This is a genomic window from Phenylobacterium sp. (genome assembly GCF_037189685.1).
In the GTDB taxonomy this organism is placed as follows: Bacteria; Pseudomonadota; Alphaproteobacteria; order Caulobacterales; family Caulobacteraceae; genus Phenylobacterium.
Genome location: NZ_JBBCIT010000028.1, coordinates 173,014 through 257,107 on the forward strand (window position 1 = coordinate 173,014; position 84,094 = coordinate 257,107).

The following is an 84,094-nucleotide window of genomic DNA, read 5'->3' on the forward strand; positions in this document are numbered from 1 at the left end:
GGCGAGGTGGTCGTGACCGCCCAGAAGCGCGCCCAGAACCTGCAGGACGTGCCGATCTCGATGGAGGTCGTCTCGGCGAGCGCGCTGGAGGCGTTCCACGCCGAAGGCTTCCGGCAGGTCAGCGTGCCGAACATGAACGTCCAGAACATCGGCGGCAACGACGTCATCTACATCCGCGGCTTCGGTTCGCCGTCGCAGAACTATTCCTTCGACCAGGCGGTCAGCCTCTACGTCGACGGCATCTACGCCGGCCGCAACCGGCAGTTCATGGCGCCGTTCTTCGACCTGCAGCGCGTCGAGGTGCTGCGGGGCCCGCAGGGCGCCCTGTTCGGCAAGAACACGGCCGCGGGGGCCATCAGCGTGGTCTCGGCCCTGCCGACCGACACCTTCGAGGCCTCGGCCACCGGCATCTATCATTTCAACCAGGACGGCCCCGAACTGTTCGGCTACGTCTCGGGTCCGCTGACCGACAAGCTCAGCGCGCGCCTCGCCATCAAGGCCCGCGACCAGGACGGCTTCATCACCAACCTGGGCCAGAACGACCGCGAGGAACTCACCAACAAGCAGTTCCTGGCGCGCCTCACCACCCGGTACGTCGCGAACGAGGCCTTCGACTATGTGGGCAAGGTCGAGTTCAGCCAGTCCCGGCAGCGCGGCAACGTCACCACGGCCGGGCTGCTGACCGCCGAGCAGAAGCCGCAGAAGACGCGCTTCACCACGGACGGGCCGCTGGGCGAGGCCGGATTCGACACCATCGCCTGGAACGTGGCCGGCACCGGCACCCTGGACCTCGGGGCTGTCAGCCTCGTCTCGGTCTCGGGCTTCTCGTCGTTCAAGGCCAAGCACACCAACGACTTCGACCAGGCGATCCCCGGCGGCGGCGTCACGCCGCACACGGTGTCGAACAACTATCCGGAATACTTCCAGCAGTGGTCGCAGGAGCTACGCCTGCAATCGCCCACCGGACAGCGGTTCGAGTACATCCTGGGCGCTTACTACGACAACGCCCAGTACGTGGTGGACCAGTACAACTACTACGGCATCGCCGGTCTCGGCGAGTTCATCATGTACAGCCACTTCAAGCAGCAGTCGGAATCCTGGTCGGTCTTCGGCCAGGGCACGTTCCACGCCACCGACTCGCTGCGCGTCCTGGGCAGCCTGCGCTACTCGCACACCAAGAAGCGGGGCGCGTTCAGCGTCCGCTCGCTGCTGGGCCCCTTCCCCTTCCGTCCGATCACCTCGGCCAACGCCAACATCTCGGAAGGCGACGTCGACCCCTCGATCACCGTCCAGTACGACGTGACGCCGGACGTCATGGCCTATGCGACCTACGGCCAGGGCTCGAAGTCGGGCGGCTTCGTCAGCAACACCTACGCCACCACCAACGCGACCTTCGTCTTCGAGCCTGAGAAGTCCGAGAACTTCGAGGTCGGCGTGAAGAGCACCCTGGCCGACGGCCGCCTGGTCCTGAACGGGGCGATCTACAAGACGACCTTCGACGATCTCCAGGTCTCGACCTACAACTCGAACGTCCAGAGCTACATCGTCGGCAATGCGGCCAAGGCCAGCGGCAAGGGCGTCGAGCTGTCGATGACCTGGTACGCCACCGACAACTTCGACATCAACGCCACCGGCGCCTACCAGGACGTGAAGTACGACGACTATCCGGGCGCCCAGTGCCTGGCGAGCCAGCCGATCACCGAGTGCAACCCCTCGGTCCCGGCCAGCGTCACCGCGAACAACCTGCGCGGCTCGCCGCTGCCCAACATCTCCAAGTGGAGCGGCACGGTGCGCGGGCGCTATGTCGCCGCGGTCAGCGACACCCTGCAACTGACCACCACCGTGGCCGTGGCCGGCCGCTCGAAGTACTTCAACTCGGACGACCAGAGCCCGCTCTACGGCCGTCAGAAGGGCTACGCCAAGGTGGACGCCCGCATCGAGCTGTCGCCGCCCGAGAAGCAGTGGCACGTGGCCCTGGTCGGCACCAACCTGACCAACGAACTGACCACCAGCGGCTCGTTCCGCCTGCCGGTCCCGATCACGACCGTCTCGCGGGCCCTCTACTGGGTCGAGCCGCCGCGGAACATCGCGATCGAAGCCGGCGTGAAGTTCTGATCCGGCGCGGGCGGCGCGTCCTGCGCGCGCCGCCCGCGGCCTCGCCCACGACCCCTCCTGGAGCCGCCGTCCCATGATCGACGTCCACTTTGTGCCCACGCCCAACGGGAACAAGGTGACGATCATGCTGGAAGAGGTCGGGTTGCCCTACCGCCTCATCCCCTACGACATGCTCGAGGGCGAACACCTCACGCCCGCGTTCCGGCGCATCAACCCCAACGGCCGGCTGCCCGCCATCGTGGATCATGAGCCCACCGGCGGCGGCGAGCCCTTCGCGGTGTTCGAATCCGGCGCGATCCTGCTTTACCTCTCCGAGAAGGCCGGCGGCGCGCTGACGCCCGCCGACCCCCGTGGCCGCTCGCTCGCCCAACAATGGCTGATGTGGCAGATGGCGGGCCTGGGGCCGATGCACGGCCAGGCGCACCATTTCATCCGCTATGCGCCCGAGGGCCAGGAGTACGGCGTCGCCCGCTACGGCGCCGAGGCGCAGCGCCTCCTGGCGGTGATGGAGGCGCGCCTCGGCGAAGCCGACTACCTCGCCGGCGAATACTCGGTGGCCGACATCGCCGCCTGGCCGTGGGTGCGCGCCACCTACGCGATCGGCCTGGATCTCGAACCGTATCCGAACGTCCGCCGGTGGCTGGACGCCATCGCCACGCGGCCGGCCGTACAGCGGGGCGTCGAGACCCGCAACGCGCCCAACCTGCAGAGCCGGCGCCCGACGCTCACGCCGCAGCAGTGGTCCAACCTGTTCGGCGAGAACATGCACCGCAGCTTCGGGGTCGCGGCGGCCGCCGCCGACCGCGAGCCGCCGCGCTGACGATCGGCCCCGTCAGGACCAGAAGTCGTCCCAGTGCGCCTGGTCGCCGACGCTCTCCCAGTGGTCGGTGAGCTTGCCGTCCTCGAAGCGCCAGAGGCCGAACCCCCAGGTGTCCAGCCTCTTGCCGTTCCGCTCGGCGGTCATGCGGTGGACGACGAGGCCCCAGGTGTCGTCAGCGAAGAACGTCCCCTGCAACGACTCGTGGAAGGTGTTGTTCGTCAGGGCGTGGATGCGCTCGATATGGGCCTTGAAGGCCGCCGGGCCGACATAGGTCCCCGCCAGGATGTTCTGCCCCGGCGAATGCACGGTGAAGTCGTCGCGCATGTTGCCCCAGAGGGCCTCGCGGTCCTTGGCGTAGATGCGCTTCAGAAGCTCCAGATTGGTCATCGCCTGCGCCCTCAGTTCGCCATGCCGCCGCCGTCGACGGCGATGTCCGAGCCCGTGATGAAGCTGCTCTCGTCCGACGCCAGGAACACGGCGGTGGCGGCCACGTCCTCGGGCTCGCCGATCCGCTTGATGAGCTGCCGCGAGATGGCCCGCTCGGTCCAGCCCTGCTGACGCATCAGGGGCTCGGTCTGCGCCGAGCGGATCATGCCGGGTGAGATCGTGTTGGCGCGGATCCCGTAGGCGCCGCCCTCGCAGGCGTACTGCCGGGTCATGGCCGTCACCGCGCCCTTGGCGGCCGAGTGGGCCAGCATCCCCTGCCCCGTGGAGCCCTTCTTCGCGGCCGTCGAGGCGGTGTTGATGATCGAGCCGCCGCCGGCGGCGATCAGGTGCGGCCACGCCGCCCGGCAGAGGTGGAAGATGATGTCCACCTCCTCGACCTGGGTCCTGTTGAAGGTCGCGTAGTCCATGTCGGCGACGAACGCGAAATAGGCCATCGCCGCATTGTTGTAGACCACGTCGATCCGGCCGTAGTGCTCCAGCGCGAAGGCCACCAGGCGATCGGCGCCCTCGGCGACCGACAGGTCGAGGGGCTGCAGCGAGACCATCTCGCCCCCCGCCGCGATCGCCTCGTTCGCCGTCGCACCCGCGGCGGGGTTGATGTCGCAGCCCACGACCTTCGCGCCCTCGCGCGCGAACATCAGCGCCGCCGCCCGGCCCATGCCGCTGCCCGTGCCGGTGATGATCGCGACCTTGCCCGCCAGACGTCCCGCCACCCTGTTCTCCTTCCGATCGGCGCCGCGCGCCCTCTACTTGCGATCCAGCAGCGCCGCGACGACCGGGCGCGAGACGTCGGCGTCGCCGCGCTGGCCTCGGAACTGCGGCGGGGTCTGGCTCAACGTCCCGTCGCGGACCGGCCGGTCGTGCCGCCACTCGACCAGCGTCTGCCGCTCGGCGATCTTCCAGCGCCCGTCGCGCCGCTCCAGGCGGTCGATGTAGCGGCCGCCGGCCACGCCCTCGTAGGGTTCCTCGCGCCCGCCCCAGAACGTCTGCGGCGCGGTGGTCGGCACGGCGTGGAAGGCGGTCACATAGGTCTCGGCCCAAGCCTGGTCGCCGTCGACCGTGATCAGCATGTTGCCGGTCTGGTGGTGCGTGCCGGTGAGCGGCCCCAGCATGGTGCGGGCGCTGTCCATGACCTGCGGGATCGTCCGCACCGCCTCCAGGAAGCGGCTGGTCGCATCGCGATGGAAGACGTCGTCCACCAGCTCCCAGCGATGGCGGTCGACCATGTGGCAGAAGCGGTTCACGACGTCGGCGATCTCGGCCCGCGCCGCCAGGTCCTCCAGCGTGTCCGGCTTCGGCGCCGCCGCCTGGCCGCGCCACGCCGCCACGACCGGCAGCGAGACGTCGTCGTCGCCCCACTGCCCGCGGAACCGCATGGGCGTCTCGCTCAGCCCGCCCTCGTTCACCGGCTGGTAGTGGCGGAACTCGGCGGCCGAGCGGCGCTCGGCGATGCGCCAGGCCCCGCCGCGGCGCTCGAAGCGGTCGATGTAGCGCGCGCCGAAGATCGCGTCGTAGGCCTCGCCGGTCCCGCCGAACGGGCCGCCCGGCGGGGCGTCGGCCGGCACCTGGTGGAAGGCGGTGACGTAGGTCTCGGCGTGGGCGACGTCGCCCTCCAGCGCGATCTGGATGTTGCCCACCTGATGGTGCGTCACGCCCACAGGCGCCAGGAGCGCGGCGCCCTGCTCGACGAACTCGCGCCACGATCCCCCGATCACCGAGAGGTGGCAGGTCGCATCCTCGTGGAAGACCGTGTCCATCAGCCACCAGCGGCGCCGGTCCGTGGCGTGGCAGTAACGGTGGATGACGTCGGTGATCTCGGCGCGCGCCGCCAGCGCAGCAAGGCCGTAGTCGGCGGATTGGGTCGCCATGCATCCTCCCGGGCGTCCGTCCGCGTGGGCCGCGGATCATCACTTAGTCATCTAACTAAAGGTCAGGTCGGACCCGATTGCAACCTCGTCGGCGCGCAAAACCGTAAACTTCGTTGACATGTCCCGACCCCGTCCTAGGGTCCCCCGCAAGGCGCGGAAACGGCGCCGCAGGAACACCCAGGGAGACGCCGGATGCAGGATCTCAAGGACAAGGTCGCCTTCGTGACGGGGGCCGCCTCGGGCATCGGGCTGGCCACCGCCCAGGCGCTGGCGCGCCGCGGCGCGCGCCTGATCCTCGCCGACATCGACGCCGCCGGCGCGACCGCCGCGGCCGCCGACCTGCGCCGGGAGGGGACCGACGCGCTAGGCCTCGCCCTCGACGTGACCGACGAGGCCGACTGGGCGCGCGCCGGCGAGGCGGCGGCCGGCTTCGGCGAGGTGCGGCTCCTGTTCTCGAACGCCGGCGTGGGCGGCGGCTCGGGCGCGTTCGAGACCTACGACCCCGAGGTCTGGCGCTGGGCCTACGCGGTGAACGCGCACGCCCACCTCTACGCCTGCCGAACCTTCCTGGGTGGCATGAAGGCGAGCGGATCGCCCTGCCACGTCGCCCTCACCTCGTCGCTCGTGGCCATCGTGCCGCCGCCGATCTCGGTGGCCTACATCTCGTCCAAGTTCGCGACCCTGGGCATCGCGATGGCCCTGCGGAACGAGCTGGCCGACACGAACGTCGGGGTGTCGGTCCTCTGCCCCGGCATGTCGGCCACCGGCATCGTCGCCACCACCGCCCGCCTCCGTCCGGTCGCGCCCGAGCAGGGCCGGGCGGCGCAGACGGCGCAGAACATGACCGGCGTCCTGGCGGGCGGGATGTCGCCCGCGAAGATCGGCGAGTTCGTGGTCCGCGCGATCGAGGCCGGCGACTTCTTCATCATCACCCACCCCGAATGGAAGGCGATGGCCCAGGCCCAGTTCGCCGAGGTCCTGGCGGCCTTCGGCGCGTCGGCCGACCCCGACTACGCGGGGGATGACATCGCGGGCCTGGTCGCCGCAAACGGCGCCCGCCGCATGAACCTGGCCGTGGGGCGATAGGCCGATGACGCGGGTCAGGACCGCCGTCCGCCTCAAGGCGCGCCCCACCGGCCTCCCCGGTCCGGAGCACTGGGACGTCCGACAGGAGCCGATCGCCCCGCTCGCGCCGGGCGAGGTGCTGGTCGCCAACCGCTACATCTCGGTCTCCCCGTCCCTGCGCGCGCAGATGGACGCCGGCGGCGCCTACCTGCCGCCGGCCGCGATCGGCGACGTCGTCCGCGCCCGCGGCGTCGGAGTGGTGCTCGAGAGCCGCGCCGAGGGCTTCCACGAGGGCGACACCGTCGAGGGGCCGCTGGGCTCCCAGAGCCACTACGCCGGGCCGGGCGAGGCCCTGACCCGCGTCGATCCCGCCTTCCCCCTGCCCCGCCACCTGGGCGTCCTGGGGATGACCGGCCTCACCGCCTATTTCGGCATGCTGGACATCGCCGCGCCGAAGCCCGGCGAGACGGTGCTGGTGTCGGCCGCGGCGGGAGCGGTGGGCAGCGTCGCCGGCCAGATCGCCCGGCTGCGCGGCGCGCGCGTCATCGGCGTGGCCGGCGGGCCCGACAAGTGCGCCCACGTGGTCGGGGACCTCGGCTTCGACGCCTGTATCGACTACCGGGGCGAGGACGTCCGCGACCGCCTGGCCGAGCTGGCGCCCGAGGGGATCGACGTCTACTTCGACAACGTGGGCGGCCCCACGCTCGAAGCCGCCCTGCTCAGCCTGCGCCACCGCGCCCGCATCGCCGTCTGCGGCTTCGTGGCCGACTACAACGACATCGGAAACCTGAGGGGCGCCCGCAACTATCTCAGGCTCCTCGAGACCCGCTCCCGCATGGAGGGGTTCTCGGTCTACGACTACGCCGATCGCTACCCCGAGGGCCGGGCCGCCCTGGCCGGCTGGCTGACGAGCGGCGCGATCCAGGCCCGCGAACACGTGGAGGACGGTCTCGAACGCTTTCCCGACGTGCTTCGCCTGCTGTTCGGCGGCGCGCAGGTGGGTAAGCTGGTGCTGAAGGTCTGACCTCCCGCCGGGGGACAGGCCGCCGGAGCCGAGACGGCGGCGCTCACGCGCCCGCCGTCCGGACCGCGCCGGAAGCGAACCAGAACCAGGAACGGGAAACGCCTGCCATGACCGAGAGCCGCCAGATCCACCTCGTCCGTCGCCCGCAGGGGGCGCCCAGGGTCGACGACTTCGCCGTCGTCGGGGTGGACACGCCCGACGCCGCCGACGGCCAGGTCCAGCTCCAGGCCCTCTACGTCTCGGTCGATCCCTACATGCGGCCGCGCCTCGACGCCGACCAGCCGCTGGACGCGCCCATGCTGGGCGGCGGCCTCGCCCGCGTGGTCCAGTCGCGCCACCCCGACTTCCGCGAAGGCGACGTGATCCGCCATGCGATGGGCATGCAGGAACGGTTCGTCTCGGACGGCCGCGGCCTCCTCAAGCTCAGCCCCGACCCGGACCTCCCGCTCAGCGTCTACATGCACGCCCTGGGCGGCACGGGGATCACGGCCTACGGCGGCCTGCTGGAGGTCGGCGCGCTCAAGGAGGGCGAGCAGGTGTTCGTCTCCACCGCCGCGGGCGCGGTGGGCTCGGTCGTGGCCCAGATCGCGAAGATCAAGGGCTGCCATGTGGCCGGCTCGACCGGCTCGGACGACAAGGCCGCCTGGCTGCGCGACGAGGCCGGCCTCGACGCCGTCATCAACTATCGCGAACAGCCGCTGGCCCAGGCGCTGCGCGAGGCCATGCCGAAGGGGATCGACGTCTATTTCGAGAACGTCGGCGGCGACCATCTCGACGCCGTCCTGCCCCGCATGAACGTCCGCGGCCGCATCCCCGTGTGCGGGATGATCTCGACCTACAACGGCGACCGGATCGGGGTGAAGAACCTCTCCAGCATGATCTACAGCCGCGTCCGGATGGAGGGGTTCGTCGCCACCGACTTCGCCCATCTGAACGCCCGGTTCCAGAGCGACATGACCGCGTGGCTCAAGGCCGGGAAGATCAGGTACCAGGAGACGATCCTCGACGGCTTCGAGCGCGCCCCCGAAGCCCTGGTGGGCCTCTTCGAGGGCCGGAACAGCGGCAAGATGCTGGTCCGCGCCGCCGCCTGACGTCCCTCTACCGCCGCCTGCCTTTGCGGCCGCCTTCGTCCCGCGACGTCCAGGCCCGACGTCGCGGGGCGTCTTCTCCGGTTCGAGAGTGAACGCCAACGGCGCGCGCGATGCCGGCCCGGACGCCGCGCCGCGCCCTTCACGCCTCCCTCGCCCGGCTCCACGCGGCAGTTAACGCCCCAGCCGGGCGTCTTCCACTCGGCAAAATCCGCCACCACGACTGGCGTCAGCCGGCTCGGGATCATATTTTTCCCTTACAAATCAAACCCCCTCAGAACTGGCGCCGGCATTGCTGCGGACCTCGCCGAATGAGCCCGGCGCAGGACGCGCTTCCCTCACATCGAAGTGCCGCTTCCGTCGCCATGACCGCGTCCGCGCTCAATTCCGCCTCCATGACGACGCCGGCCGCCCGTGCGCCGAACGCCGCCGCAGGCGCAACCGCCGGCGCGGGCTTCGACGCCCTCATGGCCGCCCTCTTCCCGCCGGGCCAGCTCCCGCTGGATTCAGGCGCCCAGGCCCTATCCGCCGCCGCGCAGCCCGGGAACCTCACGGCGGACGCCGACTCCGAAGACGCCGGGGCGACCTCCGAGGCCCGCGCCAACGGCCTCGACGGCGGCGAGGCGACGGCGTCCGATCTCCGGCTCGCCGACGCCGTCCCGCTTCCGCCGGCCCCGCAACCCGCCACATCGACCCCGGCCGACACCGGCGCAGACGCCGCCGCCCGCGCCCCGGCCCCGCCGGCGCCCGCCGCCGCGGCCTGGCAGGCCGACGCCCTGGCCGTGGCGGCCGGAGAGCCCGCGGCCAGGGGCGAACCCGACGCCCTCACCGCACCGGCCCAGACCGCCCCGGCCGACGCTTCGGCTTCCGGCGTCGCGCCCGCGATCACCCCGACCATCGCGCCCCGAACCGCGCCCGCCGACGCAGTCCCCCCGCAGGCCGCCGGGCGCGCAGCGACGGCTCCCGCGGCTGCGCCGCCACAGGTTCCGGCCCAAGCCCCGCCGATCACCGGGAACGCCCAGCCCGCCGTCGCAACGGCCGAGCCGTCGACGGCGCCGGCCGTGCAGGCGCCGGCGACCACGCCGGACGCCACCATCCCGAACGCCGCCCTCGCCGGCGCCCAGACGGCTACGCAGCCCGAGACGACGACGCCGTCGCGCGCCTCCCGCGCCGATCGCCGCGCGGCGATCGATGAGGCGGCCCCTGCCCCGGCGACGCGGGAAGGGGTCAAGGCCGCCGCCGAAAAGGCCGCCGCCAAGGCCGACGCTCCGCCCCCCGCCGAGACGGCCGTCCCCGACGCGACCTCGCAGGACGCAGGCTCCCAGGACGCCGGCCCGTTCCTCGACCCCTCCGAGACGGCTCCGGCCGTCGGGTCGCGAGCCGCCACGCACACCGACGCCACGCCCTCCGCCACCGCCACGCCGGCGCCGGTCCGAGGCTCGCCCGAGACCGTGGCCAACCTGGCCGCGCAGATCGCGAAGAAGCTCGAAGGCCGCTCGACCCGTTTCGACGTCGAGCTCAACCCCGAGGGCCTCGGCAAGGTGGACGTCCGCGTCGAGATCGGCGCCCACGGCCGCCTGACGGCCGCGCTCGTGTTCGACAGCGCCCAGGCGGCCCAGGATCTCAAGGCCCGCGCGGCCGACCTCCAGCGGGCGCTGGAACAGGCCGGCTTCGACGTCGCGGGCGGCCTCAGCTTCGACGTCGCCCAGGATCAGGGCGGAGGCCGCCAGGCCTGGCAGGACGCGCGTTCCGAGTTTGGCGAGACCGTCCGGGGGCGGGCCTTCCGCGCCGCGCTCGAAACCGCCGGCGACGCCGCCGACATCGCGACCCAGGGCGCGCTGAAACTGCGCCGGGGCGTGAACGCCGGCCTGGACCTGAGGATCTGACCCATGGCTGTCGACGCCGTCACCTCCGCTGCTTCCGCCTCGGCGACGGGCCGCACCCGTCTGGCCGAGAACTTCGACACGTTCCTGACGCTGCTCACCACCCAGCTCAAGAACCAGGACCCGCTGTCGCCGATGGACTCCACGCAGTTCACGCAGCAGCTCGTCCAGATGACCGGGGTGGAGCAGCAGCTCCTCACCAACGACCTCCTGGAGAAGCTGGTCGCCAACACCGGCTCGGGCGTCGCCACGGCGGTCAGCCTGATCGGCAAGGAGGTCCGCGCCGACTCCGATCTGTCCGCGCTTTCCGGCGGCAAGGCCGAGTGGGTCTATAAGCTCGACCGCGCGGCCGACGACGTGAAGGTCGAGGTCCTCGATTCAAAGGGCCGCATCGTCCAGACGGTGGCGCCGACCAACAACGCAGCCGGCGAACATACCTTCGTCTGGGACGGCAAGACCGCCGATGGCTCCAAGGCCGCCGACGGGGTCTACAGCCTGCGGGTGACCGCCAAGGACAGCGAAGGCTCGACGGTCGCCAGCGGCGTCCTCGCCCAGGGCGTCGTGACGGGCGTCCAGCAGATCGACGGCCAGACCCTCATCACCATCAACGGCGCCCAGATCCCCTGGGAGAAGATCACCCTGATCCGCGCGCCCACGACCCCGGCGCCGGGCGAGACCACGACGGCCTCGACCGGCTCCGGCAGCAACACCCCCAACAACCCGGACGACGAAACGTCGTCTCAAGCGGCGGCCTGAGCGGCCGAGCCTCCGCAGGACGCGGAACCGCCTAAGGACAAGAACGGAACAGAACCATGAGCATCAATTCCGCCATGCTCGCCGGCGTCTCGGGGCTGGTGGCCAACTCCTCGGCCCTCGCCGCGATCTCGGACAACATCGCCAACGTCAACACCATCGCCTACAAGCGCAACCAGGTGAACTTCGCCAACGTCGTCACCGCCCAGTCGGTGAAGGGGACGTATTCGGCGGGTGGCGTGCAGGGCCTCGCGCGACAGTTCGTCAGCCAGCAAGGGCTGATCCAGTCCTCAGGCTCGGCCACCGATCTCGCCATCTCGGGCGACGGTTTCTTCATCGTGGCGCAAAAGGGCGCGGGCCTGACAGCCACCGACGCCCGCTCGTTCACTCGTCAAGGTTCGTTCAGCGTCGACGCCGACGGCTACCTGGTGAACGACGCCAAGCTCTACCTGCAGGGTTGGCCGCGCCAGGCGGACGGGACCTACAACGTCAATCCGTCCGATCTGAACAACATGCAGTCGATCAACGTGAAGAACCTGGGGGCGGCCGTTTCGCCGACGACCCGGAGCACGGTGAACGCCAATCTGAACGCCGCCGGCGTCGTCTCCGCCGCGGAAGCCGCCTACGACGGCGCGACTGTCGCTTCGATGGCCGACTACGCCGACGATCCGTCCACGGGCACCCGCCCGGACTTCGTCATCGAGCTGAACATCATCGACTCCCAAGGCGGCTCCCGCAAAGCGGCGATGGCGTTCCTCAAGGACGACGCGGCGACCGGCAACACCTGGCACGCCGAGATCTACGCCATCCCGGCGAGCGACGTGGACGTGGCCGGACGGCCCGGCCAGATCGCCGCCGGCCAGGTGGTGTTCAACGCCGACGGCTCCATCGACCTCGCCAGCACGACCCTGTTCGGCGCGGCCGGCGCCACGCCCGAGATCGTGCTGAACGCCTCGGGCGGTGCGCAACCGAAGTGGAGCGACGCGCTGGGGATCGACGCTCAGACCGTCAGTCTGAACCTCGACAACATCACCCAGTACGCCCAGACCTCGACGGTGAACTCGATCGGCCAGAACGGGGCTGGCGTCGGCAACATCGTCGCCATCGAGGTGAGCGAGGACGGGATCGTCTCGGCGATCTACGACAACAGCCAGATCCGCGAAGTCGCCAAGATCGGCATCGCCACCTTCCCCAATCCCGACGGCCTCACCCAGGTGAGCGGCAACGCCTACCGACCCACCCTCGCGGCGGGACAGATGACGATCAAGGAAGCGGGTATCGGCGGCGCGGGACAGATTTCGCCTTCGAGCCTCGAAGCCTCGACCGTCGATCTATCGGCGGAGTTCACCGGCCTGATCCAGACGCAGAAGGCTTACTCAGCGTCCTCGAAGATCATCACGACCGCAGATCAGATGTTGGAAGAACTCATAAACATCAAGCGATAGTAACAGAGGTTAACAAACTTCGAAATTTTCATATGAACTCTATTGTACTAATTTGGTACACGGGGAATCGCATGGTTAGGGCTTTCTTTACTAAGGCGATTCAGCGGCCGTTAGGAGCATCGGCCTATGCTGTCCGCAAGACAGTGACGGTGAGGCGGTAGAAAGCCGATGCTCCAACAACAACAGACGCGCACGAACAGCCGCGGCGAGGCGTATGTCATCGGCCCGACGGGCGCGCCCCTGACCAAGAACGACCTGCCGCCGCCGAACACCGGCCGCTGGGTGATCCGCCGCAAGGCCGAGGTCGTGGCCGCCGTCCGCGGCGGGCTGATCTCTCTCGAGGAAGCGCTGGAGCGGTACTCGCTGACCAACGACGAGTTCCTGTCCTGGCAGCGCTCGATCGAGCGCCACGGCATGCCGGGCCTCCGCACCACGCGCCTGCAACAGTATCGCTGAACCGCTCCCGCGAGAGGTTCGGACACGAACCGGCCGCGCCCCGCACCCCGGGCGCGGCCGGTTTTCTTTTGCGCCTTCGGGCCTGGGCCTCAGGTTCGGGCCGGGACCTCAGGGCAGCCTTCGCACCACGACGGTGATCCGCTCGCGCTCGCCCGGTCGCCGCTCCACCAGCAGCCGGGCCACCTGTGCGTCGTCGTGGAAGGCGTAGCCCTTGATGGCGTCCAGCAGCGCCTTGGCCAGGTTGTCGAGGTCGAGCCAGGGGGGCTCGCCCACGTACTCCATGCCGATCTCGACCGAGAAGTCCCCCCAGCCGGGTCGCGAGCCGCGCCAGGCCTTGCGGAAGAACTCGTAGATCAGCGGCTTGTAGTACTTGGCCTGGGTTGTCAGCCCGTCGACCACCACCTCGAGCACGCCGTCCGCCTCGCGCGCGCGCACCTTGCCATGCTGGGTCCAGAGGTCGTCCATCGAAAGCCGTCATAGCGGCGGGGCGCCTTGCAGTCTCGCCCTCACGGTTTAAACGGTGGGCCGCCCGAACCAGGACGCACCAGGGGGATCTGATGAGCGCGACCCGCACCGAGACCGACACCTTCGGCCCCATCGAGGTGCCCTCCGACCGCTACTGGGGCGCCCAGACCCAGCGCTCCCTGGGCAACTTCAAGATCGGCTGGGAAAAACAGCCCAAGCCGGTCATCCGCGCCCTGGGCGTGGTCAAGCGCGCCGCCGCCGAGGCCAACATGGAGCTCGGCAAGCTCGACCCCGAGATCGGCAGGCACATCGTCGCCGCGGCCCAGGAGGTGATCGACGGCAAGCTGGACGACCATTTCCCGCTGGTCGTCTGGCAGACGGGATCGGGCACCCAGTCGAACATGAACGCCAACGAGGTGATCTCGAACCGCGCCATCGAGATGATGGGCGGGGTCATGGGCTCGAAGTCGCCGGTCCATCCCAACGACCACGTCAACATGAGCCAGTCGTCCAACGACACCTATCCCACCGCCATGCACATCGCGGCGGCCGAGGAGGTGGCGCGTTCGGTCATGCCGGCGCTGGAGCACCTGCACGCCGCGCTGAAGAAGAAGGCGGCCGAGTTCGATCACATCATCAAGATCGGCCGCACCCACACCCAGGACGCCACCCCGCTGACCCTGGGCCAGGAGTTCGGCGGCTACTCGCACCAGGTCGCCATGTCCGTGCGCCGGATCAAGGAGACCCTCTACGGCCTCTACGAACTGGCCCAGGGCGGCACGGCCGTGGGCACGGGCCTCAACGCGCCGATCGGCTTCGCCGAGAAGGTGGCCGAGAAGATCGCCGAGATCACCAAGCTGCCCTTCGTCACCGCGCCGAACAAGTTCGAGGCCCTGGCCGCCCACGACGCGATGGTGTTCAGCCACGGCGCCCTGACCGCCGCGGCCGGCGCCCTTTTCAAGATCGCCAACGACCTGCGCTTCCTGGGCTCGGGGCCGCGCGCCGGCCTGGGCGAACTGGCCCTGCCCGAGAACGAGCCGGGCAGCTCGATCATGCCCGGCAAGGTGAACCCCACCCAGGCCGAGGCCCTGACGATGGTCTGCGCCCACATCATGGGCAACCAGACGGCGATGGCCTTCGCCGGCAGCCAGGGCCATTTCGAGCTGAACGTCTTCAACCCCGTGATGGCCTACAACTTCCTCCAGTCGTGCCGCCTGCTGGCCGACGGCGCGGTCAGCTTCACCGACAACATGGTGGCCGGGACCGAGGCCCGCGAGGACAACATCAAGGCCAACCTCGAACGCTCGCTGATGCTGGTCACGGCGCTGAACGGCAAGCTGGGCTACGACAACTGCGCCAAGATCGCCAAGGCGGCGCACAGGAACGGCACCACGCTCCGCGAGGAGGCCGTCGGCGGCGGCTACCTGACCAACGAGGAATTCGACGAATGGGTCCGGCCGGAGAAGATGATCGGGCCGGGGTGACGGTCCAACTCGTGCGGATCGGGCGGGAACTGCCGGAGGGCTTCGACGCCCTGCGCGCCGAGGCCGACGCCGAAGGGCACCGGCACATGAGCCGGCTGGCCGCGGATATGGCCGAGACGCCGGAGATGTTCACCGCGCTGCTCGCCGCCTTCGAGGACGGGGAGCTGGTCGGGATCGGCGGCCTGACGCCGGAGCCTGCCGCCCCCTCGGCGCGGCGGATGCGCCGCCTCTTCGTGACGGCGCGCGCCCGAAGGCGCGGCGTCGCGCGGAGGCTCGCAAGCGCCCTCCTGGAGGAGGCGCTCCATCAGACCCGCACCGTGACCGTGCATGCCGGCAACCCCGGCGCGGAGCGGTTTTGGGAGGCGATGGGGTTCGAGGCTGTCGAGAACCGCCCGTGGACTCAAGCGTTCCGAGCCGACTGACGAGCCAGCCGTTCGGCGCTATGCTCCGCTGCATGGGAAGAGGCGAATTGAAGATCGACCCCAAGCTCTTGGAACAGGCCCGCGAGGCTGGCCTGCCCGTCGAGCGCATGACCGAGCAGACTCTCCGCAAGGCTCTGGCGGAATACGCCCCCTACCGTGGCCTCTCGGACGAGGAGAAGGCGAAGCGATGGGCCGAGGACAACGCCGAGGCGATCAAAGCTCACAGAGAGCAGATCGAGAAGTACGGCGTTTTTGGCGAGGATTTGAGGACTTGGTGAGTGCGCCAGTTCGATGTCTACGAGTCTCCGACTGAGGCGTCGCGCCGGATCGCACCCTTTCTCGTCGTCCTGCAATCACACTTCCTCGAGGGGCTTCCGACGGTAATTGTCGCGCCGCTCCTCAGGCGCGCCGAACGTCCGAGGTACTTGGCCGTGGGCCTGGATGTCGAGTTCGCCGACGAGGAGTTGGTGCTGTCCGTCGCAGAGATGCTGGCTGTCGATCGCGGCGTATTGAGACGCCGTCGAGGAGACCTGCGGATGCGCGAGGATGAAATCCGCCGCGCCCTCGACCGCGTCTTCACAGGCTTCTAGGCCCGCCGGCGAACCGCGAAATCGGCCAGGTCCTCCAGGGCCGGGCGCCAGCTGTTCGAGCCGGGGTCGGCCAGGGCCGCCTTGGCGCCCTCGGCGTAGCGGACGGCCAGGGCCAGGGTGTCGTCCAGGGCGCGGGTCTCGCGCATCAGGTCGCGGGCGCGGTCGAGGTCGGCGGGGGTCTGCTCGCGGCGGTCGATGGTGCGGACCCAGAAATCGCGCTCGCCGGCGCCCGTGCGCGACATGGCCAGCAGCAGCGGCAGGGTGACCTTGCCCTCGCGGAAGTCGTCGCCCGGGTTCTTGCCCAGGGTCTCGGCGTCGCCCGAATAGTCCAGGGCGTCGTCCACGAGCTGGAACGCCAGGCCCAGCTCCTGGCCGTAGCGGCGCATGGCGCGGCAGCGCTCGGGCGAGGCGCCGGCCGACACCGCGCCGGCCTCGGCGGCGGCGGCGAACAGCTCGGCGGTCTTGGCCTTGACGATGTCGATGTAGACCTCCTGGGACAGGTCCAGGTCGTGGCTGCGGGTGAGTTGCAGCACCTCGCCCTCGGAGATCACCCGGCTGGCGCGGGCCAGGATCTCCAGCGCCGCCATCGAGCCCGCGCCCACCATCAGCTCGAAGGCGCGCGCGAACAGGAAGTCGCCCACCAGCACGCTGGCCGGCGCGCCCCAGATCAGGTGCGCCGCCACGCGCCCGCGGCGCAGCTCGGACGAATCCACCACGTCGTCGTGCAGCAGGGTGGCCGTGTGGATGAACTCCACCGCCGCCGCCAGCTTCAGGCAGGCGTCGTCGCGCGCGCCGCACAGCCGCGCCGAGGCGATGGTGAGCAGCGGCCGCAACCGCTTGGCCGAGCCGGCGATCAGGTGGTCGGCCAGGGCCGGGATCACCGGGACCGGGCTGTCCATGTGCTCGCGGATCAGGCCGTCGACCGCGCGCATGTCGGGGCCGGCCAGCGTCAGCAGATGGTCCAGCGAGGGCGGCGCGGCGAGGGCCGGGGCGGCTTCCAAAAGTTCGTTCCTCAAGACCGTGTCGGACGCCCGAGCCCTTAGCGGCCGCCGTTTGCCGGGACAATGGTGACGCGATAGGGCACGGTCAAGCGAAGGCAGCCGAACACATTCACGCGATCTCCTCCATGACCGCCCCGACGCCGGACGTCACCGAAGACCTGTTGCTGGGCGGACGCATACGTCTGCGTCAGCCGGCCCGCGGATATCGCGCCGGCCTGGACGCCGCCCTGCTGGCGGCGGCCTGCGACGCCGGCCCCGGCGCGCGGGTGATCGAGGCCGGGTGCGGCCCGGGCGCCGCCCTGCTGGCGGCGGCGGCGCGGCGGCCCCAGGCGCAGTTCACCGGCGTGGAACGGGATGCCGACGCCCGGGCCCTGGCCCTGGCGAACGTGGGCCTCAACGGCTTGCAGGGCCGGGTGGAGGCGCTCATCGGCGACGTCGCCGCGCGGTTCAAGGCGCTGGGCCTGCCGCCATTCGACGCCGCCCTGGCCAACCCGCCCTTCTTCGACGATCCCGCCGCCCTGCGCGCGCCCGCGCCCGAGAAGGCCGCCGCCTGGATCGCCGACGAGGGATTGATGGCCTGGACCGAGTTCCTGCTGAAGGCCGTGCGCGAGGGCGGGACCATCACCATGATCCACCGCGCCGACCGGCTGGCCGACCTGCTCGGCCTGCTGGCGCCCAAGGCCGGCTCGTTCCAGGTCCGGCCGATCCACCCCTTCGCCGACGAACCGGCCAAGCGCGTCCTGGTGCGGGCGGTGAAGACGGGCAAGGCGCCCCTGCGGCTCCTGCCGCCCCTGGTGCTGCACGACCGCGGCGGCGCCAAGCACCGCCCCGAGGTCGAGGCCATCCTGCGCGGCGAGACCGACCTGCCCTGGCTCCGATAGGCCGCGAAGCGGCGCCTATTCATGAACCGCAAAAAACGCGGAAGCTCGAAGGCGCCCCTTCAGTCCTTCCACCAGACGACCTGGGTGGTCGTGGCCAGGAGCTGGCCGCCGGCCGACCACAGCTCGCCGGCCTGGTCGTTGAAGCCGTGCCGGAAGGCGCGGACGTCGCTGACGCCCAGGACGGACTGCGTCCCCTGCACCGCCATCTCGGCCTCGTCGGCCAGGAAATAGGTGGTGAGCGAGACCGTCGCCACCGGCGGCAGGTCGCCCCGCACCTGGATGATCTTCACGAAGAAGCTGTCGCTCAGCGAGGCCAGGGCGGGATAGTCCAGCGGGCGCTCCGGGGCGTCGCGCACCCACAGCACGGTGCGTCCGTCGGCCGGCGTCTCCAGCCGCCCGCTCCAGGCCGGCAGCCCCTCCACGAACCGCATCTCGAACGCGCGGGTCCACGCGGGGCGGCCGGTCATGTCGACGGCCGCGACCTGTCGGGCGGGCGGAACCTGCGGCATGACGCCCGGCGCATGGGTCCAGGTCCGGCGCTCGGCGGCCGTGACCACGCTGGCCGTGGTGGCGACGCCGCGGTCGTCCCGCATCTCCACGCTCCAGTGCTGGGTCGAGCGGCCCCCGCGCACCAGCTTGACGGCGACCTCGAAATCACCCTCGGCCAGGGCGCCGCAGAAGTTCACCGTCAACGCGAGCGGCCGGCCGCGCCGCTCGGGATGGTCCAGCACCGCGCGCAGCATCAGCGCGCCGGTGATCCCGCCGAACGGACCGGCCATGTTCCAGTAGGCGGGATGGGTCCGCCAACGGCCCTCGCCGAGCGGCTGGAGCGACAGGGCCTGGTCGAAGGGATGCAGGCGGGCGGTCGGTGCGGCGACGGCGGGGGCGTTCATGCCAGCCCGACTATCGCGCCGGGCGCGCGGCGTCGATGACCTCCGGGGTCATGGCCCCACAGCTCAGCCGTCCGCCCCGTCCAGCCGCGCCGTATCGGCCAGCAGCTTGTCCACCAGGGCCAGGTCGATCTGCTCGGGCCGGCGGAAGCGGATGCAGCTCTTGCCGGCGTCCAGGCCCTTCAGCGCCTCGGCGTTCAGCGCATGGACGCGCGGGCTCACGTAAAGCGAGATGTACTGCTTCTGGCTGTTGAAGGCGAAGGCGGCGTCCGTGGTCGCGTCCTTCGCATAGGTCGGCATGCCGTAGCGCATGGTCTCGGTCAGCGCGGGGAAGTTGCGCAGGGCCGCGGCGCGCACCGCCTCCAGCACCGCCCGCCGGGCCGGCTCCACCACCGCCAGCCAGTCGTCCACCGTCGCCGCCCTGGACTGGACCATGGTCAGCCCAGCTCCAGCCGGGTCCTGTAGGTGTCGTGGACGATGTCGCGCCACTCGGGATGCTTCTTCACCCAGCCCGCCATGAAGGGGCAGGTGGGGATCACCTTGCGGTCGTTCTCACGGGCATAGGTGAACGCCGCCACGGCCAGCTTGCTGGCGATGCCGCGCCCCTCGAAGGCCGTGGGCACCACCGTGTGCGGCAGGATGATGCCGTGATCCACCAGCCTGTACTCGGCGAAGGCGGTCTCGCCGCCGAGCGTCACCTCGAACCGGCTTTCGGCCTCGTTGTTGGTCACCTCGATGTCGGCCATGATGTCTCCTCGCGCTCCGCATTCTTGACGCAGACCGCGCAGGTCGCCAAGGTCCGCCCGTCCCTTGAACGCCAGCCGCAGAGGAGGTTGCGACATGACGCCCATTGTTCGCGCAGCCCTTCGCTGCGTCGCCGTCGTCTGCGCCTGACGGGCGCGAGGTCCTTGCCGGGGCCGGACGGCCGACGCCCGACCGGCTTTCGACCTCAAGGACATTTCCCGTGCTGACATCCTCTACGCTGGTCGCCTATGGCTGGAGCCTGGCGCTCCACGACCCGTTCCTGGCCCTCGCCGCCGACGGCCTGATCCCCGCCCGCATCCTCGTCCAGCAGCGGGGCGGCTATCGCCTCATCACGTCCGACGGCGAGATCGACGCCCGCGCCTCGGGCCTGCTGATGAAGGGGCCCGAAGTCGAGCGGCCCGCCGCCGGCGACTGGGTCGCGGTCGAGCCCCGCCCGGGCGAGACCCTCGGCCTGATCCAGGCGGTGCTGCCCCGCCGCACCGCCTTCATCCGCAAGGCTGCGGGTCCGCGGGGCGGCGCCCAGGTGGTGGCCGCCAACGCCGACGTCGCGTTCCTGGTGGCGTCCATGAACGCCGACCTGAACCTGCGCCGGCTGGAACGCTATCTGGCCACCGCGTACGAGAGCGGCGCCGAACCGGTGATCGTGCTCACCAAGGCCGACCTCACGCCCGACCCCGCCGCCATCTGCGCCGAGGTCGAGGCGGTCGCGGCCGGCGCGCCGGTCCTGGCCGTCTCGTCGAAGACCGGCGAAGGCCTCGACCGCATCGCCGCCCGCCTGCCGCCGGGCCGCACCGCGGTGCTGCTGGGGTCGTCGGGCGCCGGCAAGTCGACCCTGCTCAACGCCCTGGCGGGCGAGGCGCGCATGGCCACGGGCGAGATCCGCGAGGACGACGCGCGCGGGCGGCACACCACCACCCACCGCGAACTGGTGCTCCTGCCCTCCGGCGGGCTGGTGCTGGACACGCCGGGCATGCGGGAGCTGGGGCTGTGGGAGGCCGAGGCCGGCGTCTCGGCGACCTTCGAGGACGTCGAGGCCCTGGCCGCCCAGTGCCGCTTCAGCGACTGCCGCCACGCGGGCGAGCCGGGGTGCGCGATCCGCGCCGCCGTCGCAGCCGGCGAGCTCGCCGAGGACCGGCTGCGGGCCTACGAGAAACTCCAGGCCGAACTGGCCTACGAGCATCGCCGCCAGGACCCGGAAGCCGAGCGCCAGAACCGGAGGCTCTGGGCGTCGCGCCACAAGGCCGGCCGCGCCCGGACGAAGGCCAAGCGCGCCGGGCCCGACGACTGACGCCGCTAAGGAGGCTGTTGCGGGCGCGGCGTTGTCCGGCGCCGCGCCCGCCATTCCCGTCGGGGGATTGTCGTCGTCATGGCCGGGCTTGTTGCCCCGGCCATGACGGTCTTTCTCAAGGGGCCTTCACCCGCGCCCGACCGGCGCGGGTTCGTGACGGTCTCCGGGGCTTGCATTCCCCAGCGACCGGTCACCCACCTTGGCGAAAGGCCCCTGACGGGCCGGGAGGATGTGATGAGCGCCGCGGACCCCTCGCTGGACGCCTGGCGAAGCCTGGTGGACCTGGATCGCCTGTCCGCCTGGATGGACGACCGGGGGTTGGAGGCCGGGCCGCTGGACGTCGCCGGCCGCCCGCCCGGCGGCACCCAGAACATCCTGCTGCGCTTCCGGCGGGGCGACCGCGCGTTCATGCTGCGCCGCCCGCCCCTCTCGCCGCGCATGAACGGCAGCGAGACCATGCGGCGCGAGGCGCGCGTGCTGGCGGCGCTGGCCGACACCGACGTGCCCCACCCCCGCCTGATCGCCGCCTGCGCGGAGGAGGACGTGCTGGGCGCGGCCTTCTACCTGATGGAGCCGGTCGACGGCTTCAATCCCACCGTGGGCCTGCCGCCGCTGCACGCGGGCGACCCGCAGGTGCGCCGGGCCATGGGCTTCGCCCTGGTGGACGGCATCGCCGCCCTGGGCCGGGTGGACCACGTGGCGCGCGGCCTGTCGGACCTGGGCCGGGCCGAAGGTTTCCTCGAACGCCAGGTCGGCCGCTGGAAGAAGCAGCTCGACAGCTATCACGAGTACGAGGGCTGGGCCGGCCCCGGCGGGATCGAGGGGATCGACGCGGTCGGGGCCTGGCTCGACGCCCATCGGCCGCCGGCGTTCACACCCGGCCTGATCCACGGCGACTACCACCTGGCCAACGTCATGTACCGCTTCGACGGACCCGAGCTGGCGGCCATCGTGGACTGGGAGCTGACCACGATCGGCGATCCGCTGCTGGACCTGGGCTGGCTGATGGCCACCTGGCCCCAGTCCGACGCCGTCGAGGCCGGGAATGTCTCGGTCCAGCCCTGGGACGGCTTCCCGACCGCCGACGAACTGGTGGACCGCTATGCCGGCCGGACCGACCGGGATATGTCGCACATGCGCTGGTACGGCGTGCTGGCCTGCTACAAGCTGGGCATCATCCTCGAAGGCACCCACGCCCGCGCGGCCGCCGGCAAGGCCGAGGTCGCCACCGGCGAGCGCCTCCACGCCCAGACCGTCGGCCTGTTCCAGCGGGCGCTGCGCTGGATCGATTGAGGCGCGACGCGACCCCACACCCTTCGTCATCCCGCGGCTTGTCCGCGGGACCCATTCAACGCCGTGGCGCCAGAAACACTCCCGAACGGCGACACCGCGGACAGCGATGGTCTCCCGCGTGCAATGGGTCCCGCGGACAAGCCGCGGGATGACGAGTTGGGGTGGATAGGCCAACCCCATGCAGAACCCTTCGCGACCCGCTACATAGACCCCGCGATGCTGCGGATCTCGGAACTCAAGCTGCCCCTGGACCATGCGCCCGAGGCCCTGCCGGCGGCGATCGCCCGGCGGCTGGGCGTGGACCCGACCGAACTCGTCCGCTGGTCGGTCTGGAAGCGGGCGCACGACGCCCGGAAGAAGGCCGCGATCCTCAAGGTCTACATCGTCGACGCCGAGGTGAAGGGCGAGGCCGCCGTGCTGAAGCGGCTGGCCGGCGACCCGCACATCCGCCCGACGCCCGACACCGCCTATCGGCACGTCGCCGCCGCGCCGCCCGCCCTGCCGCGCCGCCCGGTGGTGGTCGGCGCCGGGCCCTGCGGACTGTTCGCAGGCCTGGTCCTGGCCGAGATGGGCTTCCGGCCCATCATCCTCGACCGCGGCAAGGTGGTGCGCGAGCGCACCCGGGACACCTGGGGCCTCTGGCGGCGCAGCGAGCTGAACCCCGAGTCCAACGTCCAGTTCGGCGAGGGCGGGGCCGGCACGTTCTCGGACGGCAAGCTCTACAGCCAGATCAAGGACCCCCGCTTCCTGGGCCGCAAGGTGCTGACCGAGTTCGTGGCCGCCGGCGCCCCGCCCGAGATCCTCACCGAGGCCCACCCCCACATCGGCACCTTCCGCCTGGTGACGATGGTGGAAAGCCTGCGCGCCCGGATCGAGACGCTGGGCGGGGAGTACCGCTTCCAGCACCGCGTGACCGGCGTCGAGCTGAGCCCGGCCGGAGACGGCGCCCGGCGGCTGCGAGGCCTCCACCTCCACACGGGCGAATTCCTCGAGGCCGACCAGGTGGTGCTGGCGGTGGGGCACTCCGCCCGCGACACCTTCGAGATGCTGCACGGCCACGGCGTGCATATCGAGGCCAAGCCGTTCTCCATCGGCTTCCGCATCGAGCATCCCCAGTCCTGGATCGACCGCGCCCTGTTCGGCCCCTGCGCGGGCCACCCCGACCTGGGCGCGGCCGCCTACTCGCTGTCGCATCACGCCGCCAACGGGCGGACCGTCTACAGCTTCTGCATGTGCCCGGGCGGCACGGTCGTGGCGGCGACCTCCGAGCCGGGCCGCGTCGTCACCAACGGCATGAGCCAGTATTCGCGCAACGAGCGGAACGCGAACTCGGGCTTCGTGGTGGGCATCACGCCCGCCGACTATCCCGATGGCCACCCGCTGGCGGGAATCGAACTCCAGCGGCGGCTGGAGAGCGCAGCCTACGTCGCCGGCGGCGGCGGCTACCATGCGCCCGGCCAGACGGTGGGCGACTTCCTGGCCGGCCGCGCCTCGACCGCCCTTGGCGAGGTGGTCCCCAGCTACCGTCCGGGCGTGCGCCCCACCGACCTGGCCCCGCTCATGCCGGACTATGTGATCGAGGCGATGCGCGAGGCCCTGCCCGTCTTCGGCCGCAGGATTCCGCGCTACGACGATCCCGAGGCGCTGCTGACCGGCGTCGAGACCCGCACGTCGTCGCCCCTGCGCATCACCCGCGGCGCCGATTTCCAGAGCCTGAACGTCCGCGGCCTGTTCCCCGCGGGCGAAGGCGCCGGCTATGCGGGCGGCATCCTCTCGGCCGGCGTCGACGGCATCAAGGTCGCCGAGGCCGTCGCGCGTGCGATCGTCGGCCAGGCGGCGGCGGCCTGAGGCTGCGGCGGCCGAAGGCGGCGGCAGGCTCGCCGCGCTCTACCGCCCGGTCGGCACGTCCTTGAACGCCACGTCCTTGTCCACGCGGATGTCGCCGGGCAGGCCCAGGACGCGCTCGGCGATGATGTTGCGCAGGATCTCGTCGGTGCCGCCGGCGATCCTGAGGCCCGGCGCGCTCATCAGCGAGGCGTGGAACCCGCCCTTCAGGGGCGCCAGGGCCGGGTCGTTGATGATCCCGTACTGATCCAGCATCTCCACCGCGCTGTTGGCCAGCTCCTGCATCTGGGTGGCGGCCACCACCTTGCCGATCGAGCTTTCGGGCCCCGGCGTCTGGCCGCGGCTCAGCGCCGTCATGGTGCGGTTGCGGGTGTGGCGCAGGCCCTCGGCCTGCACGTACCAGTCGGCGATCTTCTCGCGGACCGCCTGGTCCTTCAGCGCCGGCGCGCCGTCCAGGCCCGTGACGTTCCGCGCCGCCTCCATGAACTCGGCCCAGCCCGCGCCCGACGAGCCGCCCACCGCCAAGCGCTCGTTCATCAGGGTCACCAGGCTGACCTTCCAGCCGTCGCCCACCGCGCCCAGCCGCTGGCTGTCCTTCACCCGCACGCCGGTGAAGAACACCTCGTTGAAGCCCGAGCCGCCCGACATCTGGTGGATCGGCCGCACCTCGATCCCCGGATCGCTCATGTCGACCCAGAACATCGTCAGGCCCTTGTGCTTGGGCGCGTCCGGGTCGGTCCGGCAGACGACGATGCCGAAGTTCGAGAACTGGGCCCCCGTCGTCCACACCTTCTGGCCGTCGATGATCCAGTCGCCCGAGCCGTCCGGCGCCTGCACGGCCTTGGTCCGCGCCGCCGCCACGTCCGACCCGCCCGACGGCTCGGAGAAGAGCTGGCACCAGATCTCCTCGCCCCGCAGCGCGGGCCCCACGAACCGGGTCTTGGTCTCGGCGTCGGCGAACGCCATCACCGTCGGCACGCACATGCCCAGCCCGATGGCGAACGGGTTCGGCGGCACGGGGTGCTTCGCCTCCTCCGCGTTGAAGATCACCTGCTGGATCGGCGTGCCCCCCGGTCCGCCCCATTCCTTGGGCCAGGTGATCTGGGCGTAGCCGGCGGCCGCCTTCTTCGCCTGCCAGGCCTTGGAGGCGGGCATGGTGTCCTTGGTCCCGCCCTCCAGGTCGTCGCCGACGACGGCCGCCTTCGGCGCATTGGCCTCCAGCCACTTGCGCGCCTCCGCGCGATAGGCGGCTTCCTCGGGGGTGTCGTTGAAGTCCATTCCTAGGTCCTCATCGTCAAAACAGTGCGCCTCGAAGGCGCGCTTGCGCGCGAAACCACGGAAAACACAGAAGACACAGAATGAGACCGCGAGAGACCGATCAGCCCCAGCCCCTTCTGTGTCTTCCGTGTTTTCTGTGGTTCCAGAAGATCGCCTCCGGCGGGTTCAGGCCGCGTTTCGTCGTTCGAGCTGGCTGACCAGCCGCTCCTTCCACACCCGCGGCGCCCCGGCCACGAGGGCGAGCTGCCGCGAGCGGCGGTAGTAGAGGTGGGCGTCCACCTCCCAGGTGAAGCCGATCCCGCCGTGGGTCTGGATGTTCTCCTTGGCCGCGAACCAGAACGCCTCGGACGCCGCGATCCGCGCCGCGCTGGCCGCCACCGGCAGTTCCGGCGCATTGGTGTTGAGCGCCCAGGCCCCGTAGTAGGCGTTCGACCGGGCCAGCTCGTTCTTGATGTAGATGTCGGCCAGCTTGTGCTTGATGGCCTGGTAGCTGGCGATCACGCGGCCGAAGGCGTAGCGCTCCAGCGCATAGGCCTTGGCCATCTCGAGCGCCTTGTCGGCCCCGCCCGTCTGCTCGAAGGCCAGCAGCACCGCCGCCCGGTCGTTCACCTGCTCCAGCAGCGCCAGCCCCTCGCCCGCCCCGCCCAGCCGCTCGGCCGCCGCGCCGGCGAACGTCAGTTTCGCGGCGTCCCGCGTGGGGTCGAGCGTCTTGAGCGCCTCGCGCGTCACCCCGGAGGAGAGGTCCACGACGAAGAGGCCCGCCTGCCCGCCCTCCTTGGCCAGCACCAGGGCGTGGGTGGCGATGTCGCCGTCGGTCACCGGCAGCTTGGTCCCGGAGAGCTTGCCGCCCGACACCTGCGCCTGGACCGACGCCGCGCCCACTGGGCCCGGCCCCTCCGAGGTCGCCACGCAGCCGATGACCTCGCCGGCCGCGATCCTCGGCAGCAGCGCCGCCTTCTGCGCGTCACTGCCCGCCAGCATCACCGCCTCGGCCAGGAAATAGACCGTCGAGGCGAACGGGATCGGCGCCACCGCGCGCCCCAGCTCCTCGGCGATGGCGCAAAGCTCGATGTGGCCCAGCCCCAGTCCGCCGTGTTCCTCGGGGATCGCGGCCCCCAGCCAGCCCTGGGCGGCGACGGCCTTCCACAGGTCGGCATCGTACGGTCGACCGTCGTCGTTCAGCACCTTGCGCACATGCGCGGTCGTGCAGTTGGCGTCGAGGAACTTGCGCGCCTCGTTCTTCAGGAACTTCTGGTCGTCGGAATAGTCGAAATTCATCTGCCCGATCCCGCCTTGCAGCCGCCGGCTGACCCGGTCTGGCGCTTCCTCGGCCCTCAGCTTTGCGCGGACGGCGGCCGGATGAAAGTATGACCTCGCGGAAGCCTGGCGGGCCGGCGCCCGATCCGCGCGATCGGCGCTGAGGTGAGACCGGCGCAGGAGGACGGCATGTCGGACGGCGACCACTACCTGGCGGTCTTCACCAGCGACAAGGCCGGGCCGCGCTGGCGGGCCTGGTACGCGATGTCCGAAGACGAGCGGCGAGCGACGGACGAGAAGGGGCTGGCGGCGCTGGCGGCCTGGGACGAGGCCCACCGCGACGTCATCGTCTACGGGGGCGGCCCGCTCGGGCCGACCAAGCGCACGACGGCCGAGGGCGTGTCCGACGTGGTGAACCACCTGACGGTCTTCGTGGTCGTGCGCGCGCCGTCGCACGAGGCGGCGGCGAAACTGTTCGAAGGCCATCCGCACTTCACCATCTTTCCCTGCGACGGGGTGGAGGTGATGCCGCTGCTGGGACCAAAGCCGCAGCCCTAGACGCGGGGTAACGGGCGGGGGCTTCCTCTACGAGGCGGCGCACGTGATGCTGACGCGCTCCGCCAGGGGCTCGAAGCTGAAGACCTGGGCCTTGGCGGACGCCAAGCGCGCCGGGATGTGCAAGGCCAAGGTGGCGCCGGCTCGCCGGCTGGCCGTGGTGCTGCACCGGATGCTGGCCGATGGAACCGTATTCAATCCCGACCTGGGCGGCCCTGTCGCCCGGGCGGCCTGAGCAGGAGACAAGATCGAGGTTCTGGGAAGGACCCATCACACCAAGCCCTTCCTTGAGCGACGTCCCTCGCCGGGACGATGGACCAGGTCAGGCCGTAACAGCCCAAGCGGCGGCGACCGCGCCTCCTAGATGGGCCGGCCTGGTTCTCATCCGACCCCATCAGGTGGCGGCCACGGACAGAAGCAAGACCCCGGCGATGGATCGACGCTCAAAAGGGATTGACCACCCAAGGCCCGTTACAGAAGGCTGTCAGGGACCAACGCCAGGACGCAGCCTCAGAACCTCGCGCGCAGAGCCACGGTGAGGTTTCGGGGGTCACCGTATGTGTTGTAGGTGTTCGGGCCGCCGACGCGGGCGTAGTAGACCTTGTCGAAGACGTTGTTCAGCGAGGCGGCGACCGAGACCCTGGGCGTGATCGCATAGCCGCCGTGGAGGCTGAAGATCGCGTAGGGCTTCTGTTCGCGCACCCCGGCGACGCCGCCGCCCACGAAGGTGCTCTGGGCGTGGGCGCCGATGGCGACCCAGCCACGGCTCCAGCCCGGCGCGCTCGGGTTGTACTTGGCGAAGGCCTTGAGCGTGTGCTTCGGCTCCCAGGTGTCGAAGGGCGCGCCGACGAGGGCCGCGTTCGCGTTCTGCAGGTGCTCGGTGCGCAGGTACGAATAGCCGAGCGAAAGGTCGAGGCCGGGGGCGGGGCGACCGGTCACCTCAAGATCCAGGCCACGGACCTCCACCTCGCCCAGCTGCAGGAAGAAGCCCGGATGGGCCGGGTCGGCGAAGGAGCGGTTGACATCGCGTGTCCGGAAGATCGCGAGCGAGGCGTTCAGGCCGTCATCCAGGAAGGCGCCCTTGATCCCGATCTCAAGCTGCTTGCCGACCCGGGGATCGAGCGGCGTTCCGCCGTCCGGGTCCCAGCTCAAGGCCGTCTGCGGGATGAAGATGTCCGAATAGCTGCCGTAGACGGTGATGTTCGGCCGCAGATAGTAGACGAGGCCGCCATAGGGCGTGAGGACGTCGCTCTCCTTGCCCTGGCTCCGGAACGGCGTCGGGGCGGGGCTCGGCGCGATGTTGCGGAACCGGGAGTCGAAGTTGCTGAGCCGTGCGCCGAGCACGACCGTCAGGCCGTCGATGACCTCGAACCGGCCTTGGCCGTAGAAGCCGGTCTGCTTCGTGCGGGTGTCCCCGCCGACGTTGTGGATGAAGTCCGGGCGCGGGACCGAAGCGGCCTCTGCGAGCGGGATCCCCGCCCCGGCCGGCGCGCCGGTGTAGGGGATGTTGGTGATGGTCGAGTAGAGATTCCTGTAGAACTCGTAGCTGTAGCCGACGGTCAGGTGATGCTCGCGGCCGAGCAGCGCGATCGGACCTGAGGCGTAGAGGTCGACGCCGGTGCGGTCCGTGGTCCCGTCGTTGTCCCGGCGGTTGTAGCTGCTGAACCGTCCCGTCACCGGGTTGAGGCCGGTCCCAGGGGTGGGAAAGCCGTCGTTGAAGATCTTCCGCTGCTCGCGGTAGGTGGCCTTGGCCCGCAGCACCCAGGCGTTGGCCAGCGTGTGGCGCAGGTCGGCGGCATACTCGATCGTCTCGTAGACGTTCAGGTTCCAGTCCGGGTACTGGTTGGTCGAGCGCGGCGCGTCGATGAACCGGTTGTGGAGCGGGTGGCCGGCGAGGAAATAGTTCGCAAGCCCCATGCTCATCGCCTCGCCCCGGTCGTCCTGGTAGGCCACGGCGACGGACGCGATGGTCCGGTCGGTGAGGTCGAGGTCCAGGATCCCGTAGGCGACGACCTTCTCCTCGTGCGAGCGGTCGGTATGGAAGTCGCGCTGCAGGTAGGATCCGGCGACCCGACCCCGCAGCCGCCCGTCGAACGCCAGAGGCCCACCGACGTCGGCCTCGACACGATAGTTGTTCCACGTTCCCGCGGAGGCCACGGCGGAGCCGGAGACGGCGGCCGGGGCGCGCTTGCGCACGAAGTTGGCGGTGCCGCTCGGCTGACCCGAGCCCTTGAAGAGGCCGGCGGGTCCGCGGAGGACCTCGATCTGCTCATAGACCACGAGGTCGAATTCCTGCGCCTGACCGCTGTTCCAGGCGGGGATGCCGTCATAGGAGACGTCCAGCAGATAGCCGCGGGATCGGATCTGGCCGATCAGCCCGTCCCAGGTCGTCACATGGACACCGGGGACCTGCGCCAGGGCGTCGACCATGGTGACCAGGTTCTGGTCCTGGATCCGCTGCCGGGTGATGACGCTGACGGTGTTCGGGATCTCGAGGATCGAGACCGGCTCCTTGCCGCCGATGGTGACGGTCTTGGCGGCATAGCTGTCGCGCGCGCCCTCGACCGTGACCCCGCTTACCGCATGGGCGCGTCCCTCTTCATCGACGAGGTCCGCCTCGGCCGCGCCTGGCATGGCGGCCAGGGCGAGAAGCGGCCCCGCGCCGAAGGCGGTCAGTCGTGCGCGGACATCCGCCCGGCGGGCGGACCAGGGCCTGGAGATCATTGTAGCGCCACCCCCAATTCATCGAAGGCGCGTTCGTTATATTATAACATAACATTTGTGAAGCTGAGATTGGCGCTCTCTCCATCGACGCCATCCCGACGCCCGGATCGCCTGCCTGACGAACAGTCGGCGCCGTGATCCAAGCGCTGGATCGGCGCTAGATGGGGTAACGGGCGGGCGCGGGGGTCTCGGGCGTGGCCGCCCGCAACCCCGGTCCGGGCGCCGGCGTTTTCCTCTCGCCACAGCGAGGAGCCCCGCCATGACCATCCGGACCCAGGACGCCTTCGAAGCTGCGCTGGAGGAGGTCGTCCGGCGCCTCGACGCCAGCGCCGCGAGCGAAGCCGAGACCGCCGAACTGGCCCGGCTCATGGCCGAGATCGACGCCTATCGCCCGACCTTCACCGCGCCGGCCGACGCCGAAGACGACCTGTCCCGGCGCGCGCAGGACCTGATCGTTCGCGCCCGCGCGCTGAAGGCGGCGTTCGAGACCCACACGTCGTCGCCGTGGAACAGCCTGCCGACGGATGGCCGCGGGATCGGGCCGACCACCGGCGTCTGACCTCCGGACCACGGGCGCTTCGCGCCCGCGCCGGAACGGGCCTCACCCCACCAGCTTCCCCACCTCTTCGACCTCTTCCGGCGTCAGGGTCCATTCCGCGGTGGCGGCGTTGGTCTTCACCTGGTCGGGCGTCGTGGCGCCGGCGATCACCGAACTCACGACCTCGTGGCCCAGCAGCCAGGCGAAGGCGAGCTCCAGGATCGTGTGGCCCCGCGCCTTCGCCCAGGCCTCCAGCGCCTCGACCCTGTCGAAGTTGGCGTCGCTCATCGCCGCCTGGCCGCGGGCGCCCCAGGCGGCCAGGCGTGTGCCTTCGGCCGGCGCCACGCCGCGCGCGTACTTGCCCGACAACAGGCCCGAAGCCAGCGGGAAGAACGGCAGGAAGCCCAGGCCGAAGTGCTCGCAGGCCGGCAGGACCTCGCGCTCCACGTCCCGCTCCAGCAGGGAGTAGAGGTTCTGGGCCGAGACGAACCGGGTCTGGCCGGCGGCCGTCCAGTCGGCGTCGGCGATCTGCCAGCCCGTGTAGTTCGAATTGCCCAGGTAGCGGACCTTGCCCTGTGTCACGAGGTCGTCCAGCGCCCGGAGCGTCTCGTCCACCGGGGTGTCGGGGTCGGGGCTGTGGTGCTGGTAGAGGTCGATGTAGTCGGTGCCCAGCCGCCGCAGGCTGTCCTCCACCGCCTGCATGATCCACCGGCGCGAACCGCCCTTCTTCTTCGGGTCGCCGCCCACCGACATGCCGAACTTGGTGGCCAGCACCACCTCGTGGCGCCGCTTGCCCAGCGCCTGGCCCAGGAACACCTCGGACTGCGTTCCGCCGTAGACGTCGGCCGTGTCGAACAGGGTGATCCCGGCGTCGATCGCGGCGTTCACCACGGCCTCGGTCTGGGCTGCGTCGATCCGCATGCCGAAATTGTTGCAGCCCAGGCCGACGACGCTGACCTTGAGCCCGGAATTCCCCAGTCGCCTCACCTTCATCGCGCGTCCTCTCCGCCTCTTGTCCAGGCCCAGCCTATCCGCAGCGGCGCCCGCCGCGCCAGCCGGAGGCCGGCCTTTCAGAAACCCTACCGCGATCTTCACCCTGTTTGTTCGGGATACCCTAAGGCGCACGTCGTTAACGTCGCCACGCAACCAGAAAAGCGTCGGCCGGGAAGCGAATGCGCGTCGTCACCATCGTCAGTCTGGCGGCCTCGGCCGCCCTCGGTCTGGGCGCCCTGTTCATCGCCAAGATCGCGCTCCCGAACGCCGCCTCGGCGCGGAACCCGATCGTGCGCGCCGAGGTCCAGGGCGAGCCCGTGGTCGTCGCCTCGCGGGCCATCAAGTACGGCGAGAAGCTCGAGCCGGGGATGCTCACGGTCATCAAGGTTCCGAAGTCGGTCCTGCCCGAGGGCGCCTACGCCTCGCTCGACGTCATCATGTCGGCCGACAAGGGCGGCCCGCCCGTGGCCCTCTTCCCCATCGCGGAGCGCGAACCGCTGCTGCCCGCCAAGCTGTCCGGCCCCGGTTCGCGGCCCACCGTCTCGGCCGCCATCACCGAAGGCATGCGCGCCTATACGCTGAAGGTCGACGACGCCGCGGGCGTGGGCGGGCACGCCATGCCGGGCGATCACGTGGACGTCGTCCTGATCCGCGACCTCACGCCCGACGGCCCCCAGCGCAACTACATCTCCTACGTGGTGGTCCAGAACGCCCGCGTGCTGGGCATGAACCTGAACGCCGACCCCACCTCCGACAAGCCGGCGGCGCCCAGCACCGCCACCATCGAGGTCTCGGTCGAGAACGCCCAGAAGCTGTCGGTGGCCGCCACCCTGGGCGAGCTGTCGCTGGCGCTCCGGCGCAACGGCGCCGCCGAGATCGCCAAGGCTCCGCCCATCCGCACCGGCGACTTCCTGGGCGGCGGCGGGGCCCGCGCCGCCGGCCCCGCGCGTCCCTACTCGGCCATCCTCATCGTCGAGGGCGAGCCCGCCAAGCGCAGCCGGCCGAAGATCTCCCCGGCGCCCGACACGAAGGCGCCCAGCCTGCAAGGTCCCGCCGCCGACGCCGGCCCGAGCGCCAAGAGCTGATCGCCATGACCCGCTTCCCCGAAATGTCCCGAACCGTCCTGAGCGCGCTGCTCGCGCTGTCCCTGACCGGCGCCGCGCTGGCCCAGGCGACGCCGGCCGCCGCCCAGATCCTGGCGAGCGAGCCCGTCCTGCGCCGGACCATCCACGTCCCGCGGGACAAGTCGCTGTCGTTCCGCCTGCCCGGCCCGGCGTCGCGCATCGTCGTCGCCCAGCCCGAGATCGCCAAGGTCACGGCGACGTCGGAGTCGTCGTTCTACGTCCAGGGCATCGAGTTCGGCGCGACCAACATGCTGGTCTACGGGCGCGGCGGCGGCCTGTCGGAAGTCATCGACGTCCGGGTCGGCCACGACGCCGACGGCCTGCAGCAGGACCTGCGGGCCGCCTTCCCCGGCGAGCCGATCCAGGTCCGGAACCTGGGCGAGATGCTGATGCTGGCCGGCGAGGTGTCGAACTCGGGCGTCCAGAACGGCGCCGAGAAGATCGCCCAGGCCTACGCCCCCGACTCGGTGATCTCGCGCCTGACGGTGCAGAACGCGCAGCAGGTGATCCTCGAGGTCCGCATCCTGGAGGCCAACCGCTCGGCCCTGAAGGACATGGGCTTCAACCTGAACATCTTCAACGAGTCGTTCGCCGTGGTGACCGGCACGGGCCTGATCGGCGTCAACCCGCCGCACGGCTCCTTCGGCACGAACGGCGGCTGGAACGCGGCCAACATCCAGACCCAGCTCCAGGCGCTGGAGGACAAGGGCGTCGTCCGCACCCTGGCCAAGCCCAACCTCGTGGCCATCTCGGGCCAGAAGGCGAGCTTCCTGGCCGGCGGCGAGTTCCCGTTCCCGGTGCCCCAGGACCTCGGCAAGATCGTGATCGAGTTCCGGCCCTACGGCGTGAAGCTCAACTTCGTGCCCGTGGTGCAGCACAACGGCTGGATCCGCCTGGCGGTCGAGCCCGAGGTGAGCGCGCTGGACTACAACAACGCCCTGACCCTGAACCAGCTCACCGTCCCGGCCCTCACCGTGCGCCGCGCCAACACCACGCTGGAGCTGCGCGACGGCGACACCTTCGCGATGGCGGGCCTGTTCCAGCGCGGCTACGAGAACGTGGTCCAGCAGACCCCCTGGATCGGCGACGTCCCGGTGCTGGGCGCCCTCTTCCGCTCGGCGCGCTGGAAGCGCCAGGAGAGCGAGCTGCTGATCCTCGTCACGCCGCGCCTCTCGACGCCGGCCGACCATCGCGTCGAGCGGATCGACGCCCTGCCCGGCCGCGAGCCGTCCGCCGAACGGCTGATGCTGGACGGCAAGTCCGCCGACATGCCCTTCGCCAAGGGGGACGGGCGTTGAGCGCACGTTCCGTACCGCTGGCCGGCCAGCGCATCCTCGCGCTGGGCGCCGGCCTCGCCGCCTACGCCGACAACGCCCTCGCCGGAAGCCGGTTCGAGGCCGGCTTCATCGACCAGGTCGCCGCGCTGGGCATGGAGCCCGCCGACCTCGTCCTGATCGACGCCGACGCCTGGGACGCCGCCGCCATGGCGACCGTGATCCGCGCGTTGTCGGCCCTGCGCGCGCCCCCGCCGGTCCTGGTGGCGGGCGAGAACCTGCCCGCGGGACTCGTGCGCAACGTCCTGCGGATGGATGCCTCCGACATCCTGGAGGCGCCGTTCACGCCCGATCAGCTCGCCGCGGCGGTGCAGGCCCTCCTCGCCCAGAGCCAGCCCGCTGTCGCCCCCGCCGCGCCGGGCGTCGAGTCGCGCTGCTGGGGCGTCACCGGCGCCGTCGGCGGCTCGGGCGCCACGACCCTCGCCATCGAGATCGCCCACACCCTGGCCCAGCGCGCCGCCAAGGATCGCGCGGTCTGCCTCGTGGACCTCAACCTGGCCGACGGGGCGGCGGCCGCCTACCTCGGCTGTTCGCCGACCACCCGTCTCGCCGACTTCGGCCAGGCGGCCGACCGGATCGACGCGGCCATGCTGCACGCCTTCGTCACGCCCGTCTCGAAGGGGCTCGACCTGATCGCAGGCGTCCGCGACGCCTCCGCCTTCGATGCGATGAGCCGCGAGTCGATGCTCCGGATGCTCGAGGTCGTCTGCGAGTGCTACGAGTGGGTGATCCTGGACATCCCCCGCCACCGCCGCCCCTGGACCCTGGAGGCGCTCGCGGGCTGCGACGAGGTGCTGGTGATCTCCGAGCTGACGGTCCCCGCGCTGCTGGCCGCCCGCGCCTATTCCGACGAGATCGAGGACAGCGTGAACTCGGGCCTGCGCCCCCGCATCGTGCTGAACCGCCTGGCCAGCCGGATGTTCGGGCCGGCCCCGTCCATGACCGAGGCCGAGAAGGCGCTTCAGCGCAAGGCCGAGGCCGGGATCAGCTCCGACTGGGAGGCCGCCGCCGCCTCGGCCAACCTGGGCGGCCCGATCGCCCAGCACCGGCCCAAGTCCAGGATCGTCAAGGACGTGCAGACCCTGGTCGACCGCCTGGCGACCCAGCCCCTGCGCCGCGACGCCGGCCGCGACGCCAGCAGGGCCGCCTGATGGACCGGCTTCGCCAAGGCTTCGCAGGTCGCATCCCCGGTCCCTCGAAGCGCACGAAGGGCGCGAAGTAGGATGGGACGGTTCAGCCTCGCCCGTTCGGCGCCGGCCTCGCCACAGCCCGCCCCCGCGCCCGCCGCCGCGCCGGCGCCGCAACCGGCCGCAACCGCCAAGGCCGAGCCGAAGCCCGCCAAGGGCCCGCCGCGCGACCCGAACCTGGACCTGCGCCTGCGGCTCCACGCCCGCCTGATCGACGAGCTCGACCTCGCCAAGCTGGACAAGCTGGAGGAAGGCGAACTGCGCCGCCAGGTCCTGGGTCAGGTGACCGAGTTCGCCCGCCTGGAGCGCATGGCGCTCAACGCCAGGGAACTGGACGTCCTCGGCGCCTCGATCTTCGACGAGATGGTGGGCCTGGGGCCGATCGAACCGCTGCTCAAGGACGAGTCGATCAACGACATCCTGATCAACGGCCCGTTCCAGGTGTACGTCGAGCGCCGCGGCGAGCTGGAGCTGACCCCCATCCGCTTCCGCGACAACGACCACCTGCTGCGGATCGTGAACCGCATCGTCGCCGGCGTGGGCCGCCGCATCGACGAGAGCCAGCCGATGGTCGACGCCCGCCTGCCCGACGGCAGCCGCGTGAACGCCGCCATCCCGCCCATCGCCATCGACGGCTGCTCGGTCTCGATCCGCAAGTTCTCCAAGAAGCCGCTGACTCTGGAGAAGCTGGTCGAGTTCGGCGCCATGACCCCGGCGATGGCCGAGTTCCTGCACGGCGCGGTCAGGAGCCGGGTCTCCACGGTGATCTCGGGCGGCACCGGCTCGGGCAAGACGACCCTGCTGAACGCCCTGTCCGCAGCCATCAGCCACGGCGAGCGCCTGATCACCATCGAGGACGCCGCCGAGCTCCAGCTCCAGCAGCCGCACGTGGTGCGCATGGAGACCCGGCCGCCCAACATCGAGGGCAAGGGCGAGATCCGCCAGCGCGAGCTGGTGAAGAACGCCCTGCGGATGCGCCCCGACCGCGTGATCCTGGGCGAGGTCCGCGCCGAAGAGGCGTTCGACATGCTCCAGGCCATGAACACCGGCCACGAGGGCTCGATGGCCACCATCCACTCGAACAACCCGCGCGAGGCGATCAGCCGCCTGGAGCAGATGGTGGCGATGGGCGGCCTGAACATCGGCGCCGACGCCGTCCGCTACCAGATCGCCTCGGCGGTCGGGATGGTCGTGCAGGTGAACCGCCTGTCGGACGGCAAGCGCAAGGTCACCCACGTCACCGAGATCGTCGGCATGGAGGGCGCGGTGGTGCAGATGCAGGACATCTTCCTGTTCAACCGCACCCACACCGACGAGGACGGCACGGTCCACGGCGAACACCGCGCCACCGGCCTGCGCCCGCGCGCGCTGGACGAGATGCTGCGCCGGGGCATCCATTACGACACCGCCCACTTCGACCCCAGCCGGGCGCTCTGAGCATGGAGATCGACGCCCGGCTCATCGTCATGATCATGATCGGCGCGGCGGTCTTCGCCGGCGTCCAGGGCCTCACGGGCCTGCTGTCGGTGGCCACCCAGAAGCGCCAGGTGAACCGCCGCCTGAAGGTGGGCGAGAAGGTCGAGGGCATCTCGGCCCTGGTGGTGGAACTGCGCAAGCAGCGGGGCCTGACCGCCGGCGGGGCGCGCTCGGACCGGCTGCGCTGGCTCTCGGACCTGATCGTCGCCTCGGGGCTGCCCTATGACCAGAAGAAGTGGCTGACCTATGTCGCGGCCGCCGCGATCCTGGGCGCCGCGGGGGCGGGGATCCTCACCCGCATGCCGGTCGCCGCCCTGGGCGGCGCGCTGGCGGGCGGCGTCCTGATCCCGTTGATGGTGCTCAAGGTCTACGCCAACAAGCGCAAGACCGCCCTGGGCTTCCAGCTTCCCCAGGCGCTGGACATCATCGTCCGCAGCCTCGAGGCCGGCCACCCCGTGCCCGCCGCCGTGGGCCTGGTGGGCCGCGAGATGAGCGACCCCATCGGCACCGAGTTCGGCATGGCGGCCGACGAGATCGCCTATGGCGCCACGCTGGAGCAGGCCGTCGAGCGCATGTCCGACCGCTGCCAGCATCCCGACGTCGACCTGTTCGCCGCCACCGTGCGGCTCCAGGAGCGCACCGGCGGCAACCTGACCGGCCTGCTCAAGCTCAACGCCACGACCGTGCGCGACCGCCACAAGATGCGCCTCAAGATCAAGGCCGCGTCGTCCGAGGGCCGCGCCTCGGCCATGATCCTGACGGCCGCGCCCTTCCTGGCCCTGGGCCTGATCGTGATGATCTCGCCCAGCTTCTACGGCGACGTCATCGACGAGCCGATGGTCAAGTTCGGCCTGGCCGGGCTGGGGTTCTGGATCTTCCTCGGCAACATGATCATGCGGCGCATGATCGACATGCGGCTCTGACCCATGCCGGTCGAGACCATCATCTACCTGGCCGGGCTGGTGCTCACCCTGGGCGCCGTGGGGGGCCTCGCCGTGCTGGGGATCGGCGAGCTGCGGGTCCGCGCCCAGCGGCGCAGCCGCCTCGCCGGCGCAGGGGGCGCGGCCCCGGTGGTCGAGGAGTCGGGCGGCGCGCTCGGCGGCCGGCTGCTGGAGGGCGTCCGCCGCCTGGGCCAGCAGAGCGCCGTCCGCGACCCCGCCCAGGTCTCGCTGCTCCGCTCGCGCCTGATGCAGGCCGGCTACTACAACCGCGAGGCCCCGGTGATCTTCCTGGGGGTGAAGGCCGCCTGCCTCGCCGTGGCCACCGTCGCGGTGGTGCTCACCCTGCCGATGATGATCGGCCAGAAGGGCGGCAACCTGGGCGCCCTGGCCCTGGCCGTCGGGGTCTCGCTGGTCGCCCTCTACGGCCCGGAGATGGTGCTCAAGAGCCGCAAGGCCACGCGCGAGCGTGAATATTCCGATGGCTTCCCCGATCTCCTCGACCTGCTCGTCGCGTCGGTCGAGGCGGGCCTGTCGCTCGACGCGGCGGTCACCCGCGTGACCGAGGAGCTGGACCGCCGCTATCCCAACCTCACCATCCACCTGCGGTTCCTGGTGCTGGAACTGCGCGCCGGGCGGGCGCGCAAGGACGCCTGGTCCGCCTTCGCCGACCGCCTGGGCATCGACGATGCCCGCGCCCTGGCCACCATGCTGCGCCAGGCCGAGGAGATGGGCACCAGCCTGGGCGAGACGCTCTCGGTCTTCTCGGCCGACATGCGGGCCAAGCGGATGCTGCGGGCCGAGGAGAAGGCGCTGGGCCTCTCGGCCAAGCTCACCGTGCCGCTGATCCTCTTCATCTTCCCGGCGCTGCTGGGCGCCCTGATGCTGCCGGCGGTGGCCCGCCTGATCCGTGTCTTCGGCGAGGGGACGCCCGGCGGCTGACCGGAGGCGACCCACCGGAGGCGACCTCTCGGAGAACAGCGTTTTATTTCTCTGCCCCCCTGGCGCCCCCGGAATAGTCGCTTAACTTGAAGGTGCGGACCGGGCCCCTCTGGCGATCCCCCCGATCGTGATGTCGGACCGCGCGAAAAGGCGCGCCCGGCCCGATCTTGCCTCTCCCCCCGCAGCAGGGGTCGGGCGCGCCTCCAGCACGGAGGAGCGCATTTGCCCATCAGCCACAGGCTCTATCGACTCTACGAACAGCACCGCTGGATCGACCGGATGCTGCGCGACGAACAGCGCCGCCCCGAGCCCGACGAGCTGCGCCTTCGCGACCTCAAGCGCCGCAAGCTCCAGGTGAAGGACGAGATCCGCATCGCCGAGGCCGGCCTGATCCCCGTCCGGACGGGTTAGGATCCCAGTTCAGAACCCAGCTCAGAACCCCAGCGGCCGGTACGGTCCCACGATCAGTTGCTCGAACACCCCGATCCCCTGCTGGTCCGCCTGGCCGGGGACGGAGAGGGTGGCCTTGCTGATCGCCTGGATGTGCAGGTTGCCGGGGTCGGCGGGGTCGAAGCCGGCGCAGTCGATGTCCTCGCGCGCCACGGCCAGCTCGCCCTTGAGCGCGCCATGCCGCCATTCGCCGCCATAGCCGATGCCCCGCATCAGGAAGGTGGCGATGGGCTCGAACGTCACCGTCGCCGCGCCCTGCTCCAGCGGGATGGTGAGCCGGCCCGACCGGGCGTGCTTCGTGCCCGGCTTCAGGTCGGTCTCCATCGTCGCCGCCTCGGTGTGCCAGCCCCCGCCGGGGCCCGAGCCGTCGGGCAGGATCACCGCCCGGGTGTTCCACGGCCGGCCGTCGGCGTCGGCGTTGATGTGGAAGAAGACCGAGCGGTCCCGGAAATTCACCGGCGTCCACTGCCAGAAGAACTGCGGTCCGCCCGCGCCGGGGACCGGCTGCGGGTCGGGCGCGCCCACCGGCCGGATGCCCCACGAGCGGTCGCGGGTGCCGACCCAGCCCGAGAGCTCGATCCGCTCGCCGTCCACCTCCAGCCAGCCCGAGGCGCGGACGTTCTGGGTCAGGCGCGTGTAGTCCATGACCAGGCGAGGCCCCACGCGGCGGACGAACCGCGGCTCCTCGATGGGGAAGGCGCGGCCCTCGAACGTCACCTCGCCGGCGATCCCCTCGGTCCCGGCGATGGTCAGCTTCAGCACCTGCAGCGGCTCGACGACGTCGATGGCGATGGGCCCCACCCGGATGTCCATCCGCTCCAGGCCCAGCACGCGCGAGGCGTGCAGGCAGCGCTCCTTGCCGTCCTTGACGATCGCCACATGGGCGTCGGCCACGTTCAGCGCGGGGTAGACCCCGAAGGCCGCCGCCACGAACGCCGATCCGTCGGGCGCGTAGGCGTTGAAGAAGTAGCGGTCGTAGAAGTTCCGGTCCGAGCCGGCGTAGGCGATCGGCTCCGGCGTCTGGTGGATCGGATAGTCGTCGCCCTTCGTCAGCATCGGCGGATTCCTCCTGCGGTTGACGCGCGGTCATGCTTGCGGGGCGCCGCGCCGGGGTATCAACTCCGGCCTGTTCTTAAGGACATCGGGAGGCGCCGTCCCGCGTGACCTCACGTCACTCGGCCGGCGAAGAACACCAATGAGCGTGATGACCGCCGCCGACCACCGCATCCCCAGGACCCATGCCGAAAACCTGGTGACGCCGGCCGCCTACGCCGACCACAGGCTGCACGACACCTACCGCTGGCTGCGGGCCAACGAGCCGTTCGGGGTGGCCGAGGTCGAGGGCGTCGACCCGTTCTGGGCGGCGACGAAGCACGCCGACATCCTGGAGATCAGCCGCCAGAACGACCTGTTCCACAACGGCGACCGCAACCCCGTCCTGACCAGCCAGGTCGCCGACCGCAAGGTGCGCGAGATGATGGGCGGCAGCCCGCACCTGCTGCGCACCCTGATCCACATGGACGCGCCGGACCACCACAAGTATCGCGCCCTGACGCAGGCGTGGTTCATGCCCCAGAACCTCAAGTCCCTGGAGGACCGCATCCGGGTGATCGCCCGCGGCGCGGTCGACCGCATGGCGGCCACAGGCGGCGAATGCGACTTCGTGAACGAGGTGGCGCTGCATTTCCCGCTGCACGTCATCATGACGATCCTGGGCGTCCCCGAGAGCGACGAGCCGCGGATGCTCAAGCTCACCCAGGAGCTGTTCGGCGCCACCGATCCCGAGCTGGGCCGCAAGGCCGCCGACGCCGACAAGCCGATCGAGGAACGCCAGATCGACTTCGGCGTCATCACCGACTTCTTCGAATATTTCCGCCGGCTCTCCGAGGCGCGCCGGGCCAATCCCAACGACGACCTCGCCTCGGTCATCGCCAACAGCCGGATCGACGGCGAACCGATCTCGGACTTCGAGGCGATGAGCTACTACATCATCGTCGCCACCGCCGGGCACGACACCACCAGTTCGTCCACCGCCGGCGCCATGTGGGCCCTGGCCGAGAACCCGGCCGAGTTCCGCAAGGTCCGGGCCGACCCGTCGCTGATCCCCGGCCTGGTGGACGAGTCCATCCGCTGGACCACGCCGGTGAAGACCTTCATGCGCACCGCCACCGCCGACACCGAGGTCCGCGGCCGCAAGGTCGCGAAAGGCGACTGGATCATGCTGTGCTACGCCTCGGGCAACCGCGACGAAGAGGTCTTCGAGGCCCCCGACACCTTCCGGGTCGACCGCAAGCCCAACAAGCATCTCGCCTTCGGCTACGGCGCCCACCTGTGCCTGGGCCAGCACCTGGCCAAGATGGAGATGCGCATCCTGTGGGAGGAGATGCTGCCCCGCCTGGAGTCGGTGGAGATCGCCGGAACGCCCGCGCTCAGCGAAGCCTTCTTCGTCAACGGCCCCAAGCGCCTGCCGCTGCGCTTCAAGCTGGCCTGAGTTGCGCGTCGGTATCGCCATGAGGGGGCATGGGCGCGCGTGGCCATTGCGCCCCCTCCACCGCGTTCCGCGGTCCCCCTCCCCCGAAGTGTTCCCTTCGGGGGAGGATCCTGGCACGTTCCGCTTCTCCCCTGCGAAGCGGGGGAGGTGGATCGGCCTGCAAGGCCGAGACGGAGGGGGCCTCCCTCCCGGACTCCCCCTCTCGTGACCCATCCGCTCGAACCCCGCCTGGCGGCCTACATCGCCGGCCGGATGCCGGACGCGCGGGACGTCGCTGTCACCGCGCTCGAGCGCATCTCGGGCGGGGCCAGCCGCGAGACCTACCGCTTCGTCCTGGCCTGGACCGAGGCCGGCGAGGCGCGCGAGCGCCGGCTGATCCTGCGCCGCGACCCGCCGGCCAGCCTGATCGACACCGAGCGGCGGATCGAGTTCGAGGCCTATCGCGCCTTCGCCGGCTCGGACGTGCCCGTGCCGCAGATGCTATGGCTGGAGGAGGACGCCGGCCCCCTCGACCATCCGTTCTTCATCGCCGAGGAGCTTTGCGGCTTCCAGGCCTCGCCCCAGATGCTGTTCTCGGGCGCCTACGACGCCGCCCTGCCGGCGGTGGCCGAGCGGAAGTGGACCATCCTGGGCCGCATCGCCGCCGCCGACCCCGAGGCCCTGGGCCTGACCCGCTGGATGGACCCGCCCGCGCCCGACGCCGGCTGGCGGCGGGAACTGGACCACTGGGAGGCCCTGATCGACCGCGACCAGGCCGAACCCCTGCCCATCACCCGCGCCGCCATCCGCTGGCTGCGCGCCAACCCGCCCCCGCCGGCGCAGAAGCTCAGCGTCGTCCACGGCGACTACCGCACCGGCAACTACCTCTACGATCCCGCCGGCGAGATCCACGGCGTGCTGGACTGGGAGATGTGCCACCTGGGCGATCCGCTGGAGGACCTGGGCTGGAGCCTCCAGCCGGTCTGGAGCTTCGGGCGCGCGGGCCTGGCCGGCGGCCTCGCCCCGAACGACCAGGCGGTGGCCATCTGGGAGCGGGCCTCGGGGCTCACGGCCGATCCCGCCGCGCTCAGGTGGTGGGTCCTGTTCAACTGCGTGAAGGGCCAGGGCATCTGGGTCGGCTCGGCGGCGGCGTTCAACCGCGGCGGCAACCGGGCGCCGATCATGGTCTATCCGGCCTGGTGGCTCATCAACGCCCAGGACCGCGCCATCCTCCAGGTGATGGAGAAGCTGTGAATCCGCCCGTCCCCGCCGTCCTGGCCGAACTGGCCGGCCTGATGATCCGCAACGCCATGCCGGGCGTCGCCGACGGCGAGCGCGCCTCCGACCTCGGCCTTTCGGCCGCCCTCCTGGCGATGGCCGCCGAGGTGTGGGACCGCCAGGCGCAGATCCTGGTGGAGGAGAACCGCGCGATCCGCGCCCTGCTGGGCGAAGCCGGCGACGATCCCGACCTGCGCCTTTCGGCCCTGAAGCGCGACAACGACCGCCTGCGCGCCGCGCTCGTGGAGTCCCACGCGGCCGCCGAGGCCGCCGGCGACACGGCCCGCGAGGCCGCCATCTGGGCCGAACTGATCGCCGCCACCGAACGGCGACGCCTCGCCTCCGCCCCGGTCTGAGGTTTCGGGCCACCGCTTCGCGACCGGAATCTTCACCGTCGGAAACCCGGCCGAAACCATGCCGCGGCCAAGCTGGCGTCCATGAACGCCTCTTCGCCCGCCAAGCCTGCCTCCGCCGCCGATCCCGTGGTGGAGAAGCTGATGGACGGCCACTACGATCGCCAGCTGGCCGCGTTCGAGGCCCGCCTCGAGGAGGCCGCCGCCATGCTGCGCCGGGCCCATGCGGCGATGAAGGCCGAGAACACCCTGCGCTCGTAGCCGGCCCTCAGTCCGCCGCCAGCGCCGCGAGCGCCGGACCGTCCAGGCGGCGCACCGTCCATTCGCTCATGGCCGCGGCGCCCAGCGAGTCGTAGAACGCGATCGACGGCGCGTTCCAGTCCAGCACCGACCATTCCAGCCGGCCCAGCCCGCCTTCGACACAGCGCTCCGCCAGCCGCCGCAGCAGGGCCTTGCCCGCGCCCAGCCCCCGCGCCTCGGGCCGCACGAACAGGTCCTCCAGATAGATCCCCGCGCGGCCGCGGAAGGTCGAATAGTTGTGGAACCACAGGGCGAAGCCCACCGGCGCCCCGTCCACCTCGGCGATGTCGCAGAAGGCCCGCGGCGCGGCGCCGAACAGGTCCCGCCGGATGTCGCCCTCGGTGGCCTCCACCTCGTGCGACAGCCGCTCGTACGCGGCCAGGTCGCGGATGAACCCCAGGATCAGCGGCGCGTCGTCGGGCCCCGCCGGGCGCACCCGGAGGCTCACCCGCGCTCCCGCGCTCAAAGCCGCGCCCCCGTCGTCTCCTCCGACACCGCCCACAGCCGCTCCGCCGCCTCGGGATCGAGCGCGTGGGGCATCACGCCCTCGAACGGATTGGCCTCGGTCCACGGGAGCGCCTGGTTGCAGTTCTCCAGGTACAGGCCGCCCACGCCCTCCAGTTCGGGCGCGACGGCGGCCCAGACGCTGGTGGCCGCGCCCTGGGCGTCTTGAACCGGTCGTTCACGCGGCCCTGCTCGTCGATCCAGCCGAAGGCCCGCATCTCGTCGTCGGTCAGGTGGCGCTGGAGCGGCGTGCGGATGCCCCCGGGCATCACCGCGTTGGCCGTCACCCCCAGGTCCGCGAACCGCTCATGGAAGCCGACGGCGAACAGGCTGTTGGCCGTCTTCGATTGTCCATAGGCCTCCCATTTGTCGTAGGGGCGGCTGCGATAGTGGATGTCGTCGAAGTTCACGGCGCTGCGCCGGTGGCCGATGGACGACAGTTCCACCACGCGGCTGGACTGGCCGTCCTCGGCGCCGTTCATCAGGGCCCGCGCCAGCAGGACCGACAGCAGGAAATGGCCGAAGTGGTTGGTCCCCACCTGCATCTCCAGGTCCTGCGCGGTGTACGAGAGCGGGCAGGCCATGACGCCGGCGTTGTTGACCAGCAGGTTCAGCGGCCTGTCGCCCCAGGCGTCGGCGAAGGCCGCCACCGAGGGCAGGTCCGACAGGTCCAGCCGGCCCACCGACACCTCGCCCGGGGCGGTCCGGCGCAACTCGGCCGCCACGGCTTCGCCCGCCTCGACGCTGCGCACCGCCAGCAGGACGTCGGCGCCCGCCTCGGCCAGGGCGCGGGCCGTCTCCACCCCGATGCCCGAGGCGGCGCCGGTGACGATCGCGCGCCGTCCCGACAGGTCGTGGCCTGCGGCCGCTTCGCGGGCCGTGGTGCGGGCGTCGAACGCCGAGGTGATCCGGTCCGGCATCTCAGCCCCCCATATCGATCGTCAAAGGCCTGCTCATCCCATCCTCCGCTCAAATGGCGTTCGCCCCGACAGGCACGCTGGCCCGGTTCCGGCGCCCGCCGGAGAGGCCGACGACGCGCGTCAGGCCGCGGCGCGGTACCAGTCGACGCCGTCGCCGTCCCGCTCGCGCACCGCCTGCCCCCGCGCCAGGAGGCAGTTGAGGTGGGCCAGGCTTTCCCCGGTGGCCAGGCCCAGCACGTTCTCGTCGATCTTGCGCCGGAACAGCACGCTGAACACGTCCACCACCCGCTTCGGCTCCGCCAGCAGGGCGTGCAGCCGGGCCAGCCCCCGCTCGTGCCCGCCCACCAGGTGCTCCAGCCGCGCATGCAGGCCGAAGAAGGGGTCGTTGTGCGCCGGCAGCACCAGCACGTCGTCGGGCACCGTGGCCTTGATCCGGTTCAGCGAGGTGATCCAGTCGGTCAGCGGGTCGCCGTCCGGCTCGGTGGGGAAGACCGAGACGTTGGACGAGATCTTGGGCAGCACCTGGTCGCCCGAGATCATCAGCTTCAGGTCGGGGCAGTAGAGGCAGGCGTGCTCGGGGCTGTGGCCCGATCCCACCACCACGCGCCAGACGTGGTCGCCGATCGGCACCTCGTCGCCGTCGTTCAGCCGGTGGAAGCTGTCGGGCAGCGCATAGAGCCCGCGCCCGAACCCGCCGAACTTGGCCCGGTAGTTCTCCAGGGCCTCCTCGTCCCAGCCGGCGGCGCGGAAGAAGTCGATGGCGTCCTGCGGCGCCTCGCGTCCCGTGTCGGCGGCCAGCGAGCGGCAGGTCGTGAACTCCAGCCGCGTGATCCACAGGCGCGCGTTGAACTTCCGCGTCAGATAGCCCGACATGCCGATGTGGTCGGGATGCATGTGGGTGACGAAGACGCGCGTCACCGGCTTCCCGCCCAGCGGACCCGCCAGCGCCGCGCGCCAGGCGTTGCGGCTCTCGATGCCGCCGATGCCCGTGTCCACGATGGCCCAGCCGTCCGCCTCGGCGATCGCCCAGACGTTGATCCAGGCCAGCGAGCCACCCAGGGGCATCCGCAGCCACTTCACGCCCGGCGCGATGTCCACGGCCTCGCCCACCTGCGGCCCCTGGTCGAAAGGATAGGTCAGCTTCGGGCGGTGGCTCTCCCACCCGCCTTCTTCGATGCCGTCGCGCAAACCGGAAACTCCCCGCATTCGACCCCTCAGCTCGAAGCGGGGCCATCCGCCATTATCCCGCCTGCACGCTGCGGAGGGCAAACCCTTCCTCGCATGCCCTCGCGCCCGATCGCATGCCCGATCGCATACACGATCGATTTGAATGACGCGGGGTCGGTGCGCTACCCCTGCGGTCAACGACAAAGGGAGGCTTCATGGGCCAGATCGCAGACCGTCCCGACGCCGCGCTCGCCGCGCGCCTGGACCCCATCGTGGACACGGCCCTGGCCGAGGGGCGGCTGGCCGGGGGCGTGATCCTGGTCGCGCGCGACGGCGCCCTCGCCTACGCCCGCGCGGCGGGTCAGGCCGACCTGGAGACGGGCCGGCCGATGACGCGCGACGCCATCTTCCGCGCCTCGTCGCTCACCAAGCCCATCGTCACCGCCGCCGCCCTTTCGATGGTGGAGGACGGAACCGTCGGCCTGGACGATCCGGTCATCCGCTTCCTCCCCGACTTCCGGCCGGCGTGGCAGGGCGAGACGCCGGCCATCACCCTGCGCCACCTGCTGACCCACACGGCGGGCCTCTCGTACGGCTTCATGCAGCCGGACGACGGCCCGTACCTGAAACTGGGCGTCTCGGACGGCATGGACCAGCCCGGCCTGACCTTCGCCGAGAACCTGGACCGGATCGCCCGGGCCGGCCTCGTCTTCCCGCCCGGCGCCGCCTGGCTCTATTCGGTGGGGATGGACGTCCTCGGCGCGGCGATGGAGCAGGCGGCCGGCAAGCCCCTGGGCGAGGTGGTGGCCGAACGCGTGACCCGCCGCCTGGGCATGGCCGACACCGGCTTCGCCGTGACCGACCGCGCCCGCCTCGCCCGCCCCTACGCCGACGGTCCGCCGCCCAGGCCGATGGGCGACACCCACGTCGTGCCCTTCGCCGGGCTCTCGGGCATCCGCTTCGCCCCCGGCCGCATCTTCGACGCCGGCTCCTTCCCCTCGGGCGGCGCGGGCATGGCCTGCAGCGCGCCCGACATGCTGGCCTTCCTGGAAGCCGTCCGCACCGGCGGCGGCGGCGTGGTCTCGGCCGACACCGCCCGGTCGATGATGACCAACCAGACCGGAGCCCTCGCCATCGTCACCAGCGGCCCCGGCTGGGGCTTCGGCTTCGGCGGCGCCGTGATGCTGGACCCGGCGGCCTCGGGCTCGCCGCTGCCGGCCGGCGCCTGGATGTGGGGCGGCGTCTACGGCCATAGCTGGTTCGTGGATCCCGCCGCCGGGACCTCGTTCGTGCTGATGACCAACACCTCGACCGAGGGTATGAGCGGACGCCTCTCCCAGGAACTCATGGGCGCGGTGGCGTCTTGAGTCTGACGAGCGCCGCGGCGGGCGTTTGACACGGGAACGCCCGCCGCAGCTCTCTCCCGGGGCGGACGACGTCCGCTCCGGAACCCCCGACCGCAGCCTAGGGCGGTCGGGACGTCGCGAAGCTATGGGGTCCGCCCGTGGAGGCGAAACCCCCAAATGGGCTAGAAATCGCCGCCTGGGCCGGCGCGTTGGGAGGAGTATGGCCCGTGCCGCGGCGGCCTGAGGACAAGCCGGAGAGCCGGCCCGAACGCCAGCCCGAGAACCGGCCCGAAAGCCGGAACGCGCACGACGACCATCGGGCCGTCGGGTCGGTCTTCTCCGTGCTCACCGCCGACGAAGCCGGGGACTCGGTCGCGCGCGTCCTGGACGGCCGTGCGCCGACCGACCGGCCCGACAACCCCGGGGTCGCGTGGGTCGCCCTGGCCTCGGATGGCCGCGTGGCGGACGTCTCTCCGGCCTGCCCGGCGGCCGTCCAGGATCTGCTGGTCCGGGCCGCCGCCCGGGCCGCCCGGCCGGGGGTCGTCCTGTCGCCCCCGCCCCTCCTCGGCCTGGTCTGGACCCTGGTTCCGCCGCCCGCGCCCGGCCACCCCTCGCGGCGCATCTACCACCTGCCGCGCGACCTCGTGTTCGACCTTCTGGAGAAGGCCAACCCCCAGGCGACCCTGACCCCGGCCGAGAAGATGGTCGTCTTCCGCCTGCTCGGCGGGCTGTCGCTCCGGGAGTCGGCCGAGGCCGACGGCCTGTCGCTCGAGACCAAGCGCAACCAGCTCAAGTCGGTGCTGGCCAAGCTGGAATGCGCCGGCCAGGTGGACCTCGTCCGTCACGCCATGACCCAGCTGGCCGCCCATCTCCCCACCCCCCTGCCGACGGGCGAGGCGGAAGACCTGGCCGAGGCCTATGTGGCCCGGCATCTGCCGCCGGGCTGCCGCTACTATCGCGCGCCCCTGGGAACCGGCCGCATGGCGCGGGTGATCGAGGCCGGGCCGCCGGGCGGCCTGCCCGTGGTGCTGGTCCACGGCATGCTCTTCCCGCCGCTTCTCGCCGCAGGCGTCGAGGCGCTGCACGCCGCGCGGGTGCGCCTCATCGTCCCCGTCCGCTCGGGCTATTTCGAGATCGGCCCCACGCGACAGCTCGCCGACGCCGAGGGACACGCCGAGGCCGTGGTCGCCGACCTCGCGGACTTCGTCGAGCGGTTCGTCGGCGCGCCCGCCGTCGTGGCGGGGACGTCGCTCGGCTCGTCCTACGCCGTGCTTCTGGCCGCGCGGCGGCCCGAACTCGTGCGCCGCCTGGTGCTCCTCGCCGCCGACAGCCTCGCCCGCGACGGGCGGAAGGCCGCGCACGTCAACGCATTCTATTCCGGCCTGCGGAACCTCGTGACCCGCCCCGGCGTCCTGCGCCGGCTGGCCTGGCAGTTCACGCGCACCTACGCCAACGCCCACGTGGGCAAACGGGTGCTGATGCGGATGTTCCGCGGGTGCCCCGTCGACGCGGCGTCCCTGGCGATCCCGTCCGGCGAGACGGGGTTCGAATGGTTCCGCGACGCCTACGCCACCTCGTTTCCCGGGGTGGCCGAGGATTATCGCGCCGGCTTCGGAGACTGGCGCGAGCGCCTGGGCCGCCTGTCCACGCCCATCCAGGTGATCCACGGCGAGGACGACACCCTGTCGGCGCTCGACACGGTCCTGGCCCTGACGGCGCCCGCGACGCCACGCCCGCAGCGCATCGACGTGATCCCAGGCGCAGGACATCTGGTGGGCGTCAGCCACGCCGCGCGGGTGTGGCGCCTGGTGGCCGAAGCCGATGCGGCGGACGCCACCCTTGTCCGGCCGGCCGACGCGGTGGAATAGTCCGCACGTCGATTTCGGGGACGTCCATGATCCGCTTCACCGCCGCGCTCGCCGCACTCTCGATCCTGGCCGGACCGGCCGCCGCCCAGCCGGCGACCAAGGCCCGCGACGCCGGCGAGGCGGCCTTCCGCGCCCTCTACAAGGAGCTGGTCGAGACCAACACCACCTTCTCGGCCGGCGACTGCACCCTGGCCGCCCAGCGGATGGCCGACCGGCTGGAGGCGGCGGGCTTCCCGAAGTCCGACCTCCACGTCTTCACCCCGCCGGGGAAGCCCAAGGACGGCGGCCTGGTGGCCGTCTATCCGGGTCGCAATCCCAAGGCCAAGGCGGTGCTGCTGCTGGCGCACATCGACGTGGTCGAGGCGAAGCGCGAGGACTGGACGCGCGATCCGTTCACCCTGGTGGAGGAGGACGGCTACTTCTACGGGCGCGGGTCGTTCGACGACAAGGCGCAGGCCGCCATCTGGACCGACCTGCTGATCCGCTACCGGCAGGAAGGCTACAAGCCCCGCCGCACGCTGAAGGTGGCCCTCACCTGCGGCGAGGAGGGCGGGGGCCAGGTGAACGGCGCCGCGTGGCTGGCCCAGAACCGGCGCGACCTGATCGACGCCGGCATCGCGCTCAACGAGGGCGCCGGCGGCCAGCTCTCGCCCGACGGCAAGCCCGTGGTCCACACCGTGCTGGCGGGCGAGAAGACCTTCCAGAACTTCATCGTCGAGGCGACCAACGCCGGCGGCCACAGCTCGCGGCCCACGCCCGACAACGCCATCTACGACCTGGCCCGCGCCCTGGACCGGATCAGCCAGTACGAATTCCCGCTCCAGCTCAACGACGCCACCCGCGGCTTCTTCTCGGGCATGGCGTCCGTGGCCGGCGGCGAGGAGGGCGCGGCGATGGCCCGCATCGTCGCCGACCCCACCGACAAGGCCGCCGACGCGATCCTCCGCAGGAACCCGAGTTACAGGGCCGTGATGGGCACCACCTGCATCCCGACCCTCCTGGAGGGCGGGCACGCCTCGAACGCCCTGCCCCAGCGGGCGCGGGCCACCGTCAACTGCCGCATCTTCCCCGGCGAGCCGGCCGAGGCCGTGCGCGAGGCGCTGGTGGGGGCGATCGGCAACCCCGACGTCAAGGTCAGCTTCGCCAATCCGCCCCGGCCCCCCAAGTCGGCGCCGCCGCTGACGCCCGCCGTCATGAAGCCGATCGAGGCGGTGTCGAACCAGATCTGGCCCAAGGTCCCGGTCATCCCGATCCTCCAGGCCGGCGGCACCGACGCCAGCCACCTGAACGCCGTGGGCATCCCCACGTTCGGCGTCTCGGGGATCTTCGTCGATCCCGACCTGGGGCGCATCCACGGGCTGAACGAGCGCATCCGCGTGACGTCGCTGATGGACGCCCGCGAGTTCAGCTACCGGCTGGTCAAGCTCTACGCCGACCAGAAGGACTGACTTGGCCGCCACCCGACTCTGGATCGCCGCCGCCCACGATCCCGCCCATCGCAACGGCGGCTGGGCCTTCGTGCGCGCCGGGGCCGGCGGCGAGACCCTCGGCCGGGCGGGCGGCGACCGGCGCACCACCCGCGCCCGCATGGCGCTGGCGGGGCTCCTGGCCGCGCTGGAGGACCTGCCGCCGGGCGAAGCCCTGGCGGTCGTGGCCCCACGTCCCGACGCCCTGGTGCTTCACACCCTGCTGAAGCCGCCGGCCGAGCCGCCCGCCGCCGACGCCGACCTGCGCGCGGCCCTCGCCAAGGCCCTGGGCGCGACGACACCGGCCACACGGACCTGGACCCTCGCCGTCGGCGATCCCGCCGGCCCGACCCCCGCCGCCTTCGCCGCCGCCTGGGCCGACCTGGCGTCGGACAAGGCCAAGGCCGGCGGCGCCTTCGTCCATTCCATCCCCCGGCCCAACCTGGCGAAGGTCCAGGGACTCTAGGCGGAACCCGGCCCCGCGCGCCGCGCCTCCGTCCTCGCGCCGCCCCAGAGGCCGCCCCAGAGGCCGCCCGAAAGGATTGTTAGACGTTTTCCCGTAACCTCGCCGGAGGTTCGCTCCCGAAGAGGACAGTCGCATGGGAAAGCTGATCGGCAGGCGACGCGCCGCCAGCGACCATTTCGAGCCGGACGAGGACGTCGATCCCAAGGCGCAGCGAAATCTGCGCGGGCACCTGGAGCATATCGACTACACCGCCTACGCGGCCAACAAGAAGCTCCTCACGGCCGCGATAGGCGCCCTGGACGGCGAGCGGGTGCAGAAGCTGGCCGTGGCGGCGGCGCTCGCCCGGACGCGCTGGGTCGTGGCGGCGCTCACCATCGCCGAGGACGGCGCCACGCCCACGCGCGAACAGATCGCGGGCCTCACGCACCTGCGGTCGACCTACGACGAGCTCGCCAGCGCCTACGACGGCCTGCGCCGGATGGTCGAGCGCGGCTACATCGGCTACGCGCCCGGGGCCGACTAGGGGGCCGACTAGGGGGCCGCCTACTCCCGCTCGTCCATCCACGCCCGCAGCGCGCGCAGGAACGGCAGGGCGTCGCGGAACTCCTTCTGGGTGAAGCCCTCGCGCAGCTTCTCGGTCTTGGGCCGGATCGCCGCCATCGCCCGGCCATAGGCCTCGCGGCCGCCTGTGGTCAGGCGCACCCGCTTGCGTCGCCGGTCGCGCGCGCAGGGTTCCACCGTCACCAGCCCCACGGCCTCCAGGCGCTGGAGGGTGTTGGTGATCGCCCCGGGCGTCATCCGCAGGGCCTTGGCGATGCAGGCCGGCGTCAGGTCGTCGCCGCGCCGCGAGATCAGGTTCAGCACCTCGTACTGGGGATAGGTCAGCCCGACAGGCAGGGTCTTGGTGATCGCCGTCCGCACGCCGTGCTGGATCAGGGTGATCTCGTCGAAGACCTGGACCTCGGGATGTTCCTCGATGACCGCCATGCGCTTCCTCCCTCACGCTCGGGCGGGAGAAGCATACGCTTCAATATCGAACAGATTAGTTCAACATTGAAAGATCAGCTTGACGCGGCGTCCACCGTCTCACGCAGCCCCTTCCGGGCGAGCGCATCCGCCCGCTCGTTCAGCTCGTGGCCGGCGTGGCCCTTCACCCACCGCCATGTCACGTCGTGACGCGACCGGGCTTCGTCAAGGCGCCGCCACAGGTCGTCGTTCTTCACCGGCTTGCCGTCGGCGGTCTTCCAGCCGCGGCGCTTCCAGCCGTGGATCCACTCGTGGATGCCCTTCTGGACGTACTGGCTGTCGGTGTGCAGCTCCACCCGGCACGGCTTCTTCAGCGCCTCCAGCGCCCGGATCGCCGCCATCAGCTCCATGCGGTTGTTGGTGGTCGCCAGTTCGCCGCCCGTCAGCTCCTTCTCGGTCGTCCCGTGGATCAGGACCGCGCCCCAGCCGCCCGGCCCCGGATTCCCCGAGCACGCGCCGTCGGTGTAGATCGTCACCTGCGGCGTCACGCCGGCGCCCCGAACAGCACCAGGTCGGGCGAGCTGCGATGGACGGCCAGCTTGCGCTCGTACTCCAGCGGGTCCTTGGGCCGCACCAGCGCGCCCGCGGGCGTGGCGCCCCAGTCGTGGAGACGGGTCAGGAAGAACCGCATCGCCGCCCCGTGCGCCAGCACCGGCAGCGCAGCGCGCTCGGCGCCCTCCAGCGGCCGCACGGCCTCGTAGCCCGCCAGGAACTGCCGCGCCGCGGTGATGTTGAAGCTGCCGTCCGGCTCGAAGCACCAGGCGTTCAGCGCCACCGCCACGTCGTAGGCGAAGGCCTCGTTGCAGGCGAAGTAGAAGTCGATGGCGCCCGAGAACCGGCCGCCCGTGAAGAACACGTTGTCCGGGAAGAAGTCGGCGTGGCAGACGCCCGACGGCAGGCCCCTGGGCCACCGCCCGGCCAGCATGTCCAGGTCGGCCCGGACGGTTTGCGCCAGCCCCGGCTTCAGCCCCTCGGCTGCCGCCTCCAGGCCCGCGAACATCCCGGCCCAGGCCGCCTGGCCCAGGTCGTTCGCCCGCGTCATCGGAAAGCCCTCGCCCGCCCGGTGCAGCGCCGCCAGCCCCCCGCCCGCCTCGCGGCAGTGCGCCGCCGTGGGTCGGCGCACCGAAAGGCCGTTCAGGAACCCGGCGATGGCGCAGGGCTTGCCGCGCACCTGCCGGATCAGCCGCCCCTCGCGGTCCGCCATCGGCTCGGCCGAGGGGTAGCCGTGCGTCGCCAGCCAGCGCATCAGCTCCAGGAAGTACGGCAGGTCGTCGGGATTGGTCCGCGCCTCGTAGACCGTGAGGATGTAGCGGCCCGCCTCGGTCTCCAGCAGGAAATTCGAGTTCGACACCCCCTCGGCGATCCCCTTGAACGCCAGCGGCGCCCCCAGGTCGTAGCCGGCCAGCAGCTCGGCCAGCTCGTCGTCGGTGATGTCCGTATAGACCGCCATGCGCGGGGAGTGCGGCAGGTCGCCGGGGCGGTCAACCCTTCGGGCGATCTGCGCAGCCTTGTCCGCACGGCCTTTGGGACAGCGCCTGCGCTTCCCTGCGCATCATGCTAGGATATGGGCGGAGGCCCCGCATGATTGTCCTGAGGATCGACGAGACCGAGAAGGGCCCGGCCATCGTGCTCAGCGCCGAGGCGCTCGAGTTGCTGGGCGCCTCGACGGGGCAGACCGTCGGGTTGCAGGTCACGCCCAGCGGCGAGGTGACGATCGCCGCGCGCGACATGTCGTTCGAGGCTCGGCGCCAACGCGGCCGCGCCTTCCTGAAGCGCTACGACAAGACGTTCCAGGCGCTCGCCAAGTAGGCGCCATGGCCGAGCCCGTCTGGCTGGACAAGGCGCTCCTGCTGGCGCTGTACGAGGATGTTGTCGCCGCATCGGGCGGCGCCTTCGGCGTGCGCGACGAGGGGCTGCTGGAGTCCGCGCTGCAGCGTCCCCTCAACCGGCGCCACTACGAGGGCGTGCAGGACATCCCGGCCCTCGCGGCCACCTACGCCGTGGCGATCGCTCGCAATCACCCGTTCATCGACGGCAACAAGCGGGTGGCCTTCATCGCCCTCGGCCAGTTCCTGGACGACAACGGGCTGGCCCTCACCGCGACCGACGACGACGCGACGCAGGCGATGCTGGCCGTGGCCACGGGAGAGCTGGACGAGATGCAGTTGGCCGACTGGCTCCGCCCACGGACTTCGCCGCTGCTTGCCGGACCGTTCTGAGCGGCGGTGTCGCCCCCTCCACAGTGGAATGGGTCCTTGCCTATTGCGGGCCGGGGACTAGGCTCCCCAGAGCACAGCGGATGGACGCGATGAGCGACGCGATGGGTCCTGGCGATCTGGTTCTGTGCGTCAATGCCGCCCCGAACCATGTCACGGGCCGTCCGGTGCCGCTCAGGGCGGGCGAGACCTACCGGGTCATCGAGGTCATGGATTTCGCCTGCCCCTGCGGACGCTCCGACGCGCTGATCGACGTGGGCGTCGATTTCGCGTGGTGCCAGACGCGATTCCGGCTGCTGCCGAAGCCGAAAGCCCAGGCCCGGACCCGCCGCGTGTCGGCGCCCCGGGAGAAGGAAACGGTTCGCTGAGGGCGGGCCTGCGCGCCCCTACCCCGCCACCGCCCGCGGCAGCTTGAACGTCACCGTCTCGCGCGCGGTGTCGACCTCTTCCACCGTGACGTCGAAGGCGGCGGCCAGCTTGTCGATCACGCCCTGGACCAGCACCTCGGGAGCCGAGGCCCCCGCGGTGACGCCCACGGTCCGCGCGCCTTCCACCCAGCGCGGCTCCAGCACCGAGGCGTCCTCGATCAGATAGGCCCGCGCCCCCGCCCGCCGGCCCACTTCGGCCAGGCGCACCGAGTTCGACGAGTTGGCGCTGCCGATCACCAGCAGCACCTCGGCCCGGCCGGCGATCGCCTTCACCGCGTCCTGGCGGTTGGTGGTGGCGTAGCAGATGTCCTCCTTGTGCGGCGCGGCGATCCCCGGGAACCGCGCGCGCAGCGCCGCCACGATGTCGGCCGTGTCGTCCACCGACAGCGTCGTCTGGGTCACGAAGGCCACGTTGGCCGGATCGCGAGGCTCGAAGCTCTGCGCGTCCTCCACCGTCTCGATCAGCCGCACCGCGCCGTCGGGAAGCTGGCCCATGGTGCCCACCACCTCGGGGTGGCCGGCGTGGCCGATCAGCACGATCTCGCGGCCCGCCTCGAAGTGCCGCTGCGCCTCCACGTGCACCTTCGAGACCAGCGGGCAGGTGGCGTCCAGGAACAGCATCCGCCGCGCCTTCGCCTCGGCGGGCACCGACTTGGGCACGCCGTGGGCCGAGAACACCACCGGCCGGTCGTCGGGGCATTCGTCCAGGTCCTCGACGAACACCGCGCCCAGCGCCCGCAGCCGCTCCACGACGTGCCGGTTGTGGACGATCTCGTGGCGGACGTAGACCGGCGCCCCGTACCTGGCGATCGCCCGCTCCACGATCTGGATCGCCCGGTCCACCCCCGCGCAGAAACCCCGCGGGCTGGCGAGCAGGACGGTGAGCGGGGCGCGGGGCGACATGGCCGGGAACCTAGTGTGTGGCGAAGTCCCCCGCCACCCCCGCGCACATCACTCCCGCGCGCATCATGCCCCGCGCCAGCCCGCCGTCAGGGAACGGCCTTGAACTCGGCGGCGAGCTTCAGGGTGACCTCGTCGCTCACGGCCGGGACATAGGTGGTGATGCCGAACTCCGAGCGCTTGATCACCGCCTTGCCGTCGAAGCCCAGCGAATACTGCTTGTCGACCATGTTGACGCCGGCCTGGTTGAAGGTGGCCTGGAACGTCACCGGCCGCGTCACGCCATGCAGCGTCAGGTCGCCCGTGACGTCCGCGGTGCGCTCGCCCGTGCGCACGACCTTCGTCGAGCGGAACGTCGCCGTCGGGAACTTCGCGGTGTCGAGGAAGTCGGGGGTCTTCAGGTGCTTGTCCAGCCCCGGGGAGAACGTGCCGACCATGTTGGTGTCGATGGTCACCTTCAGCTCGGTGGCGTCCAGCCTGGCCGGATCGATCTTCAGCGTCCCGGTGACCCCGTGGAACTGGCCGATGTAGGTCGAGAAACCCAGGTGGCTCACCGACCAGGTCACCTTGCTGTGCTCGGAGTCGAGGCTGTAGGCGCCGGCCTTGGCCTCGGCCGGGGTCCGCGTGGTCTGCGCCTGGGCAGGCGCCAGGGCGACCGGCGAGAGCATCAGGGCGGCGGCGAGGCTCCAGCCGGCGATCTTGGACTGATGGCGCATCAAGCGTCTCCGAAACAAGCGACAGGACGCCGCCCGGCGCGACGCCGCCTCCTACCTACCTCTTCCGCGGGCGCAGGCAACGCCCCGCGGGGCGGCACACTCTCGCCCGGCGGGAAACAATCCCTTCGTGCGGCCGCCGGCCGGCCTGACGCGGGGTCACGATTGCCCGGGCGCCGCGCGGGGGTGAAGCTCGCCGAGGACGAGGACCAACGAGATAAGGGAGCGAGACGAGATGGGCGATATCCTGAACCTGGGCGGGCGCGTGGCGCTGGTGACCGGCGCCGGCCAGGGCGTGGGGCGGCAGATCGCCCTGCAACTGGGCGCGGCCGAAGGCAGCGGCGGGGTGGTGGTCAACGACTACGTCCTGGAGCGGGCCGAGGCGGTGGCCGAGGAGGTGCGCGCGGCGGGCGGCAAGGCGCTGGCGCTCCAGTGCGACGTCTCGGACCACGGCGCGGTCAAGGCGATGGTCGAGCAGGCCGCCGCCGACCTGGGCGCCATCGGCGTGCTGGTCAACAACGCCGGCAACGCGGGGGCGACGCCCTCGCCCGAGCTGGGCAAGCCGTTCTGGGAGACCGGGCCCGAGGTGTGGAACAGCTTCGTGGGCGTGAACTTCTACGGCGTCATCAACTGCACCGCGGCGGTGATCCCGGGCATGCTGGCGCGCCAGGCGCCGGGGCGGATCATCACCATCATCTCGGACGCCAGCCGCTGGGGCGACGCGGGGCTCGAGATCTATGCCGGCGCCAAGGCGGGCGCGGCGGGCTTCATGCGCTCGGTGGCCCGCTCGCTGGGCCGCCACCAGATCACCGCCAACTCCATCGCCATCGCGCTGACCGCCACCCCGGCCGTGCGGCGCACGCTGGAGGGCGACCCCGAGCGGCTGAAGCGCACGCTCGAGAAGTACATCGTCCGCCGGCCCGGCCAGCCCGAGGACGTGGCCAACATGGCGCTGTTCCTGGCCTCGGACGCCTCGCCCTGGATCACCGGCCAGGTCTATCCGGTGAACGGCGGGTTCTCCTTCGCGCTGTGATCCGACGCCCCGCTCGAGCGGACGTCACCCGTTCTGAAGCAAGCTCGGCGGACGCCCCTCCGGCGTCCGTCGGCTTCGCGCGGGCGGCCGACCCGCACTCGCCTAGCAGGGGAAAAAATTCTCCCAGGGAGACCTTGGTTAACGAAAATTTTCCGGAACCCGGCGGCACATCAAATCAAACGACCCCGTTTGTCCCCCATTTTGGGGACCTGCGACAAGCTGTTCAGGTGGAATTCACACTCCGCTGAACTAAATGCGCATCCGAACGGCCGAGAGGGCCGTAGCAGAACCAAGGCCGCGCGCCGCCCGGGGGACGGGAGGGCGCCGGCCCCCGAGGGATACGACGAGATGCGTGCTTTCACCGCCATCCTGGCCGCTGCGGCGCTGACCGCCGTCGCGACGCCGACGCTGGCGGACACCGCCGAGGACTTCCAGTTCTACACCCTGGGCGACCTGAACCTGAACGGACAGACCCTCAACGGCCGCGTGGCCGCGGGCGGAAACGCCCAGTTCTCCAGCAGCACCCTGCTGGGCGCGGGCTCCAGCCTGGTGGTGGGCGGCGACCTCACCTACCTGAACGGCGGCACGGTGGCCAACGGCGCCCTGGTGGGCGGATCGAGCACGGCCCCGGGCTACCTGCCCATCAGCGCGGGCCAGTCGACCCTGCCGGTCGACTTCACCGCCGAGAACCTGCGCCTCAAGAACCTCAGCACGACCCTGGCGGGCCTTGAGACCACCGGCACGGCCTACGTCCAGTGGGGCGGCCTGTTCTTCGACGGCCTGACCAGCGGCCTGAACGTCGTGACCATCGACGCGGCCCAGCTCGCGGGCGTGAACTGGCTCGGCACGAACCTGGCCGCCGGCACCGAGCTGCTCATCAACGTGACGGGGAACACCGCCTCGCTCGGCGGCGGCCTGCATTCGAGCGCGGCCTCGACCATCCTGTGGAACTTCGCCAACGCCACGGCGATCACAGCCGGCGGCGTCTCGCTGGGCGGCTCGATCCTGGCGCCGAACGCGGCCTTCCAGGGCAATTCGGGCACGATCTCGGGCAGCCTGATCACCGGCTCGTTCAACGGCGCCATCAGCTTCGGCGCCTCGGGCTATGCCGGCGGCCTGCTGGCGGCGCCCTCGATCGCGCCGTCCCTGCCGGGCGGCGGGCTGGGCGCGGTCGCCGTGCCGGAACCCTCGGTCTGGGCGATGATGATCCTGGGCTTCGGCGCCGTGGGCGCGGTGCTCCGCCGCCGGCGGCCGGTCGCACTCGCCGCCTGAGCCGGGGTCCCGACCCTCCTGGCCCCCTCTCGCACAAGGCTCGCCGGCGCCTTAGGTAGGGCGTCATGCGGGTGCTGCTCCGGGTGTTGATCTTCGCCGTCCTGGCCGCCGTCGCGGCGTGGGGCGCCGTGGCCGTGGCCGCCGAGGCCGCGTCGCGCACGGCCCGGCCGCGCGGCGAGATGATCGACATCGGCGGGCGCAAGCTGCGGCTGGTCTGCGAAGGCCCCCGCTCGGACAGGCCCGTGGTGTGGCTGGAGGCCGGCGCCTTCAGCGGCGCCGCCGACTTCGCCGCCCTTCAACAGATTCTCGCCGCCCGCGGCCTGCGGAGCTGCGCCTACGACCGGGCCGGCATGGGCTGGTCCGACAGGGGGCCTTCGCCGCGCGACGGCGACGCGATCGCCGCCGACCTCGAAGCCCTGGTGAAGGCGTCCGGCGAACGTGGCCCGTTCGTCCTGGTGGGCCACTCGATGGCCGGGCTCTACATGCGCCAGTTCGCCGTCAGGAACCCCGATCAGGTCGTGGGCCTCGTGCTGGTCGACGCGGTCACCCCCGACATGATGGCCATTCCCGACGCCCAGAAGTTCATCGACGCCGCGACCAGCCTCTCGGGCCTGGGGGCCGCGGCCGGGACCCTGTGGCTGACCAAGCCGCTCTACTGGATGCCCGACCGCATCGGCCTGCCCGGCTTTGGCCTAGCCGAGAAGCGGCGGGGCTTCGTCTCGGGGCGGCAGGCGCGCACCGCCTACGCCGAGGTGAAGCAGTGGCGCGCCGCGGCCGCCCAGGCGAAGGCGGCCGGCGACCTCGATCCCGAGTGGCCCGTGGCGGTGGTCACCGCGGGCTCACGCTCCGGGCGCATGGCGGAATGGAACGCCATCCGCAACGCGCCGGCGACGGCGGCGCGCCACGGGATGGTCGACAACGTGGACGAGGCCACCCACACCAGCGTCCTGGGCCGCACCTGGGGCGAGCGCGTGGCGAGGGGCGTCGATTTCGTGATCGCGGCCGCCCGCCCCTGAACCCGTGGGTTCAGCCCGTGGGTCCAGGAGCGGTTCGGGGCGGGGACGGACGGCCGTCAGGCGGCCGCGGCCGCCGCGCGTCGGCGCAGCGCGCCGCCGGCCAGGCCGAAACCGCCGATCATGAGGGCCCAGGTCGCCGGCTCGGGGATCGCGCCGGTCTGTCCTTCGAAGCTGGCGGTGATGCCGGCGATGAACGGCGCGCCCTGCGGATTGAAGGCGTTGGTCGCCGTGAAGGTCACGCTGTCCAGAACCCCGGCTAGGCCGCTCACGTCGTAGCGATAGACGTCAAAACGATTGCCGCCCGGATAGCCGGCGGTGGCGAAGATGTCGGACGCGACACCGTTGTACGCCGTCCAGTGGTCGCGGATGTTCACGCCCTGGACCAGCGGGACCACGATGTCGGCGCCCCCGCCGTGGAAGGTCAGCGACCCGTTGGTCGCGCCGAACTGGCCCCACGACGAGTTCACGATCAGGTAGACGGTGTCGACGCCGCTCTGGCCGATGGCGATGTCGAGGCTGTCGTTCCCCCCGAGCTGGATCACGCCCGTGCCGCCCCCGAAGGTCGCGATGTCGAAGTCCACGCCGCCGATCGTCACGAGGCCGGACGGGTAATCCTCGCCCGACGTGTAGGTCGAGACGTTGCTGTTGACGTAGGTTGAAAGGTCGACGGTCGCCGCATGTGCGGTGGTCGGCAGGGTGACGGTGGCCAGGGTGGCGGTGGCGAAGGCCGTCGCGACGACGGCCCCGAGAAGGGTGCGCATGAGAGTCCTCCCTATGCGTTTGTCCGTGTCACCGCCGGGTTAGCCCGCCGCGGCCGGTACGGCCAAGCCGGCTCGCCCGGGAGGCGAATCGCCGGACACCGACTCGCGCGGCGCGCGGGTGTCGAGGCCGGGAGTCGACCGGCGACCATCCCCCTCGCGCCTCGGACCTCGCGGCGTCTATTCGGGACTCAGGCCCGCGAACAGGAGCCGGTCCGCCCGGCCGGGATCGGAAACCACCTTCGACGCGGTGTCGAAGATCATGGTCTCGCGCGTCGCCGGATCGAAGGCCGGCCACCCCGGCGACCCGCTGCGCGCAAACCGGACCCAGGCCGAACTCACCGCATCGGCCAACGCCTGTGGCGGGTCGGCGCCGACCATCGAGGCCGAGACGTCGAGATTGTCGAAGACAAATCCGTGCTCGATGGAATGCGAGGACTTCCAGCGCCCGCCGTCCACCGGGGTCTCCCAGGCGAAGAGGTACATGAACACGGGCGCGCCGCCCTGGGCGACCTTCCGCTCGGCCTGGGCGATGGCGCGGCGGCGATACTGCCCCTCTGTCGTGGCCCGGAAGAAGACGTCGGCCGCCGTCGCGTCCGGCGCCCGCCTGCGCAGGTCCGCGACAATCTTGGTGACGTCCGCGCCGGGGAGGAGCGGGCCGAGATGCGAGGGCAGCGTCGCCCACGTCAGGTCGAACAGGGAGGTGTCGAAGCCGCCGATCAGGCCGACGGTTTCGTCCTTCGTCGTGCCGATCAGCAACGGGACGTCCTCGCTGCCGGGCGGCGCGTCCGGCTCGAACGGATGTCGCGGCAGCGTGCGACCGTCCACGACGGGATTGAAGAGCACCCCCGCCCGATCCGCCGCGGCGCTGAGGTCCCCGAAGGGCAGGGTTCTCACGTCTGGCCGGCCGCCGCCGGCGTCGACCGCGGCCAGGACGCGTTCCGTCTGCCCCCTCGCCTCGGCGGGCGTCGTTCCGCGTATGTTGGACGAACTCTGCACGATCGCCTTGTGGAACAGGCCCCGCGCGCGTGGCGCCGCCATAAGGGTCGACACCTTCGCGCCGCCGCCCGACTGGCCGAAGATGGTGACGTTCGCCGGGTCGCCGCCGAAGCCCGAGATGTTGTCGCGCACCCACTCCAGCGCCAGGATCATGTCCGAGGTGCCGGCGTTGCCGGAGTCGGCGTAGGCCGCGCCCAGTTCCGGCACGAACAGGTATCCCAGGGCGCCCAGCCGGTGGTTGACCGTCACCACGACCACCTCGCCCTTCGCGGCGAGGCGGGCGCCGTCGGCGTAGCGCAGGGCGGAGCTCCCGCTGACGAAACCGCCGCCGTGGAACCAGACCATCACGGGGCGCCGGCCGCTCGCGTCGAGTCCCGGCGTATAGACGTTCAGGTTGAGGCAGTCCTCGGACTCGGGCTGCGGATTGGCCCACGAGCTGTAGATGGACGGCCGGCCCGGCCGCATCTGCGGCGCGATCGGACCGAAGGCGCGCGCATCCCGCACGCCGTCCCAGGCCGGCGGCGGACCCGAGGGCATGAAACGCCGCAAGGCCGTATCGGCGCCGTAGGGGATGCCCTGGAACACCGTCGCCGCGCCCGCGCGCCGGCCGAGGACCTGCCCGTGACGGGTCGCGACCACGGGCGCGCCGAGGTCGGCCGCCGCCGCTCGGCCCGACGCCAGGCCTCCGAACGCCAGCCCGACACTCGACAGCCCGACACTGGACAGGCCGACACTGGACAGGCCGACACTCGACAGGCCGGTGGCCAACCCGCCGAGCGCCGCGCGCCGGCTCAAGGACGTGGGCGAGGGCATGGCGGCCTAGAATTCGCGCCGGACGAAGACCCCGATCTTGCGACCGGCGTCCAGATTGGCGAGAGCCGCCGATCCCAGCGTGGCCGAGACGACGTTGATGTTGTTGAAGACGACCTCGTCCGTGAGGTTCAAGGCATAGGCTCCCACCGTCCAGGCGCGATCCTGGGTGTGGTACTCGGCCGTCAGGTCGAACCGGCCGACGGCCCGTTGCGACGCCACCGGCAGATTGAACTCGGTGAAGTACACCCGGTCCTGCCAGTTGTAGCGGCCGCCGAACGTCAGGTCGCCGCCGGGAAGCTCGACGCGATAGCTGACGCCCACGGTCGCCGTGGCCTTGGGCGCCTTGGGCAGGCGGTTCCCCTCGAGATCCAGGGTGCCCAGGGCCGGCCGCGCCGAGTCGATGGTGAAGTACTCGTCGAACTCGGCGTCGAGCAGCGACACCACGGCATCGACGGTCAGGGCGCGGGTCAGGCTCGCCCGGCCTTCCAGCTCCAGGCCGCGGATCGTGGCCTGGGCGGCGTTGTCGGTGAAGGCGGCGACGCCGCGGATCTGCTGGACCTGGAGATCCTGGTACGAGGATCGGAACGCGGCCAGGTTCAGTTCCAGCCGGCGATCCAGATAGAAGCCCTTCACCCCCGCCTCGAGGTTACGGTTCTTCTCCGGATTGAACGCCTGGGTGAAACTGCCGGCCTGGAAGCCGCCGCCCTTGAAGCCGGTCGAGTAGGTCAGATAGGCGCTGACGTTGCGGCTCAGGTCGTACGAGGTCCCGACCTGATAGGTGACCGCGTCCCAGTTCGCGCGGTTCGTCCCCGCGCCCAGGAAGTTGTTGGCTTCCGCGATGGCCTTGCGGTCGAATGTGTAGCGCAGGCCGCCAAACACGTCCCACGCGTCGGTCAGCGACCACGTCCCGTGGGCGAAGGCGGCGTACGAGGTGGTCGTGACCGCCGCGTCGATGATGGTGATGCGGTTGAAGGCGGGCGTGCGCACCTCGACCAGTTGGTCCGCCTTCTCGTAGAAGGCGTTGAGGCCCACCAGAAGATCCAGCCGCGCGCCCAGTTCGGGTCGGAAGATGAGTTCGGTGTAGCCCTGCTTGGCGACCTGGTCGGCGTCGGTCAGCGTCAGCAACGCCTGCGTCCCGTCCCCGTCCGAACGTAGCGCGATCTTGGTCCTGTGCGCCGCCGCCAGGAACTCGAACCGCCCGGCGTCGGTGGTCAGCGCCGCATCGAAGGTGGCGCCGGCGAACGTCTTGTCGTTGAAGCCCTGGTTCGCGAAGACCTCGCGCCGGGCCTTGTCGGGCCGCGTCCCACCCAGTTGCTCGGCCGGCGTGATGCGGAAGTCGGGCCCGCCCACCAGCCAGGGCGCCGGCCCGGCCGTGTTCTGGCGCTGATACTCCAGCATCAGTCCGGTCTCGAGCGCGCCGCCGGGCGTGAACCGGATCTGGCCGCGGAGCGCCAGGCTGTCGGCGTCGTCGAACCGGCCCGGCCCGCTGGCGCGGTTCAGGTTCTTGGTGAAGCCCTCGTTGTAGACGTGCTGGAGCCCGAAGCGCGCGGCGAGCGTGCCGTCTTCGTTGAGCGGCGCGTTCAGGATCAGGTCGAGGCCCGAGTGCAGAGGCTCGCCCCCGAGCGTCACCGCCGCCAGCCCGCCGAACTCGGTCGTTGGGCGTTTGGTGATGACATTGACGCTCCCGCCCGTGGCGTTGCGTCCGAAGAGCGTGCCCTGCGGCCCCCGCAGCACTTCGATTCGATCGACATCGAAGAAGCTCGCCGCGGCGACGCCCGTGCGTTCGAGATAGACGCCGTTCAGGTGATAGGCGACCGCGGGCGAGCCGCCCAGGAGGCTGCCCTGGCTTCCCACGCCGCGGATCGCGATCCGCGTCTCGGTGAAGTTCTCGCCGATCTGCACGCTGGGCAACTGGCTGCGCAGGTCGGTCAGGTTGGTGACGCCCCTCGCCAGAAGCCCGTCGCCGCCGATGCTGGACACCGCCACCGGGGCCTCGCGCAGCGTCTCCGCGCGACGCTGCGCGGTGACGACCACTTCCTCCAGCGTCGACTCGCTGGCGTCCTGGGCGCAGGCGGGGCCACCCGCCACGAGACTCGCCAGCGCGGCGCCGGCCAGGATTCCGTATTTGAGATGCAGGCGTCGTTCGCCATTCGGTCGCGACATTCTCTTCCCCTCGATGTTCTTGTTGCTTGGGGGGAAGCTAGCCGTGCCGGCGGCGCGGCAAAGGTCGGTTTGCGTACACGACCGGGGGTCGGTTCGCGCTCAGATCCAGGCCCGGGCCAGGAGGTCGCGAACCCTCTGGCGGGCGGTCCAGGCCACCGCGGCGTCGGGCGTGAGCGTCGGCGCGCCCATCGCCCGCCAGGCCTGAGGCGTGCGGCCGGTCTTGTCCTTGATCAGCCGCCTCAGGCTGCGCACCTCCGCATAGCCGAGGTCTTCGGCGATGTCGGCCAGGCTGTCGGAGGTCGCCCGGAGTCGAGTCACGGCCGTCTCCACGACGGCGGCCTTGTGGCGCGCGCGTGTCGGCTGCGGGCGGGGCCGGGGCGCGGCGTCCAGCCATCGGTCCACCATCTCGATCATCGGGTTCTCGACGGCCGGCGCCGCCCGGGGCCAGGACAGGCAGTCCGGCCGGATTCGCAGGGCGGTCACCGGCCCGTAGGTCAGCGGCGCGCCGAACATCGGGTGCGACTTGCCGATCGACGGATGTTCGGTCACCCGCAGTTGGACGCCCGTGACCGGAAGCGGCCGGCCGGCGAACCACCCGAGCAGGACGCTGATCACCAGGGCCCAGACCTCCTCCAGCAGCGCGCCGTCCTCGTCGTCGCGGGCGACCGCCTTGACCGCGATGTCGACCGCCCGCCGCGACGTCCGTACGCTGACCTGGAAGGTCTCGCCGGCCCAGCCGCAGTATCGCGCCAGTCGCCCGATCGCCGACTCCAGGTCGGCGCACTCCAGGATGCAGCACAGCAGCACGCCGCCCGTGCCCTTGCGGGTCCGGGTTCGCCCGAGGCCGTGCGTCTCGTCGTCGAGCAGGTCCACGATGGTCAGCGGCAGCAGGAGATGCTGGGCCGTCGTGATCTCCAGGAGACCGCGCTCCTGCGGCGCGATCAGGCAACGCTGGAAAAGGGTCTCGAGATCGACGCCCGCCGCCACGGCGCCGCGCGACCGGCGCGCCAGCCACTCGGCCGGCACCTCGATCCTGCGACCCCAGCCGGTCTCCGTTTGCGGGGCATCCAGCACGCCCGATCTCCGTCATCGCGTTGCGCGCCGCCACGCACGGCGCGACGTCACGGTAAGGCCAACCCGGAATCGCGACAATTCGGGCGTGCCCGCGCCCCCCCGCCCCCTGTCCGCATACGCGCGGCCGGGGCGGGTCTCAGGGATGGAACGGAGCGCCCGCCGGTCGGGCGCCCTACAGCGGCGCGCCCAGCAGCAGAAGCAGCGAGGCGCCGGCGCAGACCACGCTGACGGCGAAAAGCGCGAGAGCCCAGAACGAGGGACGGCCGGCGGGCCTGGCGGGGACGGGGGCGGGGGCGGGGGCGGGGCTCATGACGCGGGCTCCGTACGGATGGCGGCGGCGAGGGCGAGAGCCCCGAGGCGATGACGGGACGATGCCGGCCCGTGCTTGAACGGTGGCTGAACCGGCGCGTCAGGTTGGTTAAGCGACCGCCTACATCCGCTCGGGCGTGGCGATCCCCAGGAGGTCGAGGGCGAGTTCGAGCTGGCGCAGCGCAGCGCCGGCCAGGGTGAGGCGCGAGGCCCGCAGCGCCGGCTCGGCCGACATGATCGGGCAGGCGGCGTAGAACTTCGAGAACGCCTGGCTCAGGCGATAGGCGTGCTCGGCCAGGGCGTTGGGCGCCTTCTTGTCGTAGGCCTCGGCCAGCGCGCCGTCGAAGGCGTCCAGCGTCAGCACCAGGTCGCGCTCGGCCGCCTCGGTGACCGCGACCGGGCCCGGCCGGGCGCCCTCGGTTTCGGCGCGGCGCAGCAGGCTCTTCACCCGCACCGCCTGGTAGAGCAGGTAGGGGCCGGTCTTGCCCTCGAAGCTGGTGAAACGGTCCAGGTCGAAGACGTAGGAGGTGCCGCGGAAGTTGGAGAGGTCGGCGAACTTCAGCGCCGCCACGGCCACCTTGCCCGCGATGTCCTCGAATTCCTCGGGCGGCAGGTCCTCGCCCAGGCCGGCCTCGCGCAGGCGCTCCCGGGCCTTGGCCCGGGTGGTCTCGATCAGGTCGGCCAGCTTCAGGACACCGCCCTCCCGGGTCTTGAAGGGCTTGCCGTCGGTCCCGTTCATGGTGCCGAAGCCGATGTGCTCCAACTGGCCCTCGGCGGCGTAGCCCGCCAGGTAGGCGGCCCGGAACACGATCTCGAAATGGTCGGCCTGGCGCTGGTCCACGCAGTAGATGACGAGGTGCGGATCGAAGGCGCGCTGGCGGTCCAGGATGGTGGCCAGGTCCGTGGTGCCGTACATCGCCGAGCCTTCGGACGAGACCACCAGCAGCGGCGGCAGCTCGCGTTTATCCCCTTCCCTGGCGACTCGTACGATCCGGGCGCCCTGGTCGTCCACCAGCAGGCCCTTGGCGTCGAGGTCGGCGATCATCTCGGGGATCAGGTGGTCGACGTCGCTCTCGCCCTTCCACCAGTCGAAGTCGACGCCCAGGGCGTGGAAGTCGCGCGCCAGCGCCACCTGGGTCACCGCCCGGAACTGACGCCACAGCACGTAGCAGCCGGGATGGTGCGCCTGGAGGTCGGCGGTCAGCTTGCGGGCGCGGTCGCGGTAGGCCGGGTCTTCCTTCCCCCGGGCCGAGGCCATCGGATAGAGCCGGTCCAGGTCAGCCAGGGTGACGCGCTCGAACGCCGCCGGGATCGGGGCGTCCTTGTCGTTCAGCGTCCCCACCAGGGCGGCGATGTCGGGGTTCTCGTCGCAGACGGCGCCGATGAGCAGGCCCATCTGGTAGCCCCAGTCGCCGAAGTGGGCGTCGCCGACCACCTCGTCGCCGCGGAAGCGGTACAGCCGCTTGACCGACTCGCCGATGATCGAGGCGCGCAGGTGGCCCACGTGCATCGGCTTGGCCACGTTGGGCCCGCCATAGTCCACCAGCACGCGGCGCGGCGCGGCGGCCGCCTCGGCGCCGGCGCGGGGGTCGGCGGCGATCTGGTCGGCGCGGGCGGCGAGCGCCGCGTCGGCGACCTTCAGGTTGAGGAAGCCCGGCCCGGCGATCTCCACCGACGACAGCCGCGCATCGCCCGTCAGCCGCCCGGCGACCGCCGTGGCGATGTCGCGCGGGTTGCGGCCCAGGCGCTTGGCGGCGGCCAGCGCGCCGTTCGACTGGAAGTCGGCCAGGTCGGGGCGGTCCGAGGCGGTGACGCGGGCCAGTTCGGCGGGCACGCCTTCGGCGGCGAAGGCGGCCTCGACCGCCTCGCCCAGGGTCCTCTTCAGGTCGCTCATGGATTGGTCGGGGCGCCCGCGGTCTGGCTGGCGGCGGTCTGGCCGACGTTGAGCCGGAAGCGCTTGCCCTCGCGGTTGAAGGCCGCCATCTCGGGCGTGACGTCGAAGCCGATCAGCACCTCGAAGTTGGCGCCCGAGGTGGTCATGGTGGCGCGCGGGATGGTGATGCCGGCGATGTTCTCGGTCACGTGGACGCGGTCGGCCCCGTCCGGGAAGTTGACCGGCAGGTCGAAGTATTCCTTCGCCAGCACCGAGCGGTTGCGGTCGGTCACGGCCACCCAGTAGCGATAGGTCTTGCTGCGGCCCTGGGCCTGGGGCCCCTTGCCCAGCTCGAACAGGACCTCCATCACCACCTGGATCGGCTTGTCGTCCTTGTAGGCGCAGCCCGACGAGATGCCCTGGATCTCGCCCGACCAGCTCACGGCGGCCGAGGCCTCGCGGCCGTCCCTGAACTCGACGTAGCGGCCGGCGTCGTACAGCGTCTTCACATAGGGGCACGGGCCGGCGTTGCGCAGGGCCGGCAGGGGCGCCTGGACGTCGCCCCACTCCTCGCGCTGGCGACGCTTCTTGGCGGCCTCCTCCTGCTGGCGGCGCTGGTCGGCGTCGGGATCGCGGCGGCTCTGGGCGTAGCTGCCGGCCGGAATGGCGGTGACGGCCACGGCGAAGGCGGCGGCGAGCAGGATCTGACGGCGCATGGAGGTCGTCCAACGGTAAGGGCCGCGAAAGGCCGCGGCGTCAGGGGTTCACTACAGCGGGACGATTGCGGCGGCAACGCGACGGTTGGCCCTGGACGGCTCCTGGCCGGTCGGCCCAGGACGGTGGACCCTGTACGGGCGGCTGCGGGCCGCCGCAGATCCCGGCGGCGGAAAAATAGAGCCGCGACCGTGACCCGTGGGGCCGCCGGACGGCGCCTTCTCCTGAATGGAGCCCGCATGGCGCGGGCGTCGGGACCGGGGTCGGACGGGCGAGCGCGTCCCATGGCGGAGAAGGACATCCCATCATGAGCGTATCTCTGAAATCGGGCGCCGCAGCGTTCGTCGCGGCCTGTGCGGTCGCCCTCGCGGCGGCGCCGGCCGGCGCGACGGTCACCCTGCTCGGCCCCACACCCTACACCGGGGCGGGCGACAGCCCGTTCGCGGCCCTGTCCTTCGACTATTTCCACCTGGAGGATTTCCAGGACGGCCTGCTCAACACGCCCGGCCTGGCCGCGCCGCGGGGCGCGGTGTTCCTGGCGCCGCCCGGGTCCCTCGCCGACTCAGTGGAATTCACCCCGAACGGCGGCTCCTGGTTCTTCGGCAGCGGTGCGGCCGGCGTGGAGTTCACCTTCGACGCCGGCGTCCTGGGCGGCCTGCCCACCCATGCCGGCCTTGTCTGGACCGACGGGCGCGGGACGATCACCTTCGAGGCGTTCGACCTCAACGGCGTCTCGCTGGGCGTCGTCACGGGCGATCACGCCGACGCCTTCCAGACCGGCGAGACCGGCGAGGACCGCTTCTACGGCGTCATCCATGCCGCCGGCATCTCGCGCATCCTGATCAGCAACCAGTCGGGCGGCATCGAGGTCGACCACGTCCAGTACGGCCGCCAGGCCCTCGCCGCCGCCGTGCCCGAGCCGATGACCTGGGCCATGATGATCCTGGGCTTCGGCGCCACCGGGACGCTCCTGCGGAGACGCCGGGCCGCCGCCATCGCCGGCGCCGTCGCCGTCGCCTGACGGCCCGGCCCGCGGAGGCGGGGAGGCCGGTCACCCCCCGGCCCTCCCCGCCGACCGCGCCCGGACTCTCCGACTCCCGGACTCCCGCCCGCCTCAGCTCCCCCGCCCGCCCGGCATCCCCAGGCTGTCGGGCGCCTGGCGCCAGCCGGGCGTGTCCTCGCGCTCGACCTGCCCGGTGTCGGGGTTGGGGCAGTAGGCGACCACCGTCCGGCGCCCCGTCTGCGGATCGACCTCCACCTCGAACCGGCGCAGCAGCACGCGCCGCGCCGGCGCCGCCTCCTGCGGCGGGTCGGCCTGCTTGGGCCGGAACTGCCGCGGCGCCTTCACCCCCGCCATCCAGCGCAGGTGGCCCAGCCGCACCTGGGTGAGGTAGGCCGTCTCCGGCGTGGCCGCCTGGGCCAGCTCCCAGCCGTGGTCGCAGGCCAGCTCGGCCTGCGCCTGCATGCCCAGCCGCACCGCCGCGTCGAACTCGGGAAAGTTCCGCCGCCAGTGGAACAGGGTCGACAGGCTGGGCATCGCCGGGTCGGCCGCGATGGCGCTCAGCCCCTCGCCCTCGCACAGCCGCTCGAACACCTCCTCGGCCGTCTCGGCGCGATAGCTCCAGACCCCGCCGCCGCGCAGCGACCGCCCGCCCCGCCGCCGCGCCGCCCGCAGCGCCGCGCCGAACGCCGGGTTCTCCCGCGCCCAGCGCCCCACGGCCTGCGCCGTGGGCATCCCCGGCTCGCGGCACACCTCGTAGAGCAGCTCGCCCGCCGCCACCCGCGCGCAGATCGCCGCCCCCAGCGCCTTCGACCACCGCGTCCGCGGCTGCGCCTGCGTCCAGGTCCGTTTCCGCGCCCCCGCCTGCACCCGCGCCTGCACCCGGTCAGGCGCCGCCGCCTCGCCGCCCGCGCCCACATCCTCGCCGGCCACGCCAAAAGGCGCGCCGACGGCCCTGCCGCCGCCGTCCGTCATCCCGACCTCGCACATGGATTGAAAGCCGTCGCGGCCCGCGCCCGGAAACGTCCAGAGACGTCCAGAGACGTCCAGAGACCTCCGGGGCGCACCCCGCCACGACGCCCGCACCCTGCCACGAACCCGGGCCGAAGTCAAGAACAAAAAGGGAACAACTCATCCCGCCCCGCATCCAGGCGCGTCCGCGGGGCAAGCGGGACCGCGCCCCATCCGCCACATGGAACCCTATGCCGCGCCGCGCATTGTTTTCCGGTTGTGATGGGGAGGGCGTCTTGTCGCCAGCGCATACGTTCACGGCGATCGACATCAGCGAGACCGGCGAGGCCACCGTGGACGAGTTCGTCGCCGCCCACACGACCGCCGCCGTCCGCCGCGCCCAGTTCGCGGCCGAAGGCGTGATGCTCCAGCTCTGGTCCGAAGGCCGCCTCGTCGGTTCCTGGCGCCGCGTCGGCCGCCGCACCTTCCTGCCCGCCTGACCCCCGCCCCTCCCCGCCTCCCCATTCCTCCCCCGTAAACGGGGGCGGGGGACCATGCCCCGCAGAGGGCGTGGTGGAGGGGGCGCAGCCCCAGCCTCGACGGATCGATCAACCCCCGGCTGACGCCAGCCTATCGCGCGCCCCGACTCCTGCGCCCGGCGCCTCCTCCCAGGAGGCGCACTCCGCCCTGAAGCCCACGGCCAGCCCCGCCGGCCGCTGGAGCTTGGTCAAGGATCGGCCCCCGGCCGACCGCGCCGCGGCGGCGCGCGAGCGCCGTCCTTGAGGAAGCGGAAGCGGCTGGCACGCTGCGGGTGGGGCTGGAGGTGGAGGTCGTAGAAGCGCCAGAAGCGGTCATTGACGCCGATACCCAGAAGCCGCCCGGACAACAGGACGTGAGTGAAGCCTAACGGCCCACCAGGTCGTCGCGAACCACCTGCCCGCCCTTCATCACGAAGCGGACGCGGCCCATCTCCTGGATGTCGCGCAACGGGTCGCCGGCCACGGCGACGAGGTCGGCGTAGCGTCCGGCCTGGACTGAGCCGATCTGGTCCGATGCGCCGACGAGGTCGGCGGCGTTGCGCGTGGCGGCGTAGAGGGCCTCTATGGGCGGCATGCCGTTGTCCACCATTACGAAGAACTCGCGGTAGGTATTGTCGAAGCGCGTTGTCGCCGCGTCCGTGCCGAACGCGATCTTCACCCTCGCCGCGACCGCGGACCGGAACATCGACAGGATCACCGGCTCGATCTCGACCACCTTGCTCAGGGCTGGGCTTAGCGGCTCGCCCTTGGCCCGCCGCTCCCGAGCAAGATCCGAGAGCAGCGTCGGGATCAGCACCGTCGGGACGAGGTAGACACCTTTGTCCTTCATCAGCTTGAGGGACTCGGCGTCGGCGTAGGTCCCGTGTTCGATCGAGTCGACGCCCAGGCGGACCGACGCGTCGATTGCGGCCTTGGAATGGGCGTGGGCGGCGACCTTCATGCCGAGATTGTGGGCCGTGTCCACCACCGCCGCGATCTCGGCGTCGGTCATCAGCTTCGCCTTCGGGTCGGTGCGGTCGCCCGTGGAGCCAACCGCGCCGCTGGGCAGTATCTTGATCACGTCGGCCCCGCGGCGGCGGTGCGCGCGAACCTCCTTCACCGCCTCGTCGGCGCCATCGATTACGGCGGCGTCCCAGGCCTCGTTGTGCCACCCATCGCTGACGCCCGCGGCCTCGTCGGTCGAGCCGCCGGTCGGGCCCAGGTACTCCAGCGAGACCCACATCCGGGGGCCGGGCACATCGCCGCGTTCGATGGCGCGTTTCAGGGCGGCGTCCGCGCCGGCCTGGGCGCCGACGTCGCGAACGCTGGTGAAGCCGTTCAGGAGCAGTGTGCGGGCGTTCTTGGCGCCCTTTAACACGTCATCCAGCGGACTGAGCGTCAGGCGTTCGGCGAAACCGCCACCGCGGTAGGTCAGGTGCGTGTGGGTGTCGATCAGGCCGGGCAGAACGGTCGCACGGCGAAGGTCCACCACCTTGGCGCCCGTGGGCGTAACGAAGCCGGGCTCGACGCGGACAATCCGGTCGGCGCGGATGATCACCGAGACGTCGGAGCGCAGCGTCGGGGACACGCCGTCGAACAGGCGGCCCGCATGGACCACGATGTCCTGGGCCGCCGCCGCACCGCCCGCGAGCCAGGCCACCACGACAAGTCCTGCCACGTTCCAGGCTTTCAAGGTCCGGGCCTCCTTGGCCGTCTTACCGCTACAGGACGCATGACGCGCCCCGCGCGCCTACCAGGCTCCAGCGATGGTAGAGCACCGTGGGACCCTCGGTAGAAAATGAAACTGGGAGCTCCTGGTCGGCGCGCTGGACGGTGAGGTCGACGCGGGGTTGCAGGGCGAGGTTCGAGGCGCTGTGGGCGATGCGGGGCTTCGCGCCGGCGGCCCGCAGGATGACGTCGCCGTTCCGCAGGCCCGCCGCCTCGGCGTTCGAGCCGGGCTCCAGGTCGGCGACGACGTGGGGCGCCGACAAGATCGAGTCTTCCGAGAAGCCCAGGACGGGGCGCGGCCGCGAGGCGGTGGCGCGCACGAAGCAGGGTCCGAAGGCGTCGGCGGGCGGCTCCAGCACGCGGCCACCCAGCATCGAGTCGAAGGCGGCCACGCCCGTGTCGCCCAGCTCGGCCTGGAGCAGCGCGCGCCACCGCCGCTCGTCGTAGCCCTGGCCCGCGCGGCGGCTGTCCAACATCGCCAGGACCAGGTCGTCCAGCGACCGGTGACCCTTTGACGCCGCGCGCACCGCCGCGTCGACCGTCACGAAGTACATGAAGCCGCGACTGTAGGGCGTGTTCTGCGCGGCCTCGCCGGCCCAGCGCTGCCGGGCGACCTCGCCGTAGGGCGTCGCGACCGTGGGGCTGCCGTAGTAGGCGTCGGTCATAACCGCGATCTGCTCGGCCGCGGCGTCGAGGCCGATCAGGCCGGCCCTGAGCGGCAGCCGGATCTTGTAGAACTCGGCCAGCCCCTCGCCGAACCAGGCGGTCGCGCTGCTGTTGCCGTCCAGGCCGCCGACGAAGTGGTGCACCATCTCGTGCGTGAACATGATCCGACGCGCGTCGTCGCTCATCTCGCCGACGCCGTACTCCAGTATGAAACCGCCCTGGGTCGCCGCGCCGCCGTCGCGGGGCCGGGCGTAGGGCCGCATCAGCAGCGTGTAGGGCCGGGCGTCGCGGTCGCGGAAGAAGCCCTGGAGCGCAGTGAACGACCGGGCCGACCATTGCGCGGCGGCCTGGGCGTCGAACGGCGGGCGGCCGATCCAGTAGGCGTGGAACCGGCTGCCGGGCGGCGCGTACCCGTCCACCCGGCCGGCCAGGAAGAACATCGTGTAGAGGCTGCCCGGCGGCCCACGCCACCGCAGGTCGCCTTCGCCGCGCACCGACACCGCACGCGCCTGGGCAGGCAGTCCGGCGAAGTCCCAGGCGAACGTCAGGTCGGCGGGCGCGGCGGCGCCGCGGGGCAGCAGCACGAATGTCCAGGGGGCGCCGCCGAAGCCGCCGCCGGTGCCGCGCAGGTCGTAGGACGGCCCTGGCTTTCGGGGCGTCATCGCGCCCGCGATCGTAGCGCTGTAGCGAAGGCGGATGGGCCCCTTGGTGTCTCGCGTCGGCGTGAAGGTGCGTAGTTCCAGCGGGAAGCCCGGCGGCGCCGGTTCGACCGCCATGGTCAGCTTCAGCGGGCCGGCGTCGTCCTCGGCCGCGATGTCGGTCTCGGCGTAGGCCTGGCCCGGTGTGAGAGTGATGCGGGCGGGGACTTCGAGCAGCACGCGACCGGCTTGGCCAGCGTAGCCGGTGAGCGTCTCGCGGACCTCGATGGTGCGAACCTCACCGTCGGCCGCCACCGGCTTCAACGTGATAGAGATGGCGGGCGCGGGCGGTTGGGCCCAGGCGCTCGACACGCTCAGGCTGGCCGCGACGGCGGCCCCGAGCATGAGGTTCCTGCGTGGCGTGGCGGTCTTCGACATGCCGGCAAGGCTGGCACGGCTCCAGGAGAAATTGGCGCCAAAGATGCCCCGAAACGCGGCTTCGACGACTAAGCTATGCACCTGACCGTCGTGCCCAGCGGCGGCCGGCGGGGTTCGCTCCTCTAGGAAGTCACAGAGGGCCGGCCCTTGTGCAGGCCTTCCGAACGTCGCCAAGGAGGCAGACCACGCCTCGGTCGCCCACACCGAGCAGGTCGCCAACCAGTAGTCCTCCCCAACCCCACGCCCGAGTCACCCCCGTTGACTCCGCCCCCCTCCCTCCCGCACAACCGCGACACTCCTCGCGGGAGAGACCCTGCTTCGCCGGACGGCTTTCGCCGCCCGTCATCGCAGGGCGCCGAAGGCGCAACCGCCCCGGAAACGCTCAGGCAAAAGGACCGCGCGGGCCGATGAACGCTGGAAAGTAGCCGTCCCTCGGGCCGGCTCGCCGAAGGAGCAGGGGGTCGCCACCCATCGGCGGCTCGAAATCTCTCAGGCTCACGGGACAGCGGGGGCGCGTGACGACGGGCGGCCATTCCCTCGGGAACGGGTCCGGCGCGCGCCGCATCGCCAGCCGGAGTCCGTTCCCCGTGTCCACCGCCCCCGCCGACGCCCCGCTCAAGACCACGCCGCTCACGGCCAACCACGTCGCCCGCGGCGCGCGCATGGTGCCGTTCGCCGGCTATTCCATGCCGGTCCAGTACGCCGAGGGCGTGCTGAAGGAGCACCTGTGGACCCGCGAGCACTGCGGGATCTTCGACGTCTCCCACATGGGGCAGGCCCGGCTGGAGGGCGTGTCGCCCCTGTCGGCCTTCGAGGAGGTGGTCCCCGGCGACTTCATCGGCCTCAAGCCCGGCCGCCAGAAGTATTCCGTGCTGCTGAACCGCAAGGGCGGCATCGTCGACGACCTGATGGCCGGCCGGCCCATTTCTCCCGATGGAACGGGCGGCGGCGGCCTGTTCGTCATCGTCAACGGCGCCTGCAAGGACAACGACTTCCACGTCATCGACGACGAGCTGGCCGGCCAGGTCGAGGTGGTGCGGCTGGACGACCGCGCCCTGATCGCCGTCCAGGGCCCCGAGGCCGCCGCCGTGGTCCAGGCCCACGTCCCCGCCGTGGCCGACATGGTGTTCATGGACATCCGCGCCCTGGAGGGCTTCGGGACCGACCTGATCGTCTCGCGCTCGGGCTACACGGGCGAGGACGGCTACGAGATCTCGCTGCCGGCGTCCGAGGCCGCGCGGGTGTGGGACCTGCTGCTGGAGGACCCGCGCGCGAAGCCCGTCGGCCTGGGCGCCCGCGACAGCCTGCGCCTGGAGGCGGGCCTGCCCCTCTACGGCCACGACCTGGACGAGACGGTCAGCCCGGTCGAGGCGGGGCTGGCCTTCGCCGTCAACAGGAACCGCCGCGAACAGCGCGACTTCCCCGGCGCGGCCCGCATCGTCAAGGAGCTGGCCGAAGGGCCGGCGCGCGTGAAGGTGTGCCTGAAGGTGCTGGAGGGCGCCCCGGCCCGCGAGGGCGCCGAGGTCGCCGACGCGGACGGAAACGTCGTCGGCCGCGTCACCTCGGGCGGCTTCTCGCCGGTGCTGAAGGGCGGCATCGCCCTGGCCTTCGTCCCCCCCGCCCTGAAGGCGCCGGGCACGCGGCTCAGCGTCATCGTCCGCGGCAAGCCCCAGGCCGCCGAAGTCGTCCCCGGCCCCTTCGTCCCCCACCGCTACGTGCGCAAGGCGTGACGATGGCAAGGCCTCGCGCGCCGCAGGCGCAACACTTCAAAACCACGGAAAACACAGAAGACACGGAAATCGCCCGAGGCGCGGCCCCTTCCGTGTCTTCTGTGTTTTCCGTGGTTCCAAACGACCGCGCCTTCGGCGCGCACCGCTTCCAGGAGACCTGACATGCGTTTCACCAAGGATCACGAGTGGGTCGTCCTCGACGGCGACACGGCCACCATCGGCATCACCGCCTACGCCGCCGAGCAGCTGGGCGACGTGGTGTTCGTGGAGACGCCCGAGGTGGGCAAGGCCTTCCAGGCCGGCGACGCCTTCGCGGTGGTCGAGAGCGTCAAGGCCGCGTCCGACGTCTACGCCCCCATCTCGGGCGAGGTGGTCGAGGCCAACCCCGAACTCGCCGAGGCCCCCGAGACCGTGAACGCCTCGCCCGAGTCCGGCGGCTGGTTCGCCAAGGTCCGCGTCGCCGACCCGGCCCAGTACGAAGGCCTCATGGACCGCGACGCCTACGAAGCCTTCCTGGCGACCCTCTAGGCCCCGCGCGAAGCGCAGATGAATCGAACCACGGAAAACACGGAAGACACAGAAGCCCGCCGGGCCACGGCCCCTTCCGTGCCTTCTGTGTTTTCTGTGGTTCCAGAATGACGGCGCCGGCGGCGCGCACAGAGTGACCCGATGAGATACCTGCCCCTCACGCCCGAAGACCGCGCCCGGATGCTGGGCGTCATCGGCGCGCCCGACGTCGACGCCCTGTTCGCCGACGTGCCCGCGGCCGCCCGCCTGGCCGGCCCGGTCGACCTGCCCGCCCATGCCGGCGAGCTGGAGGTGGAGCGCGCGCTGGCGGCGCTGGCGGCGCGGAACCGCCCGGCCGGCGCGGGGCCGTTCTTCTGCGGGGCCGGAGCCTATCGGCACCACGTGCCGGCCACGGTGGACCACATCATCCAGCGGTCCGAGTTCCTGACCAGCTACACGCCCTATCAGCCCGAGATCGCCCAGGGCACGCTCCAGGTGCTGTTCGAGTTCCAGACCCAGGTGGCCGCCCTGACCGGTCTCGATGTGGCCAACGCCTCGATGTACGACGGCTCCACGGCCTGCGCCGAGGCGGTGATGATGGCCCGGCGCGTCACCCGCCGGGGCAAGGCGATCCTCTCGGGCGGGCTGCACCCCCACTACGCCGCCGTCACCCGCACCCTGGCCGAGGCCGAGGGCATGGAGACCGTGCGCCAGCCGGCCGCCCTCGACGCCGAGGCCGCCGTCGTGGACGCCATCGACGACCAGACCGCCTGCGTCGTGGTCCAGACGCCCAACGTCTTCGGCGTGGTCACCGACGTGAGCCGGATCGCCGAGGCCGCCCACGCCCGGGGCGCCCTGCTGATCGTGGTGACCACCGAGGCGGTGGCGTTCGGCCTGCTGAAGTCGCCCGGCGAGATGGGCGCCGACATCGCCGTGGCCGAGGGCCAGTCGATCGGCAATGCGCTCAACTTCGGCGGCCCCTACGTCGGCCTCTTCGCCTGCCGCGAGAAGCTGACCCGCCAGATGCCGGGCCGCCTGTGCGGCGAGACCGTCGACGCCGAGGGCCGGCGCGGCTTCGTGCTGACGCTGTCGACCCGCGAGCAGCACATCCGCCGCGAGAAGGCCACCTCCAACATCTGCACCAACTCGGGCCTCTGCGCCCTGGCCTTCTCGATCCACATGTCGCTGCTGGGCGGCAAGGGGCTGGGCCGGCTCGCCCGGATCAACCACGCCCGCGCCCGCGAGCTGGCCGCCGCCGTGGCCGGGGCGGGTATCGAGGTGCTGACCCCGCGCTACTTCAACGAGATCGCCGTGCGGGTGAAGGGGTCGGCCGCCGCCCTGGTGGACGCCCTGGCCGCCGACGGGATCCTGGCCGGCGTGCCCTATTCGCGCCTCGACCCGCACGCGGGCCTGGACGATGTGCTGCTGCTGGCCGCCACCGAGACCACCACCTCCGACGACATCGCGGCGCTGGCCGCCGCCCTTTCCGCGAAGGCCGCCTGATGAGCATGAACACCGTGGGCCGCCCCACCCGTCCCGAGGGCGACACCGCCCCCGCCGGCTTCGCCTCGCTCACCGGGGGCCGCGGCCTCCTCCAGGACGAACCGCTGATCTTCGAGCTGGACGGCTGGGACAAGACCGGCGTCGACCTGCCCGAGCCCGAGGCCGACGCGGGCGACCTCGCCAGCCTGGTCCGCGCGGACCTGCCGCTGCCGGGCCTCTCCGAACCCGAGGCCGTGCGCCACTACGTGCGCCTGAGCCAGAAGAACCACGCCATCGACCTGGCGCTCTATCCGCTGGGCTCGTGCACCATGAAGCACAACCCGCGCCTCAACGAGAAGGCCGCCCGCCTGGCCGGCTTCGCCGACCTCCACCCGCTCCAGCCGGCGTCCACGACCCAGGGCGCGCTGGCGCTCATGGACCGCCTGGCCCACTGGCTGAAGACCCTGACCGGCATGCCGGCCGTGGCGCTCTCGCCCAAGGCCGGCGCCCACGGCGAGCTCTGCGGCCTGCTCTGCATCAAGGCCGCCCACGAGGCCGCCGGCCAGGGCCACCGTCGCAAGGTCCTGGTCCCCACCTCGGCCCACGGCACCAACCCGGCCACCGCCGCCTTCGTCGGCTACGCCGTCACCGAGATCGCCCAGACCGCCGACGGCCGCGTCGACCTCGCCGACCTGGAGTCGAAACTCGGCCCCGACGTCGCCGCCATCATGGTGACGAACCCCAACACCTGCGGCCTCTTCGAACGCGATGTCATTGAAATCGCTCGACTAACCCACGCCGTCGGCGCCTACTTCTACTGCGACGGAGCAAATTTCAACGCCATCGTCGGCCGCGTCCGCCCCGGCGACCTGGGCGTCGACGCCATGCACATAAACCTGCACAAGACCTTCTCCACGCCCCACGGCGGCGGCGGGCCGGGCGCCGGTCCCGTGGTCCTCTCCGAGGCCCTCGCCCCCTTCGCCCCGGCCCCCTGGGTGGTCGCCGGCGACGGCGGCTTCCAGCTCCTCGAGGAGCCCGCCGGCGACGCCGCCCAGGCCTTCGGCCGCCTCTGCGCCTTCCACGGCCAGATGGGCATGTTCGTCCGCGCCTACGCCTACATGCTGAGCCACGGCTCGGACGGCCTGCGCCAGGCGTCCGAGGACGCCGTGCTCAACGCCAACTACGTCAAGGCGCGCCTCTCCGACGTCATGTCGCCCGCCTTCCCCGACGGCCCCTGCATGCACGAGGCCCTGTTCGACGACGCCTGGCTGGAGAGCACGGGCGTCACCACCCTCGATTTCGCCAAGGCCATGATCGACGAGGGCTTCCATCCGATGACCATGTACTTCCCGCTGGTCGTCCACGGCGCCATGCTGATCGAGCCCACCGAGACCGAGTCCAAGGCCGAGCTGGACCGCTTCTGCGAAACCCTGCGCGTCCTGGCCGAAGCCGCGCGGCAGGGCCAGGTTGAACGGTTCAAGGGCGCCCCGTTCCTGGCCCCGCTCCGCCGTTTGGACGAGACCCTCGCCGCGCGGAGGCCGAAACTCGCGTGGCGCCCTGAGCCCGCCACTGTGGCGCCGGCGCCATCCGCGACTGAATAGACGTCCATGAGGAAAAATTAACGGGTAGGCGTCTTTACGGGACTCTCCCACGTACGCATATGGGAGGGGCGATGGCGGAACCTCCCCGCTCCGCCGCGCGCCCCCCAGGACTACCCAAGTGACTTTCGCCATGCCTTCTTTGCGCGTGTACCGCGCCGCAGACGATCTCGCGCGCGAGATCGCCGGCCGCATCAAGCGGTTCGGCATGGTGATGCTTGGCTTCGCCATCATCATCGCGGGCATCGCCATCGCGCCCCTGCCGGGCCCCGGCGGAATCCCCGTGATCGTGGTGGGGTTGATGGTCGTCCTCAAGAACTCGTTCAAGGCGCGCCGCCAGTTCGTGCGCCTGCATCGGGCGCACCCCAAGGTGTTGTCGCCGATTCGCCGGTTGCTGCGCCGCGATCCCGAGTTCCTGCTGCTGTTCTACCAGCAGACATTGCGCGTCGAGCGCGTGATGGTTCCGCGCCGTCTGCGCTTCGTGAAGCCGTTGCGCCGGAAGTTCCGGCGTCGGCGGTAGACGCGCTCCCAGACGTTCAAAGGTCAGGACAAGCTCCAGCTCATTCGAAGCGACCGCCGTGGCCGACAGGGCTGGGAGAAACGGCGAGGCGTCCACGAACCCCACAACCGACGGGACAGTCCGGATAGCCGGTGCTCTCCCCAGGCGGAGCACCGCGGTCTGTTCGTGCGGTTGTGGGATTCGTGGACAGGTCGCGGGTGTCCGGCGTTCCCCAACGCCGGTCGCCCGACCTCGGGCCGCGGTCTCCGAGATGCGGAGAAGCAGGCGGCCCGATCTCGTGAACCTACTGCAGCTTTCCCGCCATCTGGCCGATCGCCTTGTCGATCAGCGGATCGCTCTTGGCGCCCGAGAGGCGTTGGGCCAGGACCTGCTCGGCCATCTGCGCAGCCAGTTCGGCTGCGGCGGCGCGGACCTCGGACTCCGCCTGAGCCTCGGCCACCTGGATGCGTTGTTCGGTCAGCTTCTGGCGCCGGGCCAGGCTTTCCTCCAGCTTCGCCTTGGCGTCGGCCTCGTAGAGGCGAACCTGCTCCTGAGCGGCGGCCAGCATGTCCTTGGCCTGCCGTTCCGCGGTCTCGCGTTCAGCTTGAAGTTCGGCAAGCAGCTTCTGAGCCTCGTCCCGGATGCGGGCGGCCTCGTCCAGGTCGGACTGGATCTTGGCGGCCTGAGCGTCCAGGGCTCCCGCGATCGCCCGCGGCGCCTTGGCCACGAAGATCACGATCGCCAGGAAGATCACCAGACCGGCGGCCACCCAGAATTCGGCGGCGGCGGGATTCAGGAAGGCAGGCATCAGGCGTTCCCTCGAGACGCATTGGACGCGGCGCGAGCCTCGATGGCCGTCACCGGCTTGCCGGTGAGCTTCTCCACCATGGTGCTCGCCACATCGGCGGCGATGCCCTTGACGTTCGACATGGCGCCGTCGCGCATCGAACGGATGCGGGTCTCGGCGGCCTCGATCTGCTTGGCCAGTTCGGCGTCCTGGGCCGCCTGGCTGCCGGCGAGCTGCTCGGCGGCTGCGGCCTGGGCGTCCGCCACAAGGCGACGCGCCTCGCCACGGGCGCGATCGATCTCGACCTTCATGGCTTCGGCCTTGGCGTCAGCCTCGGCCTGTACGCGGCGAGCGTCGTCCAGGGCGCCGGCGATGGTCTCGGCGCGCGCGTCCGCCACCTTCCGGAACCGCGGCACGAATACGCGCGCGAACAGGAGGTAGAGGATCGCGAACAGGATCAGCAGCCAGACGATCTGGCCGCCCCAGTACTGGAACTCGAACTGCGGCAGGCCGCCGCTCTCGGCGTGGTGGCCGGGAACCTCGGTCGAGCCCGCGGGCGCGTGGCCGTGCGCGTCGGCGCTCGGCTCGGATGTATTGTCAGGGGCCATCAGGCGCGACAGTCCTTGGCGACCGGCTACAGGGCGGGCCGGAGGGCCCGCCCGTCGCCGGAACGGGCTTTAGCTGAAGAGGATGAGCAGGCCGAGCACGAAGGCCAGAATGCCCAGCGCTTCGGTCAGAGCCGCGCCCAGGATCAGGTTGGTGAACTGGCCGCCGGCGGCCGACGGGTTGCGCGTCGCGCCCTGCAGGAACCCGCTGAAGAGGGTGCCGACGCCGATGCCCGCACCGATCATGCCGAGGGTCGCCAGACCCGCGCCGATGAACTTAGCCGCTTCCGCTTCCATGATGATGTTGTCCCGATACGAAGTTTGAGGGTTGGGGTTGATGGCCGGCCGTCAGTGATGATGGCCGAGATTGACCACGTCGTTCAGGTAGACGCAGGCCAGAACCGCAAAGACGAAGGCCTGGAGGAAGGCCACCAGGAACTCGAGCGCCGTCAGGGCCACGACGCCGCCCAGCGACAGCATGGCGCCGGGAATGCCGAGCAGGCCCAGGCCGCCGCCGGCCGCCAGCGCGCCGAGGGAGACGACGAAGCCTGCGAACACCTTCATGGCCACGTGGCCGCCCAGCATGTTGCCGAACAGACGCAGCGCCAGGGTCACCGGCCGCAACATGAACGAGATGAACTCGATCGGCGTGACCAGGATCAGCATGTACCAGGGCACGCCGGCCGGCACGAAGAGCTTGTACATGCCCGCGCCGTTGCGGGCGAATCCGACGATCAGCACCAGCAGGATGGTCATCGCCGCGAGCGTCGCGGTGACCGCGAGCTGAGATGTCGCCGTGAACACCAGGAACATCCCCAGGATGTTCATCGTGAGGACGAACAGGAACAGCGTGAAGATGAACGGGAAGAACTTGCGGCCCTCATGGCCGATGATCGAGGTGGTCAGGTTGTCGATGTAGTTGAACGCGGCTTCACCCACCATCTGCAGGCGGCCGGGCACCACGTCGCCCTTGGCGGTGGCCAGGGCGAAGAAGCCGGCGACCGCGGCCGCGGCCAGGGTCATGGCCAGGGTCGAGTTGGTGAACGCCATGTCGATGACGCCCACGCCGGGGATCGTGAAGTCGGGGAGGTCCACGATCTTGCGGACCTCGAACTGTTCCATCGGACCGGCCATGCCGCCCTGAACTCCTCAATCTTCCTCGTCGTCCGGAGGCAGGTCCCGTGGCGGGCCCAACTCCCGTTCGAACTCGGCCTGCATCCGACGCGCGGACCGAACCGTCATCCAAATCGAGACCGCGAAGCCCACAAGGACCCCGACGATCATGCCCCAAGGCGCGGTCCGGGCCAGCGCGTCCACGGCGGCCCCGAAACCCAGCCCCACAAACAGCCCGCCCAGCAGGACGCCGAGCAGCCTGTAACCGTACCCCGCCGCCTTGACCCCGTAGTCCTGGGGCGTCTGGACCGTGCGCGCTTCGAGCGCTTCGGCCCGGGCGCTCAACTGGCGAAGCGCCTCCGCGCGCGTCTCTTTCCGATCCGCCATGACAGGAAGGCCTCTGGTCCGAAAGGCCGCCAGGGCGGCTTTCAGGTCGCGCGGAACCTATAGAGGCGTGTGCAGTGCGTCAAGGTTCGTTGGACGCCTATTATATTGTTGTTTTCTTTGACGTTTCTGGACGTCCTCGCAGAAGGGACATCCTGACGCGACGTTACTGCGCCGCCATCGCCTCGGCCTGCCGAAGGTCCACCGACACCAGTTGCGAGACGCCCCGCTCGGCCATGGTCACGCCGAACAGCCGATCGGTCCGCGCCATCGTCACCGGATTGTGGGTGATGACGATGAAGCGGGTCTCGGTGCGCCGGCACATCTCGTCCAGCAGGTTGCAGAAGCGGTCGACGTTGGCGTCGTCCAGCGGCGCATCCACCTCATCCAGCACGCAGATCGGCGCGGGATTGGCCAGGAAGACGGCGAAGATCAGGGCCGCCGCGGTCAGCGCCTGCTCGCCGCCGCTCATCAGGCTCATGGTCGCCATGCGCTTGCCGGGCGGACAGGCGTAGATTTCCAGCCCCGCCTCGAGCGGATCATCTGATTCGACAAGCCGCAGCTCGGCCTGGCCACCCTGGAACAGGGTCTCGAACAGGGTCTTGAAGTGGTCGTTGATGACGCCGAACGCCGCCGTCAGCCGCTCGCGCCCCTCGTGGTTCAGCTCGTCGATGCCCTGGCGCAGGCGCGCGATGGCCCCGGTCAGGTCGGTACGCTCGACGTTCATCGTCTCGAGTCGCGCGGCGAGCTCCTGGGCCTCCTCCTCGGCGCGCAGGTTCACCGGCCCGATTCCCTCGCGCTGACGCTCCAAGGCGAAGAGGTGCGCCTCCATCCCGTCGGCGTCGGCGGGGATGGCCACCGCCTCGTCGGCCAGCTTGCGGGCCAGCGCCTCGGGCTCCATGCGCGCGGCCTCGCGGAGGCTGGCCTCCACCTCCACCAGCCGCTGCTTCGCCGCCTCGTCGTGCGCGGTCAGGCTGGCGCGCAACTCGCGCGCCTCGGCGGCGGCGGCGTCCGCGGCGCGCAGGGCGCGTTCGGCCCCGGCGCGCTCGCCTTCGGCGGCGGCCAGGGCGTCGGACGTTCCGGCCCTCCGCGCCTCCGCGGCCGACAGTTCGTCCAGCAAGGCCGCCTTGCGCGCTTCCAGGGTGGAGGGCGCATCGCGAGCCGCGGCCAGGGCCGCATGCGCGCCCGCACGCGCATCGTCCAGCGCGCCCACCCGCTTTGCCGCCGCCTGGGACCGGCGCGTCCAGTCCTCGTGCTCGCGGGCCACGGACTCGCGCCGACGGGCGCGGCCGTCCCGCTCGCGGATCTCCAGCTCATAGGC

Annotated in this window: 83 protein-coding genes, 3 pseudogenes and 1 riboswitch (1 of these 87 cut by a window edge); of the genes and pseudogenes, 49 read left to right on the forward strand and 37 right to left on the reverse strand. The window is 71.2% G+C overall.

All coding sequences use genetic code 11. The features are described from left to right. On the forward strand, window positions 1-2,115 hold the 3' portion of the coding sequence (locus WG212_RS16485; protein ID WP_337188207.1) for a TonB-dependent receptor. 93 nt of this gene lie to the left of the window's left edge; only the last 2,115 of its 2,208 coding nucleotides appear in the window; its start codon lies off the left edge, out of view; its stop codon occupies window positions 2,113-2,115. 73 nt (window positions 2,116-2,188) lie between these two features. After that, window positions 2,189-2,935 carry a glutathione S-transferase C-terminal domain-containing protein gene (locus WG212_RS16490; protein ID WP_337188208.1) on the forward strand — a complete coding sequence of 249 codons (747 nt, stop codon included), beginning with the start codon at window positions 2,189-2,191 and terminating at the stop codon, window positions 2,933-2,935. Between the two features lie 12 nt (window positions 2,936-2,947). On the opposite strand, the gene WG212_RS16495 is transcribed toward WG212_RS16490, so the two are convergent. The 3 genes from WG212_RS16495 to WG212_RS16505 are packed head-to-tail and all read right to left on the reverse strand — an operon-like array spanning window position 2,948 to window position 5,250. Continuing rightward, window positions 2,948-3,322, reverse strand: a complete 375-nt coding sequence (locus tag WG212_RS16495; RefSeq protein WP_337188209.1) for a nuclear transport factor 2 family protein — start codon at window positions 3,320-3,322, stop codon at window positions 2,948-2,950. A gap of 11 nt (window positions 3,323-3,333) precedes the next feature. Further along, window positions 3,334-4,095: an SDR family oxidoreductase gene (locus tag WG212_RS16500; RefSeq protein ID WP_337188210.1), complete on the reverse strand. Its 762-nt coding sequence runs from the start codon at window positions 4,093-4,095 to the stop codon at window positions 3,334-3,336. Window positions 4,096-4,128: 33 nt separating this feature from the next. Further along, window positions 4,129-5,250 carry a nuclear transport factor 2 family protein gene (locus WG212_RS16505; protein WP_337188211.1) on the reverse strand — a complete coding sequence of 374 codons (1,122 nt, stop codon included), beginning with the start codon at window positions 5,248-5,250 and terminating at the stop codon, window positions 4,129-4,131. 192 nt (window positions 5,251-5,442) lie between these two features. On the opposite strand from WG212_RS16505, the gene WG212_RS16510 reads away from it, so the two are divergent. The 7 genes from WG212_RS16510 to WG212_RS16540 all read left to right on the forward strand — a co-directional run bounded on the left by WG212_RS16510 (window position 5,443) and on the right by WG212_RS16540 (window position 12,964). Then, on the forward strand, window positions 5,443-6,336 hold the full coding sequence (locus WG212_RS16510) for an SDR family NAD(P)-dependent oxidoreductase (RefSeq protein WP_337188212.1): 894 nt from the start codon (window positions 5,443-5,445) through the stop codon (window positions 6,334-6,336). Window positions 6,337-6,340: 4 nt separating this feature from the next. Next, window positions 6,341-7,339, forward strand: coding sequence for an NADP-dependent oxidoreductase (locus WG212_RS16515; protein ID WP_337188213.1), 999 nt, complete (start codon window positions 6,341-6,343; stop codon window positions 7,337-7,339). Window positions 7,340-7,446: 107 nt separating this feature from the next. Then, on the forward strand, window positions 7,447-8,430 hold the full coding sequence (locus WG212_RS16520; protein ID WP_337188214.1) for an NADP-dependent oxidoreductase: 984 nt from the start codon (window positions 7,447-7,449) through the stop codon (window positions 8,428-8,430). A 392-nt stretch (window positions 8,431-8,822) separates the two neighbouring features. Continuing rightward, the gene (locus WG212_RS16525) at window positions 8,823-10,313 is read left to right on the forward strand and encodes a flagellar hook-length control protein FliK (RefSeq protein WP_337188215.1); all 1,491 of its coding nucleotides are present in this window, start codon (window positions 8,823-8,825) and stop codon (window positions 10,311-10,313) included. A 3-nt stretch (window positions 10,314-10,316) separates the two neighbouring features. Further along, window positions 10,317-11,066, forward strand: a complete 750-nt coding sequence (locus WG212_RS16530) for a flagellar hook assembly protein FlgD (protein ID WP_337188216.1) — start codon at window positions 10,317-10,319, stop codon at window positions 11,064-11,066. Window positions 11,067-11,122: 56 nt separating this feature from the next. Next, window positions 11,123-12,508 carry a flagellar hook protein FlgE gene (locus WG212_RS16535; protein ID WP_337188217.1) on the forward strand — a complete coding sequence of 462 codons (1,386 nt, stop codon included), beginning with the start codon at window positions 11,123-11,125 and terminating at the stop codon, window positions 12,506-12,508. Between the two features lie 168 nt (window positions 12,509-12,676). After that, window positions 12,677-12,964 (forward strand): DUF1153 domain-containing protein, encoded by a 288-nt coding sequence (locus WG212_RS16540; RefSeq protein WP_293375845.1) that lies wholly within the window; start codon window positions 12,677-12,679, stop codon window positions 12,962-12,964. Between the two features lie 108 nt (window positions 12,965-13,072). Here WG212_RS16540 and WG212_RS16545 read toward each other — a convergent pair. After that, window positions 13,073-13,442 (reverse strand): annotated as a pseudogene (locus WG212_RS16545) (RusA family crossover junction endodeoxyribonuclease). Between the two features lie 79 nt (window positions 13,443-13,521). Here WG212_RS16545 and fumC point away from each other — a divergent pair. From fumC to WG212_RS16565, 4 genes are read left to right on the forward strand one after another with little or no spacing between them, the layout of a single operon-like run. After that, window positions 13,522-14,913 carry a class II fumarate hydratase gene (gene fumC, locus WG212_RS16550; RefSeq protein WP_337188218.1) on the forward strand — a complete coding sequence of 464 codons (1,392 nt, stop codon included), beginning with the start codon at window positions 13,522-13,524 and terminating at the stop codon, window positions 14,911-14,913. Beyond that, a complete protein-coding gene (locus tag WG212_RS16555) occupies window positions 14,910-15,335 on the forward strand; it encodes a GNAT family N-acetyltransferase (protein ID WP_337188219.1) in 426 nt (141 codons plus the stop codon). Before fumC ends, WG212_RS16555 begins: the two co-directional genes overlap by 4 nt. A gap of 47 nt (window positions 15,336-15,382) precedes the next feature. Then, window positions 15,383-15,613: a type II toxin-antitoxin system CcdA family antitoxin gene (locus WG212_RS16560; protein ID WP_337188220.1), complete on the forward strand. Its 231-nt coding sequence runs from the start codon at window positions 15,383-15,385 to the stop codon at window positions 15,611-15,613. Further along, window positions 15,614-15,925 carry a CcdB family protein gene (locus WG212_RS16565; RefSeq protein ID WP_337188221.1) on the forward strand — a complete coding sequence of 104 codons (312 nt, stop codon included), beginning with the start codon at window positions 15,614-15,616 and terminating at the stop codon, window positions 15,923-15,925. It abuts the gene before it with no gap. On the opposite strand, the gene WG212_RS16570 is transcribed toward WG212_RS16565, so the two are convergent. After that, window positions 15,922-16,890 carry a polyprenyl synthetase family protein gene (locus WG212_RS16570; protein ID WP_337188287.1) on the reverse strand — a complete coding sequence of 323 codons (969 nt, stop codon included), beginning with the start codon at window positions 16,888-16,890 and terminating at the stop codon, window positions 15,922-15,924. The genes WG212_RS16565 and WG212_RS16570 overlap by 4 nt on opposite strands. Window positions 16,891-17,051: 161 nt before the next feature. On the opposite strand from WG212_RS16570, the gene WG212_RS16575 reads away from it, so the two are divergent. Then, complete coding sequence (locus WG212_RS16575; protein WP_337188222.1) at window positions 17,052-17,807, forward strand: methyltransferase; 756 nt, start codon at window positions 17,052-17,054, stop codon at window positions 17,805-17,807. A 59-nt stretch (window positions 17,808-17,866) separates the two neighbouring features. Here WG212_RS16575 and WG212_RS16580 read toward each other — a convergent pair whose 3' ends face one another. The 3 genes from WG212_RS16580 to WG212_RS16590 form a co-directional block, all read right to left on the reverse strand. Beyond that, a complete protein-coding gene (locus WG212_RS16580; RefSeq protein WP_337188223.1) occupies window positions 17,867-18,700 on the reverse strand; it encodes a thioesterase family protein in 834 nt (277 codons plus the stop codon). Window positions 18,701-18,763: 63 nt separating this feature from the next. Beyond that, the gene (locus WG212_RS16585) at window positions 18,764-19,132 is read right to left on the reverse strand and encodes a DUF1801 domain-containing protein (RefSeq protein ID WP_337188224.1); all 369 of its coding nucleotides are present in this window, start codon (window positions 19,130-19,132) and stop codon (window positions 18,764-18,766) included. A 2-nt stretch (window positions 19,133-19,134) separates the two neighbouring features. Then, a complete protein-coding gene (locus tag WG212_RS16590; RefSeq protein ID WP_337188225.1) occupies window positions 19,135-19,443 on the reverse strand; it encodes a GNAT family N-acetyltransferase in 309 nt (102 codons plus the stop codon). Window positions 19,444-19,661: 218 nt separating this feature from the next. On the opposite strand from WG212_RS16590, the gene rsgA reads away from it, so the two are divergent. The 3 genes from rsgA (at window position 19,662) to WG212_RS16605 (ending at window position 23,891) form a co-directional block, all read left to right on the forward strand. Then, window positions 19,662-20,750: a ribosome small subunit-dependent GTPase A gene (rsgA, locus tag WG212_RS16595; RefSeq protein WP_337188226.1), complete on the forward strand. Its 1,089-nt coding sequence runs from the start codon at window positions 19,662-19,664 to the stop codon at window positions 20,748-20,750. Window positions 20,751-20,984: 234 nt separating this feature from the next. Then, complete coding sequence (locus WG212_RS16600; RefSeq protein WP_337188227.1) at window positions 20,985-22,043, forward strand: phosphotransferase family protein; 1,059 nt, start codon at window positions 20,985-20,987, stop codon at window positions 22,041-22,043. Window positions 22,044-22,259: 216 nt separating this feature from the next. Beyond that, entirely contained in the window at window positions 22,260-23,891 is a 1,632-nt protein-coding gene (locus WG212_RS16605) for an NAD(P)/FAD-dependent oxidoreductase (protein WP_337188228.1), read from the forward strand. A 39-nt stretch (window positions 23,892-23,930) separates the two neighbouring features. On the opposite strand, the gene WG212_RS16610 is transcribed toward WG212_RS16605, so the two are convergent. Both WG212_RS16610 and WG212_RS16615 read right to left on the reverse strand, forming a co-directional pair. Continuing rightward, window positions 23,931-25,166, reverse strand: a complete 1,236-nt coding sequence (locus WG212_RS16610) for an acyl-CoA dehydrogenase family protein (protein ID WP_337188229.1) — start codon at window positions 25,164-25,166, stop codon at window positions 23,931-23,933. Window positions 25,167-25,331: 165 nt separating this feature from the next. Further along, window positions 25,332-26,444 carry an acyl-CoA dehydrogenase family protein gene (locus WG212_RS16615; RefSeq protein ID WP_337188230.1) on the reverse strand — a complete coding sequence of 371 codons (1,113 nt, stop codon included), beginning with the start codon at window positions 26,442-26,444 and terminating at the stop codon, window positions 25,332-25,334. A gap of 168 nt (window positions 26,445-26,612) precedes the next feature. Here WG212_RS16615 and WG212_RS16620 point away from each other — a divergent pair, with 168 nt between their 5' ends. Both WG212_RS16620 and WG212_RS16625 read left to right on the forward strand, forming a co-directional pair. Then, window positions 26,613-26,981: a hypothetical protein gene (locus tag WG212_RS16620; protein WP_337188231.1), complete on the forward strand. Its 369-nt coding sequence runs from the start codon at window positions 26,613-26,615 to the stop codon at window positions 26,979-26,981. Between the two features lie 25 nt (window positions 26,982-27,006). Then, window positions 27,007-27,213: pseudogene (locus WG212_RS16625) on the forward strand (hypothetical protein); the annotation flags it as partial. A gap of 275 nt (window positions 27,214-27,488) precedes the next feature. Here the strand turns inward: WG212_RS16625 and WG212_RS16630 are convergent. Beyond that, a complete protein-coding gene (locus tag WG212_RS16630) occupies window positions 27,489-29,702 on the reverse strand; it encodes a TonB-dependent siderophore receptor (RefSeq protein ID WP_337188232.1) in 2,214 nt (737 codons plus the stop codon). Window positions 29,703-29,961: 259 nt separating this feature from the next. Here WG212_RS16630 and WG212_RS16635 point away from each other — a divergent pair, with 259 nt between their 5' ends. Continuing rightward, a complete protein-coding gene (locus WG212_RS16635; protein WP_337188233.1) occupies window positions 29,962-30,261 on the forward strand; it encodes a hypothetical protein in 300 nt (99 codons plus the stop codon). Window positions 30,262-30,303: 42 nt separating this feature from the next. On the opposite strand, the gene WG212_RS16640 is transcribed toward WG212_RS16635, so the two are convergent. Further along, window positions 30,304-31,233: an aldo/keto reductase gene (locus tag WG212_RS16640; protein WP_337188234.1), complete on the reverse strand. Its 930-nt coding sequence runs from the start codon at window positions 31,231-31,233 to the stop codon at window positions 30,304-30,306. Between the two features lie 179 nt (window positions 31,234-31,412). Here WG212_RS16640 and cpaB point away from each other — a divergent pair, with 179 nt between their 5' ends. The 7 genes from cpaB (at window position 31,413) to WG212_RS16675 (ending at window position 38,645) form a co-directional block, all read left to right on the forward strand. Beyond that, on the forward strand, window positions 31,413-32,318 hold the full coding sequence (cpaB, locus tag WG212_RS16645) for a Flp pilus assembly protein CpaB (protein WP_337188235.1): 906 nt from the start codon (window positions 31,413-31,415) through the stop codon (window positions 32,316-32,318). 5 nt (window positions 32,319-32,323) lie between these two features. After that, the gene (locus WG212_RS16650) at window positions 32,324-33,655 is read left to right on the forward strand and encodes a type II and III secretion system protein family protein (RefSeq protein WP_337188236.1); all 1,332 of its coding nucleotides are present in this window, start codon (window positions 32,324-32,326) and stop codon (window positions 33,653-33,655) included. Further along, window positions 33,652-34,842 (forward strand): cellulose synthase operon protein YhjQ/BcsQ, encoded by a 1,191-nt coding sequence (locus tag WG212_RS16655; RefSeq protein ID WP_337188237.1) that lies wholly within the window; start codon window positions 33,652-33,654, stop codon window positions 34,840-34,842. Before WG212_RS16650 ends, WG212_RS16655 begins: the two co-directional genes overlap by 4 nt. Before the next feature lie 72 nt (window positions 34,843-34,914). Beyond that, window positions 34,915-36,315, forward strand: coding sequence for a CpaF family protein (locus tag WG212_RS16660; protein ID WP_337188238.1), 1,401 nt, complete (start codon window positions 34,915-34,917; stop codon window positions 36,313-36,315). 2 nt (window positions 36,316-36,317) lie between these two features. Then, the gene (locus WG212_RS16665) at window positions 36,318-37,277 is read left to right on the forward strand and encodes a type II secretion system F family protein (RefSeq protein ID WP_337188239.1); all 960 of its coding nucleotides are present in this window, start codon (window positions 36,318-36,320) and stop codon (window positions 37,275-37,277) included. Window positions 37,278-37,280: 3 nt separating this feature from the next. Further along, window positions 37,281-38,234 carry a type II secretion system F family protein gene (locus tag WG212_RS16670; protein WP_337188240.1) on the forward strand — a complete coding sequence of 318 codons (954 nt, stop codon included), beginning with the start codon at window positions 37,281-37,283 and terminating at the stop codon, window positions 38,232-38,234. A 222-nt stretch (window positions 38,235-38,456) separates the two neighbouring features. Further along, the gene (locus tag WG212_RS16675; protein WP_337188241.1) at window positions 38,457-38,645 is read left to right on the forward strand and encodes a YdcH family protein; all 189 of its coding nucleotides are present in this window, start codon (window positions 38,457-38,459) and stop codon (window positions 38,643-38,645) included. A 21-nt stretch (window positions 38,646-38,666) separates the two neighbouring features. Here the strand turns inward: WG212_RS16675 and WG212_RS16680 are convergent, their stop codons facing one another. After that, window positions 38,667-39,740 (reverse strand): hypothetical protein, encoded by a 1,074-nt coding sequence (locus WG212_RS16680; RefSeq protein WP_337188242.1) that lies wholly within the window; start codon window positions 39,738-39,740, stop codon window positions 38,667-38,669. Between the two features lie 139 nt (window positions 39,741-39,879). Here WG212_RS16680 and WG212_RS16685 point away from each other — a divergent pair, with 139 nt between their 5' ends. The 4 genes from WG212_RS16685 (at window position 39,880) to WG212_RS16700 (ending at window position 43,046) form a co-directional block, all read left to right on the forward strand. Beyond that, window positions 39,880-41,175 (forward strand): cytochrome P450, encoded by a 1,296-nt coding sequence (locus tag WG212_RS16685; protein ID WP_337188243.1) that lies wholly within the window; start codon window positions 39,880-39,882, stop codon window positions 41,173-41,175. A 204-nt stretch (window positions 41,176-41,379) separates the two neighbouring features. Further along, window positions 41,380-42,408, forward strand: coding sequence for a phosphotransferase family protein (locus tag WG212_RS16690; RefSeq protein WP_337188244.1), 1,029 nt, complete (start codon window positions 41,380-41,382; stop codon window positions 42,406-42,408). Then, window positions 42,405-42,788 carry a hypothetical protein gene (locus WG212_RS16695; RefSeq protein ID WP_337188245.1) on the forward strand — a complete coding sequence of 128 codons (384 nt, stop codon included), beginning with the start codon at window positions 42,405-42,407 and terminating at the stop codon, window positions 42,786-42,788. The genes WG212_RS16690 and WG212_RS16695 overlap by 4 nt, the downstream gene beginning before the upstream one ends. A gap of 81 nt (window positions 42,789-42,869) precedes the next feature. Beyond that, complete coding sequence (locus tag WG212_RS16700; protein WP_337188246.1) at window positions 42,870-43,046, forward strand: hypothetical protein; 177 nt, start codon at window positions 42,870-42,872, stop codon at window positions 43,044-43,046. A gap of 7 nt (window positions 43,047-43,053) precedes the next feature. On the opposite strand, the gene WG212_RS16705 is transcribed toward WG212_RS16700, so the two are convergent. The 3 genes from WG212_RS16705 to WG212_RS16715 all read right to left on the reverse strand — a co-directional run bounded on the left by WG212_RS16705 (window position 43,054) and on the right by WG212_RS16715 (window position 45,697). Further along, window positions 43,054-43,533, reverse strand: coding sequence for a GNAT family N-acetyltransferase (locus WG212_RS16705; RefSeq protein WP_337188247.1), 480 nt, complete (start codon window positions 43,531-43,533; stop codon window positions 43,054-43,056). Between the two features lie 91 nt (window positions 43,534-43,624). After that, window positions 43,625-44,509, reverse strand: coding sequence for an SDR family NAD(P)-dependent oxidoreductase (locus WG212_RS16710; protein ID WP_337188248.1), 885 nt, complete (start codon window positions 44,507-44,509; stop codon window positions 43,625-43,627). Between the two features lie 120 nt (window positions 44,510-44,629). Then, on the reverse strand, window positions 44,630-45,697 hold the full coding sequence (locus WG212_RS16715; RefSeq protein WP_337188249.1) for an MBL fold metallo-hydrolase: 1,068 nt from the start codon (window positions 45,695-45,697) through the stop codon (window positions 44,630-44,632). Between the two features lie 194 nt (window positions 45,698-45,891). Between WG212_RS16715 and WG212_RS16720 the strand changes: the two genes are divergently transcribed. From WG212_RS16720 to WG212_RS16740, 5 genes are all read left to right on the forward strand, one after another. Continuing rightward, entirely contained in the window at window positions 45,892-47,043 is a 1,152-nt protein-coding gene (locus tag WG212_RS16720; RefSeq protein ID WP_337188250.1) for a serine hydrolase domain-containing protein, read from the forward strand. A gap of 206 nt (window positions 47,044-47,249) precedes the next feature. Next, a complete protein-coding gene (locus WG212_RS16725) occupies window positions 47,250-48,890 on the forward strand; it encodes an alpha/beta fold hydrolase (protein ID WP_337188251.1) in 1,641 nt (546 codons plus the stop codon). A 26-nt stretch (window positions 48,891-48,916) separates the two neighbouring features. Next, a complete protein-coding gene (locus WG212_RS16730) occupies window positions 48,917-50,338 on the forward strand; it encodes a M20/M25/M40 family metallo-hydrolase (RefSeq protein WP_337188252.1) in 1,422 nt (473 codons plus the stop codon). 1 nt (window position 50,339) lies between these two features. Further along, entirely contained in the window at window positions 50,340-50,822 is a 483-nt protein-coding gene (locus tag WG212_RS16735; RefSeq protein WP_337188253.1) for a ribonuclease H, read from the forward strand. 133 nt (window positions 50,823-50,955) lie between these two features. Next, on the forward strand, window positions 50,956-51,345 hold the full coding sequence (locus WG212_RS16740; protein ID WP_337188254.1) for a hypothetical protein: 390 nt from the start codon (window positions 50,956-50,958) through the stop codon (window positions 51,343-51,345). A 20-nt stretch (window positions 51,346-51,365) separates the two neighbouring features. Here WG212_RS16740 and WG212_RS16745 read toward each other — a convergent pair whose 3' ends face one another. The 3 genes from WG212_RS16745 to thrB all read right to left on the reverse strand — a co-directional run bounded on the left by WG212_RS16745 (window position 51,366) and on the right by thrB (window position 53,298). Next, window positions 51,366-51,809: a MarR family winged helix-turn-helix transcriptional regulator gene (locus tag WG212_RS16745; RefSeq protein WP_337188255.1), complete on the reverse strand. Its 444-nt coding sequence runs from the start codon at window positions 51,807-51,809 to the stop codon at window positions 51,366-51,368. Between the two features lie 74 nt (window positions 51,810-51,883). Beyond that, window positions 51,884-52,336 carry a ribonuclease HI gene (rnhA, locus tag WG212_RS16750; RefSeq protein ID WP_337188256.1) on the reverse strand — a complete coding sequence of 151 codons (453 nt, stop codon included), beginning with the start codon at window positions 52,334-52,336 and terminating at the stop codon, window positions 51,884-51,886. Next, window positions 52,333-53,298, reverse strand: coding sequence for a homoserine kinase (thrB, locus tag WG212_RS16755; protein WP_337188257.1), 966 nt, complete (start codon window positions 53,296-53,298; stop codon window positions 52,333-52,335). The genes rnhA and thrB overlap by 4 nt, the downstream gene beginning before the upstream one ends. A 131-nt stretch (window positions 53,299-53,429) precedes the next feature. Here thrB and WG212_RS16760 point away from each other — a divergent pair, with 131 nt between their 5' ends. The 3 genes from WG212_RS16760 to WG212_RS16770 all read left to right on the forward strand — a co-directional run bounded on the left by WG212_RS16760 (window position 53,430) and on the right by WG212_RS16770 (window position 54,432). Further along, window positions 53,430-53,657, forward strand: coding sequence for an AbrB/MazE/SpoVT family DNA-binding domain-containing protein (locus tag WG212_RS16760; RefSeq protein WP_337188258.1), 228 nt, complete (start codon window positions 53,430-53,432; stop codon window positions 53,655-53,657). 5 nt (window positions 53,658-53,662) lie between these two features. Beyond that, window positions 53,663-54,067 (forward strand): type II toxin-antitoxin system death-on-curing family toxin, encoded by a 405-nt coding sequence (locus WG212_RS16765; protein WP_337188259.1) that lies wholly within the window; start codon window positions 53,663-53,665, stop codon window positions 54,065-54,067. Between the two features lie 89 nt (window positions 54,068-54,156). Next, the gene (locus tag WG212_RS16770; protein WP_337188260.1) at window positions 54,157-54,432 is read left to right on the forward strand and encodes a hypothetical protein; all 276 of its coding nucleotides are present in this window, start codon (window positions 54,157-54,159) and stop codon (window positions 54,430-54,432) included. A gap of 18 nt (window positions 54,433-54,450) precedes the next feature. Here WG212_RS16770 and ispH read toward each other — a convergent pair whose 3' ends face one another. Both ispH and WG212_RS16780 read right to left on the reverse strand, forming a co-directional pair. Beyond that, window positions 54,451-55,395 carry a 4-hydroxy-3-methylbut-2-enyl diphosphate reductase gene (gene ispH, locus WG212_RS16775; protein WP_337188261.1) on the reverse strand — a complete coding sequence of 315 codons (945 nt, stop codon included), beginning with the start codon at window positions 55,393-55,395 and terminating at the stop codon, window positions 54,451-54,453. 86 nt (window positions 55,396-55,481) lie between these two features. Continuing rightward, on the reverse strand, window positions 55,482-56,108 hold the full coding sequence (locus tag WG212_RS16780; protein ID WP_337188262.1) for a YceI family protein: 627 nt from the start codon (window positions 56,106-56,108) through the stop codon (window positions 55,482-55,484). A 232-nt stretch (window positions 56,109-56,340) separates the two neighbouring features. Here WG212_RS16780 and WG212_RS16785 point away from each other — a divergent pair, with 232 nt between their 5' ends. From WG212_RS16785 to WG212_RS16795, 3 genes are all read left to right on the forward strand, one after another. After that, window positions 56,341-57,138, forward strand: coding sequence for an SDR family oxidoreductase (locus WG212_RS16785; RefSeq protein ID WP_337188263.1), 798 nt, complete (start codon window positions 56,341-56,343; stop codon window positions 57,136-57,138). A gap of 348 nt (window positions 57,139-57,486) precedes the next feature. After that, window positions 57,487-58,410: a choice-of-anchor A family protein gene (locus WG212_RS16790; protein WP_337188264.1), complete on the forward strand. Its 924-nt coding sequence runs from the start codon at window positions 57,487-57,489 to the stop codon at window positions 58,408-58,410. Between the two features lie 65 nt (window positions 58,411-58,475). After that, complete coding sequence (locus WG212_RS16795; protein WP_337188265.1) at window positions 58,476-59,426, forward strand: alpha/beta fold hydrolase; 951 nt, start codon at window positions 58,476-58,478, stop codon at window positions 59,424-59,426. Window positions 59,427-59,482: 56 nt separating this feature from the next. Here WG212_RS16795 and WG212_RS16800 read toward each other — a convergent pair whose 3' ends face one another. From WG212_RS16800 to WG212_RS16830, 7 genes are all read right to left on the reverse strand, one after another. Continuing rightward, a complete protein-coding gene (locus WG212_RS16800) occupies window positions 59,483-60,187 on the reverse strand; it encodes a PEPxxWA-CTERM sorting domain-containing protein (protein WP_337188266.1) in 705 nt (234 codons plus the stop codon). Between the two features lie 177 nt (window positions 60,188-60,364). Next, window positions 60,365-61,996 carry a carboxylesterase family protein gene (locus WG212_RS16805; protein ID WP_337188267.1) on the reverse strand — a complete coding sequence of 544 codons (1,632 nt, stop codon included), beginning with the start codon at window positions 61,994-61,996 and terminating at the stop codon, window positions 60,365-60,367. Window positions 61,997-62,002: 6 nt separating this feature from the next. Beyond that, a complete protein-coding gene (locus WG212_RS16810) occupies window positions 62,003-64,159 on the reverse strand; it encodes a TonB-dependent receptor (RefSeq protein ID WP_337188268.1) in 2,157 nt (718 codons plus the stop codon). Window positions 64,160-64,258: 99 nt separating this feature from the next. Next, window positions 64,259-65,233 carry an AraC family transcriptional regulator ligand-binding domain-containing protein gene (locus WG212_RS16815; RefSeq protein WP_337188269.1) on the reverse strand — a complete coding sequence of 325 codons (975 nt, stop codon included), beginning with the start codon at window positions 65,231-65,233 and terminating at the stop codon, window positions 64,259-64,261. A 172-nt stretch (window positions 65,234-65,405) separates the two neighbouring features. Next, a complete protein-coding gene (locus WG212_RS16820; protein ID WP_337188270.1) occupies window positions 65,406-65,543 on the reverse strand; it encodes a hypothetical protein in 138 nt (45 codons plus the stop codon). 120 nt (window positions 65,544-65,663) lie between these two features. After that, window positions 65,664-67,436 (reverse strand): arginine--tRNA ligase, encoded by a 1,773-nt coding sequence (gene argS, locus WG212_RS16825; RefSeq protein ID WP_337188271.1) that lies wholly within the window; start codon window positions 67,434-67,436, stop codon window positions 65,664-65,666. Next, window positions 67,433-68,131 carry a Tat pathway signal sequence domain protein gene (locus tag WG212_RS16830; RefSeq protein ID WP_337188272.1) on the reverse strand — a complete coding sequence of 233 codons (699 nt, stop codon included), beginning with the start codon at window positions 68,129-68,131 and terminating at the stop codon, window positions 67,433-67,435. The genes argS and WG212_RS16830 overlap by 4 nt, the downstream gene beginning before the upstream one ends. A gap of 305 nt (window positions 68,132-68,436) precedes the next feature. On the opposite strand from WG212_RS16830, the gene WG212_RS16835 reads away from it, so the two are divergent. Next, on the forward strand, window positions 68,437-69,150 hold the full coding sequence (locus WG212_RS16835; RefSeq protein ID WP_337188273.1) for a PEPxxWA-CTERM sorting domain-containing protein: 714 nt from the start codon (window positions 68,437-68,439) through the stop codon (window positions 69,148-69,150). Between the two features lie 93 nt (window positions 69,151-69,243). Here the strand turns inward: WG212_RS16835 and WG212_RS16840 are convergent, their stop codons facing one another. Continuing rightward, window positions 69,244-70,104 carry a hypothetical protein gene (locus tag WG212_RS16840; protein ID WP_337188274.1) on the reverse strand — a complete coding sequence of 287 codons (861 nt, stop codon included), beginning with the start codon at window positions 70,102-70,104 and terminating at the stop codon, window positions 69,244-69,246. A 272-nt stretch (window positions 70,105-70,376) separates the two neighbouring features. Here WG212_RS16840 and WG212_RS16845 point away from each other — a divergent pair, with 272 nt between their 5' ends. Then, window positions 70,377-70,580 carry a hypothetical protein gene (locus WG212_RS16845; protein ID WP_337188275.1) on the forward strand — a complete coding sequence of 68 codons (204 nt, stop codon included), beginning with the start codon at window positions 70,377-70,379 and terminating at the stop codon, window positions 70,578-70,580. 403 nt (window positions 70,581-70,983) lie between these two features. Here WG212_RS16845 and WG212_RS16850 read toward each other — a convergent pair whose 3' ends face one another. Together WG212_RS16850 and WG212_RS16855 are read right to left on the reverse strand one after the other, a co-directional pair. Beyond that, complete coding sequence (locus WG212_RS16850; RefSeq protein WP_337188276.1) at window positions 70,984-72,291, reverse strand: amidohydrolase family protein; 1,308 nt, start codon at window positions 72,289-72,291, stop codon at window positions 70,984-70,986. A 28-nt stretch (window positions 72,292-72,319) separates the two neighbouring features. Continuing rightward, the gene (locus WG212_RS16855; protein ID WP_337188277.1) at window positions 72,320-74,035 is read right to left on the reverse strand and encodes a hypothetical protein; all 1,716 of its coding nucleotides are present in this window, start codon (window positions 74,033-74,035) and stop codon (window positions 72,320-72,322) included. Between the two features lie 325 nt (window positions 74,036-74,360). Continuing rightward, a riboswitch (glycine riboswitch) is annotated at window positions 74,361-74,476 on the forward strand. A 179-nt stretch (window positions 74,477-74,655) separates the two neighbouring features. On the opposite strand from WG212_RS16855, the gene gcvT reads away from it, so the two are divergent. The 5 genes from gcvT (at window position 74,656) to WG212_RS16880 (ending at window position 79,905) form a co-directional block, all read left to right on the forward strand. Continuing rightward, window positions 74,656-75,798 carry a glycine cleavage system aminomethyltransferase GcvT gene (gene gcvT / locus WG212_RS16860; RefSeq protein WP_337188278.1) on the forward strand — a complete coding sequence of 381 codons (1,143 nt, stop codon included), beginning with the start codon at window positions 74,656-74,658 and terminating at the stop codon, window positions 75,796-75,798. A gap of 162 nt (window positions 75,799-75,960) precedes the next feature. After that, a complete protein-coding gene (gene gcvH / locus WG212_RS16865) occupies window positions 75,961-76,326 on the forward strand; it encodes a glycine cleavage system protein GcvH (protein WP_337188279.1) in 366 nt (121 codons plus the stop codon). A gap of 141 nt (window positions 76,327-76,467) precedes the next feature. Further along, complete coding sequence (gene gcvPA / locus WG212_RS16870) at window positions 76,468-77,808, forward strand: aminomethyl-transferring glycine dehydrogenase subunit GcvPA (RefSeq protein ID WP_337188280.1); 1,341 nt, start codon at window positions 76,468-76,470, stop codon at window positions 77,806-77,808. Next, a complete protein-coding gene (gene gcvPB, locus WG212_RS16875; protein WP_337188281.1) occupies window positions 77,808-79,388 on the forward strand; it encodes an aminomethyl-transferring glycine dehydrogenase subunit GcvPB in 1,581 nt (526 codons plus the stop codon). The genes gcvPA and gcvPB overlap by 1 nt, the downstream gene beginning before the upstream one ends. Before the next feature lie 130 nt (window positions 79,389-79,518). Next, complete coding sequence (locus WG212_RS16880) at window positions 79,519-79,905, forward strand: PGPGW domain-containing protein (protein ID WP_337188282.1); 387 nt, start codon at window positions 79,519-79,521, stop codon at window positions 79,903-79,905. Between the two features lie 283 nt (window positions 79,906-80,188). On the opposite strand, the gene WG212_RS16885 is transcribed toward WG212_RS16880, so the two are convergent. The 6 genes and pseudogenes from WG212_RS16885 to WG212_RS16910 all read right to left on the reverse strand — a co-directional run. Beyond that, the gene (locus WG212_RS16885) at window positions 80,189-80,692 is read right to left on the reverse strand and encodes a F0F1 ATP synthase subunit B (protein ID WP_337188283.1); all 504 of its coding nucleotides are present in this window, start codon (window positions 80,690-80,692) and stop codon (window positions 80,189-80,191) included. Then, on the reverse strand, window positions 80,692-81,279 hold the full coding sequence (locus WG212_RS16890; protein ID WP_337188284.1) for a hypothetical protein: 588 nt from the start codon (window positions 81,277-81,279) through the stop codon (window positions 80,692-80,694). The genes WG212_RS16885 and WG212_RS16890 overlap by 1 nt, the downstream gene beginning before the upstream one ends. A 69-nt stretch (window positions 81,280-81,348) precedes the next feature. Further along, window positions 81,349-81,573, reverse strand: coding sequence for a F0F1 ATP synthase subunit C (locus tag WG212_RS16895; protein WP_293382167.1), 225 nt, complete (start codon window positions 81,571-81,573; stop codon window positions 81,349-81,351). Between the two features lie 51 nt (window positions 81,574-81,624). Then, the gene (locus tag WG212_RS16900; RefSeq protein WP_337188285.1) at window positions 81,625-82,410 is read right to left on the reverse strand and encodes a F0F1 ATP synthase subunit A; all 786 of its coding nucleotides are present in this window, start codon (window positions 82,408-82,410) and stop codon (window positions 81,625-81,627) included. A gap of 15 nt (window positions 82,411-82,425) precedes the next feature. Next, window positions 82,426-82,776 carry a F0F1 ATP synthase assembly protein I gene (locus tag WG212_RS16905; protein WP_337188286.1) on the reverse strand — a complete coding sequence of 117 codons (351 nt, stop codon included), beginning with the start codon at window positions 82,774-82,776 and terminating at the stop codon, window positions 82,426-82,428. 163 nt (window positions 82,777-82,939) lie between these two features. Beyond that, window positions 82,940-84,094: pseudogene (locus WG212_RS16910) on the reverse strand (chromosome segregation protein SMC); the annotation flags it as partial.

What these genes read in the sequence shown, in the direction of transcription:
- WG212_RS16490 (WP_337188208.1), top strand. Translation starts at nt 2,189, where the DNA reads ATGATCGACGTCCACTTTGTGCCCACGCCCAACGGGAACAAGGTGACG.
- WG212_RS16495 (WP_337188209.1), bottom strand. Translation starts at nt 3,322, where the DNA reads ATGACCAATCTGGAGCTTCTGAAGCGCATCTACGCCAAGGACCGCGAG.
- WG212_RS16505 (WP_337188211.1), bottom strand. Translation starts at nt 5,250, where the DNA reads ATGGCGACCCAATCCGCCGACTACGGCCTTGCTGCGCTGGCGGCGCGC.
- WG212_RS16510 (WP_337188212.1), top strand. Translation starts at nt 5,443, where the DNA reads ATGCAGGATCTCAAGGACAAGGTCGCCTTCGTGACGGGGGCCGCCTCG.
- WG212_RS16515 (WP_337188213.1), top strand. Translation starts at nt 6,341, where the DNA reads ATGACGCGGGTCAGGACCGCCGTCCGCCTCAAGGCGCGCCCCACCGGC.
- WG212_RS16520 (WP_337188214.1), top strand. Translation starts at nt 7,447, where the DNA reads ATGACCGAGAGCCGCCAGATCCACCTCGTCCGTCGCCCGCAGGGGGCG.
- WG212_RS16525 (WP_337188215.1), top strand. Translation starts at nt 8,823, where the DNA reads ATGACGACGCCGGCCGCCCGTGCGCCGAACGCCGCCGCAGGCGCAACC.
- WG212_RS16530 (WP_337188216.1), top strand. Translation starts at nt 10,317, where the DNA reads ATGGCTGTCGACGCCGTCACCTCCGCTGCTTCCGCCTCGGCGACGGGC.
- WG212_RS16535 (WP_337188217.1), top strand. Translation starts at nt 11,123, where the DNA reads ATGAGCATCAATTCCGCCATGCTCGCCGGCGTCTCGGGGCTGGTGGCC.
- WG212_RS16540 (WP_293375845.1), top strand. Translation starts at nt 12,677, where the DNA reads ATGCTCCAACAACAACAGACGCGCACGAACAGCCGCGGCGAGGCGTAT.
- fumC (WP_337188218.1), top strand. Translation starts at nt 13,522, where the DNA reads ATGAGCGCGACCCGCACCGAGACCGACACCTTCGGCCCCATCGAGGTG.
- WG212_RS16575 (WP_337188222.1), top strand. Translation starts at nt 17,052, where the DNA reads ATGACCGCCCCGACGCCGGACGTCACCGAAGACCTGTTGCTGGGCGGA.
- WG212_RS16580 (WP_337188223.1), bottom strand. Translation starts at nt 18,700, where the DNA reads ATGAACGCCCCCGCCGTCGCCGCACCGACCGCCCGCCTGCATCCCTTC.
- WG212_RS16585 (WP_337188224.1), bottom strand. Translation starts at nt 19,132, where the DNA reads ATGGTCCAGTCCAGGGCGGCGACGGTGGACGACTGGCTGGCGGTGGTG.
- WG212_RS16590 (WP_337188225.1), bottom strand. Translation starts at nt 19,443, where the DNA reads ATGGCCGACATCGAGGTGACCAACAACGAGGCCGAAAGCCGGTTCGAG.
- WG212_RS16600 (WP_337188227.1), top strand. Translation starts at nt 20,985, where the DNA reads ATGAGCGCCGCGGACCCCTCGCTGGACGCCTGGCGAAGCCTGGTGGAC.
- WG212_RS16605 (WP_337188228.1), top strand. Translation starts at nt 22,260, where the DNA reads ATGCTGCGGATCTCGGAACTCAAGCTGCCCCTGGACCATGCGCCCGAG.
- WG212_RS16610 (WP_337188229.1), bottom strand. Translation starts at nt 25,166, where the DNA reads ATGGACTTCAACGACACCCCCGAGGAAGCCGCCTATCGCGCGGAGGCG.
- WG212_RS16615 (WP_337188230.1), bottom strand. Translation starts at nt 26,444, where the DNA reads ATGAATTTCGACTATTCCGACGACCAGAAGTTCCTGAAGAACGAGGCG.
- WG212_RS16620 (WP_337188231.1), top strand. Translation starts at nt 26,613, where the DNA reads ATGTCGGACGGCGACCACTACCTGGCGGTCTTCACCAGCGACAAGGCC.
- WG212_RS16630 (WP_337188232.1), bottom strand. Translation starts at nt 29,702, where the DNA reads ATGATCTCCAGGCCCTGGTCCGCCCGCCGGGCGGATGTCCGCGCACGA.
- WG212_RS16635 (WP_337188233.1), top strand. Translation starts at nt 29,962, where the DNA reads ATGACCATCCGGACCCAGGACGCCTTCGAAGCTGCGCTGGAGGAGGTC.
- WG212_RS16640 (WP_337188234.1), bottom strand. Translation starts at nt 31,233, where the DNA reads ATGAAGGTGAGGCGACTGGGGAATTCCGGGCTCAAGGTCAGCGTCGTC.
- cpaB (WP_337188235.1), top strand. Translation starts at nt 31,413, where the DNA reads ATGCGCGTCGTCACCATCGTCAGTCTGGCGGCCTCGGCCGCCCTCGGT.
- WG212_RS16650 (WP_337188236.1), top strand. Translation starts at nt 32,324, where the DNA reads ATGACCCGCTTCCCCGAAATGTCCCGAACCGTCCTGAGCGCGCTGCTC.
- WG212_RS16660 (WP_337188238.1), top strand. Translation starts at nt 34,915, where the DNA reads ATGGGACGGTTCAGCCTCGCCCGTTCGGCGCCGGCCTCGCCACAGCCC.
- WG212_RS16665 (WP_337188239.1), top strand. Translation starts at nt 36,318, where the DNA reads ATGGAGATCGACGCCCGGCTCATCGTCATGATCATGATCGGCGCGGCG.
- WG212_RS16670 (WP_337188240.1), top strand. Translation starts at nt 37,281, where the DNA reads ATGCCGGTCGAGACCATCATCTACCTGGCCGGGCTGGTGCTCACCCTG.
- WG212_RS16680 (WP_337188242.1), bottom strand. Translation starts at nt 39,740, where the DNA reads ATGCTGACGAAGGGCGACGACTATCCGATCCACCAGACGCCGGAGCCG.
- WG212_RS16685 (WP_337188243.1), top strand. Translation starts at nt 39,880, where the DNA reads ATGAGCGTGATGACCGCCGCCGACCACCGCATCCCCAGGACCCATGCC.
- WG212_RS16700 (WP_337188246.1), top strand. Translation starts at nt 42,870, where the DNA reads ATGAACGCCTCTTCGCCCGCCAAGCCTGCCTCCGCCGCCGATCCCGTG.
- WG212_RS16710 (WP_337188248.1), bottom strand. Translation starts at nt 44,509, where the DNA reads ATGCCGGACCGGATCACCTCGGCGTTCGACGCCCGCACCACGGCCCGC.
- WG212_RS16720 (WP_337188250.1), top strand. Translation starts at nt 45,892, where the DNA reads ATGGGCCAGATCGCAGACCGTCCCGACGCCGCGCTCGCCGCGCGCCTG.
- WG212_RS16730 (WP_337188252.1), top strand. Translation starts at nt 48,917, where the DNA reads ATGATCCGCTTCACCGCCGCGCTCGCCGCACTCTCGATCCTGGCCGGA.
- WG212_RS16740 (WP_337188254.1), top strand. Translation starts at nt 50,956, where the DNA reads ATGGGAAAGCTGATCGGCAGGCGACGCGCCGCCAGCGACCATTTCGAG.
- WG212_RS16745 (WP_337188255.1), bottom strand. Translation starts at nt 51,809, where the DNA reads ATGGCGGTCATCGAGGAACATCCCGAGGTCCAGGTCTTCGACGAGATC.
- thrB (WP_337188257.1), bottom strand. Translation starts at nt 53,298, where the DNA reads ATGGCGGTCTATACGGACATCACCGACGACGAGCTGGCCGAGCTGCTG.
- WG212_RS16760 (WP_337188258.1), top strand. Translation starts at nt 53,430, where the DNA reads ATGATTGTCCTGAGGATCGACGAGACCGAGAAGGGCCCGGCCATCGTG.
- WG212_RS16765 (WP_337188259.1), top strand. Translation starts at nt 53,663, where the DNA reads ATGGCCGAGCCCGTCTGGCTGGACAAGGCGCTCCTGCTGGCGCTGTAC.
- WG212_RS16770 (WP_337188260.1), top strand. Translation starts at nt 54,157, where the DNA reads ATGAGCGACGCGATGGGTCCTGGCGATCTGGTTCTGTGCGTCAATGCC.
- ispH (WP_337188261.1), bottom strand. Translation starts at nt 55,395, where the DNA reads ATGTCGCCCCGCGCCCCGCTCACCGTCCTGCTCGCCAGCCCGCGGGGT.
- WG212_RS16780 (WP_337188262.1), bottom strand. Translation starts at nt 56,108, where the DNA reads ATGCGCCATCAGTCCAAGATCGCCGGCTGGAGCCTCGCCGCCGCCCTG.
- WG212_RS16785 (WP_337188263.1), top strand. Translation starts at nt 56,341, where the DNA reads ATGGGCGATATCCTGAACCTGGGCGGGCGCGTGGCGCTGGTGACCGGC.
- WG212_RS16790 (WP_337188264.1), top strand. Translation starts at nt 57,487, where the DNA reads ATGCGTGCTTTCACCGCCATCCTGGCCGCTGCGGCGCTGACCGCCGTC.
- WG212_RS16795 (WP_337188265.1), top strand. Translation starts at nt 58,476, where the DNA reads ATGCGGGTGCTGCTCCGGGTGTTGATCTTCGCCGTCCTGGCCGCCGTC.
- WG212_RS16800 (WP_337188266.1), bottom strand. Translation starts at nt 60,187, where the DNA reads ATGCGCACCCTTCTCGGGGCCGTCGTCGCGACGGCCTTCGCCACCGCC.
- WG212_RS16805 (WP_337188267.1), bottom strand. Translation starts at nt 61,996, where the DNA reads ATGCCCTCGCCCACGTCCTTGAGCCGGCGCGCGGCGCTCGGCGGGTTG.
- WG212_RS16810 (WP_337188268.1), bottom strand. Translation starts at nt 64,159, where the DNA reads ATGTCGCGACCGAATGGCGAACGACGCCTGCATCTCAAATACGGAATC.
- WG212_RS16820 (WP_337188270.1), bottom strand. Translation starts at nt 65,543, where the DNA reads ATGAGCCCCGCCCCCGCCCCCGCCCCCGTCCCCGCCAGGCCCGCCGGC.
- argS (WP_337188271.1), bottom strand. Translation starts at nt 67,436, where the DNA reads ATGAGCGACCTGAAGAGGACCCTGGGCGAGGCGGTCGAGGCCGCCTTC.
- WG212_RS16830 (WP_337188272.1), bottom strand. Translation starts at nt 68,131, where the DNA reads ATGCGCCGTCAGATCCTGCTCGCCGCCGCCTTCGCCGTGGCCGTCACC.
- WG212_RS16835 (WP_337188273.1), top strand. Translation starts at nt 68,437, where the DNA reads ATGAGCGTATCTCTGAAATCGGGCGCCGCAGCGTTCGTCGCGGCCTGT.
- WG212_RS16840 (WP_337188274.1), bottom strand. Translation starts at nt 70,104, where the DNA reads ATGACGGACGGCGGCGGCAGGGCCGTCGGCGCGCCTTTTGGCGTGGCC.
- WG212_RS16855 (WP_337188277.1), bottom strand. Translation starts at nt 74,035, where the DNA reads ATGCTCGGGGCCGCCGTCGCGGCCAGCCTGAGCGTGTCGAGCGCCTGG.
- gcvH (WP_337188279.1), top strand. Translation starts at nt 75,961, where the DNA reads ATGCGTTTCACCAAGGATCACGAGTGGGTCGTCCTCGACGGCGACACG.
- gcvPA (WP_337188280.1), top strand. Translation starts at nt 76,468, where the DNA reads ATGAGATACCTGCCCCTCACGCCCGAAGACCGCGCCCGGATGCTGGGC.
- gcvPB (WP_337188281.1), top strand. Translation starts at nt 77,808, where the DNA reads ATGAGCATGAACACCGTGGGCCGCCCCACCCGTCCCGAGGGCGACACC.
- WG212_RS16880 (WP_337188282.1), top strand. Translation starts at nt 79,519, where the DNA reads ATGCCTTCTTTGCGCGTGTACCGCGCCGCAGACGATCTCGCGCGCGAG.
- WG212_RS16885 (WP_337188283.1), bottom strand. Translation starts at nt 80,692, where the DNA reads ATGCCTGCCTTCCTGAATCCCGCCGCCGCCGAATTCTGGGTGGCCGCC.
- WG212_RS16890 (WP_337188284.1), bottom strand. Translation starts at nt 81,279, where the DNA reads ATGGCCCCTGACAATACATCCGAGCCGAGCGCCGACGCGCACGGCCAC.
- WG212_RS16895 (WP_293382167.1), bottom strand. Translation starts at nt 81,573, where the DNA reads ATGGAAGCGGAAGCGGCTAAGTTCATCGGCGCGGGTCTGGCGACCCTC.
- WG212_RS16900 (WP_337188285.1), bottom strand. Translation starts at nt 82,410, where the DNA reads ATGGCCGGTCCGATGGAACAGTTCGAGGTCCGCAAGATCGTGGACCTC.
- WG212_RS16905 (WP_337188286.1), bottom strand. Translation starts at nt 82,776, where the DNA reads ATGGCGGATCGGAAAGAGACGCGCGCGGAGGCGCTTCGCCAGTTGAGC.